This is a genomic window from Elusimicrobiota bacterium (assembly GCA_026388155.1).
Taxonomy (GTDB): domain Bacteria; phylum Elusimicrobiota; class Elusimicrobia; order Elusimicrobiales; family UBA9959; genus UBA9634.
The window spans coordinates 1-115,343 of record JAPLKI010000014.1; the positions used below are offsets into that span (position 1 = coordinate 1).

Genomic DNA, 115,343 nt, shown 5'->3' on the forward strand with positions numbered 1-115,343 from the left:
AGCCGACCTCGGCATTGACACCGTCAAGCAGGCCGAGCTTTTTGCCGCCATACGCGAGCACTATTCCATCCCAAGGCGCGACAATGTGGCCCTTAAAGACTATCCGACTATTCGCCATTGCGTGAAGTTCGTGATGGAGGAAAAGGGCGCGACGCAGGAAACGCCGCAGCCCGCCGTAAACCCGGCAGAAGCCATACGCCATACGCCAGAGGCCGTAAGCCATGGAGAAGCCGTAGGCCATACGCCTGAGGCCATAAGCCATAAGGAAACTCCTAAAGAAGCATATGGCGTAAAGCCTACGGCTTATGGCAATCTCAGCCAGGACGAAGTCCAGGCTGAGATCCTTACTATGATCGCCGAGAAAACCGGCTATCCGAAAGATATGCTGGAGCTGGACCTGGACATGGAAGCCGACCTCGGCATCGACACTGTCAAGCAGGCCGAGCTTTTTGCCGCCATACGCGAGCACTATTCCATCCCAAGGCGCGATAATGTGGCCCTCAAGGATTATCCCACAATAAGGCACTGCATCCGTTTCGTCATGGAGGAAACGAGCCGCAAGTCACAGGTCTCAGGTCACAAGTCACAGGTGGCCGAACCCTCAGCCCTCAGCCCTCAGCCTTCAGCCCATTCCGCCAGCGTTCAAACGCTTGAACGTCCGCACACTAAAACTTCCGTTAAGGCCGCCTCGCAACCTGAATTGCTGGATGTAACCGCGATCGCGCCCGAACAAACAAAGCCCGCCTGGCCAAAACGCCACATCAGGTATGTGCCGGTAATAGCGCCGGCGCCGATAGGCCAGGAAATAATAAAAAAATTATCCCCAAAACGCCCGGTGGCGATCTTCGGTGAGGATATTGACCTGCTGAAGGCGTTCAGGGCGGAACTGAACAAACACCGTGTGGATTCTTTCATCTTTACCTCGTTAAAAACCAAAATGAAAGACTCCATTACCGTTGACTTCAAGGATCTTAAAGCTCTTGATAAAACAGTGGCTGACTTCGCCGCCGAACACGCAAATGTGCAGGGAGTCTTTTACCTTATGGGCTGCATGGTAAAATCTCTCTCGCCTGATACCAATGCCTTCGCGGACCTGAAGCGCTACGCCATGGGGCTATTCTCCGCTGGCAAGCATTTCAACAAGGCTCTTAATGACACGGAGGAAGGACACCCTACCTTTATGGCCGTGGTTACCACGCTTGACGGAGGCTTCGGCTACAAAGCAAAAGACGCCTACGACCCTGTTTACGGCTCCATCTACGGCATTGCCATGTGCCTGCGCAAGGAGCTGGAGAAAACACTGGTTAAGATGATAGACTTCGAGCCCTCCGCCTCAAACCAGTCCATAGTGCAGAAAACCTTCTACGAGCTTCTCTACTCCGACAAGCGGCTGGCCGTAACCTATCAGGACGGGAAGCGCTTCACCCTGCTGGCCCGCCCGGAAATACTGGATACCACGCATGCCCGGACCAAGCTTGAAGGCAAAACCGCGCTTATTACAGGCGGCGGCAGGGGCCTGGGCGCGCTGTTCGCTAAAATACTCGTTGAGCGCTATAAACCGAACCTGATCCTGCTTGACATTATAGATCTGGATGAAAAGTCGGCCAAGTGGGCGGCTATGAGCGACGGAGAACTTGCGTCCTACAAAACAAAAGGCCTTTGGGAAGAGCTGAAGAAAAAAATGGACAAGCCCACCCCGGCCATTTTGGAAAAAGAGTTCACAAAGATAAAGGACTCGGCCCTGCTTTACAGAGCCATAAGCGGACTGAAAGCTCTGGGCTCAAAAGTTACCTACCACAAATGCGACCTTAACGATTCCGAAGCCTTTGACGCGGTCATGGAAAGGATAAAAGCGGACTTTGGACAGATAGACGGCATAGTCCACTTCGCCGGTCTTGAACGCTCCAAAATGGTGGCGGACAAGACCGTTGAGGAATTTCTGATGATCTTCAATACCAAGGCCTCCAGCGCCATCAACCTTTGGAAAGCCGGTATTGTTAAAGACACCGGTTTCTGGGTGATGATCTCTTCCATAGCCGGCAAATTCGGCAATCTGGGCCAATCCGATTACGCCGCGGCCTCGGATTATATCGCCAAGCTCGCCAACAGCCTTACAAACAAAGGCTGCAGGGCCTTGAGCGTTGACATGACCGCTTACGCCAATATCGGCATGGCCATAAGACCCGGCGTGGAAGCTTTCCTTAAATCCCAGGAGATGGACTTCCTCTACCCGGAAGAAGGAATGAATGCCGTGGCCGATGAACTTGTTTACGGGCGGGTGCCTGAGATAGTTCTTTCAGGGAGCCTCGGGAAACTGGATTGGGACAAGCAGCTGGAATTCGCGCCCGACTTTCCCAAAGGCGGGAGTTCCGGCCTGCATTTCGTGGAAAAGATACAGTCCTGCGCCAAAGGCTCAAGCCTCGCGGCCGCGAAGGAATTTTCGCTCGCCCATGACCCGTATCTGGCCGACCACTCTATAAACGGCACTCCCTACGTGCCCGGCGTGATGGGCCTTGAAACCTTCGCCGAAGCCGCCGCCACAGTTTCAGGCGCCGCCCCGCAGGCTCTTAAAAACGTGCACTTTACCGTGCCCATAAAGCTTTTAAGGGACAAGCCGGTCGAGGCAATAATAAAAGCCGAGGCCGCCGGAGCCGGCTTTGAGCTTAAAATAGAATCCGAATTTGTAAACGCCAAGGGCATAAAAATGGGCAATGCCCGCACACATTTCACGGCGGAGGCGGGCGCGCGCTCAAAATCAGCCTGGGAAGCTCTTGAAAAGCCGGAACTTCCGAAAGCGCGTAAATATATCGTTACCGGAGAAACCATATATAAAACTTATTTCCACGGGCCCAGTTTCCAGGTTTTGGCGGGTTTTCTCTCTATAGAGAAAGAATCCGTCCTGGCTGTTTTCAAAAGGCCGGAGGCGCCGCTTTGGAAAACTGCCCACCCAAAACTTATCTTCCACCCCATGGTGATAGAAGCCATGTTTCAGGCCTGCGGGTACCGCGATGTGCACTTTGAGCGCAAGATAACGCTGCCCGACGCCGTAGGTGAAGTTACGGTTTACGATAATAACGCGCACGACCCCGCCGAACTTTATATTTACGGCCTCTACAAAGGCGCGGACGAGGACGGCAAAACGCTTTACGACGCCTACGCCTTTGATGCCGGCTTCAATCTGCTGGCCGAGATAAAAAGTTACAGAATGATAGCCACGCAGATATAGCAATGCGAGAAAACGCCGGCCGGGAAACTCTTAAAATCCTGCCAAATGGCGTAACTATAAACATAGTCAACTCCGGCGCCTTGCCTGAGCCTGAAACCTTTCTTTCCCCGGCGGAAATTGAGAAATACAATTCCTTTAAAATTCCCAAAAGAAAGGCCGACTGGCTGGGCGGGCGTTACGCCGTCAAAACACTTCTGGCCGCCGAACTTCGCCGGGAAGACCTCGTTAATATTGAAATAAGCTACGACCATTACGACCGTCCGCGGGCGGCCGGACAGATTATCAGCATCTCGCATTCGGGGGGGCTGGCGCTTGCGGCCGTTAAACCGGGGGCAGGGGAGTTCATCGGCACGGACATTGAAATGATAGAGGAACGCTGCGGCGCCTGGTATGCCGATTATTTCGCGCCCGGGGAGTTAAACGGTAACGACCCGTCGGAGGCCACAAAGCTCTGGACCATTAAAGAAGCTGCTCTTAAAGCGCTGGGACTGGGGCTTAAAGCGGACCTGCGCGACGCGCGCTTCAACAACGGAACGGTCCGTTTCCACGGAGCGGCGCTTGAGCGCTACCGAACGCTGGGTTCGCCGGCTTTCGCGGTCTCCTCTTTTTTATTCAAAGACTCCTTTTGGGTAACAACGGTGGCAGCGTAAAAGCAGGAACTACCGCATAATTTCTGTTATAGTGAATAGGGCGGGTAATACGATGTTCCATAATAAGGGGAGGGACAACCACCAAATTTTATTTTAAGGTGAAAAATTATAGGAGAGGGCAGGTGGTTGCCCTGGAGCCGCATAGCGGATGGGGGGCCCCGTTTCGGGGGGAAACCACGGGAGGGTTTCCTACGCGGCGGAAGGGTAACCACCTACCCTCCAATATTATGGTTTCAACTGTATTTATGGACGAATACATTCTAGGCATCTCCGCTTTTTACCACGACTCCGCCGCCGCTATTTTAAAAAACGGCGAAATACTGTTCGCCGCCCAGGAAGAGCGCTTCACCCGCAAAAAACACGACGCCGGCTTTCCGTCGCGCGCCGTAAAATCCGCCCTTGACTGGGCCTCGAACGAAGCCGGCTCACCGATACTTGTAAAAGACCTGGCCGCCGTGGCCTTCTACGATAAACCTTTCCTTAAATTTGAACGCCTGATTGAAACCTATTACGCTTTCGCGCCAAAAGGCCTTGCCCAGTTCCTTGAGGCCGCGCCCGTCTGGGTAAGGGAGAAAATGCTCTTAAAGGGCCTTATCAAAAAAGAACTTTCAAAAATAACGGGGGAGGATTTAAGCGGGCTGAAGCCGCTTTTCCCCGAACACCATCTCTCGCACGCGGCAAGCGCTTTCTATCCCTCGCCCTTTGAAGAAGCCGCCATAATAACACTCGACGGCGTGGGGGAATGGGCCACCGCTTCTATTTGCCGCGGCGAGGGGAAAGACATAAAGATCCTTAAGGAGCTCCGCTTCCCGCACTCCGTGGGACTGCTTTATTCGGCGTTCACTTATTACACCGGCTTCAGGGTAAATTCAGGTGAATACAAGCTGATGGGGCTCGCGCCTTACGGCGACCCGGGCTCGGAAAGGGTTAAAAAATATACCCGCCTGATCCATGAAAATCTCATAGACCTGAAGGAAGACGGCTCCGTGTGGCTGAACCAGGATTATTTTGACTACACCGCAGGCATGAAAATGACCGACGACAAAGCCTGGACAAAACTTTTTGACCTGCCGCCAAGGACGCCAGAAACTGAACTCTCACAGCCGTATTGCGACCTGGCCCTTGCGATACAGCGCATTACCGAAGACATCGTGATTAAAATGGCCCGCCACGCCAAGGCGCTTACCGGCTCAAAAAACCTTTGCCTCGCGGGCGGGGTAGCCTTGAACTGCGTAGCCAACGGCCGTGTCGGATTTGAGAAAATTTTCGACGGGCTCTGGATACAGCCCGCGGCTGGCGACGCCGGCGGAGCGCTGGGCGCGGCATTAGCTGCCAGGCACATTTACTTTGGTAAAGAAAGACGTATGCCTGAAAACGGCGAGGACTCGATGAAAGGCTCATATCTCGGCCCTGAGTACAGCGACGCGCAGATAGAAGCGGCGGCTGTTACACTGGGCGCCGTATGCGAAAAGCTTCCGGCTGAGGCGTTGGCGCCAAAAACCGCGGAATTACTGGATAAAGGTTTTGTGGTAGGCTGGTTCCAGGGCCGCATGGAGTGGGGGCCGCGCGCGCTGGGCGACCGCAGCATTCTCGGCGACGCGAGAAACCCCGGAATGCAGAAAAAACTAAACCTGAAAATTAAATACCGCGAAGGTTTCAGGCCTTTCGCTCCCTCGGCGCAGGCCGAAGACGCGCACAAGTATTTTGAAAACGGCTTTTCTTCGCCTTACATGCTGCTTGTCGACTTCGTCAAGCCGGAACTTCGCAAACCTCTGCCGGCCGGCTATCATCAAAGGCCGCTCAAAGAGAAGCTTTATTTTGAGCGTTCCAGCCTCCCCGCCATAACCCATCTTGACTATTCCGCCAGGCTTCAGACCGTGCACAAAGAGACCAACCCCCGCTACCATGAACTTATTTCGGCTTTCAAGGCCAGAACCGGCTGCGGGGTAATAGTGAACACCAGCTTCAACGTGCGCGGCGAACCCATAGTTATGACCCCCAAGGATGCCTGGCGCTGTTTTATGGGCACGGAAATGGATTACCTGGTAATGGGTAATTACCTCTTCGACAAAACGCTCCAGACTAAAAAAGGAGAAGAAAAACTGCAAAAAAGTTACGAATTGGATTAAGGAACTCCTTCCCTAACCCCTATTCGCTAACCCCTATCCCCTATATTTATGATCGATTTACTTAAAGACATCTGGAATTTTTTAAAGGAAAGGAAAAAGTGGTGGCTGCTGCCTATAATCCTGGTACTGCTGGCGGTAGGCGCGCTTATTTTACTTTCCGGAGGCTCCGCCGTAGCGCCGTTCATTTATACGGTGTTTTGAAAAATCACTAAAGTAGCCAGAAGACAGAATTCAGTAGTCAGAATAAGACATCAGCGGAAAGTAGGTTTCACCATTCTGAATTCTGGATTCTGACTACTGAATTCTATCTACTAACCATGAACCCTGAAAACGACGAAAAACGCGCAAAAGACCTGAAAATCCTGGCTATACTTGCCGTGGCCTGTCTGCTTGCCGGCCGGCTTACCTCCTGGGCGCTCTGGTACTGGCTGGCGCTTGCCCTGCTGGCCGCGGCGTTGTTCTTTAAAAAAACGGCCGCCGTTATAGCGGACGGCTGGCTCAAATTCGGACATACGTTTGGAACCATAAATTCAAGGATAATCCTTACACTGGTGTTTTATCTGGCTTTGACTCCCCTCGCCTTTATTAAAAAGCTTTTTTCCGGGGGGGACACGCTGAAACTTAAGAAAAAATCGGCGGGAGAAAGTTATTACGAACCCCGAAACCACCTTTACGTTCCGACAGATCTGGAAAAACCGTGGTAATAAGGCTCCAAAAATTTTAGAATACAAGTATAGGCAGATGGTTGTTGGTTGCTTGATAGTTTGCTAGTAGGCGGGTAGGCTGGTATGCTTTTCAGAGTTGCCAGCGGGTAGACGGCGTAGCCTACTAGCTTACCAGCCTACCAGCCGCTCATCATGCCTTGGAGGACAAATGTCAGATTTAATGGAAGACCCGATAGCCGGCGCCCAGAAAGAGGGCGAAAAGAAGAAACAGCCCAAAAAAGCGCGCATAGTAAGCGAAGCCCTTAAAAAATTCCGCGAAATAATGGCCAAAGCCTCCGCCGGAGGCCCGCCCGAGAAAATAGCCGCCCAGAAAGCCAAAGGCAAACTGACGGCCAGGGAGCGCATAGCGTATCTGGTTGACGAAGGCTCTTTCCAGGAAATCGGGCTGCTGGTGGAATCCCGCTGCACCGATTTCGGCATCAAGGACAAGCATATACAGGGCGACGGCGTAGTAACCGGTTTTGCCCGGGTAGGCGGCCGTTCCATCGCGCTGTTTTCGGAAGACTTCACCCAGCTTGGCGGCTCGCTCGGCCTGGCACATGCGAGAAAAATCGCGAATATCATGGATATGGCGCTGTCAGCGCGCATACCGGTCATCGGCATTCTGGATTCCGGAGGCGCCCGCATACAGGAAGGCGTCGACAGCCTGGATGGCTACGGGGAGATTTTTTACCGGAACGTCAAATGCTCCGGCATTATTCCGCAGATCTCGGTCATACTCGGGCCTTGCGCCGGCGGCGCCGTGTATTCCCCGGCGCTGACCGATTTCGTCTTCATGGTAAAAGGCATGAGCAACATGTTCGTCACCGGCCCGGAAGTGGTAAAAGCGGCCACCGGCGAAGAAGTGGATTTTGAAACGCTGGGCGGCTCAATGACGCACGCCTCAAAATCAGGCGTCTGCCATTTTGTGGCCAATTCCGAACCCGACTGCTTCCGCCAGTTGAAAGAACTTATAGACTTCCTGCCGCAAAGCCGCTACGAAATTCCCGCGCCTACGGTAACGAAGGACCCCGAAAACCGCAAAATGTCCATTCTGGAAAGGCTGTGCGAAGTGGACCCGCGCAGGCCCTACCGCGTGCACCATGTCGTGTGGTGGCTCTCCGACGACCACAAATTCCTTGAAGTGCATCATAACTACGCGAAAAACATCGTGGTCGGCTTTATCCGCATGGGCGGGCAGGTGGTAGGCGTAGTCGCTAACAACCCCGCCCACATGGCCGGAGCCATTGACATTAACGCCTCTGACAAGGCGGCCCGCTTCATCAGGTTCCTGAACAACTTCAACATTCCTATATTAAGCCTGGTGGATGTGCCGGGCTACTGGCCCGGAGTGGCGCAGGAACACGGCGGCATAATCCGCCACGGCGCGAAGCTTCTTTACGCCTACTGCGAAGCGACCGTGCCGAAAGTGGCGCTGGTGCTGAGAAAGGCCTACGGCGGCGCTTACATCGCCATGAGCTCAAAGTACATGCACAGCGATATAAACTTCTCGCTGCCGGTGGCGGAAATTGCGGTAATGGGGCCGCGCGGGGCCATTGAAATACTCTATTCAAAACAGATAAAAGAGGCCAAGGAAGAGGACCGGGAAGCCCTTAAGGCAAAACTCGCCAAGGAATACTCCGACAAATTCGCCTCGCCCTACCAAACCGCCACCACCGGTTCCATTGACGAAATAATAGAGCCGGCTGCCGCGCGCGAGCGCCTGATAAACGCTTTCAAAATGCTGGCGAATAAACGCAGACCCGGCGAACACGAACACACCGGAAACATACCGCTGTAAGGGTCCTTAAAGCAGTTACCGCTTGCTTTCCCGTCTGCCAAGACGGGCAGATTCGCCAATTCTATAGAGCGCACAAATGGTGCAACAGAATGGCAGACAGAAGATATAATACAAGCTTATATCTTTATGATAGCCCGAATTACGAATAAACATTTAGACTATCCCATTACAAGTCCTTTTATTAAATTATTAGTTTACCTTATACCGGCATAATCAGAAAGTGGTGGCGTACGCGGGCGCGCGCATGATATTATAGTTACAGATACCTGTTTTGGGAGGCCAGCAGTTTCTGATTCTAAGTTCTAAGCTCTAAGTTCCAAGCTCTACCTACTCTTTTCCAACCGGTTTTTTTAGGAGGTGTATCCATGCCACTTGAGCGAAAGGTCAAATACGAAAGCGAATGCGACAGGGAATTCGCCGACTGGGTGATCGGCCAGACCGGCGGAGAGAACCTGCGCCACTGCATACAATGCGGGATTTGCAGCGCCACCTGCCCGCTTGCCCTGTATATGGACTACACGCCCCGCAGGCTGATAAACCTCGCCCGCGCCGGCTTCAAGAAGGAAGTTTTAAGCTCTTTCACCATCTGGCTTTGCGCCAGCTGCTACGCCTGCCGCGTGGAATGCCCGAAAAAGATACAGGTGACGGATATCATGTACCTGCTTAAACGCAAAGCCATCGAAGAGGGCGTGTTCCCGCGCCGCTTCCCCATACCGGTGCTGGCGCGCGAGTTCGGCCGGATGATCTTCATGTTCGGCCGCGTCAACGAAACGTTGCTGGTCACGGATCTGTTCATCCGGACCAACTGGTTTAAATTCCTCGGTATGACGGGCCTGGGCCTGAACCTTATCCGCACCGGCCGCATGTCGGTACTGCCCGACTCCATTAAAAGCCGCGGCCAATTGCGCAAGGTGCTTAACGCCATCGACTCCGAAGAAAAACAGGAGGCCAAATGAAATACCAATATTTTCCCGGCTGCTCGCTTAAAGGCACCGGCCGCGCCTACGAAGAATCTTTCCTGGCCGTGTTCCGGGCGCTCGGCATTGAAGTCAAAGAGCTGGACGACTGGAATTGCTGCGGCGCCACCGCCTACATGTCAGTTGACGAGACCAAATCCTACGCGCTGGCCGGCCGCAACCTGGCTATAGCCGAGCGCGAAACCCCGGACGTTATAGCGCCCTGCAGCGCCTGCTACCTGGTGCTCAATAAAACCATGCTGGGGCTGAAGGAACATCCGGAGCTGCGCCGCAAGGTGACCGGCGCGCTGAAGGCCGGCGGCCTGGATTACAAAGGCACGGCAAAAGTGCGCCATCCTCTGGACGTGCTTGTAAACGACGTGGGCCTTGAAGAAATCAAGAAGCGCGTAAAGCGCCCGCTGACCGGCATGAAATTAGCGCCTTATTACGGCTGCCAGATCGTCCGCCCCTTCGCCACCTTTGATGACCAGCATAACCCGGTAACCATGGACAAGCTTATCGAAACCGCGGGCGCCCAATGCGTGGATTGGCCGCTGAAAACCCACTGCTGCGGCGGCAGCCTTACCGGCACCGTGCCCGAAGCCGGGCTCCGCCTTGCTTACATAATTCTCAAAGAAGCCAAAAAGCGCGGAGCGCAGGCGCTGGTAACGCCCTGCCCGCTCTGCCAGTTCAACCTGGACGGCTACCAGGACCAGATAGCGCGCAAATACGAGAGAATAGACATCCCCGTGCTCTATTTCACGCAGGTGATAGGGCTTGCAATGGGCATCCCCGCGTCGGAACTCGGTATCAAGCGCGGCATTATTTCCGCCAAAGCCATATTGGCGGGGAGGTAATTTATGTCAGAGAATAAACCGAAACAGGAAAATCTGCCCCGCGTCGGATTTTATATCTGCCATTGCGGCAGCAACATCTCCGGCATGATAGACGTGGCTGAAGTGCAGAAATACGTAGCCGGCCTGCCCGGCGTGGCCGTTTCGCGCGATTACAAATATATGTGCTCCGACCCCGGCCAGGAGATGATAGCCAAAGATATAAAAGAGCACAAGCTTGAGCGCCTTGTGGTGGCCGCCTGCTCGCCCAACCTGCATGAGGAAACTTTCCGCAAAGCCGCGGCCAGGGGCGGCCTTAACCCGTTCTACTTCCAGATGGTAAATATCCGCGAGCACGCCGCCTGGGTGCATACGGACAAAAAGGCCGCCACCGAAAAGGCCAAAGATCTGGTCCGCGCGGCCGTGGCCCGCGTGCGCTTCCACCAGGCCCTGGAGAAAAAACGCGTGCCGGTGGACCCCAATGTGCTGGTGGTGGGCGGCGGCATAGCCGGCATACACGCGGCTTTGACGCTCGCCAATGCCGGCAAAAAGGTAACGCTGGTGGAGCGCGACGCCACCATCGGCGGCCATATGGCCATGTTCGACAAAACCTTCCCCACGCTCGACTGCGCGGCCTGCATACTGACCCCCAAGATGTCGGCGGTAAAGGCACACCCCAATATAACGCTCTGGACCTACTCCGAGGTGAACAAGGTGGAAGGCTCCGTCGGGAATTTCAAGGTAACGGTAAAGCGCAAGCCCCGCTACGTTAAGGAAGACCTCTGCGTGGGCTGCATGGAATGCATAGACGCCTGCGTCTTCAAGACCCCCACGTTCCCCGACAAGTTCAACCAGGGGCTGGGCAAGCGCAAGCCGGTATATATAGACTTCCCGCAGGCCACGCCGAAAGTGGTGCTGGTGGACCCGCAAACCTGCATACAGCTTAAAACCGGCAAATGCAAAAAAACCTGCGCCGAAGCCTGCGACCGGAATGCTTTCGATTTTGACCAGAAAGAGGAGCTGAAGGAAATACAGGTGGGCGCCATAGTGCTGGCCACCGGTTTTAAGACCTACGACGCGAAGCGCGACCACCAGTACGGCTACGGCCGCTACCCCGGCGTTTACACCGCGCTTGAAATAGAGCGCCTGGTAAACGCCTCCGGCCCCACCTCCGGCGAGATCGTGCTGCGCGACGGCAAGCACCCCAGGGCGGTGGGCATAGTGCATTGCGTGGGCTCCCGCGACGAGAAAACCAACAAGTGGTGCTCCCGCGTGTGCTGCATGTATTCGCTGAAGCTCGCGCACCTTATAAAGGAACATTCCGGCGCCGAAGTCTACAACTTCTACATAGATATGCGCGCGCCGGGCAAGGCTTACGAAGAATTCTACGACAAGCTGCTCGGCGAGGGCGTGCACTTCATCCGGGGCCGCGTGGCCGAGATTACCGACTGGGCCATGACGCCCGACGAAGAGGGCCGCCTGGTAATGCGCGTGGAAGATACGCTGGCCGGTTTTGTGCGGCGCATCCCTGTGGACATGGTCGTGCTGTCCACCGGCCTTGAGCCGCAGGCCGACGCGCAGGAGGTCCGCCGCCGCTTCAATATCGGCTGCGGCACCGAAGGGTTTTTCCAGGAGCGGCATCCGAAGCTGGCCCCCGTGAACACTTTCACCGACGGGATATATATAGCCGGAGCCTGCCAGGCGCCGCGCGACATTCCCGACACCGTGGCGCAGGCGGGCGCCGCCGCGGCCGAGGCGCTGGCCCTTATAGACGCCGGGTTCGTGGAGCTTGAGCCCAACACCTCGCATGTGATAGAGGACGAATGCTGCGGCTGCAAGTCCTGCGTGCCGCTGTGCCCCTATACCGCCATCACGTTCGACGAGGCCAAGAAAAAAGCGGTGATAAACGAGGTCCTCTGCAAGGGCTGCGGCGTATGCGCCGCGGCCTGCCCGTCCGGCTCTATACGGCAGAACCTGTTCGAGGATGACGAGATATTCAGCGAGATCAAGGGGGTACTGACGAAATGAGCGAAAAATTCGAACCTAAGATCGTGGCTTTCTTCTGCAACTGGTGCACTTACACTGCCGCCGACCTGGCCGGGGTCTCGCGACTTAAATACGCCCCGAACGTGCGCGTTATACGCGTAATGTGCTCGGGCCGCGTGGACCCGCAGTTCGTGCTGGACGCATTCGCGCGCGGCGCGGACGGCGTGCTGCTGGGCGGCTGCCACCCGGGCGACTGCCATTACGCGGAGGGCAATTATAAAACCCTGCGCCGCATGCGCATGCTTGAGCGGATGTTGAAAGCCATGGGCATTTACGACGGCCGCTTCCGCCTGGAGTGGATCTCCGGCGCGGAGGGGGACAAAGTGCGCTCCGTGGTCAACGATATGACCGAAAAAGTGCGCGCGCTCGGGCCCCTGAACCTGCCCGGCAAATTCACGGAATGGGACAAGGAAATAGAGGAGCTTGAGGCCCATGTAAACGGCGGTTCCAAAAAGGAGGCGACAGTCCATGCCCGATAAACCCAAAGTAGCTTTCTACTGGTGCGCGTCCTGCGGCGGCTGCGAAGAAGCGGTGGTGGACCTGGCCGAGGACATCCTTACCGTGGTGGGTGCCGTGGATATCGTGCTGTGGCCCGTAGCAATGGATTTCAAGAAAGCCGACATTGAAGCCCGGCCCGACAAGTCTATTGTAGCCGCTTTTATTAACGGCGCCGTGCGCACTTCCGAGCAGGAAGAATGGGTGCGCATGCTCCGAAAAAAGAGCCAGGTGGTGGTCTCTTTCGGCGCCTGCGCGAACTCGGGCGGCATCCCAGCGCTGGCCAACCAATCCCGCAAAGAAGATATTCTCAAATATGTTTACGAAGATTGCCCCGGCGTGGACAACCCGGACAAAACCCGGCCCCGGATAAAATGCGAGGACGAAGGCCACACGCTTACTTTGCCCGAGCTGCGGAGCATGGTGCGTTCGCTCGACCAGGTTATAGACGTGGATTATTACCTGCCCGGCTGCCCGCCCACCCCCAAGCTTATTATGGCCGCTGTACAGGCCCTGCTTTCAGGGAAGCTCCCGCCCAAGGGAACGGTGCTGTCGCCTGATATAGCGCTTTGCGAGGAATGCAAGCGCAAGGATTCCAAACCCGCCGACCTCGCGCTGACCGAATTCAAGCGGCCCCACCAGATACAGATAGACCCGGAAAAGTGCCTGCTTGCGCAGGGAATAGTCTGCATGGGCCCGGCCACACGCGGCGGCTGCGAAGCCCTCTGCCCGGGGGGGAATATGGCCTGCACCGGTTGCTTCGGGCCGACCTCAAGGGTGAAAGACCAAGGCGCCAAGTTCGTCTCGTCGGTGTTTTCGAACATCGCCCCCAAAGAAGAAAAAGATATAGACGCCGTCCTTGACGGCATTCCCGACCCCATCGGGACTTTTTACCGCTACGGCCTTTCAAAGTGCCTGCTGCGGCGCAAGCTTAATTAACAGCAGGGTATAGAGGCCAGGTAATAGGGGTTAGAGAAGGAATTCCTTCCCCAACCCCTCGCCTCTAGCCCCTAACCCCTAATAGTGATTCAAGGAGTAATATATGGACAAAACCGCTCAGAAAGTTTGGAACCAGGCGCACCAGCAGGCCAACTCCGGCCGGCGCACCGTCACCATTGACCCGATAACGCGCCTGGAAGGGCACGGCAAGATAGAGATATTCCTAAACGACCAGGGCAACGTGGACCGGGCCTATCTGCAGATACCGGAACTGCGCGGCTTTGAAGTATTCAGCCAGGGACGCCCGGCGGAGGATATGCCGCAGATAACCTCGCGCATCTGCGGGGTATGTCCCACGGCGCATCACATGGCCGCGGCCAAAGCTCTGGACGACCTTTACGGCGTGAAATGCCACCCCGTGGGCAGGAAGATACGCGAACTGGTCTACAACGCCTTTATGCTTGAAGACCACGCCCTGCACGTGTATGTTCTGGGCGGACCGGATTTCATCGTCGGGCCCGACGCGCCGAAGGAAATGCGCAATATCGTAGGGGTTATCGGCAAGGTGGGGCTCGACGTGGGCAAAAGAGTTATATCCATGCGCCGGCGCATCCGCGAGATAATAAACTACGCGGGCGGCAAGGTTATCCACCCTGTTATGGGCCTGCCCGGCGGCGTGGCCAAGGGGATCTCGGCTTCTGAACTGCCGAAATTCAAAGAGATAGCCAAAGACGGCCTGGAATTCGCAAAGTTCACCTTGCAGGTTTTCCACGACATCGTTTTAAGGAACGACGCCTATGTAAAGCTGATAACCTCGGACACGTTCACGCATAAAACCTACTATATGGGTTTGGTGGACAAGAATAACAAGGTGAATTTCTACGACGGGGATGTGCGCGTGGTTACGCCCGAGGGCAAAGAATACGCCAAATTCCCCATACAGAAGTACCTTGAGCATATCTCGGAGCATGTGGAACCCTGGAGCTACATTAAATTCCCTTTCCTTAAAAAAGTAGGCTGGAACGGCTTTGTGGAAGGCGGCTCAAGCGGCGTTTACGCCGTGGCTCCCATGGCGCGCCTTAACGCGGCCGACGGCATGGCCACGCCGGAAGCGCAGAAGGCGTACGAGGAATATTTCAAGGTGCTGGGCGGCAAGCCCGTGCACCATACACTGGCCAACCACTGGGCGCGCGTGGTGGAAATGCTGCAGGCCGCCGAGCGCATAGTGGAACTGGTCAACGACCCGGAACTGACCGGCAAGGAATTCCGCACCATCCCCACCAAAACCCCGAAGATAGGGGTGGGCGTGGTGGAAGCGCCGCGCGGAACGCTTATACACCAGTACGAGACCGACGAGAACGGCCTGATACGCCGGGCTAATCTTATAGTGGCTACTTTGAACAATTCCGCGCGCATAGCCATGAGCGTGGACAAGGCGGCTAAAGGCCTTATCAAGGGCGGCAAGGTAGACGACGGCCTGCTGAACATGGTGGAGATGGCTTTCCGCGCCTATGACCCGTGCTTCGGCTGCGCCACTCACACTCTGCCCGGCGAGATGCCGATGATCGTAACGCTGCGCGACATGAAAGGCGGAGTTATCAGAGAGATCCGGCGGTAGAAGAACAGCCAGTTCGCAGGGCCTGTCGGGGGACTGGAACGCAAAACCGTAGTCGGCCACACCGTGGCCGCTACTCCCATCCTCAGCCTCGCCGCTATGCAAGTCTCGGCTTCCGGAGGGTTTTGCTGACCTATGGACGTGCCGTATCAAGCGCTATGCGCAACAGACGGCCTAACCCAGCTCCCCCGCCACCCACTCCACCAATTATTAGTTCAGAAATAAAAAATGAAAAAATTCCAAAAAACACTCGTTCTTGCCTTAGGCAACGATATTCTTGGCGATGACGGAGTGGCTTTTCACGCGGCCAGGATTTTAAGCGCTGAATTCCCCGGCAGCGTTGATGTAATGGAAACCGGGGAGGCTGGGCTGCCGCTGCTTGATTTTCTTGAGCCCTACACTAAGGCTCTTATTCTTGACGCGGCGGCCACGGGCAAGTGCCCGGCGGGGACTATTCTCCGCTGGGACCGGGATGATTTCCGGCGCTGCGTGGCGCCGTCGCAGCACGCGGCCGGGCTGCCGCATATTCTGGAGCTGGCGGAAAGGCTTGGGATGGCTTTTCCGGGGGAGCTTCAGGTGGTATGCATGGAAGTGAGAGACCCCACGGTATTCAGGGAGACTCTTACGGCGGAGGCGGAACAGGCCCTGCCCGCCATGGTGAATATGGCCCGAGAGATACTGACCGGCTGGGGCTGCCAGGATTGAGAAAGGAAATTATTTAAAATATGGTGAATTCCTTTCCGGAAACCCCCCGAAAATAAACCCCGCCCACCCTTCCTATTTTTCCGACGCATATCACGTTTCTCTGGTTATATTCCGGCGCCTCTTTAAATTAATAGGTACATTTGCCCCGCCCTTTCACGATACATCCGAATAACCCGCCCATTTGAACACGACAATACGGTGTCGCGTTGGTCTGCTATGCTATTTATAACCATAGCCCTGAAAACCGCCAAAGGGGCATTGACAATCTGTCTTTTATAGGATACACTATAGGAGAGACATATGCAGCCGCAAAAACGGAAGGTTTTGCACTATGTCACCGCTGGTAAAGACTTATTCGGGGAATGGCTGCAAAGTCTGCCGGATATTTCAGGGCAGGCAGCGATAGTTAAGCGCATAGCGCGCGTTGAAGAAGGAAATTTCGGGGACCACCGCGCCTTGGGCCGGGGTGTTTGGGAACTACGGATACATTACGGACCGGGTTACCGCGTTTATTATGGTGAGGATGGCCCAATTATAGTCCTATTGATCTGCGGAGGCGATAAAGGAACCCAAAAGAGAAATATCCGCAAAGCACAACGGCTTTGGACTGAGTGGGGGAGAAGAAAATGAAAAACACTATATCCCATCAAAGTTGGCTTAAAAAATACCTTGCCGTTCCCGAAAAAGCCGCCGCTTACCTTAACGCAGTAGCGGAAGACAAGGATATTAGGTTCCTGCTGAAAGCCCTGCGCAATGTGGTCAAAGCCCAGGGAGGCGTAGGCGTGCTGGCGAAGTCCACAAAGATGAGCCGTACCACTCTTTATAAAACGCTTTCGCCAGCCGGCAACCCGGAAATCAAAACGCTGAAAACCATACTGGAGATTTACGGCATCCGTATCGGCTTTTTTGCTATTGGCCGCAATAGCCGCCGTCGGCCATCCTCATTACGACCGCCTTATGACGCCACGCACTACCTGACAACATAGTAGAAAATACCCAAAAATAGTCTTTTACGCCGCCACACCGCGCTGTCGCGTCCGTCTGCTATCCTATTGCAGGAAATGCCTGAATATAGGGCGATTAAGAGGACGAAGATAAACCCTGAAAGGGCTTGACGCGGAAGCTTTGGACCTGATATACTAGCTTGTAAATATTTATTAACAGATGTTAGAAGAAATTAACAATATGGCCATGAAATTATCCGCGCTTTCGCTGCTCAATAACAGATCACAGACGGCGGTCCTGCGTTTTCTCTGGAAAAGCCGGGCGGAATGGAGCGGAAGGGAAATAGCGCGGCAAACGGGTATAAGCGCCCCCGCCTGCCATCAGGCCCTGAAACAGCTCGACGCCGGGGGACTTGCGCTTTTCAGACGTATTGCCAACCTCCATTTGTACCAGATAAATCCCGAAAATTATCTGGTCGAACATATCTTTACCCCGTTATTCAAGGCCGAAGCCGCCCTCCCCGGCCAGGTGCTGAAAACCATCGCGGTTTTTTTTGCGAAATACCCGGGCAGGAAAAAGACCGTTTCCGCAGTTACGTTCGGCAGCATGGTAACGGGGCGGAAACGTCTCCATAGCGGTCTGGATCTGCTGGTAGTTACCGCCGACTACACAAGCGCAAAGAAAATGGAGCGGCGCATACAGGAGCTGCAAACAACAGTTTACCGTAAATTCAACATCCAGCTTTCACCATACATTCAGACGCTGGCCGGGATAAAAGCGAAGCTCAGACAGAAATCGCCCTTAATTGCCAGGATCCTTAAAAATGGGCGCCGCATATACGGCAAAGACCTTAAAGTGGTTTTACTATAACATGGGAGATTTTTGAAAATTAAAGGATGGACCGCGGCCGGGCTGCGGCGGGAAAGATGTTAGTGGAGTGATGGGTGGAGTGTGAGTATTTTTTGGCTTTTCTGCCTGCGGCATATAGCTTACGGCAGCTTATTGTAGCGCTCTTACTTCTTCCCTAGCCCCTATCCACTAGCCTCTGCCGTTACCATATTTTTCTTTCAGATACTTGTGCCATGCGTCGCTGAACTCATTTTCCGGCATTGCGAATATCCGCTCATAAGCGGCGGGATCCTTGATGAATTCCAGCAATTTCCCGCTCCCGTATTTTTTCAGGATAAAATCCACCACGGTACAGGAAAAAGTATAGCCCCCGTACTTCAGGAAATTTTCGTGCATATTTGAAATAGTAGGCACCTTATTTGCCGCCACCGCCTCTTTTATCCGTTTTTTATCGTTTTTCCCCAACGGGCCCTCGTAATAAACCGCTAAACCTTCGTCCAGCCAGGCGGGCAGGCCGTCGCGACTCCAATTGCGGTACTCAAAAGTAACGCTATGCACAAACTCGTGAACGGCGGCCCTGACGACATCCTTATATTTATGATATGACCCGGGATGGTTCGGAGAGGCGATCCTTAATACTCTTTCATCGGGGTCGAAATTGCCCACCATCCAGTCCTGAGAGTTCTCGCCGAACGTTCTGCGGTGGTAAGACCGTATATCCGGGTATATTTCCACTTTCAGCCTATTCGCCGGATGTATTTTGAACGATTTCGTCACCCTGGCGTAGTTGTTTTCCAGGGCGGCAAACATATCCTGCAGCGCGGCCTTGTCCTCGGCAAAATAGAAGTTAAAATGTTCCGTAGTATATGTGCTTTTTAATATCTCCGCCACAGAGCTGTCCGCATGCCCGTATTTAGCCCCTTCGTGCGAAGAACTGCTGAGCTGGACAGTAGCAGTAGATACGGCGGAATTATCCTGCGCGCGCACAGCCTGCGCGCCTGCCAGCAAGATGGCCGCGGCAAGCCCTCTCGCCATTGTTCCGTTAAATTTTTTCATTAGAAGCACCTCCACCATACCCAATATCCAGGGCCTGAGCCCGTTTCCAAATAATAACACAAAAATAGCCATTTCTAAAACGACAATACGCTGTCGCGTTGGTCTGCTATGCTATTTCTATGACATGGGGGAATTATGACTATAAAAAACCAGGCAAAGAAAATTGTGCAGTCTGTGGCAGGGCATGACTTCGCGGGGTTAATTCAAGCCCTCAGGCATGTTCACGAGAATTTAAAGTATCAGGCGGCAAAGGCTGTTAACACCAACCTGACCCTGCGCAACTGGCTGTTCGGCTACCGCATTAAGGAATACGAGTTAAACGGCAGAGACCGCGCAAAATACGGCGAAGGATTATTTGCCGCCTTAGCCGAAAAACTTACCGGGCAGAGAATTCCTAATTGCGCCCAATGGCAACTTTATCTCTACCGTAACTTTTATCTGGCTTTCCCGGAGATTTTTGGGACGCTGTCCCAAAAATTGCAGTTCATGCTTCCTGACAAACCACAGGCAAGCGAAATTATGGGGACAATGTCCCCACAATCCGGCTTCCCTCCGGATAAACTCCTGAATGACCTTTCCTACAGCCATTTTGAAGAATTAACGGAAGTGGAGCCCGGGCCTAAACGCAATTTCTATATCGGCGAATGTATCCGCGGCAACTGGTCGGTCAGAGAGTTGAAACGGCAGCTCGCAAGCCTTTATTATGAACGATCCAGACTCTCAAAAAATAAGGATAAACTTTCGCGGATAACACAGGCAAAAGCCGAGACGCTTACTGCTGAACAAATTATCCGGAACCCCTATGTTTTCGAATTTATTGGCGCAAAACCCAGGGAAGTTATGGCGGAGTCCGACATGGAAGACGCCCTTCTGACTAAGCTGCAGGATTTCCTGCTGGAGCTGGGGAGAGGCTTCTGCTTTGAAGCCCGGCAGAAACGGATACTTATAGGCGGAGAGCATTACTTTATTGACCTTGTGTTCTACCACAGAATTCTCAAGTGCCATGTGCTGATCGAACTGAAGACAGATAGTTTTAAGCACGAGCATCTCGGGCAGATGAACACTTACGTGAACTGGTATAAGAAAAATGAGGCCGCCAAGGGAGACAACCCTCCCATCGGGATACTGCTGTGCACCAAAAGAAATCATGCGCTTATCGAATATGCCTTATCAGGAATCGACAACCGCTTGTTTATCTCAAAATATCAACTTGCGTTGCCCAGAAAAGACGAAATCCAAGCTTTTCTTGATAAGCAAATCAACTATGGAGGCTTGAATAAAATCGGATAGTAATGCTGATTATCTTTTTCTTCCATCCGGATTTGCTTAAAAAATCCGGTTTACCCCGCACTTTGGCCGCTTCGGAAAAAGTGCGGGGGGTGATGGGGAAGTCGGTATCTTTTTCTTTTCTGCCTAGCAAAAGGCAGCTGCCTTTTATACACAACCCGACAGCCTTTTCCCTGTCGCTCTTGTAACACAATCAAAAATAATCATTTCCAACACGACAGACAGTTGTCGCGTTGGTCTGCTATGCTATTTGTAGAAGATGGACATTTTAAACGGTGGAGGTTTAGATATGAAAAAGCCCAAACCCGCTTCAAAAAAACTCAATCTAACCCCGCAGAAGCCGGTCGGGCAGCCGAGGCAAACACAGACAACTGGGCCGTGGCAACCGGCCATTATAGATGAAGCGGGCCTTCTATCTGATCTTCGGGCGCTCATCCAGTCCGCGCGCCAGCGTGTGGCCACTGTGGCTAATTCCACGCAAACCTTGCTTTACTGGCATGTGGGGCGGCGCTTATTGAAAGAGAACCTTCAGGGCGCCCGGGCTGCCTACGGGAAACGAATTCTCGCGACAGTGTCGCAAGAATTGCGCGCTGAATTTGGGGAAGGTTTTACCCTTCGCTCGCTTTACCGCTCAATCCAGTTCTTTCAGTCATTCCCCGATAAAGCAATTGTGTCGACACTGTCGACACAATTGAGCTGGAGCCACTTTATAGAGATCCTTCCCTTAAAAGACCCGCTTGCCCGCGACTTCTATGCCGAGATGTGCCGGATAGAGCATTGGGATGTCCGCACGCTCAGGCAGAAAATCGGCGGCATGTTATTCCAGCGCACCGCCCTGTCAAAGAACACCAAGGCGGTCATCTCCGCGGAGCTCACAAATCTCCGTGAAGGCCGCGTAACCCCAGATACCGTCTTCCATGACCCCTACTTTCTGGATTTCCTGGGGCTAAAAGGAGCCTACAGCGAGCGTGACCTGGAAAGCGCCATCCTGCGCGAGATAGAGAGTTTCCTGCTGGAGATGGGCGCCGGTTTCAGCTTCGTCGCCCGCCAGAAGCGCATGAGCGTCGGAAAGGACGATTTTCATCTTGATCTGCTCTTCTACCATCGCCACCTACGCAGGCTTGTCGCTATCGAGTTAAAGCTTGAGTCCTTCCAACCCGCACATGTGGGGCAAATGGGATTTTACCTCCGCTGGCTGGACAAGTATGAACGCGCCGCCGGGGAGAAATCCCCGATCGGCCTCATCCTTTGCGGCTCGGCCGATGCCGAACAGGTGGAACTCTGCCAGCTGGAAGACAAATCTATCCGTGTCAGCGAATACTTCACCGAATTGCCGCACATGGCGCTCCTACGGACCCACCTCCACCAGGCCATTGAACACGCCAGAGAGCTGACCGCCAGATGCCGGACAACCCGTTTAAAACAGGAAAAGCTGCTATGAAATTCAGGATATGATTTAGGCGTAAAAACTGTTGTTTTCAATATTTTTCTTCCGGATTGTTAAAAACCCGTGCCTGTCCCACACTTTGGCCTGTTCCGGAAAAAGTGCGAGATTCTCCCCGGCGGTTTGGTTGCGGGGGGATTGTCTTTGCCTATGGCTTATGGCCTATGGCATATGGCAGCAGTCTTACTCCTTCCCTAGTCCCCTATACGCCAGCCCCTATCCTCTGCCGTTACATCCCCTATTCGCTGCCGTTATAAAGATGTAAAATTTCACAAGCGGGGTTTGAGGCTTTACTGATTCAGAATCACATTAAGAATCTTGCTAAAAATCAAGACTTGACCCCAGAACCCCCTCGCTAATAAATTCTCGAGCAGAGTGGCGGAATTTTGTTGACGATATCATTCACAAATCAAATTATGGCTATGATAAAAAGACACTAAACGCCTATTATCTCTGTCCAAAATTTAAGACAGCCTTTTCCTATAAGTCACCTGACAATTCTTTTTAATGAAACGAGAATACTATTCAGATTCAATCCCTGCCTTCTGTGCCACCACAACAGAGAAGGTTGTAGGCTTTTTGACCACAGGCAGTGCCGCTGCCAGGTTTCCTGTTGAACCAACACAGACTGGCGCCTGGGTTCAACAGATAGAGATTCTGCAAAGCTCACTGAAAGGGAAAGAGGGGCAGGTTTATTTTGAGTACTCAATCCCTCGCATGGGCCAGCGCATTGATGTGCTTTTAATTCTGGGGCCGGTTATTTTTGTTCTCGAATTTAAGGTCGGGGCTAAAGAGTTTACTTCCTATGCAATAGATCAGGTTGTGGATTATGCACTGGACCTTAAAAACTTCCATGAAACCAGCCATAAACAGATTATTGCCCCTATTTTAATTGCCACCGAGGCTGTAGCTGGGCTTTTTGCGGTTTCGGCTACCGCAAATGAGCCAACCTTGTTAGACCCCATTAAATGCTCTTCGTCCCAACTCACTGCTGTGCTGGAGGCTATCCTCCAGTTTGCTTCAGGCCCAAAGATTAATCCCGCTGATTGGGAGAACGGTCACTATTGCCCCACGCCAACAATCGTAGAGGCCGCCATGGCGCTTTATCGTGGCCATTCTGTAGAAGAAATATCGCGCAGTGATGCTGGTGCCGAAGATTTACTAAAAACAACCCAGACAATATCCGAAATTATCGAGAATTCTAAGGACAATAGGCGCAAATCTATTTGTTTTGTCACTGGTGTGCCAGGGGCGGGGAAAACCTTAGTGGGTTTAAATGTCGCCACCAGTCATATCGACAAAAACAGTAAAACCTATAGTGTTTTCCTTTCTGGTAATGGTCCCTTGGTTGCTGTTATGCGCGAGGCTTTGGCGCGCGATAAGGTTAGGGTTGAAAAGCAGCGTGGGCGGCGCGTTACTAAAAAGTCGGTTTTATCTGAGGTTAAGGAATTTGTCCAGAATGTGCACCATTTCCGCAATGATTGTGTGGAAGACCCCGGGGCGCCAATAGAGCATGTGGCCTTATTCGATGAGGCACAGCGGGCTTGGAATCTGGCTCAGACTGCCAGGTTTATGAAGCGCATGGGCAAACCATACTTTAATAAATCCGAGCCGGAATTTCTTATCTCGTGCATGGACCGGCACCCGGACTGGGCGGTTATAGTCTGCCTGGTTGGCGGCGGCCAGGAGATCAACACCGGCGAGGCCGGGATCAGTGAGTGGATAGACTCGGTTATACGTGGTTATCCCAAGTGGGATGTTTATGTTTCCTCTAAGCTTACCGACGTGGAGTATGCTTCGGGTGAGGCCTTGGCGAAGCTAAAGCAGAGCCCTTTAAAAGTGGCTTATAAAAACCAGCTGCACCTGCGTGTCTCTATGCGTTCTTTCAGGGCGGAGAATGTTTCGAATTTAGTTAAAGAGATACTGGACAGGGATACACAGCGGGCACGGAAGACCTTAAAAGAGGTTACAGAAAAGGGCTACCCCATATTCATCTCACGTGATCTGCATAAGGCAAAAGAGTGGCTGAGGCAAAAAGCGCAGGGGACTGAAAGGTATGGCCTGGTTGTCTCTTCCCAGGCTGAAAGGCTAAAGCCTTATGCCATTGATGTTAAATCCCCTGTGGACCCCATCCACTGGTTTCTTGACAGCAAAGAGGATACCCGGTCTTCCTATTATCTGGAAGATGTGGCTACGGAGTTCCATATACAAGGCCTTGAGTTAGATTATGCTTGTGTAGCCTGGGATGCCGATTTCCGCTATACCCCCAAAGGTTGGGAAAATTGGTCTTTCTGCGGTGAAAAGTGGCAGCACATAATTAAGCCGGAAAGAAAGCAGTACCAGAAAAATGCCTATCGTGTTCTTTTAACCCGCGCCCGCCAAGGCATGGTTATTATGGTGCCACATGGGAATCCGAAAGACCCGACACGGAAGGCGGAGTATTATGATTCAACTTACAGCTATTTGCAATCAATTGGGTTTGGTGAACTAACGTAAGCGGGAGATAAGAGACATTATTTAAACGCTTAAATGCTAGGTATAGGGGACGTTTTTGAAAGATTGACTATTCAGAGGAAAAAGGCCTTTTTTTTACATTATGTTTCCTGGAGATAGCGCTATAAAAAACTTATTAAAAACATATAAACTGTTTTTGACAATTATTATCGGGGCCTTAATAGGCGGTGAAACGATTTGTTTTTCGGGGGAGGGGAACACAAACGGAACCACTGAGCATAAAGACGCACCAAATGTGGCGGCTACTGCGGACAAATGCAGCAATATTCCCGCGCTTCCGGATGGGTCTATAAAATTAGTCACTAAAGTTATCGATGGCGATACCGTTGTGATAGAGGGTGGCACTCACGTCAGACTTTTAGGTATTGATGCTGATGAAAGGGACCATCCTTGTTATGAGCCGGCAAAAGACAGATTGGAAGAGTTAATTCTAAACAAAGAAATAAAACTGGAAAAGAAAACAGAAGATAAAGATCAATGGTGCCGATATTTGAGATATGTTTTTCTTGATAATCAAAATATTGGTCTGACGTTAGTTAAAGAGGGAATGGCCGTGGCCCGTTTTTCGCCGGAGGATGTTAAATATCGGAAAGAAATCGTCCAAGCGGAAAAAGAGGCAAGAAAAGGTAAAATCGGCTGCAAATGGAACGGCAACGCAACTAAAGAAAAAAAGAAAACTAAATTTTCATGGGAGCAATTAACCACGGAGAAGACCGGGCTGAAGGTTGTTGGCGCTTGTCAAACCTCAAATTATTACGAAAAAGAAATGGTCGTTGAGGGAAAGATTGCAAGTGCGTTTCGCTCAAACACCAACACTATATTTCTTAATTTTGAAAAGTCGTATCCGGACCAGTGTTTTACTGCAGTTATTTTTAGTGCCGACCAATCTCAATTTATTGAAGGCCCGGAAAAATATTATTCACAGAAAACCGTCAGGGTAAAAGGTGAAATTCAAAAATACAACCGAAGACCAGAAATTATTTTAGGAAATCCAGCTCAAATTGAGGTCGGTAAATAGAGCATTGCGGTTGTTGGGTTTTGAATTTCCAGGGTATTTAAGGAGAAAAATGTTTAAAAACACTAAGACCAGATATTTTGCAAAAGCTTTTTTGCATACTGCAGGACAATCGCTTCAAGTTGAATTTAATAAACGAATCCTTTACATGGGAATTCTTTTGGGTATTTCCCTCACAGCCATTATTTGGTTCCTCCTTGAATTGACTGTTTTAAAACAGATAAATTTCTATCTGCTTTTTTTAGCCCTTCTTTCCTTGGCTGGCTTTTTCCCTTTGGAACGACGTGCAAATTTGTATTGGCAGGGCATGACCGGCGAAAAATATGCTCAGGACGAGATTGAGGGTTTAATTAAGAACGGGTATGAGATTATCAATGATGTTCCCGGGGATAAATTTAATGTGGATTTGCTGGTGATTGGCCCAAGCGGGGTTTATGTGATAGAGGTGAAGAACCCGACAAAGACAAAAGATGACAAGGTGGTGTATCAGAATGGGGGAATTTACATAGGGCCTAAGGATCTAGACCCGAAAAGCGATAAATTCCAAAAAGTTAGGCGGTCTCTGAATAAAAGGAATCCGGTAGAGCAGGTCATCAAAACTGCCGGATGGGTCAAACGTCTGCTAGAAGATTCCGGTCGCAAAAAAGTAACAGCTATACAGCCGGTAGTCTTATTTCCCAAATTTTGGGTGGAGAATTATATTGGCGACGTTTGGGTTATGAATTCAAAAACCTTCGCTCTTGAGGCTCCGCGCCACCAAGAAGTCTTACAGCCTCAAGAAATACATGAATTAACCTCAATCATTCGCGCCCATATCCAGGCAAAAATACCGATGGGAAACGATTAAATCACGTAAAAGTAGGGCGGGATTGAATCTTGCAGCTTAAGGGAAAATTGTGAACACGACTTCGGCAGTTTATAAAGAGTCATATGAGTAAGTTCCAGAAAATACTTTTACAAGGGGAATTTAAGCTGCTTTTATTTCTGGCCTATATTGCCTCCTTGTCCTGGGTGTTACTAACTAGACATAATTTACTATCTATTATTTCTGTCCATTTTTTATTCGTGCTTCTTTTCAGTGTTTTTTATTTCGGGAAAGAATTCTTTTGGGTTTTCATCGCGCCAGCAACTGCATTCAATGTAACGCTAGAAGACTGGCGTATAAGAAGATATTTAAAAGATTTTGATCAAAATATTCCAGCAGAGGTGGTTGAGTAAAGAAAGGTAGCGTCTACCTTTTACATTACACATCCGCGATAAGGGTTTTAGGTTTACTGCAAATCAGGAGAACATATCAAACCAATCTATAAAGATGGCCGTTTCAGGGAGGAACCATCAACTCATAAATACGGATGTTTGATAACTATCCTGACTGTAATTTTTGCGGGATTTCTCTTCCTGATAATAATGGTCATATGGTTTAAGGGCGGCAGATAGGGTAAAAGGTACAAGCTTACATTTACGGGTGGGTAAGATAGGAAGTATCAAAATAAGGGCGGGGACATATAGTTTATAAAGAGAGCTGGCGGGTTCCCTGGGCGCTCCTTTTAGGGTTTAAGCACGGGGTCTGGAGCGAATCCCAATACCTGCGTAGGTGCCGTATCAGGGCCTATGGCCTTCAGACGGCCTCCGGGACGGCGAGGATGTTTGAGGCAAAAAACTTTGTTTTTTTGCTGGGTGCGAAGCACAATTCAGGGAACAGGTTCCGGAGCCGGCGGAAGACCCTGCGCTTATCCGCCAAAACCCGGTCTTGGAGCGCACAGAGAATTTGCCGGCTCTCCATAATGACCCGTTCCCCGAAGCGCGGTTTTTACACGGAGGTTATTTTATGTCTGCGACAATATTGCTTTTTTCGGCTTTGATTATTGCGATGCCTGCGGCTGCGGCGCCTCGGCAGGCGGGGGGAGGTGCGCCTCACAAAGCCAAAGCGGAGAGCGCACAGGGCAAACTGCGCCGGGTGACGGATTCCCAGGGCAACCGGTACCAGGTGGACGAAAAAGGGACGGTTTATACCGACGGAACACCTGCGCCTGTGCAGGGTCGGCCGCACGCCTCGGTTGAAAATATTGACTACTACTACAATAAGGTCGGCACTCTGCTGGGGGCGGGACAAAAAAATGACGCGATCTTTATGGCTACGGAGATACTCAACCTGCCGGATGCGAACAAGAATATCCGCATGTTAAAATACGCGACGGGTCTCACGCTTTCAAGGCTCTTAGCGGCTGACGATCTGAACAAATTCGTTCCTTTTGTCCGTCATGAAAGCCAAAAACTTATCATATACAGGAACAGGCAGATGGACCTGGAAGTAAAATATCCGGCCTCGTTCGAGTCCGAGGACAATTTCAGGGGCGACCCGGGGAAGATGACAGGCGCGTTCATAGGGCTGAAAGTCGCCAAACCGGAGGGGAAAGCCCGCGCCGTTACCCTTGCGGTTTCCGCGAACGTTCTCAAATCATCGTACGACGCGTTCATTGAAAACTCGCTTTCGGGGTATAAAGACCATTTCAAAAAAGCCCTGCAGCCCGTGGAGCCCCCGCTCAGAAAAGGAGCGAAGCAATATCACGGGACATACTTTGAGGACGGGACGGCTTATCAGTATGATATTATTTTCCTGAAGCATCCCGCGGCGGAGATGGGATATATAGTAATTTTCGTCTGCCCGGATAAAAAATACGCGGAACTAAAAAAACACTACGAATTTGTAGTCAAAAACATTAAGATAGGAAATATTCCGCAGCTAAAATACGAGAACGATCTCCCGGGCTAGCAATAGGGGCGAAAGGGCAGCAGTTTTTTCTACAGGACAACTACGGGGAGCAGAGAAGAAAATAAATCGACCAGGGAGAATATAAAATGACCGCAGCAATTCTGATTGTTTTGTTATTAGCGCCGGCGGCTTACGCGCAGACTGACACAAATAACGCGGAAATTGATGCTCAGATACAGAAAACAGCCGGCGACATTAATACCATGCTCGGCGCCATGATGACGGAATCTGATAATGAAGGCAAGGCTGGACTTAATAAAAAACTGGACGCCCTGAAATCAGTGCGCGGCGAGTTGGGGGAGGAACTGCTTTTGCGTTTGCAGCTGTATGAAGAACTCCAGAAAATACAGCCGGGGATACAATATCTCGGCCAAATAACCTCTTCGAACGATCCGGCTGCCGCCGCGGCCGGCCTTGACACTCTTAAAAAAATAGAAAAAACCCTGAGCGCCGCTCTCGACCAGACGCAACTCAAGGCCATAAAGGAAAAAACGGAAGCGGACCTAATAAAAGGAGCTTTAAGCGCCCTGCGTTCCGCTACAATGGTCTATTACGGAGACAAAGAAGGCCTTTTCCCCTACGACCTCTCCGTGCTTACGGAGAATTCAAAATATCTCACTTCAATACCTTCCATAATGCCGCCCGGGCACAATAAACCGTCGAACGCCGTTAAACTGGTTTCCGAAGTAACGACCATGGATGAGCTTATAACAAAAGTGGATGACGCCGGCGGCTGGATATACGTGAGCGATAAATCCTCGCCCCTGTGGGGTACGGTAATAATAAACTGCAACCACAAGGATGTCAACGCTTCTAAAACGTATATGTACAGCTATTAAAGTAAACCAGGCAAACAAAAGGCAGCAGGAGCCTTTTTATATCATGAAGATCAAGCAGGCCTTTTTCTGGCTCGGTTTCCTGGCTATGTCGTGCTGGGCAATAACGGCGCTCGTTTACTCCAATCTTTCCGCCGGTCCGCGTCTTGCCGCCGCGGGGGCCTTCGGGATATTGGCGCTTTGCAGTGTCATTCTTCCCCGGAAAAATAGCCGGAAAACGATTTTCTTTTTGCCGGTGTTCGCGCTGGTACTGGCATGGTGGCTGCTCCTGCCCCCAAGCAACAACCGGGAATGGGCGCCCGATGTGGCAACGCTTCCCTCCGCCGACATCAGCGGCAGCACCATTACTATTCACAATATCCGCGACTGTGATTACCGGACCGAGAAAGATTATGTTGTCCAGCACTATGACAGGACCTTCACGCTTGGATCAGTGCGCAGTATGGACCTTTTTATGGTTGACTGGGGTTTGCCTCATGTCGCGCATACTATGCTCAGCTTCGGACTTGGCGGCGACAAATACGTCTGTTTTTCCATCGAGGCCCGGAAGAAGAAAGGCGAAGAATATTCTTCTGTCAGGGGTTTTTTTAAACAGTATGAGTTGACCTATATTGTCGCCGACGAGCGCGATGTGGTGCGGCTTCGCACCAATTACCGCAAAGGGGAGGATGTTTACCTGTATCACATTACGGCGGACCCGGAAATGATCCAGATGATTTTCATGGACTATCTGCGCAGCGTTAACGAATTGAAGGACAAGCCTGAATGGTATAATGCCCTGACCGCGAACTGTACCACCGATATCTGGAAACATGTTGTCCCCTACTATCCAAAGGCAAAGTTCGACTGGCGCATTCTTGCCAGCGGCCATCTGGATGAAATGGTGTACAAGCTGGGAGTGATGGACCAGACCCTGCCTTTACAGGAGCTCAAGCGGCGCAGTTTCATCAACGAACGCAGCAGGGCTGCCGGCCGGGACCGGGCATTTTCCAGAATTATCCGGCAAGGTCTGCCCGGCTTTGATTAAAAGCAAAAGGCAGCGGGAGCTTTATCACTTTACCTGAAGATTGTTTGCATCTTCACGGATAAAAAAGGCGAAGCAGCTGAGAGGAGACAGCATGAAAATTAAAATATGGTGTTTACTGGCGGCGGTTGCGGTGTTTTGCGCGGGTGTTCCGCCCGCAAGGGGGGCCTCGGAGCCGGCCCGGCAGAACCTGTTTTATTACGGCAATGCCCGCATACTGGATTTATTTTCGGGCCGGACGGGAACACAAAAACTCCTTTTGGAAAAGATCATAGACCCCCAGGGTGGGATGATTACCGAGACAGCCTGTTTTCAGGAACCGGGCAAACAGCCCAGGATCTCACCGGTTTACATGAAGGTGACAGGATCTTCGGTGACGATAACTGACACTCTGGCCGCCGGCGAGTCCTCAAAGCTTACCGGCACCGGCAGTCTGCACGGCAGAGACTGGGACTGGAATTTCCTTGAGTTCTCAATGAGCATAGCCGGGGTGAGGGTGGAAGACGTGAATTTTGTGGTCAAGGACAAACTGATAGCCAGGAAGCGGATATTTCTGCCCAACGGCGCGCCTGTCCAGCTTTGGGAAACGGAAATGACCGCCACAAACCACGAAGACTATCAAAAACGCTACAAGACCATGGGCTGCAAATAATATAAAAGCGAGGAATAATAATGTCATGAACCACATTAAATGTGCGCTTTTGGGAACGCTTCTTTGTTGCGGGGCCACGGTGCTGCGCGCTGAAGATGCGCCGCTTATCAAGCCGGATGCCGGGCTGGACATGAAAAAAGCGAACGACGAGTATAGCGCGCATAATTATGGCTACGCCAGGGACCTCTATCTTAAAATCGCCGAATCAGGGAATTCCGAAGCCCAGGCCATGCTCTGCGTGATATACATGGGCGACAATGATATATTCCCGGGCAGCGGCAGGAACCTTACCATTGAAACGACGACGGTGCAGGAAATAGTCAGGAAAAGGGCGGCTGAAAAATACGCCGAGGCGCTGAAATGGTGCCGCAAATCGGCGGCGCAGGGCGACCCGAAGGGCGAAACGTCGCTTGGCCGGATGTATCACCTGGGGCTGGGAGTGGCCAGGGACGACCATAAGGCCATGGAGCTGTTTATGAAGGCAGCGCAAAAAAACCATTCAACGGCCCAATATAATATGGGGATAGTGTACCGCCGCGGTTATGGCGTTAAAAAGGATTATGCCGAAGCTTTGAAGTGGTTCCACAAGGCCGCTGCGCAGAATTACGCCCCGGCCATGGTGGGAATCGGCATTTTATATGAGGACGGGCTGGGCGTGAAGAAAGATCCTGCCGGAGCGGTAAAGTGGTATCGTATGGCGGCCGACAAAGGGTCCCCGACGGGGGAACACAACATGGCCCGTGTGTACAGGTACGGGATAGGAGTGGCAAAGGACGAGAACGAGGCGGTTAAATGGTACGGGAAAGCCGCCGCGCACGGCAACGCTTACGCTAAAAAATATATGAGGTGGAAAACCGCAAATGATATGACAAAAGAGGTGGAGGACCTTCACAAAGCCGTTGATTTCGGAGAACCATGAAAAAGGGAATATCCCCGTAGATCTTAACCGGGCGGGAACGCCCCGGGAGACGGAACATCGTATATAAAAACAATGGAAAAAAACTTAACCGGCAGACATATTATCGGCGGGGAATATTGCGGGGCGGGGGGAAAGAAATTCCGGGGAGTGAATCCGGCTGACGGCGGGAAACTGGAACCCGCGTTCTGCGAGGCCGGCGCTACTGAAGTTAACCGCGCGCTGGAACTGGCCGACAAAGCTTTTGAAATTTTACAGACCGTGCCTGTTAAAACTATCGCCGCGCTGCTGGAACGGATCGCGGACGGGCTGGAAGCTGAGGGCGGGAGAATTATCGCGCGCGCGCATTTGGAGACGGCTCTGCCGGTGGAACGGCTGCGCTCCGAGCTGGCCCGCACCGCCGGACAGGCGCGGGCTTTCGCGGCGCTGGCTCTTGGCGGCTCATGGGCGCAGGCCCGCATAGACCATGCGCTGCCCGGGCGCAAGCCCCTGCCCAAACCCGATATACGCACGGTTTGCGTGGGGGTCGGGCCGGTTGTGGTTTTCGGGGCGAGCAATTTCCCGCTGGCAATTTCCGTGGCCGGCACCGATACGGTGGCCGCTTTTGCCGCGCGCTGCCCGGTGGTGGCAAAAGGGCATCCGGCTCACCCGGGCACCTGCGAGCTGGTTTCCCGCGTTATCACCGAAGCGGTAGCCTGGGCAAAGCTGCCCCCGGGAATGTTTTCTCTGCTGCAATCCTCCGGTTATGAGGCCGGCCTTGCGCTTGTGAAGCATCCTCTTACCGCGGTTGCAGCCTTCACGGGCTCTCTCCGGGGCGGCAGGGCATTATTTGACGCGGCAGCCGCCAGGCCTGACCCGATACCCGTGTACGCCGAAATGGGCAGCGTAAACCCGGTTTTTATATTGCCGGGCGCGGCAGCCACGCGCGCGGAAGAAATAGCCGACGGCTTTGTCCGTTCGCTGAACACCGGCGTGGGACAGTTCTGCACTAACCCCGGCATGGTACTTGCCGTTGACAGGCCGGCGTTTGATAAGTTCCTGGCGGCGGTATGCAAAAATGCCTCATGCGTTCCGCCCGCGCCTATGCTTCATGACGGCATACAAAAGGCGTACGATCGCGGCACGGAGCGGCTGGCTTCCATTCCGGGAGTTAAACTGGCCGGGACCGCGGCCGGGACGCCGCTCGGCGACGGGCCTGAAATGGCGGCCTGCAAAATATTTACGGCTGACGCCGGGCTGATACAAAAGCGGCCGGAGTTATTCGAGGAGGTTTTTGGCCCCGCCACCGTTATTTACCGCTGTAAAAATACGGCGCAGATGCTGGATATCGCGCGGGGCATGCCGGGCAGCCTTACCGCCACCATCCACGGCACGGAGCGCGAATTGCTTAAATACGGGGAACTTGTACGGGTTCTTCAGCGCAAGGCCGGGCGCATTCTTTTCAACGGTTATCCTACGGGCCTTGAGCCCTGCGCAAGCCTGCATCACGGGGGGCCTTATCCGGCCGCTACCCACAGTTTTTTTACAAGCGTGGGGACGGCGGCTATATACAGGTATGTGCGGCCGGTCTGCTTTCAGGGGTTCCCGGACGCCGCCCTTCCGGAAGAACTGCAGGAAGCCAATCCGCGCCGGGTGCGGCGTTTGGTGGACGGTGAGCTGGACACAATTTAAAAATTGTGTTTGGAACTTATTATAACTTTTGGTAATGAGCCACACGATCGCCAAGTCGGGGCTTGTCCCGCACTTTGGCCTTCTTAGGAAAAAGTGCGCGAGCCTGCTGGTGGGTAGGTAATGTCGGGGGCGCGGTTGATGTGAAATAAGTCGCGATTCACTATTTGGAGCGGGTGGCGGGGGAACTGGGTTAGCAAAACCGTCCGGAGGCCGAGACTTGCGTAAGCGGCGAGGCCGAGGAACGGAAGGGCGGGCACGGTGTGTCCCGACCCTGGTTTTGCGTTCCAGTCCCCCGACAGGACCCGCGAACTCTAAATTTTGGCTGCGAGACACCCAAAATCCAGCATGCTATCGTCGTTAGAACCTTCGATTTTTGATGAGTTGCGGAAATCAGGAGGAAAAAGGAAGGAGATTTTATTTTTACGGGATAGGGTAGAGCAGTATTCCGGCGGCTATGGCCTGCGCCATCTTTTCCTGCCCTTCATCGGACTTTATAAAAGCCGCGTCGTGCCTGTTGGTCAGCACCGCCATCTCTATCGTTATCGTGGGTATCTTGGAAAAGATCGAGAAGGTCAGCGCGCCCTGATTGGACCCCACCTGGGTTTTCGAGTCTCCGCGCACTCCTCCGTCGTCCAGACTCCCGGCAAGCGCGGGCGCCATACCCTTGCGCATCGCCTCGGCCAGAACCAGGCTTCCCTCTATTACCTGTTTGGACGGTCCTTTGAAACCGTTGTCCGGATCGTTCCCGTAATCTTCTACGCCCTGCCGGTCCGGGTAATATATTACAAATCCTGTGCCCGGGCTGCTCTCACAGTGGAGATGCACGGCCAGCGCCGCTCCGCCGTTGTTCGCCATAAGCGCCCGCTCTTTATTCTCCACATACTGCAGTTCGGACGATTTCGTCATCAGCACATCAAAACCCTTTTCTTTCAGTATCCTTTCAAGCTTTACCGCCACGACCCAGTTTATATGGGTTTCGTTCGTCCCGCTTACGGGGGCCAGGCCGCTGTTGAAGGTATTCGGATGGCCGGCGTCCACGCAGATGATCCGGCGGGGCCTTTCAGGCGGCTGTACCGGCGCGATCGGCGGCGCCGCGATGTCCTTGAATCCCGAGAGGGCCGCCGACAGTCCGGCGTCATCCAGCCCGTTCCAGTCTGCGGCGCAGACATAGGACAAAAAACCGCAACAAAGCGCCGCCGCAATTACGATAGCCCGGTGTTTCATATATCCGTGAAACCTCTTGATTACATCTTAACACGCCCGGAACAATTATCACAAGGGCCGAAAGGCCTGCCGCCTACCGGGTCGAAAGGGACGCTGTTCAGGGAACCCGCATGCGGCCTTCCCTGCGCAATTTGAATGTCGTCATTTCTTTTTGTTACAATTTTAACTAATAGGATAGGAAAAATTATGGATCAAACACCCTCAAACCTGAATCTGATATTCGCCCTGAAAACAGCGGTAGCGGCGCCCATACTGGGCGCTTTTTTAATACCTTTCGCCAAAAAGATATCCGTCACCGCCAGGAATACTTTAGCCGTGGCATTAGGCCTTGTCACTTTTATCGCGGCCGCCTGGCTTCTGCCGAGCGCCATGAACGGCATGGTCACGAACTATTCCCTTTCGTTCCCGCTCGGCTTTGACTTCGTCCTCTCGGCCGACATGCTTTCCGTTTTCATGGCGGTCATTTCCTCTTTCGTAAGTTCCATAATACTTATCTATTCCGTGGATTATATTTCCCATTATGAGAACCAGACCGAGTACTACACCATGGTGGTGCTGTTTCTGGGCTCAATGATGGGGCTGGTGTTCTCGGCGAACATGCTTTGGATGTATGTGTTCTGGGAACTCACCGCGTTCGCCAGCTGGCGGCTGGTCGGTTTTTTCCGCAGCGACCGGGACGTGCTGAAAGCCAATAAGACTTTTCTGGTAACGGTCTTCGGCGCGCTGTGCATGCTGGCCGGCATCCTGCTGGTTTATTTCGACAAAGGCTCCATGGACATGCGCCTGCTTCGCGGCGAAAATATTTCCATGCTGGCGGCCTCTCTGATACTTATCGGCATACTGGCGAAGTCGGCCACTCTGCCGTTCTCAACCTGGCTGCCGGACGCCGGCGTCGCGCCGTCCACGGTAACCGCGCTGCTGCACGCCGCGGTGCTGGTTAAGATCGGCGTTTACGCTTACGCGAGGATCTTCGGAGTTACCTTTGTGGCGGCGCCGGAGTTTTCGCAGGCCGTGCTTTGGATAGCCGGCGCGAGCGCCATTGTCTCGGCGGCCGCGGCCCTGGTGGAAAAAGACATTAAGCGCATAATCGCTTATTCCACGGTAAGTCAGATAGCTTTCATCTTTCTGGGACTGGCCTCGGGCAGCAGAGTCGCCTTCATGGGCGGACTTCTTTACATACTGATGCACAGTATCGCCAAGGGCGGCCTGTTCCTGTGCGCCGGCATAATAGAGCAGAAAACCCATAATAAGGATATCACTAAAATGGGCGGGTTGTTCAAAACCATGCCGGTAACGGGCATTTCTTTCGCGCTTTGCTCGCTTTCAGTGATGGGCATACCGCCTTTCGGCGGTTTCTTCAGCAAGTTCCTTGTGTTCAAGGGCGCCACGCAGAATGGAAGCCTGGGAGTGGTTCTTATGTTTTTGGCCGGCGCGATCATGACGCTTTTATACCTGACCAGGATGTTCTACCTGGTGTTTCTGGGAGCGGAAAAACCGGATTCTCCGTACGAGGGCTCTACCGTGATGGTAGCAAGCGTGTTCGCGCTCGCCCTTATAGGCCTGTCGCTCGGAGCTCTGATCTATTATCCGTCCTATTATGTTGACCTGCTCATAAACCAATTAGGGGTGAACCTCCAATGAACCTTTTACTCATACCCATAGTTTTGCCGCTGGCCTCGGCTCTGCTTGTCCTTCTTCTCCCGGAAAAAACAAAATACCTGAAAGAGCTGCTTACTTCCGGAGTAACGGCGGTCTGCCTGCTCGCGGGCGTTTCAACGCTTTTTTCGGCTCTTTTCGGCCAGACCATAACCCTTGATCTGCCCTGGGCCGGCGCGGGCCTTAACTTCACGCTAAAGGCGGACAATTTAAGCTCATTTCTGCTTTTATCCGTTTCATTTTTCTCTTTCCTTATATCTATATACGCTTTCAGCTTTGAGAACAAAGGCGGCGCGAAGTGGTTTTTCTTCAACCTGCTGATGACACAGGCGTTCGCGGCGGGCGCCGTGCTGTCCGATAATCTGCTGGCGCTCCTTTTCTTCTGGGAAGGACTTCTGGTATTCCTTTACACTTTCATCGCCCTCTCACAGAAAACCGAGGCGGCAAAACGCACGGCGAAAAAGGCTTTTCTGATAAACGCCGTAACGGACCTCTGCCTGCTGGTCGGAGTTACCATAGTCGCCTGCATATCCGGCTCGATGAATATGACCGTGATCGCAAGCGCGAAACTTACCATGAACGGCTGGGCGGGATTCGCCTACGTGCTGATGATGATAGGAGCGGTTTCAAAAGCGGGAGCTTTTCCTTTCCATACCTGGATCCCCGACGCCGCCACCGACTCAAGCGCCCCTTTCATGGCTTATGTGCCCGCCGCCGTGGACAAGCTGCTCGGCATTTATTTTCTGGCCCGCATAAGCGTTTACCTGTTCTCCCTTAACGGCGCCATGCAGCTGGTGCTGATGACGCTCGGCGCGGTAACGATACTCGCGGCCGTGATGATGGCTTTCGTGCAGACCGATTACAAGCGCCTGCTCTCTTACCACGCCGTAAGCCAGGCCGGCTATATGATACTCGGGATCGGCACCCTTAACCCCATAGGCATAGCGGGCGGGCTTTTCCACATGCTCAATAATGCCGTTTACAAATCCTGCCTGTTCATGACAGCCGGCGCGGTGGAGAAAAGGACCGGCACCAACGACCTGTCAAAACTGGGCGGGCTCTTCAGAGCCATGCCCGTGACCGGAATTTGTTTCGTAATAGCGGCGGCCGCCATTTCCGGCATAGCCCCCCTGAACGGTTTCTTTTCAAAAGAAATGATCTACAAGGGAACACTCTCCACGGGATACACGGTGTTTTTTTGGGCGGCCGAGGTGGGCTCTTTCCTGACACTGGCCTCTTTCCTTAAACTGGGCCACGCGGCCTTTTTCGGCAAACGGGCCGGCGATCTTACGGAGGTCAGGGAAGCGCCGTTCTCGAACCTGCTGCCCATGGCCATACTTGCGGCTCTGTGCATCGCTTTCGGCTTCGGCGCCGCATTGCCTATAAACTGGCTGATAAGGCCGGCCATGTATACCCTTAACCTGCATACCCCCGTGCTTTCGGGCTTCCACCCCGACGAGCTTTACTGGCTCTCCCTCATAGTTATACTCGCGGCGGTCATCAACCATATTGTCGGCTACACGCTTTCAGGCGGCAGGGCCTGGAAAGCCTCCGACCATATACACAACGCTCCGCTGCTTGCCGGGACCTACGCTCTGGCGGAAAAGCGTTTCTTTGACCCCTACGAGCAGGCGATGCGCGCCGTACCCTTCGTGGCGGCGGCGATCTATAAAATAGACCGCTTTTTTGACTACCTTACCGACGCCCTGCCCTCGAGCCTTGGCGGAATGTTCTCAGGCGCCTCCAGCCGCCTGCACAACGGCTCTTACCCGCTTTATATGGCGCTTACCATAGCCGGCGCGCTTGTTTACATCTTTATAACCGCGAACTACGGAGGGATACGATAATGGAAAGAGGTCTGCTTGCTTACATTTTGATCCCGTTATTAACCGCCATCATCATCCCTTGCGCCGCCAGGAATAAACCGCGCCTCGCCGATATTCTGGCCAATGTCACCCTGCTCGCGGGACTCGCCAATCTGGCCTGGCTGCTTTTCACCCCGGCGAACATCGCAAATTCTTTTGCGGATATTCCGGGCGACGGGTTCTCGCTGCTGATGGTATTCGCCGTTTACATGGTGGCTCTCGCCGTGGTTTTCTTTTCAGCGTTCTTCGCCGGCCCTATGCCTAACCGGCAGGCCTATTACTGTCTTATTATGACCTCGGTGGCCGCCATGTGCGGCGTGGTAACGACCTCCGACTTCTTCACGCTGTACATCTACATTGAAGTGCTCGCGGTAACTTCTTTCGCCCTTATTACCACTGACGACACCTCGGCCGGCCTTGAAGGCGCCATAAAATATTTCCTGCTTACGTTCCCGGCTTCGGTCTTCATAATAATAGGGCTTTCCCTGCTGCTCCTGTCTCTGGGCAGCTTTTCATTTGAAAGCGTAAAGATATTTTTGTCCTCCGGCATGTCAGGAGGGGCGGTGCTTTTTGCCATGGGCCTGATACTGCTCGGCTTGCTTATAAAGGCGGGCATTGTCCCGTTCCACACCTGGACGCCCGACGCATACCAGGGCTCTTTCTCACCGGTATCGGCGTATCTGGCCGGCATAGTGACCAAAGTTTCCGGCGTTTACGCCATAATACGTATCTCCATGCTTATGCGGTTTTACGAAGGCAGGGCTGACGCTCTTGCGAACACGCTGATGTTTTTGGGCATGCTTTCAATAGTCGTGGGGGCCGTTGCGGCCCTGCGCCAGAAAGAGCTGAAGCGCATGCTTGCGTTCTCAAGCATCAGCCAGTTGGGCTACATAGTGCTGGCGGCGGGACTCGGCACTCCGCTTGCCGTAATAGCCGCCATCTTTCACCTGTTCAACCACGCCACTTTCAAAACCGTCCTGTTCCTGAACAGCGCCAGCCTTGAGTACGCGGCCGGCACAAGCGACATGGAAAAACTGGGCGGCATGGAACACGCCATGCCCTGGACTTCCTGGACCTCGGTCGTAGCTCTTCTCTCCACGGCGGGCATACCGCCGCTCTCAGGCTTCTGGAGCAAGCTGCTTATTATAATCGCGCTCTGGGCGGGGGGAGCTAAAGTTTACGCCATGCTCGCCCTGCTGTTCAGCATCGTCACGCTTGCCTATTTCATGGTAATGCAGAAGAAAGTTTTCTTCGGCAAAAAGAGCGAGGCCGCCGAAGCCGCAAAAGAAGTTTCCGCCCCGATGCTGGCCCCGGTGGTGCTGCTGAGCGCCGTTATAGTTGCGATCGGGCTGTTATTCCCATACTTCTACACTTACCTGGTTGAAACGATCGCAAAGAGGATGATTTTATGACCTACCACACGCTGCTGTTCATGTTGACCGCAGTTTGCGCCGGGACCGCCGTTATGGCGGGGGACCTGCTTATAGGCGCTATTATGCTGGCCCTCGTAAGCATAGGTACCAGCCTTATACTTTTTGATTTCTTCGCGCCCTGGGCGGCGGTTTTCGAGCTTTCGGTTTGCGCGGGACTGATCACGGTGCTTTTCGTGGGCGCGGTCAGCCTGGTGCGCGGCAGCGCGGACGCCGACGCGCGGAGCCGTATAAAATTCATGGTCCTGCCGCTCGCGGCGGCCATGGCGGCCATAGTCCTGTGGTTTACCGTTCCGGCCTTCTTTGAAGCGCTTTCCGCGGGCGCAAAGATCGCCTCGGGCAACAATCCTATAGGCATAACCCTTTGGGACATAAGGCGGGCAGACCTGCTTGGCCAGGCGGCCATACTCGCGGCCGGAGTTTTTGTTATCAAATCCATATTTCCGAGGAAAGCCAAATGACCAACTTCTTCGCTCTTGACTGGTATTTTATAGCCCTCATCCTGTTCATAGGGCTTTACTGCATGCTGGTTTCGCGCAGCCTGCTGCGGCAGCTTATCGGCCTTGAGATCATGTCAAAAGCCGCTCTGCTTGCCGTTATTTCGAGCGGAGCTCTTACGAACAATCTCAGCCTCGCGCAGGCCGTCATAATCACCATGATAGTGATCGAAGTGGTGGTGGTGGCGACGGGGCTCGCGCTTCTGGCAAAAAATTTCAGGATAAACAAATCGGTGGATATCTGGGACCTGAAAGGGCTGAAAGGATAAAATAAAATGAACATACTGCTTTCACCGCCGGTGGCGTTTATAATAACCCTGCTGTTCATCATGTTCGTGGCCGAACTGCTTACACCGCTTGCTCCGGCGCCCAAAACCGCGCCCGGTTCCGGCAAGAACAAGCCCTACGGCTGCGGCGAAGAAGTGAGCGAGCAAAGAGTGAGCCCGGACTACCAGGGTTTCTTCCCTTTCGCTATTTTTTTCACGCTGCTGCATGTGGCGGCCCTGATGATAGCCACCTGGAGCTTCAACCCCATTTCCGCCGGGATCGCGCTGGTAGTCGGCTACCTTGTGGCCATAGCGGTTATACTTGCAATACTCTTTGTGGGCTGAAAAATAATTATGAAAACCATAGACAAACTCGTACTCTGGTCCAGGCTTAAGTCGCCGTGGATACTGCATTTCAACTCGGGCGCCTGCAACGGCTGCGACATAGAAATAGTGGACGCCCTTACGCCCAAATATGATATTGAGCGCTTCGGCATAGTTTTAAAATCCACGCCCAGGCACGCCGACGTGCTTGTGGTATCGGGGCCGGTCACCCTCCAGCAGGTGCCGCGCCTGAAACGCATCTACGAGCAGATGCCGGAACCTAAATTCGTGCTGGCCATAGGCGCCTGCGGCTGTTCGGGCGGTGTTTTTAACGGGTGTTATTCGGTAGTGCCCGGCGGACTTGACCAGGTGCTGCCCGTTTCGGCGTATATTCCCGGCTGCCCCGTACGGCCCGAGGCCATAATAGACGGCGTGGTGAAACTGCTTTCAAGCCTTGAGAACTGAAGTTTAAGGAAAATTATGAGCGAATTTATAAAAGAAGAAGAGCTGAAAAAACTGCTTGAGGACAAATTCGGAGCGGGGATCGGCGCTGTAAATATCCAGCGCGCGCGCAGGGTATGGCTTGAGACCGCGCCTGAAAAACTGGCGGGGGTAATTGAGTTCCTGAAGACCGCGGGCTATGATCATATCTCCACCATAACCGGTTTTGACGAGGGGGAAAACCTGGGCGCTTTTTACCACGTCACCGACACGCATATTATAGCCACTGTAAAAGTTAAAACACCCCTTTCCTCCCCGAAACTTCCCACGGTCACGGGGATATTCCCGAGCGCTATTTCCTATGAGCGGGAGCTTGAGGACCTTCTGGGCATAAAGATCGAGGGACTGCCGCCCGGCAGACGCTACCCTTTGTCCGATGATTTCCCGAAAGACCAGTATCCCCTGCGCAAAACCTGGAAAACCGCGGATTTTCAGGCCGCGGTAAAAGCAGCCGCTTCTAAAACTCCGGAGGCGAAATAATGTCAAAGATAACCATACCGCTGGGCCCGCAGCACCCCGCCCTTAAAGAGCCGGAAAATTTCATGCTGGTATTGGAAGGCGAGCAGATAGATAAAGCCACCATAAACCTGGGCTACAACCACCGCGGCATGGAAAAAGCGGCGGAGGAACGCAATTTCATACAGAACATGTACCTGCTTGAGCGGGTCTGCGGCATCTGCTCGCATTCCCACACCACCTGCTATGTGACCAACGTGGAAGAAGCGGCCAAGGCCGAAACGCCCGAGAGAGCGAAGGCCATCCGCGTGCTTATAGGCGAGCTTGAGCGCGTTCACAGCCACCTGCTGTGGATAGGCGTCGCGGGCTACGAGATGGGCTTTGAAACGCTTTTCATGTACACCTGGCGCGACCGCGAGCAGGTGCTTGACTGCCTGGAGCTCCTGTCCGGCAACCGGGTGCATTACTCCATAAACACCATCGGCGGCGTGCGCCGCGACGTCACACCGGAACAGAAAGCCGAAGTATTAAAACGGATAAATTTCCTTGAAGAACGCACCAACTATTACATAAAAGTGGCCCTCGAAGAGCCGACGATCAGGGCCAGAACCGCCAATGTGGGCAAACTGCCGCACGATGTGGCCATAGAGCGCGGAGCTGTGGGGCCCACGACCCGGGCCTCGGGTGTCAAACGCGATGTGCGCAAAGACGACCCCTACCTGATATACGACAAGCTGGATTTCAACGTTATTACCTCCGACGCCTGCGATGTTTTCGGCCGCCTGGTGGTCAGGGCGCTTGAGCTGATGGAATCCTACAAGCTCATAAAACAGGTTATAAATTACCTCCCCGAAGGGCCGATAACCGTAAAAGTGCCCGCCAGGATCGCTCCGGCGGAAGTAGTCAACCGCTACGAAGCGCCGCGCGGAGAGGACATCCATTATCTGAAAACCAACGGCACCGATAAACCGGAAAGGCTTAAGGTCAGGGCTCCGACGCTTGCGAACCTCCAGTCCGTAGTCTATATGCTAGAGGGCGGGTGGCTGGCGGATGTGCCGCTTGTGATAGCCGCCATTGACCCCTGCATGTCCTGCACCGACAGGGCGATGGTTTACGACCGGAAAACAGACAAGACGCGCATTTACGACTGGGAAGATCTGCGCAAGCTGGGCATAGAAGCCTACAAGCGCAGGGGCGTTGATTTCAGCAGGCTGTAAATAAGGGTAGCGGGCATAGGGCAGAGGAAGGGAATAAGGAACTCCTTCCCTAAACCCCTAACCGCTAGTCCCTAACCCCTGAGTTTAAACAAGGAAAGAAAAACATGCACACAGATTCTTTACTGACGTCGATGGTTTATCTTATTATTTTCCCCGGCTTTATATTCCTTACGGCCTACGGGCTTTTTTTGCAATGGGTTGACCGAAAGCTCTGCGCCGCGATGCAGAACCGCATGGGCCCGCCCTGGTATCAGACCACGGCCGACCTTATAAAACTGCTGGCCAAGGAGACCATCATCCCCGACGCCTGCGATAACGCGATGTTCAGGGTGCTTCCATATTTCGCGATAGCGGCGGTAATTTCAGCGCTGATGCTTATACCGCTCTGGAAAACGGAATCGCTTTTTATGCCTTTTCAGGGCAACATGGTAGTGGTCGTTTATCTGCTTACCATACCCACGGTCACTTTCTTTTTAGCGGGCTGGAGCTCCGCAAGCCCCTATTCGACCGTGGGCTCCATGCGCGTACTCACCCAGCTGTTCGCCTATGAAGTGCCACTGATGCTCTCGATAATCGGGCCGGCGATACTCGCGGGGTCGTGGAACCTGTCCGAAATCTCGGCGTTTTTCGCGGGGCACCCGGCGCTTATGGCGGCCCAGCTTATAGGCTTTCTGGTAGCGATCCTGGCGCTCCAGGGGAAACTTGAGCGCATGCCTTTTGATATTCCGCACGCCAAAAACGAAATAGTGGGGGGGCAGTTTACCGAGTATTCGGGCCGCCTGCTTGCTTACTTTAACCTTGCCGTTGATATGGAGCTGGTGGTGGGAGCGGCGCTTTTGAGCGCCGTCTTTTTAGGCGGGGCCTGGGGCCTTCACGGAGCGGCGGGACTCGCGCTCTTCCTTATAAAAACGCTTGCCGTCACTTTTCTGCTCGCTCTCTTAAAAGTGCTTATGGCCCGCATACGCATCGAGCAGATGGTTAATTTCTGCTGGAAGATACTCGCGCCGATGGCCATGGTCCAGATACTTTTTGACATCTTCCTTAAATCCCGTATAGGACAATTACCATGACACTGAAACCCGCAAGGATGTTCTCCGAAGTTATCACTCATCTTTTTAAAAAACCTTACACAAGCAGGTATCCCTTTGTGCCCGCCAAGGTAACGGAGCGTTTCAGGGGCCGCATAGATTTTGACTCCGCAAAATGCATAGGGTGCCAGCTGTGCGTGCGCGTGTGCCCGTCAAAGGCCATAGCGATCCCGCTTTCCGCCGAGCAGCCGGCTCCGGTCCCGGCGGCGGAGGGACAGGCGCCCGTGCCCGCCAGGAAAAAATTTGACTGCATTATGAAGCTCGGCAGCTGCGTTTATTGCTGGCAGTGCGCCGAGACCTGCCCCAAGCAGGCCCTTATAACCACCCAGGACTTCGAACTGGCCCAACTGGACCCGGCCAAGCTTGTAAGACATTACAAGTAAGACAAGTCTCAAGTCTCAGGTCATAGGTTTCATAACCTTCAGCCTATCGCCCTCTCCTTATTCCCTTCGCCGCCATATTTTATCTATAATTTTCTTATGAGCGCTGATTTCCTTTATTCCGGATTCATGCAGACCAGTTTCTGGGGCAACACGCTTTATTCTTACGCTTACGCCGTCATATTTTTCCTTGTCATCCTCGGACTCTTATATTTCCTTAAAAATGTGATCATAGGCCGCCTTAAGGCGATGGCCGAAAAGACCGAAACGGACCTGGACGATCTGGCCGTGGAACTGCTTTCCAAATTCCGCTGGTTCGAATACCAGTTGCTGGCTTTTTACCTGGCAGTCCGCCATTTAGACAGGAATCCTCTGTTCAATAAAGCCCTTAATCTGATACTGCTTATCGTTTTCACCTACAAGGCGATACAGATCATTCGTCACCTGATAAATTACTGGATAAATAAAGTGGCGGCTCAAAGGAATCTTTCGGGCACGGCAAGAGTTTCAGTAGTGAACAGCACGCAGATAATCCTGAATATCGTGGTATGGGTGGCAGCGGTCCTTTTCGTGCTTGATAACCTTGGGGTGAATATTTCAGCCGTGCTGACGGGGCTGGGCATCGGCGGCGTTGCGGTGGCTTTGGCCGCGCAGGCCATACTGGGCGACCTCTTCAACTTTTTCGTCATTTTGCTTGACAAGCCCTTTAATATCGGCGATTTCGTGGTCTCGGACAATATTTCAGGCGCCATAGAGCATATCGGGCTTAAATCCACCCGTATACGCAGCATAAGCGGCGAAATAGTGGTGATCTCAAATTCAAATCTTCTGGCCTCGCGGATAAAAAACTTCAGGCATCTGACCAAACGGCGTGTGGCTTTCAAAACCAGCGTGGCTTACCGGACATCGCCGGAACGTTTAAAGCGGGTGACCGCCCTTATAAAAGAAACCGTGACCGCGCAAAAAGAGGCGGAATTTGAGCGTTCCAATCTTGCGGCTTTGAGTAATTTCTCGGTGGATTTTGAAACGATTTATTATATCAACAGCCCCGATTATAACCTGTATATGACCTTGCATGAACGGGTATTGCTTGGAATTATGGACGCTTTCGCGAAAGAAGGGATAGAAGTCGCCTATTCTACCCCCACCCTTTCTATAACTAAGGAGGACATATGAAAAAAACACTGTTCTTTACCATGTTGTTAGCGGGCTTCACAGCCACGGACATCGCCATAGGCCCGTGGCAGGCCAGTGGCACAGCCGCCGCCTGGGCGGCCGGGCCCAAGGCCCTGGTCACAGTAAACGGCAAGGCCATAACCGCCGACGAGCTTACAAAGCGCCTTTGGTGGCAGCATGCCGCCCAGGGTCTCACCGACCTGGTGGACGAGCGCCTGTTGCTGGACGAGGCCGCGCGCCTGGGAGTGAAAACGGATGAAAAGGAAGCGGATAAAAAGCTTGAGGCTCTGCGCGCTAATTACAAGAACAAGGAGGAATTTCAAAAAAGCCTCAAGTCCGTGAACTGGAGCGAGCAGGACCTGAAAAACCTTTTACAAAACCAGATCCTCCTCAGGAACACCGTGCTTGCGGCGAGGAAAATAGCGGTAACGGATGAAGACGCCAAAAGCTTCTACACTAAGAATAAGGAGCGCTTCAATACGCCCGAATCCGCCAGACTCCTTCAGATATTCGTTACTACTAAGGCCGAAGCCGAGGACGCCTACATGGCGCTCGCGGCCGGGGCTGATTTTGCCAAGCTCTCAAGCCTTAAATCCACGGACGCGAACCTTAAGAAAAACGGCGGGAGCCTGGGCTTCATCGCGAAAGGCATGCTGCAGCCGGAACTTGAAAAAGAGGTTTTCGCGTTAAAGCCGGGCGAATATACCAAACCCCTGGCAACCGGCACCGGATACAGCATACTGAAGCTGGAAGAGTTAAAACCCCCGCAGGAAGTAAGCTATGAAACCGCCAAGGAAGACATAAAGGCGGCCCTCGTAAACCAGGCTTTATCACAGGAAATGCCGAAGTTGATAGCCGAACTGCGCGCAAAGGCAAAATTGGAAGTAGCCAAGTAGGGAAGCAAGGCTTCAGGCTGAAGACTGAAGGTCCGAGACGGACCGGAACCATCCGGGTTTTTAGAGTTGAATAAAGAATAAAAAAAGGCGGGATTGCTTTAAAGCAATTCCGCCTTTTCAATTACTGAATTACTAGGCCTCTTCTTCACTGACAACTTTAGGCCTGCCGGTAACCGCCGCGTGAACCAGGAAGTATATAACCATGCCGATAAGAATGATCTGCGTGGCGTAGAGGTAATTGGCCCCTGAGAAGGTGTAGAGCGTGTCAAAACGGCCGTACAAAAGCGAGAATCTGGCCATTACGGTGTTTCCGAATGCCGCGCCGAAGTAGATCATCAGGAAATAAATACCGAAGTTGGACACTTTTTTTATAGCGCCCGTATGCTCGATCGAGAAGAAAAAATAAACCAGAACGCAGATAACGCCCACCGCCACGACAAGAGAATTGAACACCGTCCACGCCGACATCCCCGCGAGGTTCACGAAAGGCTGTATGGTGCCGCCTATCTGGTTGATAAAATCGGTGGCAAGTCCAGCCGGTATCGCAAGGCCCGAGCCGTAGCCCATAAGAAAAGTGAAGCCGTAGCGGGAAATCCACGAAATTTTCGGGATGAACTGGGTCACCAGCGAAATCCCCAAAAGCGAGGGTATAATAACCAGCCAGTCGTGGTTCATGATCGGCGTCCAGACCTTGGGCTGCAAAACGCTGAAGATATAAACCTGAAACCACCAGCCCATGCCGGCCCCCAGGTAAAGGTGCTCGGCTATTTTAAAGAACGGGTTATCCTTGTAAAGGAAACTGAAAAGGAATATAGTCAGGCCGGCTGAAACCCAGGCGCCGGCTATAAGTAAAGTGTCGGACATAAGCGTGCACGCTCCTTCGGAAATTTAAAGATACTTCAGTATGAACATCGCAATATTGGAAAAAATTATCAAAATCACTACCATCACATGGGCCAGGCTGAGCGCGTCGATGCCGGAAGTGCCCTTACCGGGCATCTTTATAAGATACTCATACTCCGCGGCGCCTTTCATGCCGCCCAAAAGCCCTCTAAGCTGTTTCTTCTGCAGATACGGACCGTAGCCGGGCTGGCTGATGGCGGTAACGCCCCCGATCACTGGCACGCCGTATTTATCGCCCACATAAGCCACCCAGACATCCAGCATGGCTGTGCCGGTTATGTCCACTATAAGCGCCATATTCTTGTAATTTTTAACGCCCTGCATCACCGGCATTGACTTCGCGTCCTTCCCGTCCTTGTCCTTGTCATAAATCACATACAGGTCGGAAGCCATCTGCGTCATTACGGCCACGGCGTTGGGCTGATACGGGAAAATAACGTAGTCTTTGCCGTATTCCTTTTTTAATTCACCCGGCACGGTTGAGAAGATCTGCTCTATAAGACCGGTAGCCCCGGCTATATAGGTGACCACGCCCACACGCAAATTGTTTTTGAAGGCGTGGCGTATCATGGCTATGGCCTGCGGGTGAAGCTCCGGGCTCGTGGAAGGGTCGTAGTCAAGCGAGAACAGCACGAAAGAACCCGCGGGCAGCTTATCCATGAAATCATAAGCGTTCTGCGAATCCCTTGCGATCTTTTTATTTATCAGGCCGAGCGGCCGCATGATGGCCGCGAACAGCACCAGCGCCAGCGCCAGAAAGATCCAGCGCCTGTTGATTTTCAGCATTCCCTCAAGTTTTTCTTTCAACATAAATTAATCCTTGCCCAGGTATTGTCTTTCAATACCGAAAATTATTTTAAGCGAGGTTACCACCGCGCCTATGGCTATGCCTATCATAATGCCGCGCTTGCCCGCCACGGCGGGCACATGCATTATCCAGTCTACCACGTCGGAAATGCCGCAGCTTGTCCAGCCGAGCAGCTTGTCCCATATTATCTGGCCAAGCGGCACATTGCCGAGTATAAGGATCATGGCCGCCACAAAAAGCACAAAAGCCTGCAGCGATTTTATCCTGAAAGATTTATAGGCGGTGGAAACTATGTAAAAAGCCAGCACCGCGAACATCGTGGCTGAAAGCGGGTTGTATATGTATTGGAAAGCCCAGCCAAGCCAGGTGAGGCTGGCCCCGTTCATATTCTTGCCGTGGCTTATGCAGGCCGGCACGGCTATGGCAAGAAATCCGATGTAAACAAAAAGGCTGTAGCCCCAGCCATCGGCCTTGCGGCTTATTTTGGCGTAATGGGAATAAAAAAGGCTTATAAGTCCAAGGAAAAACGCGAAGGCCGACACGATATTTTCCCATTTATTCATGGTTTCAAGAAAGTCAACCGAGGTCTTATGCGGCACATAATAGGAAAGCAGCGTCAGCATGCCGAAAACGAAGACTATCGCCAAAGGTATATATTTTTTTATCAGTTTCATAAATTCCCAGACCCGCTATTAGCCATTTGCTATTTGCTATTCACTGTATTAATAAGCCTTGAAGAGGTTATCTATCACGCGCGTCAAGGTGGTCCAGTGCAAAAGTCCGCCTATGGACACAAGGATAACACCCACGGTCACGGACAACATCACCACCAGTTTGCCGAAGTCCTGCGCTTTAAGCGCGCTTAAAAGCATGGGCTCCTTTGAAAGGTAGGCGCCGGCGGCGTAAAGTTCCTCTCCTATCAGCGTATAATCGCAGGCGGTAAAAAAGAAAGGCAGCTGCGACTCGGAGTCGGTGCCGGCTATCTGTATGGCGCCGGTGGTCGCGCCCACTTCCGCAAGCAGCAGGGATTCCGCCATAAAGTAGCCTATAAAGAAGCAGGCGGCGGGTTTTTCACGCGAGATCATGCCGTCCACGGAAGCGGCGTATGAAAACTGGTCGGAGCTGATGAACTGGTTGATGTCTTCCCTGTAGGAATCGGGGCGGCCGGCTTCAAGGAAAGCCTGTTTAACCACCTCTTTTGACACCGTCATCACTATCGGGTCGTAATGGGGAACTTTTATGGTGCTGTCATACTGCGCCACTTTCTTGGAGACCTCGCCCAGTATGAATGTGGACGCGATGGTGGAAATGGTGCTCATGCCGCCGATGCCGGGCACGTAAAAGATCGGCTTGCCCATTTCGGTGGCGCGGCCTATGGCTTCGTCTATGGCGTCAAGGCCCGCTATGCGGCGGATGAACAGCCCTTTCTTCTTCGCGTGGGAAACCGCCCAGAAAAAGACTATGGTGACAAGTATCAGCAGCACCAGGTTGTTCAACCTGTCCAGGCGGAACCAGTTGCTCGCCGTCGCGCTGGAAACCGTTCCGCTTTCCAGTACGGCCGTGCCGCTCGTTTTTGAGACCTTAAATTGGAACACGGGCCCGTCCTCAAAATCGCCGAAATAATTATTGAGCTCAACTTTAAACGCATAAACCTTTTCATGCGCTTTCCAGGCCCAAAAAGGCAGATGCATATGTTTTGACATTCTTTCGCCGGATGGGAATTCCACCGCCTGTATCCAGCCTCCGGTTTCAAGGCTTGAGACAAAAACCCGGTAAAGCGTACCTTCCGGGGCCGCGGTATCAGCGTCCCATGTAAGCAAAGCCGTTCCGCCGGAATCGTAAGGCATATCCTGGGCCTTAAGCCCCGCTATGGGGGTCAGGACGGGTTTAAGCGCCTGATTATCCGCCTTGGCCGTTTTATGGGCCGGCGGTTTCTGGGAGAGCTTCTTCAGGGGGGCGGCGGGGGCGGCAAAAACGGAGGAAGCGGTTAAAAACAATGTAAGCAGCAATAAACTGAATTTGGTTTTATTATTTAGCATAGCTGGTATAATATACACATTTTCCCCTTCATCGGGCAAGAAAATTCAACAGAAATTTCAACAGAATGCCGGGATTATCCGGGAGAAAAACCTTTTTCAGGCTCATCGTTGTTGCAGCGCTTTTTCCTGTTTTCCGCCGCCGATGGTGATGGAAATCCTGTGAGTGCAGCCAAGTGCGCCGAATGGGAGGAAGGCATAGTCCAGCGCCGCGCGTCTAAAAATAATTCCGACCCCGGCCGAGAGTCCGGTGAGTCCGCTTATGCCTCCGAGAGTCCTTGAATTGAACCCGAGCCTTCCCGCGAGCTTCAGGTCATCGCCGAAAAAGGTTATATATTCCGCCCCCAGACCGGCATATGGTTTATTGTCGCGCGGAAAGTTGACGTCAAAGGCGGCCAGAAATTTTCTTGTTACAGAAAATGAGCTTCCCAGTTTGATATTCAAAGGGAGAGCATCCGACTCCCTGTCGAATTTCAGACTACCGCCCACATTCTGGGCGATAAAAGCCAGCCTGAGCTTCCGGTTCAAAAGAGCGGGGGAAAGCGCTCCGAAATCCCCGGTTAGCGTTGATGCCGTCCGCGTTAGTCTGGAATGTATATATTTTCCCGCAATACCCGCCTTTACGCCATTGACGTCAAACGCGTAGGCCAGCGAAACGGCGGTGTCAGCCGGCTTCATGTCCTGCCCGGTCTCAAAACCGGAGGAATCAGTCTGAGGAATTGTGCCGGCGCTCAGATACTGCACCGACATACCGAAAGTTCCAATATTCCTGAAAGAACGGGCGAAAGCGGCAAATTCATTGTTCATTTTGCCGAATAGTGACGCATGCGTCATGGTAAAGGAAAAATACTCAATTCTGGCGAGCCCGGCCGGATTCCAGTATATGCCGCTCGCGTCATTGGCTACCGCGCAGTAAGCCTCTCCCATCCCTACCGCGCGCGCTCCGGCTCCCAGCTTCAGGAACTGGGCTCCGGAGGTTCCTTTCGCATCGCTGTTGAAAGCGGCGCCGCAAAACACCGGGACGGTTAAAAAGAGCAGGATTGCCGCCCCGGTAAGACGCGGGATAAAACCGCTTTCTTTCAGCTTATCCATCAATGCCGCTGATTTCAGATTTTTCATTTTTCCACTACCAGTTGCAGCAGTTTCTTCTTTCCGCCGCTTTCAACAAGCGCCAGATATACCCCGCTTGCCGCCATTTCGCCGCCCTGGTTCTTCCCGTTCCATCTGGCCATGCCGGCCCCGTCCGCTTTCATGTCTCTGAGAAGCTCTCCCGCGTAGGTGTAGATCCTCACCCTGCTGTCCGGCGGCAGGTTCCTGAAAACAAATTCCTGGCCCGGATTGCGCACGGGCCTCAGGGGATTGGGGCCCACCGTCACGTTTAAAAGACCGCCTGGCGTCGCGCTTTGCATGATCTGGAAAAGCGAGAAATGATTTGTACCGGCTGTAACGCTGTTGTTTGCAAGGTCCGTTACGGAAGGCAGGGCGACCCAAATGCCGTGAGCGTCGTCATACCTTGCGATAACCAGCTTATTCTCGTCAAGCGCCCCCAGGTCGGAATGTCTGTAATACATGGTTATGACGGCTTCTTTCTGCGGCTGAAGATTTTTATCGGCGATGATTTCCACTCCGACACGAACAGGAAGCGCCGTCAGGCTGCCGGTCGCCGGCGGGATCTGAGCCTGCGGTATTCTGGCCGTGATCTGCGCCGACCCTGAAAAACTGCCGGCGGGAATTTCAATTATTATGTCGCCGGAAACACCCGGGAATGTTATTGTTTCCTCGCCGCCGGGATTTACGGTGGACACCGAAACGGCCGCAAACGTGGAGATGCCCACGTTGTCGCAGGCATATATGCCGTCCCCGTTGACGGCGCAGATCGACATGTAATTGGTTGCGCCGAACATAATCCCGCTCAACGACGCCGTTGAACCCGTTACCCTTGAAGTTGTGATGGAGCCTCCAGCCGTCCACCGGCTGATTTCATATACGGTCCACTCGGGATTGGTATTCGTGAGCCACCCGACACTGGCGGAGCTCTGGGTGATTGCGAGCAGGGATAAACCGGCGGGCGAAGCGGCCAGGGTGTAAACTGTGACCGGAGCGGAGGTGGATACGCCCGCCGCATTCACCACAATGCCCTTGCGCGTATAAGCGGTGTTGGTGGAAAGCCCTGTTTCCGTCCAGGCAATCGTATTTGAAACGAGGTTATCCTGTATTATGTTTCCGCCGGAATCGCTTATCCTGTAAAGCTCCTCATCGGCAGAGTCGTTCCAGCTCCATGAGATGGATGTTATGAAGACCCCGGCAGTTGAGAGAAATATATTCCCCGGCGCGGCGCTGAAGGTTCTGGTGCTGACAATGCTGTCAAAACCAGTGACAATGCCCGCGCGGTTCTGCGCGCGCACTTTAAAGTAATATGTTGTTTTCTGGGCCAGTGAATCCGCCAGAAACGAATTTCCCGCCGTCGCGCTTTGTGCCGCTTTGCTGAAACCAACCACCGTATCCCGCCATATCTCGTAGGCTGTATCTCCCGGATTGCCGTTCGCGTCCCAGCCGACAGAAACAGAGATTGAAGAAACCGACAGGATCGATGTCCCCGCGGGCATGTTCGCGAGCGTCGCCGCCGCTCCGAGGTCAAGGACTGCCGTCGGCGCTCCGGCATGGTTTACCGCCGAAACACGGGCATAATAAGTGGTATTGACCTTTAATCCCAAAGCCTGCGGCGTCAGGCTGGTTGTCGTCACCTGTACGGCCGAGGCGAAAGCGGCGCTTGTATATTCCAATAAATAGACAGTTCCCGGCGGATTGCCCGGATCGTCCCAGTTAAACGCCATTGAGGCGGCAGTGACTGAAGTTATCGGTGTGGCTGAGGCAACAGGCGGCAAAGCCAGTGTGCATCGGGATGGAGGCGAGGTGTAAGCATAACTGGTGGAGGCCGTCAAAAGCGCTCCTACGCGGAGATAGTAAGTTGTGTTCGGAGCAAGCGCTTCAACGGTAAGAGCGGTCAGGGAGATATTTGGCGTATATGAAGATTTAATTGCGCCCGTAAAGTCTGATGCGGTGGAAGCTTCCACTATATAGCCGTTGTCCGGATTACCCTGTTCCCAGCTCACAGATATGCTTGAAAGATAAACCCCGGTCACAACAGGGTTGGACGGCGGAACGATCCCGCCGCCGGTTATCGTGCTTCCGGCATTCTTGTATGGAGAGTCGTCTCCCTCCATGTAGCCGGCGGAAACCCTTCCGTAATAGACTGTTCCTGTGGAGAGATGGATAAAGTCAGCGCTGAAGCCTGAAGAAGCTGTGCTGACGGCAGCGCCGGAATAATCGACAGAGGTGGAAATCTGAACCTTATAAATGGTTCCCGGCGGATTGGAAGACGCGGCATCGGACCACGAAACGGTCAGGGAAGAAGAATAGACGCTTTCAAAAACCGCGGCAGCCGGGCTGGATACCGCGCGCGAATAATAGCCCGATTCTATAACCTTGCCCGAGGCCGTCATCATGCCGACTGAGATTTGCCCCGGATTCCCGGCAAGGATCCGCCCCGTTCCGCTTAAAGCATTGGCGCTGACGGCGGCCCCGGTCAGCAGATCGTCGGTGATGACTGAATTTCCCGAAGTCTTCTGCCCGGCGGCGGCGGCAACGCCGGAAAGGAGGGCTTCTCCGAGCAACGCGAGAATCAGAGGTCTTAATCTGTTCATCAACTGTCTTCAGTCGGATTGCTTCCGATTGCCGCCTTTAATCATTCAATCAATATCGGCGAAAAACAGCCTTACGGCTTGGCGCAGCGGGTTCCTGAAAAAGTCGCATAACGCAAAGGAGCGTCATCCGCGCTTATCGCGAAGACTCCGGCTTCTGCTCCGTTGCTCCAATGCCCGCCGCGAAGCAGCGCGACAGGCAGTCCGGTTGACCAGCCCGTGTTGGGGAGGGTGGAAAAAGCGCGGTCGGCCACGTTCCATACATGATCATCGTTGTACGCTGAAGTCGCGCTGTCCCATTCAACTTCGAAATCATCTGTCCATGTTTGTGTGCTGAGCAGACTGCCGTATTGACCCCAATCGCCCACCCATTCCCAGATATTTCCCGCCATGCCTACTGCGCCGTATCTTGATATTTCCGTAGTCGGCACACTTACAGACCAGTCACGGCCATCTGTCTGCCCGTTGCCGGTAGAATTCGTTGTTCCCGCTGCGGCCCCCTGCCATTCAGCGTTGCTCGCGATACGCTTGCCCGCGTTGATACAACATTGCTGGGCTTCAAACCAGGTCATGCCGGTGCTTGCAGGGCCTTTTTTTTGGGAGAGCGCCAGCCAGAAGGGAGAAGTGCTTTGTCCGTTGCCTGAATTGCCCCCAAAAGTGTCATCTATAAGAGTCGTGCCGTTATATCCCGTTCCCAGATCTATAACCCGCACAGGGTACTTGTCTATCCAGTAAGTTCCCACCTTAACCTGTATGTCGTCACAGGCGGTCCCGCCGGACTTGAGGCATTTGTAAGCCGGCATCTTTGGATTGTATTTGTTGTTGATATGCGTGCCGGAAGGCAGGTCTTCGAGTTTCCCGTCAAAATAGCCAATTGAGGTTCCATTGACGCTCCATGTGGCGGGGTCGCCGGGATCTGTCAATCCGCGGGTGTTGGAAGTATCCCTGTAGTATTTCCATGCCCTTTGGTCATTATCCCAGCCGACCCAGAGAGCGTATTGCAAGCGATACGGAGAAGTGCCGTCAAATGAAGGCCACTGGTCATAAGACACCGGGTTAAAATTAGTGGCCCTGATAAATGCCTGGCTTGAATCGGCGCTGTCCGCAACATGCAGTTTAGCCGACGGATTTGCGACGCCTATGCCGACATTGCCGTTTGTTGAAACAACCATGCTATATACCGTGCTTGTCCCTGCCGCCAGGTTATATGCCTGGGTATCGGTTCCTCTCACATCCAGCCTCGCCCCGGGGCTTGCGGTCCCGATGCCGGCATTGCCGTTCGTGACAAACAGCGAAGTTGAAACGGATATTCCGCCTGCGCCGGGCGAGGCTGTCAAAGAATTGGCGTAAGCGGCGGTGGTGCTGTAGAGCGCGTACGGCGAGCTTGTCAGTTTTTCCCTGGGGGAGAATGTATCGCCTTCTACGCTGAGCTCCAGGTACCATTCCCCCGTAGCCAGGCTGACGCCCGCCGGCACGGTGAATGTGGATTTAAAAAGGCCGTTGGCAACTCCAACCGCCTGCGGCCCGGCGGAAACACAGCCGCTTCCGGTGAGCGCGGGACATATCTTTATCTCAACTGTGCGGCTTCCGTTTGCCGGCTGTTCGCTTTCCTTGAGGCGGCCCTGGTAGGTTAGAACAGCAGGCGCCTCGCTATAGGCGGTTTCGCATACCAATGGTAAAGTAAGAACCGGCAGCAAAAGTATCAGCAGTTTCATATATTTGCGCTCCGTTTTGTATTCGAGATGATCGGATATAGGTTTATTGATTTGCACAAAAGCCACCCCGCCCCGGTAATTTTAGCATAAAAAAACCAAGTTAAAAGAGGCTGCTCTCAGCCCGGAAAGTTTGAAGAGAAGATTAAACGCGGAACTTATATTTTTCTGGCAATTACTATCAGATTCATTCCTATCGGCGGCCGCCTCCAGCCCTCGATCCTGGCTATAAGGGGGACGAACTTGTCGAAGATGAGAGGCTGCATGATCGGAAAATGCTTTCTTCTCAGTATTTTTCCGTTAAGGAACCAGCCGAATATTCCCGCAAAGTTGCTGAAGAATATTTTCTCCACGGCAAAACCGCCGCGTTCCACTTTGGCGCGCAGGTCTTTTTTCTCGTATCTGCGGTAGTGGCTCACGTTCTGGTCGAGCGTCCCGAAAAGCCGGCTCAGAGCCGGGACGAACAGCAGCAGATGTCCGCCGGGTTCGAGCAGACCACACATGTTTTTAAGGGCCTTTTCATCATCCTTTACGTGTTCAAGGACATTGACCGCGACCACGGTGTCCACCTTTTTATCCGCGAGAGACATTATTTTGTCGTCGGTAACATCGAAATTATAAAGCTCCATTTCAGGATGGTCTATTTTCAGATGCCTGATAAAAAGCTCCGACGTGTCTATCCCTATCAGTTTGGCGCAGGATTTAAGGAAATACCGGGATAAATTGCCTATGCCGCAGCCGACTTCCAGAACAGTGCGGCCCGCGATATATTCCGCTAAAAGTTCATAGATCCACTTGTTGTAGTTATGGGACACCGCGAATATTTTCAGCGCTTCGTAGCCTGAAATATCTGTCTGGCCGCTTTTTTTGTTCTGCATTTGCCGGTTTTTCCTTATCTGCCCTTCATGATGACTTCGCTCATATAATTAAAGGGAGGAGCGCTCACGGGTTCCCTATTATCAACAAGCTCATAAACCTCTATCTTGTTTATGGGACGGCCCCCCTGGACCTCGTCGTAAGAATAGACCTCTTTAACGTGAGCGGCCCAGAAGTCGTTGAATACGGCCAGCGTCCTGGCGTCGAAATAAAACATCCCGTAATCACGGGCAAGTCTCACGCCTTCAGCCACATTCAGAAGGATATGCGTAAGCCCCTCCGCTTTCATACGCGCGTAAAGCTCGGCTCCGCTGCCCGAAGCCATCGCGTATTCCACCAGAGGCGTCTTATCAAAAGCGGTGCTGATCATAAAATTTTTTTCAAGATATAAACTTCGTCCGTCGCCCACTATGAGCGTTTTTGAATCGGGGGGGAGCTTTTCGTTTATATATTTAATGCCGGCATAATGGCTGTAAGGATAAGTCGGCTGGGTATGACTTAAATAGTCATCCTTTGTGACCTGGCCGAAAACCGGTTTCCAGCGCCCCTGCGAATAAAAAACCAAAGTTGACCAATAAAGGCCGGTCAGACAGAGTAAAAGCACAACGGCTTTAAGGGCGGCCTTAAGCGCCCTGTGTGTGCCGGAAAAAAGATAGGCCGAGATAATAAGCCCGGCCGCGGGATACGCCGGCATAAGAAAACGCACCATGGTGCTGGAGCCCGACCATGTAAGCCATACCGCCAGGAAAAACAGCCAAAGGCTTAAAAGCGGCGCGCCGGCGGGCGCCGCCAACAAAAAACATAGCGGGAGCAGAAAAATAAAAAGCGGCGTAAAATATTCCGAATTCGCCGTTTTACCCATGGTTGCGTTCCATGGCGCCGCAGCCCATTCCGTGATTTTAAATTTTCCCATCTGCCTGCTCTCGCCCAAAAACTTTTTAAGCTTCGCCGGGTCGGTATAGCTGTCCGACTTGAAAACATCCGTCATAGCGGGATAAACGGGGTTGCCGGTATAGGCATAGTTCTTGACTAGCCAGGGGCCTATGAAAAGCGAGGCTATAAGCGTAAAAATGGCCAGATCTTTGACGGCCGCGGAGATGTTTTTCCTCTCGTTGAAAGCGTAAACAAGCATAACGCCAAAGGCCGTAAAAAGCCCCGTATATTTAACGCCCATGGAAAGCCCGGAAAAAACCGCGGCAAGCCAAAGCCAGCGCTTTCCTGCGGCCCGTCCCGCACTTTGGCCCGTTTGGAAAAAGTGCGGGGCTTGTTCCGCTTGGGGCCCCGCCGGTTCCGAAGGAAGCGGCGCGCCGCTGTTTTCGCCGATTCGGGCGTTGTTAACGGTCGTGTTGTGCACCATTACAGAGTAAATGGCAAGGATACTGAAGAATGTCAGCAATATTTCTGTGCCGGCGGACCAGGCGGAGACCATCGTATGGAAGACGGTGTAAAAAATAAGCGCCGCCCACAGACCGGGCCGCCAGGAAAAATACCTGACGCCTATCCCCACGGCCGCGGCTGCGGTGAGTGTTAAAGCCGAGTAGTTAACCAATTTAGCCAGGCTGACGCCTTTAATGAGCAAAGCCGACAAATAAAGCATACCGTGTGTAAGAGGCAGATTGGAAAAAGCGTTATAAGGCATAAGAGTTATTTTATGCTGTATCGCGTAAAAGTTAGGCACAGCCAGGTGATATATAAGCGAGTCGTAAAAAATCTCCGGGGCCAGTGCTCCCAGGAGATTTATCGCCATGGCAAAAAATAATATCGACATGGCCGCCAGGTCGCCCAAGCCGGGGGACGGATGGAAAGGCTCTGTTTTGGGAAGCGGATGCCTGAACAGGTCGTATATCCCGGCGACAAAAAGCAGTCCGAGAGGAACGGCGACCGCCCGGAAATAAAGAAGTTTGAAAATACCCAGCAGAAAAACAAAAACCGATAACAGTCCCATTCCAAGCCCGGCGGAAAACACAGTTTCCTCAAGGGCGTTAAGGAACCTGAAGCCGGAAAGCCTGAGCGCCAGTCTGCCAAGCGCGAAATTGGCGAACATAAAAGCCAAAGCCACCGCTATATTTGAGATATGCTCCAGAACTATTTTAAACCCGCCCAGGGAGTACTGCTGGGGGGAAAGAATGACAAAAATGGAGTGTAAATCGGGCGTGAATACTGAAAAGTAGCTTCTGAGCACTATAAAACCCCAAACGCAGAAAGCCGTCCAGGCCAGCCATCCGGGGAACCTGTCCGCGGCCGGCTGTGCAGCCGCTTTCTTTTTATTTTCCCTGTTTTTATTTTTTGCCATAAACGCACAGACAGTTTAGCAAAAAATCCCGTCCACCCGCCTTGACCGGGGATAACAGCGGCACGCTTTTGGCCTTTCATTTATTGTATTATAAAGCCTATGCGATCACATTGGAAAAGTCACGAACACCGCCCGGACAAGAGAAGGGGAAACCACCATGTGGTGTCCCCTCAGTCGCGGACAGCGCCAGAGGCCCGCGACAGGTCAGGGCCACAGTCGTTGGGAAAGGGTGGAAACCACCATGTGGCGTCCCCTCAGTCGTTGGGAAAGGGAGCGGCCTGCGACAGGCCCCGCCCTTTTGGTTCCGATATCAATCCAAAAGAGCGGGGCAGGTCAGGGCCACAGCAGTTGGGAAAGGGTGGAAGCCTCAATACGGTGTCCCCTCAGCCTTCGAGAGTCGGTCCTTCTCAGAACATTCTTGAAGGCGTAATACAACATCACGGGGGGTTCGCTTTTTTACTTACCGAAACCGAAGGAGGAAGCGATGTGTTTCTGCGGGGCCGCGGGCTTGATCTGGCCATGGACGGGGACCGCGTACAGGCAAAAGTGCGCCGCGAGCAGAACGGACGCTTTGTGGGCGAGATAATTTGCGTGCTCACGCGCGCCCGTACTTCCATGGTCGGCATTCTTAAACACTCCCCTAAAGGCTGGGCGGTGTTCCCTGAAAAGGGGTTTACCCCGCCGGCGCAGGTGGCCGGTTTTGCCCCGAAGTTAAAACCCAGAGAGGGGGCAATCGCTGTGCTGCAAGTGACGCGCTGGCCTACGGAGAACGCGGGCGCCGCCGGAACGGTGACCGAACTATTGGGCGAGCCTGACGATGTGCGCGTACGCATAACCGCTTTGCTGCGAGCGCGCGATATCGTGGAAGATTTTCCGAAAGAAGTTCTGGCGCAAAGCGCCGCGTTCGGCGAGCGCCTTGAAAGCGCGCAGTGGAAAGGGCGGGAGGAATTGTTCGACCTTCCGATAGTGACAATAGACGGAGCCGACGCCAAAGATTTTGACGACGCGGTATCGCTTGAACGCCTGGACGGGGACATGGTGCGGCTTGGCGTGCATATAGCGGATGTGGGGCATTATGTGAAAGCGGGGTCCGCCCTTGATAAAGAGGCGTATTTGCGGGGAACCAGCGTGTACCTGCCGGACAGGGTAGTGCCCATGCTGCCGCCCGCGCTCTCGAACAATTTGTGCAGTCTCGTGCCGGGGCAGCCCCGGCTTACGCTGTCCGTATTTATTGACATTAATTCCGCCGGTAAGGTTGCCCGCCGCCGCCTGGCACAAACCGTCATCCGCTCCTGCCGGCGTTTCACTTACGAGGAAGTGCAGTCGCTTCTTGACGGGCAAAAGGTGAGCGCGGTGCCAAAGGCCGCGGAAGAAGCTGTTATGCGCATGGGCGACTTGGCCGCCGTGCTCTATAAAGTCAGGGTAAAGCGCGGCGCGCTGGACTTCAATCTTCCCGAATATAAAGTGGAAACGGACGCGCAAGGCAAACCGCTTCGCGTAGTGCTTCGCCCGAGGCTTCAAAGCCACCGTCTTATAGAGGAATTCATGCTGCTCGCGAACGAGTCTGTGGCCACCGAGCTTATGGCCGCGAAAATGCCGTTTTTGCACCGCCGCCACGACGCGCCGGATCCCGCCAAACTCAAAACGCTGGCGGAGACGCTGGGAGATCTGGGTTTGTCGGCCGGGCACATTATGGGCGGAAATACGCACAAAGGTTTGCAGGAAGTTCTGTGCCAGGCGGAAGGGAACCCGCTTGAGGATATAATCAATTCCCTTATAGTGCGCAGCATGCGGCAGGCTGTTTACTCTCCGGAGTCAACCGGGCATTTCGGCATAGCCGCAAGGTTCTATTCCCATTTTACCTCTCCGATCCGCAGATATCCGGATCTGATGACGCACCGCGCCGTAACAACGCTGCTATTCGGCAAGAAGGAAACCCGCGGCAGTCTTACGCTTGAGAAAGCGGGCGCGCATTGCTCGGAGCGCGAACGCGCGGCGGCGGAGGCGGAGCACAAGGCCGTGGACCTGATGCGCGCGGAATTGTTCAAATCCCAGATCGGATCAGTGATGAACGGCACTGTGACAGCCGTTACCGAAAGCGGCGCGTTCATACGTTTGGGAGATACGGGCGCCGAAGGGCTGCTGCGCGGTTCCACCCTGAAACCCGGCTCAAAGGTGAGCGTAACAGTGTCAGCCGTGGACGCCGCAAAGGGGCAGATCGACCTGGCCCCCGTCGGGCAAAAGATCCCGCCCGCGGCGCACTGGCAGGTATCGCACTGGAAAAAGCAGAAACACAATTCCGGCCGCGGCAGAGGAAGACGGCGCTGATTTATCCGGCGCAGAGTGTTCAGATTTCGAGGTGTGAATGTCCGATAATGAGGAAAACCCCGGTGTAAAGCCTGTGCTTCGCATAATAATCCTGCTGATAATTATGCCAGCCGCCTTTTTTTTCACCTATTGGATCCCGTGTACGCTCATTTTGAATCCATTCTTTGGAAACGAACACTCGCAACTGGCAGCCCGCTTTCGGTTGACCGGTTTCATTTCTTTTTTTGTCGCTCTCGGCGTCGGCTGGTATGTATGGAAAAAGCTCGGTGCGATATCGCAGGGGCGCGTTTCAGGCGCCTTGCTGGGAGCGGCTATACTGGGCGCGTTCGGCTTTTGCGCCGGGTTCTTCGGCCCGATGATCTTTGCCCCGGGGGCGAACCAGGGCCCGTTGCTCGGCCTCTTTATCACCGGCCCCCTGGGTTTCCTGCTAGGTGCGATCGCCGGTTTTATATATCCCAAATTCTTCAAATTCCTTACGCCGGATAAATAACCGATATTTTTATTTGATTGGGGGAAAATCAACAAAGGGTGGGATATTCAAGCTGAAATTGGGGTGGGGACAACCACATTTATATTTTAAAAACTCAACTCTTTGGAGGGGGTGGCGGCGGGTTTGTCTAAGGGGGTTTTCCGGAGGCCGACTTGAGCTTGCAGTCAGGGGAGGCCGAGGATAAGGGCGGCCGCGCTGGCCGACCCGACCCCCTCAGACAAATTCGCCGACAGGACCCCCTCACCTGTAATTAAATTTAAATCAATTGAATATAAAAAAGCCGCGGATTATTAAATCCACGGCTTTTTTAACCACACGCTTATTTTTCCAGCACTTCTATGTTGGCCCGGGGGACCACCAGCTTCTCTCCGCCGTCCAATTCAACCTCAAGCACCCTCACGCGGCTTTCGCTGCCCACGGTGGTAAGCTCCGGCGGCAGCGATTTTACCGTGCCGATAACCCCGAAATACGGCTCGCGGATAATACGCACAGGGTCGCCCGGCTCTATCCAGCCGCGCCCCTGCTCTCTCTTGCACTCGGTGACATTATTGGGATAGCCCGGCACTATTATTTCCGGCCGCATAACACCCGCGCGTATCTGCGTTGCGCCCGAGACGGAAGCCTTCTCGCCGTTCCTGGAAGCGAGCAGTTTGAAAGTATATTCCGCCATGGGAATTGAGCCGAAGCCCTCGGTGACTATCAGCGTAATGCCCAGATTCTCGGTGCCGGTTACGGCCACGCCTATGTCGTAGCCCATAAGTTCGCGAAGATCCCGGTCGTGTATGCCGCCCACCACCAAAGCCTTTACGCCCATCTCCACTGCTCTTTTTATAGTGGAAAGGCTGGCGTGCCTGCCGCCTATCAGAATTTTACCGCAATGTCTGTCTTTTATCCCTTCGGGGGCCAGATCTTCGGCAGGACTTTTAACCGCCACTTCTATCTCGCCGCTGGTTTCTCCTCCGATGCCGAAAATACCCTGTATAAAAGTGCCCTCCGTTTCCACCGTTACGCCGAAACCCTCGTGCACCTCCACCACTTTGCCTTTGATATATGCCGCAAGCGGCAGTATCCTCGGCGGTTCCCTGAGCATTACCTGCCCGGTTATTAAAGAAATAGACTCTATGGTACCGGCTATCGGAGACTCTATGGCGGTTTTAAACCATTTTATGAGCGGCTTGTTTTCGGCTATAACCTCACCCTTTGCTATGGCGGCTCCCTCGCCTTTAACCATAAAGTTTTTTATTTCATCAGGCGCTACCGACAGGCGGTTGGCCACATTTACCGGGTAAACCTTGCCCGGCAGTTCGGTCTGGGCCACTATATCCGAGCCTTCCACTTCTTCGCCAAGACCCACCAGCACTTTGCCGGGTATTGGCAGCGCTCTCTTCTTTTTTAAGAGCGTGCAGGGAATAACTTTCAATCCGGGAGTATAAGCGTGAGCCATAATTATATCCTCCAAAATGATTTCGTTCAGGGGCTTGAGACTAGTGGCTAGGGTTTGGGGACAGAGTTTTCCTTCCCTGACCGCTATTCTCTCTACGCTACCCGCTGCTTTAGACCGGGTACATCCCCATTGCTTTGTACCACTTATTCAAATCAGCTATACGTTTTGAGTGCGACTTGGGCAACTCAAAGGGACGGCCTCTGCCGTCAAGCACAAGTCCCACCACACCGCCCTCAATATCAGCCTCCACTTTGTTGCCGGAGCCCGCGCCCATGTCAAAACCCTTGGCGGGCCTTGCCGTAAGCTTTGCCTTGGCGGCTTCCAGCGGAATGTGCAGGATATCGCCGAAACGCAGGTCTCCCCAGAGCCTTTTTGCGCCCGGAGCCGTAACTTCCCAATCCATTATAACCTGGCCTTCCTTGGCAAGGCCTTTAGGAGCGAGGCAGGTTCCCATGCGCACAAGACAATCGTTGTAAAACACATCAAGGGCCGCTTTCTCGCTTATCTGGGCAAGCACCCCCAGGTGCGGCATCATAAAGATGGAATCCACCGCCATACGGGTAACGCCCTCGGGCTGGTAGGCGTCTATCATCATCAGCATGGACTGCGTGCGCCGGGGGGAATGCGCGAGTATCCCGCCCGAACCTATTACATAGTCCAGCCGCATGATATTGATAAGGCTGGCCCCGGAGGCGGTCTGCTCGAACGCGTCCGAGATGGAGCGTTCCTGCTGAACGCCCTTAAGGCCGACGGCAAGCGACTTGTGCTGGTCAAAAGCCAGGCGCAGGGCTTCGCGTGCGACCGCGTGTTCGATCTGCAGGTCTTCAACGGTCTGGGGGATGGTGGTGGGCCTTATCATTTTATTTTTCAGACGGTTGCGCAGGTCCTGTTCTTCCACGTCAAAAGGCAGCCAGCGCAGAATATTGGCAAGCCCCGTCTCGGCCATCACATTTGAAATGGAATAGCTCATCCCCAGGTTGGCGCTGACGGTGCGGTTAAAAACTCCCGAGAACACCGAGAACACGTCGGTGGTGGCGCCGCCTATGTCTACGGCCAGCACATTAAATTTATTCGCCTTGGCGAATTTTTCCGTCATGGAGCCGACCGCGGCCGGAGTGGGCATGATGGGCGCCCCCACCATCTTCATAAGCTTCGGGTAGCCGGGGGCCTGCTGCATCACATGCTCAAGAAAAATGTCGTGAATTTTGTGGCGCGCGGGCATCAGGTTTTCCCGCTCAAGCGAGGGGCGGATATTTTCCGTTATTATAAGAGCGGTGCGGTCGCCCAATATATCCTTTATCTGCTGATGCGCCTTGTTGTTGCCGGCGTAAATAACAGGCAGTTTGTAGGAGGCTCCAAGGCGGGGTTTCGGGTCGGCGGCCTTCAGGAACTGCGCAAGCTCAACCACGTGCGTAATGGTGCCGCCGTCGGTTCCGCCTGAAAGCAGCATCATGTCGGGCCGCAGCTGGCGGATGCGCTCGATCTTTTCGTGGTCGGCGCGGCCGTCGTTTGAAGCCAGCACGTCCATCACTATGGCGCCCGCGCCCAAAGCGCAGCGCTGGGCCGATTCGCCGGTCATAGCTTTTACGGCTCCGGCCACCATCATCTGCAGGCCGCCGCCGGCCGAAGAGGTTGAAACATAAATATCGGCGCCTGTATTGCCGTTATTAGGGGTTATTATATTCTCTCCGTCCAGTATTTTGCGGCCGGAAAGTTCTTCCACCTCGGTGATGGAATTCAGCACGCCCTTGGTGACATCTTCAAAAGGGGCTTCCACTGTGGTGGGGGCCTCGCCCCTGAAAGTCTGGCGATAGGTGTCGCCTTTTTTTTCTATCAGTATGGCCTTGGTGGTGGTGCTGCCGCAGTCGGTGGCTATTATGACTTCCAGATCTTTATTTGACATAATCACGCTCCTGTAAGCTTTTCCACAAGATAAGAAATTGCCTTCGGATTCTCAAGCAGCTTGGTAAATTTTTCCACTTCGCTCTTGGCAAAAACCATATTGAGCATAGGCGCAAGAAACACCAGGCCCTGCGAACCGAGATTGTGCACCGGCCGCGTACCTTCAAGGGCCAGCACCGCCATGTCGCCAAGGGAACGTTTTTTAATTTTCCCCGCGATCAGGTCAAGGGTTTTCTTTTCCTCGTCATTTATCGCCTTGTGGGCGGGCAGTTTAAAAGCATTATCCCATATACCCATGTCAGTTTTATTCTACATAAAAACAAAACCTTATCAAAATATACAGGACGGTGCGGCTCAGACGGTCAATACTAGCCTATGGCTGTGCCGTATCGAGGGCTATGCCCTTCAGACGGCCTTGCCCCGCTCTTTTGGATTTACGGCCGGCAACCAAAAGGGCGGGGCTTGCGTAGGAGGGGAAACCGCCATGCGGTGTCCCCTCAGTTGTTGGGAAAGGGTCGTCTAACAACGGCCTGTGTCCATCAGACGGCCAATACTTGCGTAGGTGCCGTATCAGGGACGGTGTCCATCAGACGGCCAATACTTGCGTAGGTGCCGTATCAGGGACGGTGTCCATCAGACGGCCTTGAAAGAGATTCTGACTTTGGTGTATACTTTATTATAAGGGCCGGCCAAGGCCATTTAAGGATAAACCATATGAATAACTACACCAACGCAACAACCGGCAAGCCGTGGCTGCTTATCGCGATTGTGGCCTTAATATTGACCACGGCGCTGATAGTCGGTATAAAATTTTTTGTCGGGAGTGAGGCGCAGGAGTCCGCCGCCCCGAACGTTGCGCCGACTGATTTTAAGTTCCAGGGCGACAGCGGCCATACGCCGGGATATAGTCCTATTTCCCACTCTGAGACCGGCAGCGCCGGCTCGCTTGAAATGTTCAAAAAAACAAACGCCGGTTACTACAAGGAGGATTCTTCCTCCACTGAAAGCGGCACTGTCGCCGCCGAAGCGCCTAAAACCACAAAACCCGCTGTTTCGAAAACCGGCGCAAAAACCAAATCCTCAGCCGCCTCCATAAAACGCACAGTGATACCGAAAATGCAGACGACGAAAGGCTTTGGCACTGCAGCCGCCGGCACAAGCAAGGCTAACGCCCCTAAAGGCGCGGCCACGCCGGATATTTCAACTCTTATGAAGCAGGCCCTGCAGAAAAAGGGCCAATAGGAAAGCAGGGGGGTAACCAGTAAACGGTAACCGGTATCCAGTAACTGATTACCGGTTACCGATTACTGTTCTAACCGGGGCGGAACTTGAGTATACTGCGTCCGCTTTTTTCCGTTTATTAAAATAAATTTTAAGCTTTGAACCCGGCTTAAGGCCGTGGGCGCGCGCCGTGCCGCCGGCGAGTTCAAGCACGAACCGCGCGGGAGCTCCGGCCCTTGCCACTTCAGCCTCCGGCTGGCCGGTGAAAGACCTGGGCACCCGGTGGAAAATCCTGCCCGCTTTCATCTCACGGGAAAGAAAAACCATGTCCAGGTCTATAAAAGTGTTTTTCATCCAGAAATCTTTTACCCCGTCATCGTTAAAAACAAAAAGCATTCCCGTGTTTTGCGGAAGATCATTAATAAACATCAGGCCTTTGCCATGTTCCTCCGGGGTAAGCGCCAGCCGCGCGCCGACCTTGAAGCCGTCAGGCAGGATAATTTCCGCTCCCGACGCGCCGGCTGGAACCGAAAGGGCGGGGCAAGCCATGCACAAGATCGGGGCGAGCATTAACGCGAGGACGGCTTTTTTCATGGTTTTTTACCGGCGGGTGTGACACTGGCCTGTTCCGCCTTAGGAGGACTGTCCGCGACTGCGCCACTGGCCTGTCGCGGGCCTATGGCGTTGTCCGCGACTGTGGATATTTCAGCCGTAAACGCGCCGGACGACACAGCGGCGGCGGTACTGGCCTGCTCCGTCTTGAACAGGTTATCCGCAGTTAAGCTTTCCATAAACAGCGGGGTGTCCAAATCAGCCGCGGCCTTCATTTTTCCGGCCTCGGAAAACAGAGCAGTCAGATCCACGCCGTGTTTTTTGGCAAGCTGCCGGAGGCTGCCGTCCTTGGCCAGTTCCGACGCAAGTTTTGAAAAAGGGACTGCGGTCTTTTCGGAAATAAGGATAAGGGTTATAAGCTCCTGGCGGTAAAGCCCGGCGTGGAGATGCTTTAGAATTTCCTTCTCGCCCGCGGTGGACTCAAAAACCGAGTAAAGAATGGCGGGGCTTACCTGGGCGCTTAAAGCCCAGGCAAAAGCGTCATCGCTGAAAGTGTCAAGGCTGGCTTCGTCCTTTTTTAAAAAAGCATCCGGGCTCACCTCGGCGCCCAGCAAAACCTGGGCCACAGCCGGCGGGCCGGACAATGCCAACAAGAAAATCACTATGAGCGAGCGCATAGAATACGATGCCATAGGCTATCAGCTATAAGCCATGCGGCTGTTCCAGCCGCGCCATAGGCCGTATGCTTTAAGCCATAAGCCTTAAAGAATCTCCTTACAAGCCTATGGCATATGGCTTCTGGCGTAGGGCAGGAAGCTTACAGCGATGTCGTCACAAGTGTTTCCGTGGTAAGCACACCCGGTATTGACCGGATTTCCTGAACGACGATGTTGGAAAGCATGGGCAGGTCGTCGGTTTCCATGTCAAGCACCAAATCCCAGCGCCCGAACACGGCCGACATGTGCACCACGCTTCTGAGCGCTTTCAGTTTGGCAAGAGTCTGTTTTTCCTTGCCTGGCAATAGTTTAAGCAATACAAGTCCTGTTACCATAAGGCAACTTCCTCCTTGTCGCACCCCGCGCGCGCACTGCATAGCGCGAGGGGTGGATTAACGTACCTGTGCTCACTGCGAAGGTAATCGCGCGGGCTAAAAAAGCCGGTGGTACGGCAAAAATTATACCATTAAAATTAAGGTATAATTAGGTTTTCAGTCAATCACCTTTTATGCGCGCCTTGATACAGCGGGTCAAAAGAAGCGATGTCAGCGTGGAGGGCAAAGTGCGCTCCTCCATAGGGGCCGGCCTGCTGGTGTTTGTGGGAGTCGGGAAAGATGACGATGAAAACGACGCCCGGTTTCTGGCCGGGAAAACAGCCAATTTACGGATCTTTTCAAACGCCGAAGGTAAATTCGACCTTTCGCTTCTTGACATCAAGGGTGAGGCGCTGGTAGTCTCCCAATTTACGCTTTACGGAGACGCTTCAAAAGGCCGCCGCCCCGACTTTACCCAAGCCGCAAGGCCCGAACAGGCAATACCGCTCTACGAATACTTCATCAGCTGTCTTAAAGGCCTGGGACTTTCCGTGAAAACCGGCGTTTTCGCGGCCGAGATGGAAGTAACGCTGGTAAATAACGGGCCGGTAACGATATGGCTGGAAAGCGAAAAACGCCATATGCCATAAGGGCGCCGCGCCCGCCATACGCCATAAGCTATAAGGAAACTTCCGAAAAAGCATATAGCCTATGGCTTAAAGCTTATGGCACCCTTTTGCCTAAAGCATACAGCATATGGCGCGACTGTTCCAGCCGCATGGCGTATGGCTTAGGGCGGATAAACCGGGATTTAGAAACTTATGTTTGCATTTGAAACACAAAAGCCGGGCATAAAAGCAAGTTTTACCCTTACAGTTCTGTCTTGCTTGCTGCTTTCCGGGTGCGCTATATTTTACGGTGCTTCCCATAAAGGCGCTTATGCCATTGACGATTGGGATACCTGGACCGGCTGGAACGACGATTACGGCTCACATGAATTAAAGGCGGACGGCCTTTACTACCGCCTCACAGAACGCCAGGACGACACCCGCAACGAACCTTCGGACGGCTATTCGCCGGGCCTCATACTTTCAAGGGCGATTACCGGCAGCAGCTGGCGCGTCGATCTGCAGGCGGATTTTAAAATACCGCCCGGGCAGGTAAAAAGATTTTCTTACGGAGTTTGGCTGGGCGGCGACTCCACAAGGCCGTCGCTCGGCAGCGCCTCCGCCGTGCTTAAACTGCTGGCCCAGCGCCAGAACGGCCCGGGGCCCGACGATGACGCGCTTATAATAACCTGTCTGCCGGGCGGCGCTCCCGTAAAAATACCAAAAACCGCTGAAACGCTGCGCTTTGAAAGGAACGGGAATTTATTCACGGTTTCATATTCCTTGAATAAAAAAGAGTTCAAGCCGGTGGCGCGCCTTGAGGCGGCCGCCGAAGACGTTCCCGCTCAGGAATTTTTCATAGGCGGATTCGCCGCCGGGGACACGCAGGGCGCTTACGCCAGGTTCACAAGCCTTAAAATGAACGGCCAGGAAACATTGCAATGAGGTCTTTATGTCTATGAACGAAAAACGCATGATCCAGAATTTCACGGAGCTGGCGCGCATAAGCTCTCTTTCAGGCAAAGAGGCAAAAGTAGCCAGGCACCTGGAAAGAATTTTCAAGTTTATGGGCGCCGAAGTTTACATGGACAACGCGGGCGAAAAAATACAGGGCGACTGCGGCAACCTGATAGTTAAGATAAAAGGCACTGAGCAGGGGGAGCCGTTTTTATTGTCCGCCCACATGGATACCGTGGGCCCGGCTGAAAACATAAAGCCTCAGGTCCATTCAACCACCATAACCTCGGACGGCCTCACGGTGCTCGGCGCGGACTGCAAGGCGGGCATTGCCATTATTATTGAGACCGTAAAAGTTCTTGAAGAACTGCGCCTGCCGCATCCGCCGCTTGAACTGGTTTTTACCATAAGCGAGGAAATGGCGCTTATGGGAGCCAAATTCCTGGATTATTCAAAACTGAAAGCCCGCCGCGGGCTTATTTTTGACAATGAGAAGCCGCTTGATTGCGTTATCACGAGCGCGCCGGCCGCGGACAAGATGGATATTAAAGTTTACGGCGTGGCCGCCCACGCGGGCGTTGCGCCTGAGAAGGGTATCTCGGCCATTAAAGTCGTATCTTCGGCGATAGCTGGCATGAAACTCGGCCGTATAGACAGCGAAACCACGGCGAATATCGGAGTAATAAGCGGAGGGAACGCCATCAACATCGTACCGCCGCTGGTCGAGTTAAGCGGCGAGGCGCGCAGCCACAGCCTTGAGAAACTGCGCCGCCAGACAAGGCACATGGAAGACTGCCTGAAAAAAGCGGTCAAAAAAATGAGGATCCGGTCCCAGGGCAAAACACTTTCGCCAAGGTACGATTTTCTGCTGGAGCGCAAATTCCCGAACCTGATAATAAGCAGCCGCGACCCCGTACTGAAACTTATTGACGAAGCCATGAAAATTCAGGGTCTTAAAATGAAAGCCATGGCCTCCGGCGGCGGCACGGACGCGAATATAATGTACGGCCACGGCATAGGTGCCCCGATACTTTCCACCGGTATGCGCGAGGTGCACACCACGCATGAATATCTGGACCTGAAGGATTTCTTCGGCTGCGCCCGTTTGACGCTCGATATAATGAGCAGGCTGGCGAGGAAAGATTAGGAATGATAACGGGAGGGCAGGTGGTTGCCCTGGAGCCGCATAGCGGATGGGAGGCTCCGCCCGGAACGGGTGGGGAGGGAAACCACGGGAGGGTTTCCTACGCGGCGGAAGGGCAATTACCTGCCCTCCAAAGATTACAACAACCTATTTCCGAAAAACTAAATAAACCCTGCAAGGAGCCTTATGGATAAGAAAAAATCCGATTACGAGTTCAAACCTTACATCGATACAAATCAGACCATACCTGAATTCACCGTGCAGGCCGTGGTGCTGGGTTTTATTTTATCGGTGCTATTCAACGCCGCCAACGCCTACCTCGGCCTTAAGATAGGCATGACCGTTTCGGCCTCAATACCCTCGGCCATCATCTCAATGACGGTGTTGCGCATAATACTGCCTAAATTTTTCAACCGCCACGGCACCATACTTGAAAACAATATCGTGCACGCTTTCGCCTCAGTAGGCGAATCGCTGGCGGCGGCAATAATATTCACCGTGCCCGCCATCATTTTCATGGGCGGCACTATCACTAATTCCATGGTGTTCATGCTGGGGCTTACGGGCGGCGTGCTGGGACTTCTGCTGATGGTACCTCTGCGCCATTCTCTGATGGTGACGGAGCATAAAACCCTGCCCTTTCCGGAAGGCAGCGCCTGCTCAAAAGTGCTTATCGCCGGCGATAAAGGGGGCGCCTCGGCAAAGCCCGTGTTCGCCGGCATTCTGACAGGCGGCATATTCAAATTTTTCATGTCCGGCTTTATGATGTTCAAGGACACCATTTCGTGGAGTTTCGCCTCGCTTAACAAGGCGGGCTTCGGCTATGAAATTTCGCCCCTGTTCCTTGGCGTGGGCTATCTGGTGGGGCTTCGCATCTCGGCGGTGATGTTCGCGGGCGGCGCGTTCGGTTACTGGGTGCTTATACCCGCCATTAACGCTTTCGGCGGGCATAATATCATTTCACCCGGCCTCATACCCATAGCCGACATGACCACCGAGGACATAAGGGTCAATTATGTCAAATATATCGGCGCGGGCGGAGTGGCTTTCGGCGGCCTTATCAGCATTATAAAATCTCTGCCGGATATTTTCTCTTCTTTAAAGTACAGCTTGGCGGGCCTAAGCACGAAGGCCGAAATAAAGGAAGGCTCGCAGACACAGACCAAAAGAGATTTTGAACATACCTATATAGTGTGGGCGGGCGGGGTGTTGGGCGCCATTATAGGCATTTTCGCTTTTGAAATACCCTGGCACCTCGGGCCCGCGGCTTGGGACCCCGTGCTGCGGCTTTTCGCGGGAATAATCACGCGCATATTTTTAGCCGGTTCGGCCGGGGCTTTGATACTTGGTTTCTGCTTCTGGGCCATAGCCAACTCCTGCGCCAAAGTCTGCCATAAATTTCTCAGGATAGAACAGGACACGCCGCTGCCGCTGGTACTGGCCGGCGTGATAGCCATGTTCCTTTTACTGTGGCTGGTGCCGCTTTTTGACCTGACTTTCTGGGAAGCCCTGATAGTTGTTATCTTCTCAATGTTCTTTACGGCGGTCAGCGCGCGGATGGTGGGGCTTATCGGCAGCACCAACCAGCCTGTATCCGGCATGACTATAACGGCGCTTTTATCACTGACCCTGCTGTTCGTCTTCATGGGACATAATAAGGAAACGGCAAAGGTGGCGGCTATCATGGCGGGCGCGGTGGTGTGCATCGCTATCTCTGTTTCGGGTGACTTGTCGCAGGACCTTAAAACCGCGGCGCTCATAGGCGCAACGCCCTGGAAGGTTCAGTTGGCGCAGGTGGCCGGCACCCTGGTGTCGGCCGTGCGTTCGGGTTTTGTTCTGCTTATCCTTTACTGGGCTTACGGCTTTGGCGCGCCCACGGCAGCGCACCCGAACGCCCTTGAAGCTCCCCAGGCGCAATTAATGGCCAAGCTTGTGGAAGGCGCTACCGGGGGGAATCTGCCCTGGCTTTTACTCGGGCTTGGCGGGGCGATAGGGCTTATCTGCGAGCTGTGCGGCATTTCGGCTTTGGCCTTTGCCATCGGGCTTTATCTGCAGATAACCAACTGGCCCATGATACTTCTGGGCGGGTACATAGCATACATAGTTTCCAGGCACGCTGGCGGCGCGCCGGACGAGGAGCACGACCCGGGTTCGCTGTTCTCGTCGGGTCTGATAGCGGGCGACGCGCTGATGGGGATAGGTCTCGCCATCGTTACTGTGCTTAAATGGGACAAGCCCCTGATGCTCCGTGACCCGAACGCGGGCTCCTTTACTTTTGAAGCCGTTCTCTCCACCGTTCTCTACCTGTGCATAGCCCTGGCGCTCTACCTTGTGGCCAGGAAGAAACACAGGAAAGCGGTTGTTTAGTTTATTTCGTTGGACTGCGAATTTGGCTACTCCTTAAGGGAGCCGACAAATTTCCCGCGCGCTCCAATACTTGCGTAGGTGCCGTATCGGGGACGGTGTCCCTCAGACGGCCGGGACCGGGTTTGGCGAAGACGACCGGGGTCTTCCGCCGGCTCCGGAACGCGCCGTCCGCCTTAGGCGGACGGCTTGAACGGTCCTCGCCGTCCCTAATGATAGGCCGTCTGAAAGCCATAGGCCCTGATACGGCACCTGCGTAGGCATTGGGATTTGCTCCAGACCCCGGCCGTAAACCCTCAAAAGGAGCGTGCGGAAAATTCGCCGGCTCCTTTTATTGTTTCGTTGGAAATATTCACAACATGGCAGCGTCTGCATTTTCGATACAGAGAATCAAATGATATCAGCGGTCAAAGCCAATAAAAATTATTTCCGGGAGGCTTACCGCTCGGGCCTGCACGGCTGGGAAGCGGAGCCCAGCCCTTACGCGCTCCGCTACCTTGGCCGGCTCCGCAAAAAACTGCCCGGAGCGGCGCTTCTGGACCTGGGCTGCGGCGAGGGCAGGCACGCCGTCGCCGCCGCGCGTCTGGGATTGCGCGTGATCGCCGTAGACACCGAGCCGGGCGCCCTGAAACGGGCAAAGGCCAAAGCGCGCGCTGCCGGGGTTACCGGCTTGCGTTTTTTGAAGGCTGACGCGCTCGCGCTGCCGTTCGCCCGGGGAAGTTTCGATATTATTCTTGATTTCGGCTGTCTCCACCACCAGCGTAAGACCGACTGGCCGGCGTACAAGCGGTCCATCCTGCGGGCACTGAAACCGGGGGGATTTCTTATACTTTCGGTATTCAGCCCCCGTTTCCGATTCTTTAAGGGAACAAATCGGGACTGGCACATAGCGCGGGGGGCTTACCGCCGCTGTTTTTCCAAAAAAGACTTTCCGGCTCTTTTCGGAAAGGATTTTATGGTCCTTTCCCTGACGGAAGCCCCGAACGGTTTCTGGCACGCACTGCTGGAACGCGGTGTGAAATGATCCCCGCGGTATAGAATAAAGGGCAGGCGTGAAAATTAGGTAAGATATGAACAATCATTATGCGCCACAATAAATATCTATTACCAGTTCTCGCAGCGGCCCTTTTTTGCGCCTGCGCCCTGCCGAAACGAAAAATCCCGCCGCCCGCAGTGCCGGACCAAAAAGAGGCGGCGCCGGCCAAAAAAGAGGTTGTGGTAGTGAAGCTTTCTCCGGAGGACGCGCAAAAAGTGGATAGCCTGTATTACAAAGCGGTCGGCGCCTACAGCAACAACAACATGGGCGCGGCGCTGAAGTATCTTGACGAGATCTCCGCAATACACCCCTCCTATCAACAAGCCATGGAACTGCGGGAAAAGATAAGGAGCGTCTCCGGGAGCAGGTAAACTTCCTCCGCATAACCCAAATACCATGAAAATCAACAGGTTCAGGGAGATAGCAATAAACATCTCCCTCGTTTTTTCCGCGCTGGTGTTCCTGGTTATACTGGGTACCGCCGACCTCATACTCAAGGACGCCAGAAACTCCGTCTTCAAAGATATGCGCCTGCGCTCCGAAATATTCTCAAGGAGGGCCGGCACGGCCATGTTCCCGAAAGAAGACCTGTTCTCGCTGCACTTCCTCGTGAACACCATGATGCTGGACAAGGTCATAAAATACGCCTTGGTGTCCGACAGCGCCGGCAGAGTACGTTCACACTCCGACCCCGACAAGATAGGGAGTATAGACGCGAGCCGCGAGGGGGACGCGGCAAGGAACTCCAAGATTCCGCTGACGCAGAATTTCAAGGGCGATGACGGCCTGAATTATTTTTATTTTTCCGAGCCTATACTCGTGGGAAACAGACGGCTTGGCACCGTCGCAGTGGCTATCAACAGCGAAACCATGAAATACCGCCTGGCCGACACCACGCGCGATCTGCTGCTTATTTTCCTGGCGGCGCTGGGCGCCATGGGGCTGCTGTTTGAGATAAGGTCGCTGGTCCGCAAGGAGCAAAAAGCCGCCGCGTTAAAATCGGCCATGGTGCACACCGTCAGCCATGAATTCAACAACGCGCTCACGGTCATCGACGCCGTCATTTACCTGCTGGAGGAATCCGAGCCAGAAAAAAGCGACGCTTCACGCGCAGGCCTGTACCGGACCCTCGGCTATCAACGGAATTCTCTGAAGCTCTACGTAAAGAACATCCTGAACGAGGCCAGAATGGAAGCCGGCCGGTTTAAGATAGAAAAGAAGCCGCTGGCGCTGCGCGATCTGGTGGCCAGCTTAGTGTCGGCCATGGAAGAGCTGATGCGCAGGAAGAAGATTTCTTTTTCGCTCGACATGCCCGAGGGACCGGGCGTGGTGGACGCCGACCATGAAGCGCTGGCGCTGGTGATCTCCAACCTGATGGGCAATGCCGTCAAATACACTCCGGAAAGCGGCAGGATAGCGGTCCGGCTGGCGCCTGACGCCCAAAAAGCCGGCCACATAAATTTTTGCATAGAGAATTCCGGCCGCGGCATCGCCGCCGCCGATATAGAGAAGATAAAGACTGAATTTTTCAGGACCGGGGAAGGCCAGGCCGCCGCCGAGGGCTTCGGGCTTGGGCTTAAGATCTGCAACGACATGCTGCTGCTGCACGGCAGCTCGCTGGAAGTTACAAGTGAGCCAGGCAAAAACGCCTGTTTTTGTTTCTCTCTTCCAGTGGCGGCGGAGAACATAAAGTAAACTCCCGTTAAATAATGAGGTGATTTTATGTGCGGTGTGATAGGTCTGCGCTGCGAAAAAGACAGGAAGGATCTGGGCGCTGTCGCCTCCAGGCTTTTAAGAATGCTTGAATACCGCGGCTACGATTCCACCGGCGCGCTTATACAGGATTCCGCCGGGAATATTGTGTTGAAGAAGGATGTAGGCGCTCCCACGATAATCACGAAAAAACTGGGAATTGACAAGCTGGCCGGCAAACTGTTCTGCGGCCAGGTGCGCTGGGCCACGTTCGGAATGGTGACGAAAGAAAACGCCCAGCCCCATGATGTACGCTGCCACACACATATATACGGCGCTCACAACGGCAACATCACCAATTGCGACCAGCTGAAAGAATGGCTTGTCAGCCGCGGTCATGACGTGAAAAGCGATAACGACGGGGAAATGCTTGTTCACACTATTGAACACTTTTTCGCCATCGAGCTAAAAAAACTCAAAGACAGCAAGAACAAAGAACAAAGATACGCGGCTTTTAAGGCCGCGATAATTAAAGCCGCTAAAAAAACAACGGGCTCCTTTGCCGCCGTGGTCGTAGACCCTGTCACCGAGCTTATGGCCTGCATTAAGGCCGGCAGCAGCCTTTATATGGGCGAGGGGACGCATGACGGGCAGGGCGGTTTTGTTATCGCTTCGTCGGACCTGGCCAGCGTTCTTTCGATGACAAAAACACTTTATCCGATAAAAGAGGACGAGTTCGCGCTTTACACGCATGAAAAAGCCGATTTTTATAACATTAAAACCGGAGAGAGCATCAAAAAAGATACGACCAGAAGCCACCTGAAAGTGGAGGAAGCAGAACTGAAAAAGCCGTTTAAATATTTCATGGAACAGGAAATCGCGGGCGAAGTTGACGCCGCCGGAAAAGTTATAAAATATTTTGCCGACAAGTCGCCCCTGATCGCTCTCACCCGGAAAGTGACCGCTAAGTACCCTGAACTGGTTAAGGAGCTCAAAGCAGAAATACTCAGGCTGGCCTCCATAACGCAAGTTTCGGAACTCAAAACGGAAGTGGCCGGATTCCTGAGATCAAAGGCGACTGAAAAAGTTCCGGCTTTTGTCCGGGACTGCCGTCCCTCCCTAAGCACGCTTCCTTTTGAATCTTATCTCGCAGATTTTTTTGAGGAGCTGCGCGGCGTTCTCGGCCCGGAGAAAAACAACCCGGCGATCAAGTTCGCCGACGCGCTTTTTATGCTGGAAGAGATAGAAGACGCCGGGATAAGGGTCGACGCTTTTGTGAGACGGCTAACCGCATGTTACAAAAGCGGCAACACGGCCTATTTTGTGGCCTGCGGGACTTCATATAACGCCGCGAAATGCGCTTCGGTTTTTTTCAACAAGATAGCCGGCGTCAACATTACGGCCTATCTGCCGGGGGATTTCAGGTCGCAATGCCTGGAGGCGGTTGAGAACGGCGACATTCTCATCGGCATAAGCCAGAGCGGGGAGACAAAAGACCTGATAGATATTTTCAACCAGGTGAAAGAAGCGGGCAAAAAAGTAGTCCATATCAATATCGTGAACAATGTCAATTCCACTATCGCCCTTGAAAAGTCGGACATTTTTATCCCGCTGCACTGCGGCCCTGAAATAGCGGTACCCGCCACAAAAAGCTTCATCAATCAGCTTCTGGTACTTTATATCCTGGCCGTCTATCTGGCCGGGCACTTTTTAAAGGAAAGAATAAGATCGATTTCAAAAGAAAACCTTGAAAAACACAGGCGGAACATTTACCTTATTCCGGAACTGATCGGCGCAGCGATAAAGAACTGCCGTGACTCGGTCCGGCAGGCCAGCCTTGACCTGTTCCTTGAGCCGAGCATACATATACTGGCCACCGGAATGCAGGGGATAGCCAGGGAAGGGGCGCTCAAGGTCCGCGAAGTGGTTTTGAACCACACGGAAGGTTTTGAAGCCCCGGAGTTCAAGCACGGACCCAACACGATACTCGGCGTGAACACTATCTTCGGGATGGAAGGCGTCGGCGGGCTTGTGAACAAATTTTCGGACACTATCAAATACGCCATAAGCCGGAAAGCCGGAAAAAATTTACCGGCGGAAAGCCTGTACAGGATTTTCCGCGCCGTGTCCGACTACGCTTTTTTCGACATTAAACCGGAAGGCCTTTCCAGTGAAGAATCCGGGATATTCACCGGCATCTTCAGGGAGCATAATTTTTTCGAGAGCATGTACACTAATTATCCCCTTATCTTTGTCACCGGACCGAATTCCAGGGATATCAACCTTACTATTTCCCAGATCAATACGCATAAGATACGGGGCGCGAATATCTATGTGATAGCCGAGGAAAACAGGATCCTGCGGGACACCGCAGAGAAAAGCGTCCCCTCCATGTACTCGAAAACCTACAGATCTGGATACATCGTCCTTCCCAGGACGGGCGATGACCTGCTTGTTTTTTTCACAAGTTCGGTGGTACTGCAGCTTCTTGCCTTCGAGATGAGCGTAAGAAAAATGAAATTTCTCGACCGGCTTGAGATACGGGACCACGGCGTGCATCCCGACTCGCCGAAAAATGTCAGCAAATCCATAACGGTCGATTAGCCCAAAATCCCCAAGTTTGCGACAAATAACCCTGAACCAACGCGACACACCCTTGTCGCGGTCGTCTGCTATACTAAGCATTATGGACACAACTGAAAAGCTGAAAATTCTTTCCGGCGACGCGCGCTACGACCTAGCCTGTGCCTGCGGCGGCGGAAAGGAGGAGCACAGGCGCCGCGGGCCTGACGGCCGGTGGCTTTACCCGGTGGCGCTTGGGAACGGAAGGTATACGGTATTATTTAAAACCCTGCTTTCAAACGCCTGCGCCAACGACTGCAAATACTGCCCCCTGCGCGCGGAAACAAACGCACGCCGCTGCGCGCTTGAGCCGGAGGAAACGGCAGAAACCTTTATTAACTACTTCAGAAAGGGCAAAGCGTCCGGGCTGTTCCTCTCTTCCGGCGTGACCGGCACTCCGGACAACACAATGGAGAGGATTAACGCGGTGGCGCGTATTCTCAGGCACAAACACGGGTTCAGGGGCTACATACATCTGAAGATAATCCCAGGCGCGTCGGAGGCGGCTATAGAGGAATCTTTCGCGCTTGCCGGCGCTGTGTCTTTGAACATCGAAGCGCCGGGTAAAAACCGATTTGAGCGGCTTTCCGTTAAAAAGGATTACGAACGGGACATAATCCACCCGATGAAATTCATGGCACGGCTGGCGAAAAAAAACGAACGCTTTTCAAAAGTTAAATGCACCACCCAGTTCATAGTCGGCGCGTCGGATGAAACCGATTCGGAGATAGTAAGGTATATGTCCGGCATTTATAACCAACTGAAATTCCAGCGCGTTTATTTCTCCGCCTACCAGAAAGGCCTCGGCCGCCCCGAAATACCCGGCGAACAGTCCGGCCCGGCATTTTTTACAGAAGGGCCGAAGTGCGAGGCCAACCCCGCGCTTTTTCCGGACTGGCCGGAATGCGGGGCGGGCCCGGGCGCTCCGGCGCAGGCCTTCCTCAGGGAGCACCGGCTTTATCAGGCGGATTTCCTGATGAGGCGGTATGGTTTTAACGGAAGCGATATTATTTTCAACACCGCCGGCAACCTGAGCCTTGACCGCGATCCCAAACAGGCCTGGGCGGACGCGCATCCGGAATTGTATCCGGTTAATGTCAATAAGGCGGAACGCGAAACCCTTTTAAAAGTTCCGGGGTTCGGGCCAAAGGCGGTTGCCGATATTTTGAAGATGCGGCGCGCGGGCAGGGTCGCGCATATCGGAGAGCTGGGGATAAAAGGCGTAAGAGCGGAAAAGATAAAACGCTACGCGATTTTTGAGTAAAAAGTATCCGGCTTTTCCCGGAAAAATCGTGAATTGAAACTTAAACACCGGTTTTTTCGTATTATTAAGTAGAGGAACATGGAAAATACGGACATTCCGCTGATACAGCGCTGCCTGGCAAACGACTCCGGGGCGTTTGAGGTGCTGCTGGACCGCTATAAAAAACAAATATTCAGCTTTATTTTCCGGCTGATAAGAAATCCGGAGGACGCCGAAGATCTGGCGCAGGATACGTTCATTAAGGCTTTCCGCAATTTAAATTCCTACAACTCCTCATATCCTTTTATAACATGGCTTTTCAGGATAGCGCACAACACCTGTGTGGATTTCCTGCGGGCCAAAAAGCCGCAGACACTTTCTATAGACGATGAAAACACGCCGGATATAGCGGACGGGCCGGATTCAACCCATAAAACAGTCGAATTAAAACTCCAGCAGGAAGAGGCCGAAAAACTGCTGGCTGCGCTGCCGCCGCTTTACAGCGAAGTCCTGCTGCTGCAATTCCGTGAGGACCTGCCGATAAAGCAGATAGCGGAAATACTCCAGATCCCGGAAGGAACGGTTAAGGTCAGGCTGTTCAGGGCGAAAGCTCTTATAAGGAAGAGATTACAACGATAGCAGACCGATTACGACGATACGACACAGAGATAATAAACAATTAGAGCACCCTTACTTATCGCCGTCATCTGTTTTTTATCGCTGTAATCAGGCTCACTGAATCAGTGAGCCCTAAACAGATGAAACTTTTTCAGGGCATTATCCGTATTCTTTAATGGACGGCAAAAACATGGAACCCACAAGCGAAGACCTGGATCTGAAAGAAGCCCTGGCTTCACTTCCCAGTTACAGCCCCTCGGCACGGTTTAACTCCAATGTGATGAAAGCGCTGGGGTTAGAAGTCCGGCCGGCTTTCAACTGGGCGCTTGCGTTTGAAAAGACGATCGCGGTTATCGCCGCGTGCTGGCTGGCCGTAACATGTTTTCTCCTGATAAGGCTGCTTTTCGCTCACGCCGCGGATATATTTCTCTTATGCCTAAAGCCCCAAGCCCTTTTATCCATGCTCAAGTTTTACGCCCTGAAATCATGGCTGGCAGGTTCGCAGATCATGTCGGCCCTGTCAAAAGCCGTTGGAATAATTTCATTCTTTGCTGGAAAGGTCAATATTCTGCCTCATCTGGCCGCATCTTCTATTTTGGCCGCAATAGCAATAACGGCTGTTTCAAAGCCGTCAGCTTCTATAAAGTCGCATCATCAATAAGGAGAGGAAAAATGAAAACAAGAACACTTAAGACTTCACTGTTTACGGCCTGTCTGGCGGTGGTTTCGCTGGTGCCCGCGGGACATGCCAAATGGTCGCTGCACTCAAAACCTGACGACATCCGCCATACGGATGTGGTGATCGCCAAGGGAGAGACGCTGCGGGAGGACATAGTCACGGACAAATCCGTAACCGTGGACGGGGTTCTGGAAGGCGACTGCGTTTCCTTCGGAGGGCCGGTTACTATCAGGGGCCGCGAGGCCGGAGATATCGTTACAATGGGAGGCCCGGTAACCATATCCGGTCTTGTCAAAGGCGATGTGCTTTCTCTGGGCGCCGCGGTGGAGATCAGCGGGACCGTGGAAGGCGATGTCTCCGCGATAGGCTCCAATATGGTGCTCAAAGGCACCGCTGCCGTCACCGGGGATATTTCATCCGTCGGAGGTCACGTTGAAAAGGGAGATAAAGTCGCTTTTAAAGGCGCGATTAATTCCGTGGACCTCGGAGTACTCCGGCACGTGGCCCGGTTGGCAAGGATGAGTGAACCGCGCGGAAACGGGCTTCTGCCATGGCTCGCGGGCGGGCTGATAGGACTGGGTTTAATGGCGATACTCTCCATGCTCCTCGCCGGAATAGTTCTGCTGATACTGCCCGCGGTATTTTTTCCGAAAAATGTGGAAATGGTCGCGGACGAGATAACCGGAAATTTCTGGAAATCCGCGGGCATAGGGACCCTTATAATAATGGCTCTTTTCCCGGCGCTCATTTGTATGTTAGTGTCAATTATGGGGATCCCTCTGATACCTCTCGCCCTTATATTGCTTGTCGCCGCCAAAATACTTGGCGTCTGCGCCTTCAGCGCTGTGCTGGAAAAGCGGTTTTTTGAGGGCATAAAAAAACCCGGTCCGCAGGGGCTTATAGGCAAGGTAGTCATGGGTTATGTGCTCATGGCCGGACTGCTCATAGTCGGGCATGTTATCCCTGTATTCGGAACGATATTATTCCTTGCCGGCTTCATAATAATCGCGTTCGGCGTGGTTTTAGGACTGGGCGCGGTATTTACTACCAGGATGGGAACCGTGGAGGGGAAAAAACCGGTTATTCCGGTCCCGCCAATACCTGCGTAAGTGCGCCAGCGCTGAAGAGCTGAAGTTTTTTACTCTCTTCCGCCCCCATAACTTCAGTAATACAACAAGAAACCCCCACACCGGCGTCAGGTGTGGGGGCTTCTTGCTATTTTGTATTGTGATTTTAAACTTCTCTCTTATACTCGATTTTGTTAATTCTCCTGTCCGGGCCGGTTAATTTGAGCGTTCCTTCTTTAAAAAGCACCCCGGCTTTAAAGTCGGCCATGTACTTTTTTATCTGGGCGAGCCAGGTCTCCCAGTCATGAGGCCACCGCTCTCCCCATGGATCGTACCAGCAGGGGATATTTTTGTCTTTAAGTATCCTGGACAATTCTTTTGCCTGGTCGTTAAAGATCTCCCACGCCCCGTACCCGTGCGTTATTACAATGTAGCCTTCACGGAGTTTTGAAAGTATATTTTCGTCTTTCAGCCCCGGCATATAACTCAGCGGCTCGTTGAAATATATGCCGGTGTCGTAATATCCGTGAAGCTCGCTTCTCAGGGTATAAATTCCGCTGAGACACACGGCGCAGTCAAAGCAGCGCGGGAATTTAAGAAAGAAATTGGCCGCGTGAAAAGCCCCCATGCTGTTGCCTGTCGCCAGGAATTTTTCGTCCGTGTTGTAAGTTCGGGATATAAAAGGAATGACTTCCTCTATTATGCAGTCTTCGTACTGGCTGTGTCTTATCCCGATCCATTTGTCCTGGACGGGTTTATACCACGATTCCCAATCGCGCCCATCCACGGTAAAGACTATTATCTCGCCCCTTTCAATAAATTCCGCCATCGCCTCTATCATGCCGCGCTCGGCGTAATCAAAAAACCTTCCGCAGGAAGTGGGAAAAACCATCACGGGCTTGCCGGCGGTTCCGTAAGCCTTGAATTCAAAATTCTGTCCCAGCCTGGCGCTGAAGAATTTATGGTAATTAACCTGCATATAGAGCCATTGTCGTTAAAACAATAATACGAAATTTCGGCGTGGAATTGCGGAGTATGCTAAAATTGTAAATATGAATTTTGTTTTTCTGTCCCCGGCCTTCCCGCCTAACTATTATTTTTTCTGCCGGAGTCTTAAGGCCGCGGGGCTTACAGTATTGGGTATCGGCGAGTCGGAGTTCGGTGAACTTCGCCCGGAACTGCGCCAGGCGCTCGCGTGGTACTACAAAGTGGGCGACATGCATAATTACGGCGAACTTGCCGGCGCCTGCCGGTTTTTCACGGAACGATTCGGAACGATAGACAGGATAGATTCCCTCAACGAATACTGGCTGGAAACCGAAGCCCGGCTCCGCACGGAATTCGGCATCTTCGGCGTCCAAAACGACACCATCTCGGACATCCGGAAAAAATCCAGGATGAAGCAGATCTTCGCGGCTTGCGGCATACCCCACGCCAGGGGCAGGATCGTGAACAGTCCGGCCGAGGCGCACGCGTTCGCGGCGGAAGTGGACTTCCCTATTATCGTAAAACCCGACAACGGCATGGGCGCGGAGTTTACCTACAAGCTTGGCTGCGCCGCGCAGGTGGACGATTTTTTTGCCGGCAAACCCGACCGGGAGTTTATCGCGGAAGAATTCATAGAGGGGGATATAATCACTTTTGACGGGCTCACGGACCGGCAGGGGAAAATAATTTTCCGCACTTCGCATGCTTACGGGGAAGGCGTGATGGAATCCGTGCTTGCTGATTCGCACATTTATTATTATTCCGCGCGGGAAATTCCCGAGGACCTGGAAAAAGCGGGCAGAAAACTGGCGGCCGGGTTCAGAGTCACGGAGAGGTTCTTTCATTTTGAGTTTTTCCGGAAAAAAGACGGAACTCTTTGCGCCCTGGAAGTGAATATCCGCCCTCCCGGCGGTTTTACCATGGACATGTTCAATTACGCCTGTGACATTGACCTATACGCGGTATGGGCGCGCGTAATGGCCGAAGGGACGGTGGAGCTTGATTATAGAAGGAAATATCATTGCTGCCATATCGGCCGCAAATACCGGTTGAACTACAAATATTCCCACGAGGAAGTAATGAGCAGGTTCGGCCACATGATAATCCATCACGAAGAACTGCCGGAAGTGCTCGCAAGGGCTATGGGAGACTGCGTCTATCTTGTCAGGGCGGAGAATTTAAAAGATATCAAAGAAGCGGTAAGCGTGATCCAGGAACTGCAATAAGGATTGCAAACAATTAACAAAGGGCGGGGTATTCAAGCTGAAGTTCGGGTGGGGACAACCACATTATATTTTGTAAAAAGCGATTCCTTGGAGGGGTGGCGGCGGGTTTGTCTGAGGGGGTTTTCCGGAGGCCGACTTGGGCTTGCAGTCAGGGGAGGCCGAGGATAAGGGCCGACGCGCTGGAGGACCCGACCCCCTCGGACAAATCCGCCGACAGGCCCCCGAACCCGCAAATTCACAGATTAAGATTTGCGGCGCGCTGCGCCGCTTACCAGTCCCGCCGGGCCTTGCCCAGCTCCCGCACCAGCAGACGGACTACATCTTCAGATTCGGGCCGTAAGGGATTGTCCATAATATTTTCCACGGCCTTATTCGCATAACCCTTCGCCAAGATCTCCTCGGCGGCCCCTTTTGAGAGGCCGATCTGGGAATTGGCTTTACTCTTCTCGGTTTCCCACAGCGTCGTTCTGGTTTTAGGGTCCACAAGCCAAAGCCTCACTTTGACCGTGCGCCCGGCATATACTCCGATGTTCGCGTTATTGAAGGTCTCTATGTCGCCGTAAAGCAGCGCGTCGGCCCCAAGCAGCTCCGCCAGCTTGCGCGGCGCCGCGGAGTCCAGTTGGCCGCCTTCCGAAATGCCGATGCCCTGAAGCTTCTCATCCGCCTCCTTTATGTCGGTCAGGTTGAAGTTGGCCGCGGAGAGATAGGTGTCCAAAAGCTCGCGAAGAAGTTCCGGCGCCCGCAGATCCAGAGACTGGTTAGAGAGCGGCAGCAGAGCTATTGTGGACGGAAAAGGAGTCGCATGCCGCACGATAGGCGCTGTTTCGGCGCAGCCGGCCAAAACCGCAGAAAAGATGAAAAGAATATGGTACATATTGCGCATAATTCCTCCGTGTCATTGTGCTATTTGACCATTTTATAGTAATATAAATCAAACATTTCCAGTTTGATTATTAAGGAGCGTATTTATGCGAAAAAAAGTTTTGCTGCTTGTCGGGGCGGCGCTCGTCTTTTCCTTTATCGGAAAGGCAGAAGCGTCCGGTTCCTTCCAGTTCGCGCCTCCGCCTTTTCCCATACTGAATCTTCGCTCTGTCGACGCGGAGCGCAACAACAGCTTTGACTACATCGGCATGAAAATGGGGGGCTTCAAGTTCAACGCCCTCAACTTCGGGGGCAGCCGCGCGGTGAAATACTGGGACCGCGGAGGTTTCAGTCTCGGCGGGAACGTCCAGTTAATTCTGGGGAAAGGGGACTTTGGCGGCGGGGGCGACATGACGATGTTCGGCACGGGACTGGGGCTCCAGCCCAATTTCTATTTTGACCTCTACGGGGATGAGGAGGACAACTTCAGCCTGCCGTTCTACTTCGGCCCCCATCTCAGCGGAAGCTCGATAATGGGGTCGATGTCAACGGGGGGATATACGACCAGCATAATGGTCGGCACACTTCTCTACGGCTGGCAGGCGGGCATCCAGGCAGGCGTCAACCTGGGGGATTACATAAAATTCATCCCTTACATTGATTTCTCACAGGAGTTGGGCGGATTGGTGGGCACATCTTATTCATCCTCCTACGCCAGTGGCAGCACCTCCGCGAGCGTCAAGTCAATGCCGGTCGCGGCTCAGCCGGGCTTTGATATTATGTTCCGGAAAATAAGTTTAGACCTTGGAGGCGCGATCCAGAATTCAAAGAGCACTGACGGCAGCGGCACAAGCGTAAAGACCACGGTCTTCCATATACGGTTCCAGAAGAAGTTCCGCTCCATCTGCGGCATTTAAGGGAGGATTCTATGAATCAAAGAAACAACAACTTCATAACTTTTGCGTTCCTGGGTTTCTCCGCCGCGCTTTTGGGCGGCTGCATTACCACGCGCACGGCGTCATACCCGACCCAAAATTATAATACGGTGTTTAAAAGCGCCGTGGCCGGCGTCTGCTCGGACAAAAGGCTGCTGGTTTATGAAGCCGACAAGGCTAAAGGGGTGATCATGGTTCAGGGCCGCGGCATCTTCACAAATCTTCCCGAGACACCCATAGTGATTACAGGCTCAGGCGGCGGAGCTTCCGCCAAAAACACTTCCACTAAAAAATACAGGAAGACCAATGCGGGAACCGCGGGCTCGGGCGGCGGAGGGACTCCGACCGTCAGCATCACCGTACCGGGAATGAACAATCCCTGGCCCGACCGGATGATAGGGCTCATTTCGGACAATCTCCCTTCGGAGAGAACCGCACCCGCGGTTTCAGCGCCCTCGGACGACGGGCAGAACCTGGACCTGGAAAAGCAGAAGCTGGACCTGGAAAAGGAAAAACTTAAGTTTGAAAAAGAGAAGCTGGAATTTGAAAAACAGAAGCAGAAAAGGTAAATAATCTCTTTTTTTGAAAATAAAACTCCGTACAGCAGCCCTGTGCGGAGTTTCGTTTACCCGAATCCTGCAATTAAAGCCGTCCGCTTAAAGCGGATATCCACAGCGATCGTCGGAAGAATTTACATAAACGGAGCATAAAATGGAAAACATTACGACCGCGCCGCAAAAATCCCGCCTGCTTTCGCTGGACGCGTTCCGCGGCATTACCATAGCCGCCATGATAATCGTCAACACTCCGGGCAACCAGGAAGCCTATAAACAACTGGACCACGCCGAATGGAACGGCTGCACCATGACGGACCTGGTGTTCCCGTTCTTCCTTTTTATAGTGGGCGTCTCGCTTGTGTTCTCCCTTTCAAAACGCCTGGAGCGCGACGGCGGCAAGGGCCTGGCTCCGCAGATATTCAAGCGCACGCTCATTATTTACGCGCTCGGCATGGTCTTGAACGCCATACCCAATTATCACCCCTCCACCATAAGGATACTCGGAGTTCTGCAGAGGATCGCGCTCTGCTACTGCGCGGCTTCGTTCATCTTCATAAAAACCACCCTGCGCGCACAGATAGCCATAGCTGCCTGCGCGCTAGTCGGCTACTGGCTCGTAATGACACAGATCCCAGTGCCCGGCTACGGAGCCGGAATACTCACAAAAGAAGGGAGTCTCGCCTCCTGGCTGGACCGCTTGGTACTGGGTGCCCACACCTACCGTCAGGGCGTCTATGACCCGGAAGGGATACTCAGCACCATCCCGGCTTTAGTCACCACAATGTTCGGGATCTTTACCGGCCTTTGGCTCAGGTCGGCAAGGACCGCCGGGAAAAAAACGCGCGGACTTATGCGCGCCGGCGCTCTAATGTTCATTACAGGGTGGCTGTGGAGCCTGAGCTTTCCGCTCAACAAAGCGCTTTGGACAAGTTCGTATGTGCTTTATACGGGCGGGCTGGCCCTGTGGCTGCTTGCGCTTTGTTACTGGCTCATAGAGATCAGGGACATAAAAGCCTGGTCAAAACCGTTCGAGATATTCGGCATAAACGCGATAGCGGCATATATGCTGCCTATATTCCTGCTTAAATTCCTGGTGCTCTACAAACTGAACGTGCCGGGCGGGGAGCCGGTTCAGCTCAGGATATTTATCTGCGACCATATCTTCGGAACCTGGCTTTCGCCCTTAAACGCCTCGGCCGCGTTCGCTTTCTCGTACATGGCGCTCTGGCTGGGTTTCTTCTGGCTGCTTTACAGGCGCAACATCTTTATAAAAATATAGTTCCGTTCGGAAAAGTTCAACGCAGTCAATTTGCTAAAATCATTTTACCCATGCAAAGAGCCTACCGCATACTCGTCGTGGACGATGAGGACTACAACCTGGACCTTATTGAAACCCTGCTTTCCCCTGAAGGTTATGAGGTAACCACGGCGCTTAACGGAAAATCGGCCATCGATATACTGGCAAAAAAAAACTTCGACCTTATCCTGCTTGATATTAATATGCCGGTGATGAACGGCTACGAGGTATGCAGGAAAGTAAAACAGGATCCGGAAACCCGGCACATACCGGTTATTATGCTGACCTCGATAGACTCGCGCGAGAGCAGATTGAAAGGGATGGAAGCGGGCGCCGAGGAATTCCTGCGCAAACCGGCGGACCAGGCGGAGCTGCTGCTGAGGATCACCAACATACTGCGCGCCACGGAATACGAGGACGCCTTCAATTACGTGATAATGGCGCTGGCCCGCGCGGCCGAGGCGAACGACCTTGACACCGGCAACCATATTTTACGCGTCGGGGAATTTTCGGCCCACATAGCCAGAGAGCTCGGGCAGACGGATAAGTTCGTTGAAGATATACGCCTTCAGGCTACCCTGCACGATGTGGGCAAGGTGCATATTCCAAGCCACATACTTAAAAAACCGGGCCGCCTTAACGACGCGGAAATGGAGGAAATGAAGAAACACACCACTTTCGGCGCCATGATAATAGGCGACCACCCGCACCTGGCTTTCGGCAAGCGCATCGCGCTCAATCATCACGAAAAATACGACGGAACAGGCTACCCGGCCGGGCTCAAAGGCGCGGAGATACCGCTTGAAGCGAGGATCGTAACGCTCGCCGACTGCTATGACGCCCTGCGCAATTCCCGCGTTTACAAACCCTGCTACGACCATCCGGGTGCGTGCAGAATAATAACCGGGGGCGACGACAGAATACAGCCCTCCAATTTTGACCCGGCGGTGCTTGAGATTTTTAAAAAAACGGCCCCGCGCTTTGAAGAGCTTTACAACATAATGATGGATTCAGTGAGCGGCTGATTTTCCGTTAAAACCAGGACGCGAAAACAAAACGGACAATGGAGATCCGATGACTGAGGCAAAAAGCGAGTCGTTTATCGGGAAGTTCATGGTTCTGAAAGGCGCGGTGCGCGAACTGTGGCTGATCTTCGCCACGAAGATAATGACGATCCTGGCCTACAGCGTGGTGAACTCCACGCTGGTGCTGTGGCTCTCTTCCGACCTCGGCTTCGGCGACAAATCGGCCGGCTTCGTGGTAGCCGCCTGGTCCACCGCGCTGACCATCTTCACCGTGATGGTGGGCTCGCTGGTGGACGCGGTGGGCATACGCAAGTCTCTGCTGACCGGCTTCGGGCTGGCCGCGGCCGCCCGCCTGGTGATGGCGGTAGCCGCCGTAAGGTGGATAGCCCTGCCGTTCGGCCTGTTCCCGCTGGCGCTGGGCGAGGCGCTGCAGACGCCGGTCATGGTGGCCGCCGTCAAGCGCTTCACCACCACGAAGCAGCGCTCTATAGCTTTCTCGGTCTACTACGCCATGATGAACGTGGGCTTCGCCGTGGCCGGCTGGACCTTCGACAACGTGCGCCACGGCCTGGGCGAGTACGGCCACTACAGCATACCGCTGCTGGGCCTGCACATAAGCACCTACCAGACCATCATCCTGCTGGGCGCGCTGTTCACGCTGCCCAACCTGGTGCTCACCTACTTCGCGCTGCGCGGCGGCGTGGAAGCCACCGACGAGGGCGTGGTGATAAGGCCGGAAACGCCGAAATACCCGGAAAAATCTTTCCTCGAAGCGTTCCTGCTGGCGTGCCGCGACGCGCTCAAGGACTGGTTCAGGATCTTCTCCAACCTCTGGACGCAGCCCACGTTCTACCGTTTCCTGGCTTTCTTCGGGCTTGTGGTCTTCGTCAAGCTCATCCTTTACCAGATGTATTATACTTTCCCGAAGTACGCCATACGCGAACTGGGCGCGGGCGCGCCGTTCGGCCAGCTGTTCGGCACGCTGAACGCGGTAATAGTGGTGATACTGGCCCCGGTGATAGGCGCGCTGACGCAGCGCTTTACCGCCTACAAAGTAGTGGTGATAGGAACTTTCATCACGGCCCTTTCCGTCTTCCTGATGGTGGTGCCGCCGATGCACTACCAGTTCCTGGCCGGCGGGCCGTTCGGGCACGCCATAGCCTGGTGGCTGAACCTCACCGGCCCGGTGCACCCGCTCTACGTGGCCATCGTGCTGTTCACCTTCATCTACTCCATCGGCGAATCCTTCTACTCGCCCCGCCTCTACGAGTACCCGGCGGCCATAGCCCCCAAGGGACAGGAGGGCTCGTACCTGGCCCTCTCTATGCTGCCGTACTTCGTGGCCAAGTTCTTCGTGGGCTCCATGTCCGGCTTCCTGCTGGACGCCTTCTGCCCGGAGACCGGCCCGCGCCATTCGCAGATGATCTGGATCATCGTGGGCGGCATGGCGCTGATAGCGCCGGTGGGACTGATCGTGTTCCGCAGCTACATCCAGGTGCACGAGTCCGGACGGGAATAATGATGAAGCAGCAGCAATTATTGGCCATAAGCCATAGGCGTATAAGGAACTCCTTTAAAAGCGTATGGCCTATAGCGTAAAGCTTATGGCAGCCTTTCTGCATACGGCTTAAAGCTTATGGCGGTTTTACCATGAACCAGGCTAAAGACCTTTATTCAATGCTCTCGCGCTCGGCCTCCAAAAAACCGGACGCTACCGCTTTTGTGACCGGTGACGCGCGGCTTTCATACCAGGAACTCCTGCATGCCGTGGACAGGGCGGCCGACATGTTCTGGCAGCTTGGGATACGTCAAAATGACCGCGTGGCCATAGTGCTCCGGAATTCCCCGGAATTTGTAATTTCCTACTTCGCGCTCGGGAAACTGCGCGCCGTGAGCGTGCCGCTGAATTTCATGGTCTCAAAAGAAGATGAGGTAAAATACGTCCTTGAAAATTCAAACGCCAAAGGCGTGGTGACGGAAAATGAATTTTTAAAGACCTACGCCAATGTAAAAACCCGGCTGCCGGGCCTTAAATTCATAATTTCCGCGGACCGCCCGGACCAAAAAGACGCGGTGGAATTCTGGCCATACCTTAAACACGCGCATTACCACCCGCAGAAGCAGAACCCCTGCGCCGAAGGCGGAGATGTGGTTTCCATACTATACACCTCCGGCACCACCGGCCACCCGAAAGGCGTGCTTCTTACCCATACGAACATTATCTCGAACGCCAGGGCGGCCATAGACGCTTTCAAACCCCTGCCCAAAGATATTTTTATGTGCCTTTTGCCGATGTTCCACACCTTCGCCTGGACCACCAATGTTATACTGCCCCTGATGCTGGGCACGAAAACGCTGATAATAAAAAACATCACTCCGCCTAAACCCTGGCTGCAGGCCATGGGCAGGGAAGGAGTGACCATAATGGTTTCCGTGCCGCAAATTTACAGCGTGCTCGCCAGGGAAGCCAGGGGTTTCAAGAAGGTCTTCCTGAAATACTGGAGCCTCCGTAAAGTGCGCTTCTGCCTTTCCGGCGCGGCCCCTTTGAGCCTTGCGATAAAGAACTCCTTTGAGAAGATCTTCAACATACCCCTTTTGGAGGGATACGGCCTCACCGAAACCAGCCCCGTGGTATGCGTGAACCTGCCGCACGCGCGCAAACACGGCTCGGTGGGAAAACCGCTGCCGGGCGTGAAAGTGAAAATAGTGGACGAGGCCGGGCGGGAACTCAAAGATGGGGAAGAAGGCGAAATCCTGGTGCAGGGCCCTAATATAACAAGCGGCTACCATGATAACGCTGAAGCCACCAAAGATCTTTTCAACGCGGACGGCTGGCTGAAAACCGGCGATATCGGCGTGCTTGACAACGAGGGCTTTCTGTTTATCCGCGACCGCAAGAAAGATATGGTGATAATAAAGGGTCTTAAAGTGTTTCCGGCGCAGATTGAACAGATAATAAACCACCACCCTAAAATACAGGAATCGGCCGTTATAGGGCTGCGGCTTGCGGACGGCAACGAAACCATGAAATGCTTTGTGGTGCCGAAGCAGGGAATAACCATAGACAAACACGAGGTGATGGCCCACATAAGAGCCACCATGGATCCCTACAAGCGCCCGAAAGAAGTTGAAATAGTCTCCGCCCTGCCTAAAAACACCCTCCAGAAAGTGCTGAAGCGCGAGCTTATAAAAAGGGAACTCGAAAAAAGAATGAAGATAAAAATAGCATGAAGCGGCTGTCCGGAATTATACTTGACGTCTTTGGAGAAGCGTACCTGGTCGGCGGCGCGCTCAGGGACGCCGTACTTAAAAAAAGTTTCAAAGATATAGACCTTGCCGTCCCTCCCGGGCCGCACTTCAGGTCAAAAACGCTGAAACTCGCCCGCAAACTGAACGCGGCCTGCTTTCCGCTGGACGAGGAGAATCTTGTTTACCGGCTTAAAACAAGAAAAACGCCTTTCCTGCAGCTTGACATAGCGCCTTTTCAGGGACGGGACCTTGACGCCGACCTTGGAAGACGGGATTTTACCGTAAACGCCATGGCTCTGCCGCTTGAGCGCGCTTTGCAATTCGCCCTGGATAAAAGATCCGGCGCCCTGCGCCTGCCGCGCATCGACAGAAAAAAAATAATCGACCCCCTTGGCGGACTTGGCGACGCCTCAAAAAAAGAACTGAAGGCGGCGGGCCCCGGAGCTTTCAAAGAGGACCCTTTAAGGACGCTCAGGGCCTTCCGTCTGGCGGCCGCTCTGGGCTTTAAAATAACCCCCTCTACCTTCCATGAATTAAAACGACGGGCCCGCCTGATAAACAAATCGGCGCCGGAGCGGGTGCACGATGAATTATTGCTGTTGCTTGAAAATGAGCGCTCCAGTTACTGGCTGGACCTCATGCACAAGGCCGGCCTTTTAACCGCCATCTTTCCGGATCTGGCTCCCCAGGAAACCTGCGCTGAAATTTATTACGGCCGAGGCGGGGTGCTTAAGCACACCCTGCGGGTGGTGGAAAGGATGGATTATCTTTTTGCGCACCTGCCGGCGGCCGTTCCAGAATACAAAAAAATAGAGGAATTTTTCAGAAAGCCGGCCGTAATGAAGCTTGCCGCCCTCCTCCATGATATAGCAAAGCCCCCGAAGGCGGCTGTTTTCAAAGGGCGGCTGAGATTTTTCGGGCACGAGGAGCACGGCGCGCTCATGTGCGAGCGGCTGATGGCGGACCTGCGCTTTTCACGCGAAGACACACGTTTGGTATCCAATATAGTGGGGCGCCACCTGCGGCCCGGCAACCTGGCCTCGAACGCCATAATTTCAGACAGGGCCATTTTCAGGTTTTTCAGGATGATGGGGGAATATACCGTGCCCCTGCTCGCTCTTTCCTGGGCCGACCACGCAAGTTACATCACGCAGCCGACGCTCGTTAAAGTTATGGGCAAAATAAAAGAAAACCCTTTGCCGATCCCAAGCGGCGGCCTGCCCTATAACGGCCTGAAAAAAACCCTGCGTTTCCTGCAGGTGCTGAACCTGCTTTTCAAGGTTTATGTCAAAAAGAACATCAAACTGCGCACGGCCCGGCTGATAGACGGACACGATGTGATACGGGTGCTGAAAATAAAGGAAGGCCCGCGGGTGGGGGAAATACTTGAAAAAACGCAGCTCCTGCAGTTTGAAGGCAAAATAAAAAACCGCCACCAGGCCCTGCGCGCGCTCAGGAAAATGCCAGGAGCATAAGCAGCAGTAACCGGTATCCGGTATTCAGTATCCGGTAAAAGCGCAAATAATAAAACCACCGGCCTTGCCCATAATCCTCAGGAAACCTTTCCCATATGTTTTTCTACTAACACCGGTTACTGGTTACCGGTCACTGGTTACTGCTTTTTCCTATGGGTCTTAAGACCCAAAATGTTATGGGCCATTTGTTGCCGCAAGCTTGCACTCATGACCCGTGTTATAAAAGGCTTATAAAGCTATACTATAAACATGAAGCTGAATTCCGTGGCAGCCGCGGCAATAATGACGGTTTTAGGAGTATCTCTTGCTTTCGGCTCGGTCATCCCTAAAAAACCTGTTCAAACCGCTGACAAGACGGCTGTCGTCCCCGCGCAGGAGGAGAAAGTAAAGCAGCTTAAAGATATACTTTTCAAACTGGTGCGCCAGGATGAATACCTGGATGAAGTCATTGAAACCCTGGACACCGCAAACGCCAAACTTACGGCGCAGGATATTTCCGCTTTAAGCCTGAGCCTGAAAATGATACGAGGCAATCTCGACAATGTGGCGGCCCTGAATAAAACCCAGTTCGCCGGGATCCAGCCGGGATTAAATCTTTCCACCTATACCAGAACCATCCTGAGCTACAGCGCCAAGATGAATAAGAAAGCGTCCAGGGTCGGGCTGCTGTCGGCCGCCCTTGCCGCTAAAAACAAAAAAACAGTAATGCGCGATGCCGTTTCTTCAAGTATCACAAAAAAGGGCGGAAAAATCCGCGGTAAAAATATCACGCAGCTGCTGGAAGAACAGCAGGCGATAAAACAACTTTCAGCCGACATTAAAAACCTGAAGTCCTCCTCAGCCAGATTAACGGCCACAAGCAAGTGGCTCTATATCGTCTCAAAATAAGCTTTTTTACCGTAACGCGCGTGTAAAAGCGGCCGCCATTACGCGGCCGCTTTTCCGTATTTTACGCTTTACATTTTGAATTTTGCATTTTTTCAACCCTTTCATATAGTAAAATTATATTCATGGAAGATAAACTTGAAATGTCTGTCCGGGAAATTTTAAAACAGCTTGGGGAAAACCCTTCAAGGGAAGGACTTAAAAAAACGCCTTCAAGGATGGCCAGGGCTTTACGCGAAATAACCTCCGGCTATTCAACCGACATAAACAAGGTCTTGAACGGGGCCTTCTTCAAAGCCGATTACCGTGAAATGGTGATAGTAAAAGACATCACTTTCTACTCCCTTTGTGAACATCATATGCTGCCTTTTTTCGGCAAAGTCCATTTAGCCTACATACCTGACGGGCGAATAATCGGCCTGTCAAAAATACCGCGCCTGGTGGAAGCTTTTTCAAGACGCCTGCAGGTGCAGGAACGCCTGACCATACAGATAGCCGACACTCTGCAAAAAAAGCTGAAACCCAAGGGCGTTGGCATAGTGATAGAGGCCCAGCACCTGTGCATGACCATGCGCGGGATTAAAAATGCCTCTTCCAGCGCGGTTACCAGTTCCATGCTTGGAGTGTTCCAGACAGACAACCGTGTGCGCGAGGAATTTCTGAAGTTGATCAAGTGATCAAAATCAATTGAAAAGGCATTGGGTATTAAGTAGAATTAACAAAAGTGTATGCGAGGGCAGGCAAAGCTGCTATTTCAATTGTTGGGTTTAATAAGCGCGGAAACCTTTTATAATATAATCCACTAGCAGGGATGTTATATAAGCCCGTGCGATTACCTTCGTTAGTGAATACGGGTACATTTTAAGAGGGGTTCAGTGAGCGGGCCGCCAAGGGCGGCAAAGCGAACGACGAAGGGGAGCTTAGCTCCCCTCGTTGAGCACCGGCCGTCACCGCTTAAAGGCCGGTTGCTAATCAACCCTGAGCGTGAGTATGCGAAGGGTGCGACAAGTGCGGGCGTAGTTCAATGGTAGAACGAGAGCTTCCCAAGCTTTAGACGTGGGTCCGATTCCCATCGCCCGCTCCAGTTTTAGGTCACAGGATGCCGGTCTCAAGTCACAGGCCGCAGGCTAAGGAGGATAAGGGAAAGGCTGAAAGTACAGATCGCTGCAACAAAGGTAACGCGTTTAAATATTATTTTCTCCGCTATCAGCCATTCGCCGCTTTTATATTATGATCAAATTTACGACTAAAACCATGACTAAATCTAAAACTTTCTGGGCCGCCGCCGCGTTTCTCAGCTTCTGCGCCGCTGTTTTTTGCGGTTATATCATTTATAACCGTCTCCTGCTGCATTTTTCCAAGGACACGCTTGAGATAAGGCCGGTCCCCATGCCAGTATCCGAATCCGCGGCCAGCGCAGCGCTCCAGGCAAAGCCTCAGGCCGCGGCTAAAGAAAAATTCCCAGCGTCAAAACCCGAAGAAAAAACCAAACCTCCGGCGGCGGAAAAGCCCAAAACTCCTGCGGCAAAAGAAGAGCCGCAAAAAGTGAAAGCGGTGAGGATGAACTTTGAATATAAACACGCCTCCGCCAAATCCGTTTCCATTTCCGGCAGTTTCACACGCTGGAAAGAAGTGAAGATGGCCAAAAAGAACGGCGTATGGAAAGCGGAGGTTTATATCCTGCCCGGCAATTACCTGTACCACTTTACCGTGGACGGTAAAAAGACGCTTGACGCCGGCAAACCGAAAGCGGCGGTGGGGGAATCGATAGTTGAAGTAAAGTAAGCCCCGCGCTTTTTCCGGAATCCGTCCGAAGTTGCGGGTAAAAGGCCGGAACGCGGGAAAGTTTTAAATAGATTTAACAAACTTGTAACACCGGAAGTTTATAATATTTTTATGGGTTTCAGAAAAACCATTTCCCTTATCACGGCCCTGTTGCTTTGCCCATTGTTAAATGCCAGCGCGCTTCCAACGCTTGGCACCACCAGGCACAGCCACACCGCCACTCTTCTGCCGGACGGTAATTTTCTGATGACAGGCGGGGTCACCGGTTCCGGAAACACACCCACAGGCAGCGCGGAAATATATGTTACCTCGGCAAAAGCTTTCCAGGCGATAGGCGCAATAACGCAGCGTTCCTCGCACACAGCCACCGTTCTCGGAGACGGGCGGGTGCTTGTTGCGGGCGGCTTCAACAATGGCACCCCTTTGAACACAGCATACGTCCTGGACAACCGGACCAATGTATGGTCGCCCGTTGGAAGCAACATGTTATATGCGCGCGGCGGACATACGGCAAATCTCATAAACAAAGGCCTTAACGCCGGAGATGTGCTTATTTGCGGCGGACAGACTGCCGCCAATTACACATTGGCCGGCGGCATAACCGGCACCTGCGAAATTTTTGACACCAAAGCGACCGCAGCGCCGTATTTTAAGCCAGCCGCTTCCATGGCCGCCGCAAGGATGAACCATGCGGCCGCCACCCTCAACTCCGGGAATGTTTTCGTTTCCGGAGGCATGCAGTGGGACTCCGTAGCGGCAGACTTCGTCTACCTTCCCGACAACGAAATCTACGATGTCGTGCATGACTCGTGGACCCCCGTCACCGCTCTTCTGCAGGGCAGGGCGTCTCACACCATAACGCCGCTTGATAACGGCGACGTGATGATAGCCGGCGGCTACAATAAAGCCAACTTTTTCAATCTGGACACGGAGGAAAAGTGGTATTACGACAATGCGGACGCTGAGGCCGCTCAGAATGCCGGCAGCCACGGCTACCTGGACGCCGCCGAGTTCTTTGATCCCGCGGGAAGGGGCGTTGTAAACGGAGCTTCGTCTTCGGTAATGCCATACCGCACCAGTTCCCACGCAGCCGCGCTTAGCGCTTCCGGCGAGGTTAAGGTGGACGGCGGCTACGGAAATATGGTCCCGACATTTTTTGATCCCAACAATCCTGCGTGCTCAGCGGGCTCGTATCTGCGTTTAACACCTACAGCCACCCTCGGCACGGCTTCAATAGACTCCGTCAACAGCAGCAAGGTAACATTTCCTCTTGATATACCCCTGACCAGCCCCGTTTCAGGCCGCGTTGTTAATGGCGACATATTTTTTTCCCTCCCAAAAACCGCGGGGGGGCCGAGTTTTTCCGTAGCCACCTTCCAGGCGATCCTCGGACGCAGCACCACTAGTCTTGCCGGGCAGCCGATAGGCCGGGTTACAAGCCCTGATATTAACGCCGGCAAGTTCACAACTGATGTAACTTTGACAAACCCGATCGGCGGCGCCGGCGTGTTCGCTCCTATGACCAACACTCCAATTGACATAGCGCACGGTGGAACTTCAGCATTTTCTTTCGCTTCGGTGAAGGCCGGACAAGGCGGCGCTTTGACCGGCACGGTCACACTGAACGTTACATTTAATGTTTCCTCTAAATACTATAGCGCTATACCCGGAATAACATCTCATATTGCAGGTCAGGCCGTCATAAAAGCCGGAACCATATCAGATCTCAGTTATGTTTATAACGTTAAACTCAAGAGCGGCACCGGCACAATTCCAGCCGGCACCACGATAGGCGCCGGCGGGGCGGTAACCGTCAGTATCCCCTTCACAGGCATTACAGGAACGGTAAACAACCTGACCTCGGATACGAACTACATTCTGCTCGCTTCCTCAGTCAATGCAAGCAATACTCCCGCTTACTCTCCGCCAGGATTACATCCAGCCGGGATAACGAACGACGATATTTCCGGTCTTAGTCTGGACATAACCTATACATCCGACTATGTGGACCTGTCTGACGCAAAATACGACATTAACACTTCCAGTTTCGTGGTTCGCGAAATGATTTTCTCCACTAACCTGGGGTTCAAGTCAAACGATTTCACCTGGGACACGACAAGCGAAGCCTACGATTCGGACGCGCCAAGATTCAACCACACATATATGATAACCCCCGCCGGCGATGAACTTATAACCGGCGGAAGGAACTGCGAGGTTCCGACGACCAACTGCGCCGGAAAGACATTTACCGCAACCACAGCGCAGTCGCTTATTGTGACGATCCCCGGGGCGGGAGTCACAACCACATCAGGCGGCTGGGCCGACGAGAAAGCCCTCAACGAAAAACGGGCTTATCACACCAGCACCCTGCTTGCGGACGGCTCTATTCTTACCTGCGGCGGCTCGGACGGCACAATCACTTCCGATACCTGCGAGCTGCGCGACCCCGTCACGGGGAACTGGAACTATGCGGGCAGTATGTTTTCCAGGCGCTCGCGCCACACCGCCACTCTGCTCCCCAACGGCACCGTTTTTGTGACCGGCGGCACCACGGGCGCCTCCACAGCCGCCGTGGCCACGACTGAAATGTATTACCCGAAGACAAAGAGATGGGTGCGGACGCAAAGCATGTCGGTTCCTCGTCAGAATCACACCGCCACCCTGATGTCGGACGGCAATGTGCTTGTGACCGGGGGCTCCTCCGATACCGGATACTCGGCCGCGTCAGAAATATTCATCTCCACCTCCGCGATGTGGCAGACGGTCGGCAGCCTTACAAAGGGCCGCGCGCAGCATACGGCCACCCTGCTGAATAACGGCAATGTGCTTGTGACCGGCGGCGTCAACGGCGTGGCGTTACGCACGACTGAAATTTTCGATCACGTCCTCAGGACATGGTCCGGCGGGCCGATCATGTACACCCCAAGGTACTCGCATACCGCCACACTTTTCAAGGACGGAAAAGTTCTGGTCACCGGAGGCAGCAATGGAAACGGCCCGAGAACAACCACGGAACTGCTGAGTCCTCCATACACCGGCCCCTGGGATCCGACCGCCGACAGGGATATGCTCCACGAGCGCGCGAACCATAGGGCTACATTGCTTACTACAGGGAAAATCCTTTTAACCGGCGGCGAAACGCTGGGAGCCACCCGCAAGGAAGCTGAACTGTTCAACACGGATTTTGACTTCTGGCAAGGCTATGGCGAGGCCCAGAACAGGGCCAACCATACCGCCGTTCTGGGCCTCAACGGCTATGTGTTCGTGATCGGCGGCTGGGACGGAACTCAGTATCTGAACGGCGTGCAATCGGTCTATTTCGCGCCCTACCCTGACGTATTCGACATGGCCCCAAGAAACAGAAATCCGCAGGTTTCCACGGCCGCGGTCGTGGACTATCTGGACAGGGGCCAGAGGCTGACTCTCCTTAGCGACGCGGCCAATTTCCATGGCGTCACTGAAGCGTCGGGAGGCGGAGCGGGCCCGGCCAGCTCCTCTTTCAGCAACCCGCGGGTCTATTTACAGGCCATGGACGCCCCCAGCGGTTTCCTGATGGACCTGACCACCGGCATTTACAAGATCTTCACTACCCCGACCGAGGTCAACCCTTCCTGGGCGAATACTCTTTCCTCTATAACGGTAACTCTGCCGCTCACCGCGGCGGAAATACCTTACGGCTATTATTACGCCAGAGCCGAGGCGAACGGGCAATACTCCAACGGCCGCGTGGTGCAGATCACGAAACCGCGGCCCACGGGCCTTGCAGTCAACATTTCCACTTCCGATATCGGCATAAGTTCCATAACCTGGACATGGAACAGCGGCGATATCAAGAATAATATTCCTCTCCCGGACGGCTATAATCTTTACTCCTCAACCGACAATCTCTTTATTTCCACGGCGTCTTATGGCGACTTTGCCTCCTATACCCAGACCGGCCTTAGCCCGAATACCCAGATTTCGATAAACATAGCCGCTTATAATTTCGGCGGCGACGGCCCGCTCAGCCACAGCGCCACTTTCTACACTCTCGCAGCGGCCCCAACCGGGCTCACGGTTACGGGGGCAAGTTTTGAAACCGCGGCGCTCACCTGGAACCCGAACGGGAATTCCGCCGCTACGCCGTACGAAATTTCAGTTTACCAGGAATCGGACGCCGCTACGGAACCCGCGTTCACGTACGCGGCCAACATCTCTACTCCGGTCCCGTTTTCCATTAATTACCTGAGCACTTCTACCGTTATTAACACCTTATCCCCTAATAAGACCTATTATTTCAGGGTCCGGGCCAAGAACGGCGACGGCTTCCTGACCGCTTACGACAACAAGTTTTATACCCAGACGGTTTCCACTATAACAGTGGGCAACATCGCAAATCTGCAGGGCATCGCTAATAACATGTCGGAGATAACCTGGTCTTGGGACGAGTCCGCCGGTGCCACCTCATACAGCATTTATGATGTCACCACGGGAACTGACACTGAAAACGCCGCGCTTCTAAGCGACACTGTCTCCGGCAACTACTATACGCAGAAGAACCTTCTCACCAATACCGCTCACAGTGTCGCCGTAAAGGCGAAAAAGCTGGTTACGTCAACCGCCTGGCTTGACGGCCCCATGTCCTATTCAGGGCGGGTCTATACCCTCGCCGTCACGCCTACGGCCAACGGAATGAACACTTTCACCGATGTGAGCACCGGAAGCCTTACTGTCAACTGGATAACGAACGGCAATTCAAGCGCTACCATCTACGACGCGCAACTGTCACTGAACAGCAACTTTGACATCGGCCCCGTAGTAACCACTCAGGTTACAGACTGCATAGCCGGCTGCGCGGCCACTTTCTCCGGCCTGAAGCCGAATTATAAATATTACGCCGCGGTACTGGCCTACAACGGGGACGGAAAGGTGACCGCTCCGCTGTTCTTTGACCCAAAATACAAATACACAAGGGCCCAGCCCCCGTCAAATGTCCGGCCGACTTTAATTTCCATGGATGGCGTTGTATTAAGCTGGGATACGGTCGATAACTCTACGGAAACAGTTTATGAAGTAAGGTCCTCCACCGCGGGCTTCGGACAATCCGTGACCATAGAAAAGTCCTTTGCCAATTATTATACAGCCTCCTCGCTGCCTCTTACAGGCCTTTTAACCTCAACCACTTATTATCTCGATGTAGCGGCCTGCAATGGGGAAGGCGTTGGCCTGGGCTGTACCAGCGTCGGAGTAACGGCCCGCTCCCAATGTGTGCCCAATGCCATAACTCTGCCGGGGCCGGGCGGCGCTCCCTCCGGCTCCATAGCCGGAGTCAGCAGTCCCTCGGCCGCCACTACGATTCACGGCTTCCTGCCCACCAGCCGGGAAGTATGGTTGACAGTACCCGCCGCCTCTTTCAAGCAGGCCACCAATATAGCCATTTCGTCGTTTCCGGCCAGGCCTGATGTAACCGATGCCTGTCACTATCTTCTGGGAGGCTCAAAAGCTCTGGAATTTGCCATTTATTCTCAGGGCAACGCCCAACCGCTGAACCCTGTCACTATTAAGCTGACTTACGATCTCCTTACCGATCCCAACGGAGTAGCCGCCATTAATAATAACCGCGCCAGGCTGGTAGTGGCCCGCTATAACCCGGCTACGACCCAATGCCTGCCGCTTGAGACACAGATCGACACGGGACTACGGACCATAACCGCCACCTTAAACCATTTCAGCACCTTAGACCCCTTACATGCCATAGACCAACCCTCACTTCCGTACCACTTAGGCGGCACCTTTCAGCTGATATTGAGCACCGCCTCCACAGGTTTGAGCAATGTGAGGGTTTTTCCGAATCCTTTTTATACCAACAGGGGCAACGGGTATGTGACAATAGACAGTATGCCGGCTTCAGCCAAGGTGAACATTTACACTCTTTCCGGCGACAAGATTTGGACGGGAACAGCCGGAACTACCGGCTTCATTATCTGGAAAGGCGTAAATAAGCACGGAGAACTTGTAGCCAGCGGAATATATCTGGCCGTTATAGACTCAACCGCGGGCAAGAAAATATTGAAAATAGCGGTGGAAAGATAGAAAGATAGCGGGAAAGGTTACGCGCGGAAGGTTGCGGCAACAGGCAGAGGTTCGGGGAAGGAAGAACTTCGGACGGACGGATTTACTATGAGAAGCCTAACGAAACTGAAAGCGGCGGCGCTGATGACGGCAGTTATGGCTGCCCTGATTTGTCCGCCGCGGGCTTTGGCCACGGAACACTACTTCTCGTCTAAAGCGGCGGGGACCGCCGGCGCCGATTTTCTTAATCTCCCCGTTGGCGCAAGAGCCGCCGCGATGGGGGGGGCTTATTCCGCGGTAAGCGATGAAGCCTCCGCCATATACTGGAATCCGGCGGGATTGGTGCAGATACCGAAGCTTTCGGCCGTGTTTATGCGGTCACAGTATGTGGCCGATATCAGCTACCAGTACGCGGCCTACGCCCAACGGCTTTCTTACGGCGATGTGATCGGCGTATCCGCGCTGTTCACCGATATAGGCAGCATAGACAATACCAATGTTGACGGCGGCAGAATCGGGACCTTTTCCCCGAAAGACCAGGTATACACGCTTTCTTACAGCAAAGCCATTCTTGAATTTTCAGACAAGGATATGGATGTGTCCATGGGCGTTTCGCTCAAATACATACGCTCTACAATAATTGAATCGGCCAAAAGTTATGCCGGAGATATCGGAATAATGACATATAATTTCAAGGATATCCCCTATCGGCTGGCCATCACCGTATCGAATTTCGGACAGGGCATGCGCTACGATCAGGCGTCAAACACCCTGCCCCTTACGCTTAAACTGGGCGCGGCGGTAAACCCCTTCCGCGATATGCTTTTGACAACCGACGTGCTGATCGCGAAGCAGAACGCGACCAATTTTCTTTTTGGCGCTGAATTGGCTACCGAGCCGAACGAACTGACCCGCCTGTGCCTGCGGGCGGGTCTTAACACCCAGCGCATGAGCGACGGTTTGAGCGGACTTACCCTGGGCGTGGGCGCCACGCTGCATTTCTTCTCGCTTGACTACGCCTTCGTGCCCATGGGCGAACTCGGGACAACACATAAAATTTCCATTACCTTTGACTTTCCTTTCCGCAGCCCTGTTTTCCAGCGCAGAGACCGTTCCATCTTCACTAAAATGAAGGGAATTTCATTAAAGTAATATCCTTCCACCCCGGTACCGGGCTTCCAACTACGCCAACCGAAAATCACAGGTTAATCAATTCTGCCGATAAGGCGCAGTATAGCATCCAGGATCGTCAGCGGATGGGGGGGACAGCCGGGTATGTGGGCGGCGACATGCACTATCCTGCCTATATCGCCGGTGCAGTAATAAGAATCCTTGAAAGCGCCGCCGTTCAGGGCGCAGTCTCCGCAGGTTATCACGAATTTAGGCCCGGGCATGGCCTCATAGGTGCGCTTAAGCGCCAGCGCCATGTTCCTCGCCGCCGGCCCGGTGACAAGCAGGACGTCGGCGTGCCGCGGGGAGGCCACAAAATCAATGCCGAAGCGCTGAATATCGTATATCGGGTTCGTCGCGGAAATTATCTCGGATTCGCACGCTCCGCAGGAGCCCGTGTCAACTTCCCTGATATGCAGCGAACGGCCGAATTTCTTTATGATCAGCGAGCGCAGCTCTTCACCGGTTTCTTCATACCGAGGGGAGGCGGAAACCTTTTCAATTTTTTTTGAAAGGATGCCTTTTTTAAGGCTGTTCCACAAAATGCGCATCATAGGTCGTTACCCGGGTACGACAGGTTGAAACTTTTATTGCACAGCGGAAAATCGGGGATGATATTACCGGGCACCGCCTGGGCGAGCCCTTCCCAGTTCAGGAAAGAAGGATCCGTTATTTTGCACCGTTCCACCAGAGCGTTTTCTCCGATCCGCACCCAATAGAGAACGGGGCCCCGCCAGCCTTCGGCGTAGCCGAGCGCGCAACCGCTTGCGAAGTCCCCTGCCGCGGGCTCCGGACCGCCGCCTTTTTTAAGCATGCCTGAAAATTCCTTTATAAGCCTTACGGATTCCTCAAATTCAAATACCCGCACATTCAGCCGGGCAAGAACATCGCCTTTCTCCTGCTTCGCGGGTTTGAACCCCGCGCCTTTGTGGAGAGGCGAAAAATCAGCCCGGAGATCCGCCGCTATCCCGGAAGCCCGCGCGGCAGGGCCGGAAACGCCCAGTTCCAAAGCGGTTTTATGCGGCAATATGCCTGTTTCCTCAACCCGGTCCATAAAAGACACGCTGCCGTAAAGCATCTCTTTTAAGGCGCGGAAATCCTCCTCAGCCGACGCGAGAGCGGCGCCGATGGCTTCCAGTTCGGTCGCCGTGAGAAGCTTTGAAACTCCGCCTATGCGGTTGAAATTTTTCAGATACCTCGACCCGGTGAGCTTTTCATTAAGCGCCAGTATGTTTTCTTTGATCACCGAGGCGCAGGCCGCCGGGAAGCTAAATCCCACATCGGTGGCTATTCCGCCGGCGTCCGCGGCGTGATTATACAGCCTCTCCAGTTCAAGCAGTATAGCCCTGGTCAGCCGGTGTTCATCCGGCGTTTTCACGCCGCGTATCTTCTCAACGGCCCCGGCGAAAGCCAGGCTGTGCGCGAAAGCCGCTTCGCCGTCCGCCAGCTCCGAAAAAGCCAGGGCGGCGTCCGCGGTTTTGCCTTCAAAAAGCTTTTCCACTCCCCGGTGAGTGAAGCCGAGCCGTATCTCAAGGTTCAAAACAGGCTCGCCCGCCGCGCTGAACCTGAAATGCCCCGGCGCTATTATTCCCGCGTGCACGGGGCCGACCGGCACTTCAAAAACCCCGTCGCCCTCAACGCGCCGGAACGCGTAGCTTTGGCCGGTGTCTCCTGATTTTTCCGGCGGCTTAAAATCTTTTCTCAGGGGATAAAACCCTTCCGGCCATACTTCCGTATGCAGGCGCAGCCGCCTTGGATCAAAAGCTCCCCGCCGCTTTATGCCGAACATTTCGCTTGTTTCCCGTTCAAAAAGCGAAGCCGAAAAGATCTCGTTCTCCAGCGAATCGAATTCCGGGGACCGGCCGTCAAGCCTGACCGACACCATAAGCCACCTGCCTTCCGCGCGGGAGGCAAAAACGCAGCGAACAAAAAAGCAGTTCTGCGCGGCGCGCGCATCTTCGGCGAACAGCGTGGAAAGGGGCGCGCCGGTTTTCTGGTGCGCGAAAAGACAGACCTTTTTAAAATCCTCCGGCCTGACCTCAAGGTGCGCTTCTTCGAGCGCGTTCCATTTTATCGAAACAGGAGTTACCCCTTCCCGGGCAGAAAGTTCCTTTAAAATATCTTCTATTTTCACGTCATACTCCTGTTAAAACGCTCACGGCCGCGCGCAGCAGTTTCGCCATAAAAGCCGGGACGCCCAGACCCAGGGCGAGCATAAAACCGCCCAGCAGCATGAACGCGGCTTTTGTGGCCATAGGCTCCGCCCCGGGGCCCATCTCTTTTGGTTTTTTCTCAAAAAGAACTCCGCTGAAATGATGCACCAGCGCCCCGAAGATCACGGCGAGAAAGAACATAAAAAGACCTGAGACCAGGTACCTGCCCTGCACGAACGCCCCTGAAAGGATGGTCAGTTCGCTCATGAAAATTGAAAAAGGCGGAAGGCCGCCGAGCGCGAAAAACCCGAACAGCAGAAATATCCCCGTAAAAGGCATGGCCGCGATAACGCCCCTGATCTTGCGCATATCGTGCGTTCCGTATTTTTTGCCCACGCTGCCGGCCGCGAAGAACATCAGCGCCTTGGTGACGGCGTGATTAAAAACATGGTAGAGCGCGCCAAACGTGCCCGCCGCGCCGCCTATGCCTATGCCTACGAAGATTATCCCTATATGCTCAACGCTGTGATAAGCGAGCAGCCGTTTGATATCTTTCTGGACCAGGATAAAAGCAGCCGAAACGCCCAGGGAAAGCATGCCGAATAAAAGCGCCAGGTTGGCGGCGTAGGAGACGCCGACGGCCTTGTTGGTAATGACCATAAACCTTAAAATGGCGTATGCCGAGGTTTTAAGCAGCACGCACGACAGCAGGGCGCTTATCGGCGTAAGCGCCTGGCTGTGCGCGTCCGGCAGCCAGGTGTGCATGGGAGCCAGCCCCGCCTTGGTGCCGTATCCCACCAGAATGAAAATGAAAGCTGTTTTGACCACCCGCGGGTCGAGGCTGCCCGCGTGCGCCAGCATATCTTCCCAGTTAAGGTTATTTACTCCGGCGGCGGTGTTCAGCGCGTAATAAAAGAGAATGACGCCGACAAGCGCCAGCACTATGCCCACCGAGCAGATTATAACGTATTTCCATGCCGCTTCTATGGCTTTTTTAGTGGTGTGAAAACCCACCAGGAACGCCGAGGCGAGCGTGGTCATTTCAACGCAGACCCACATAAGTCCGAGGTTTTCCACCAGCGTGACCAGGAACATGCTCAATGTGAAAATATTGAAAAGGGAATAATAAAGCCTTGCCTTGCTCTCGCCCATCAGGCCTTCGCTTACTTCGCCCGCTATATAGCCCTTTGAGTAAAGGGCCGCGGCCAGGTTTACTACGGCGATCGTGAAGACAAAAAAAAGGCTTAAGGCGTCGGCGCAGAAAAAACCGTCAAGCCTGCCGGGCGCTCCGAAACAAATTATCTGGACAAGCACAAGGACGAATGCCGTCAGGTGTCCGGCGATGTTTACGGCCCCCATGGCCGCCTGGCGGCGCGTAAGCCAGGGAAGAACCGCGCAGCAGGCATTTATCAGCAATACGAGATATATCAGCATGTTTCGTTATGACTAAGACAGACAGAATCCAGTAGTCAGAAGCCAGTAGCCAGAATTCTGACTACTGACTCCTGAATTCTGACTTCTTGTCCTTCACCCCTTAAGCCTTGTCAGCCGGCTCACGTCTATATGGGTGAACAGGCCTTTTATCCGGTAAACGAAAACTCCCGCTACTACCACAAGCACGAACAGGTCAAAAAATACGGCTATTTCGACTATAAACGGCATGCCACTTGAAATAGACGAAGCCAGCATAAACACCCCGTTTTCCATCACCAAAAGCCCTATTATCTGCGCCAGGGCTTTCAGGCGGAAAACCATAAGGAAAAAACCGGTAAAAACCGCCAGCAGAGAAATTGAAAAATTCAGTCTGGCGTCGCCGGACATTCCGCCTATAAACGAATCGTAAAAACCGTAAATAAGCCAGCAGAAAACTATTACCGCAATAACCGACAGCGGCGGGTTCAGAACAAGGCCCATGTTCTCTCCTGAACTCATTTCGGCCGTTATTTTATTAAGATGCCTGGGTATCAGCCATACTTTAATGAAAAGTATCATGGCTGTTATGATCCATAGTTCCCGATCGCCGTAGCGCAGCGCGAAAGAAGCGGTTGAAAGCGCCAGCATAAGCGACTGAAATCTGAAGGCGCGTATAAGCGCCCCGAGGCGCTTGGCTCCGGCCATCAGGAATATAGAAAACAAAAGCCCTACGGCTAATATATGCGACCACATATCAGTATCCACCCGCCGCGAGAACAGCGGAAGCAAGCGCGGCCACAAAAGCGAACATAAGCAGATCCGCCACCCGGAACAGTCTCATTTTTGCCATTGAAACTTCCGTAAACGCCATAATGACGGCAAGCGCGAACACTTTAACGGCAAAAGCCGCAGCCGCGGCCGCCGCAAGCGCCGCGCCGCACCCCGCCGTCCGTGTCAGGGGAAAAATAACAGCGGCTATCAGCGAAAACCAGACCATCTGCCTTATATGGGAGGCGTATTCTATCAGAGCGAGCGCGCGGCCGGAATATTCCAGAGCCATTGCCTCGTGCACCATGGTAAGCTCGAGGTGAGTTTCCTGATTGTCCACGGGTATCCTGGAGGTCTCGGCTATCGCCACGATAAAAAGCGAAAAGCCGGCGGTCAGCGAAGAGGCGCTGAAAGCCCCGTTGCCGGTTATGGCGGCAAAGGAGGTGGAACCGGCGTTTAACGCCAGGACGAAAAAGGAAACCAGCGCCGCCGGCTCGGCCAGGCTCGAGATGAACATCTCGCGGGAAGAGCCCATGCCGCCGAAAGCGCCGGCCGCGTCCATGCCGGCCAGCGCCATAAAGAACCTGCCCAGCGCCAGTATGAACATAACGGCCACAATATCGCCCATGCCGCCAGCGGCGGCGGCGCCGCCAAAAAGCGGTACCAGCAGCAAAGCCGCCGCCGATGAGGAAATTACCGCATACGGGGTAATTTGAAACAGCCACGAAGCGTGTTCCGAAACGACCTCATCGTTTTTCCCCAGAAGCTTGAAAAAATTATTATAGGGCTGCAATACGGGCGCGCCGCGCCTCATCCTGACGGTGTTTTTTATTTTTGTGATAAGTCCGCTGACTAAAGGCGCGACGGCGATGATCAGCAGAAACTGCATAATGCCCGGCGCTTGTTCCATATTAAAATTGTCCCCTGAAGATCAGCAGAAGAATTATGGTCGCGAAGATATAGGAAAGATACAGATGAATGCTGCCCGGCTGCAGCTTCCTGACCGTTTTTGCCAGCCGGAAAGAGGCCGACACGGCCGGTTCATAAAAAAATGTCCTGAAAAACGGCGTGGTGTGGGTTTCATACCTGAAATATTTCAGATGATAGCCGCCATGGGTGGCTTTTTCAATTTTTCTGTAAGGCCTGAGGAAAAAGCTGAAAAAGATCCTGAACGGCTTTGAAAAAGCCGTCGCAGTATATTCAGTGCGGGAATCAAGCGCGTAGTAGCCGCAGCCCCAGGTCGGACCGGCGGAAAAACGCCGTTTCCCGTAAATGATCCTGACCCCGAAGAACACCGTAAGTCCAAAAAAAGCGAGCGCCGCCGGCACAAACCAGGCTGAAACGGCGCCGGCGTTCGCCAGACCGTTGGTTATGCCGTAATTCAGCACCGAGAATTTCATGCCTTGCGTAGGAACGCCAAGCGTTGCGCCCGCTACCCCGGCCAGAACCCGCAGGATCTGAGGAGCGGACAGCCCGAAGATCAGGGTAAGCGCCGCCAAAAAAAGCATGGGAGCCGTCATTGACAGAGGCGATTCTTTGGCCTCCGAAGCCTTCGCGCTCCTGGGGGCGGCAAGGAAGGTAACGGAAAAGGCCTTCACAAAACAGGCCGCGGCAAGCCCGCTTGTAAGCGCAAGCGCCGAGGCCGCCGCCATCCAGAACATTACGCCGTTGCCGGCGCTCTTAAGAGCTCCGGCGAAAATCGCCTGGAAGGTGAGCCATTCGCTTATAAAACCGTTCAACGGCGGAAGCGCGGAAATAGCCATGGACCCGGCGAGGAAAGCGAAAGCGGTATACGGCATCAGCTTAATAAGCCCGCCCATTTTTTCCATATTGCGGGTGCCGGTCGCCTTATAAACGGATCCCGCGCTCAAAAACAGGAGTCCCTTGAAAACAGCGTGGTTCACCAGGTGATAGAGCCCCGCGGCCATGGAAAAAACCGCAAGCGCCGGCTGGTCCATGGTCATAAAGATCATGGAACCGCCCAAGCCCAGCAGAATGATGCCTATATTTTCAACGCTGTGGAAAGCCAGCAGTTTTTTAATATCGTGTTCCATCAGGGCGTAAATAACGCCCGCCAGGCAGGAAACGGCGGCAAATACCATCACCATCCTGCCCTCCCACGGATGGCCTGTCCCCAGTGTAAAAACCGCGAATCTTATAATGCCGTAGATCCCCAGTTTTATCATCACGCCGGACATGATGCTTGAGATGTGGCTGGGCGCCTGGGGATGCGCCATCGGCAGCCAGATATGCAGCGGCACTATACCCGCCTTGGCGCCGAAACCGAAAAAGAGCAGCAGAAAAACCGCGCTCTTAACGCCGTCGGGGATAAGATACGCCGCCTCTTTGACCGCCAGGGCGTCGAACGAATGCGTATAGCGGTACATTATAAGGAAAGCCGCGGTAATAAGGGCGGTGCCGAAATGCGTCATTACGATATAAAAAGTGCCGGCCCTTATTGATTTCTCATGCTCCGAGTCAAAAATAACCAGGAAATACGAAACCAGGGACATTATTTCCCAGAATATCAGGAATAAAACAAGATTTGACACGCTGACAACCGCCAGCATCGATAAGACGAACAGGGCGAGCAGGAGCCAGGCGGTCTTTATTTTGCCTGCGGAGTAGTCTCCTTTCAGATACCCGGCGGAATAAACGGCCGCGGGCGCAGATATCAAAAGGATGACGAAGACAAAAAAAAGGGACAGCGGATCGTTCAGGAACGCGAAGCTGCCGGTTATGGAAGGGATCATTTCAGCCTATACCTTAAAAACGCAAAAGGCGAAGAGAAAAAACGAAGCGGATGCAGAAAATCCCTGCGCCTCTGTTTTATTTATTACTGCCGGAACTGCTGCCGAGGCTGTCCGTTGGAAGAGTGGGCGGTCGTCTGCGGCTGCTTCCCGCAACGGGAAGCGCATAAATTATATTCTACATCTTAAAAAGAGTTTTGTTAAATCCATTCCCGTAACGGCTCCCTTAAAATAATCGCGTTAAGGGACATTTTTTCCGCAGTTTTTTCCGCAGTTGACATCTAAGGCTGAATTTTATAGATTCTATGGTCTTAAAAACCGAGTATTTAGAGGCTGGGACGGCGGTATGAAAGCTCTAGGGCAACATCTGGTGATTGAACTTTACGGCTGCGACAAGAAGGCCATCTCAAAGGTGGACACCGTGCAGGCCATAATGCTTGAGGCGGCCAAAGCCGCCAACGCCACTATTATAGACTCTATTTTCCACCATTTCGCGCCATACGGCGTTTCCGGAGTGGTGGTGATCGCCGAATCGCATTTTGCCATTCATACCTGGCCCGAGCATAACTACGCCTCCGTGGACCTTTTTACCTGCGGAGCCAAAATAATACCCTGGGAAGCCTTCAAGGTTTTAAAGAAACGTTTCAAGACCACCCACTTCAGCGCCATGAAGATGGAGCGGGGACTGTTGCCGAAATAGGCCGCATAAGATGAAGAAAGCGAAACCCGACTTTGACTGGATAAAAACGGAAAAATCCATTTTGCCGCGGGGGCGGTGGTTCGTTGAATATTTCACCAAAGGAGAATTACACGCTCACAAGGCGGAGGCCATACTTGAAACCTCGGAAACTTATTTCCAAAAAGCCACGCTTATAAGAACGCCCTCATTCGGGAAAATGCTGGTTATTGACCATGAAACCCAGTCAAGCCAGTATGACGAGGCTTTCTACCACGAATCGCTGGTCTGCCCGGCGCTGCTGGCCCATCGCTCCCCAAAAACGGCTCTCATACTTGGCGGGGGGGAAGGCGCCACGGCAAGAGAACTACTTAACTACGCCGGAATTGAAAAAGCCGTAATGGCCGATATTGACCACTCTATACTCGGCTTCGCCGCCAAACACCTCCAGACCTGGCACCGGGGAGCCTTCAAGGATCCAAGGCTGACACTGCTGGTTCAGGACGCCAAAAAATATGTGGAACGCACAGAGCTTAAGTTTGACCTGGTCTATTCCGATCTGCCGAGCCCTATAGAAAAGGGGCCAGCCTGCCAGCTCTACACTCTTGAGTTCTACCGCTCGCTTAAGAGGATAATGAACCCGGACGCCATTTTCACGGTCCAGGCGGGCCCCGGAACCCCGCTTCAGTTCGAACTGCATGCGGCGCTTCACAGGACGCTCGGAAAGCTCTTCAGATTCGTGGGCAGCTACACCGCGTTCATACCCTCATACGATATGCCCTGGACCTGGCTATATTGCACCGACTCCCCGGCGGCCGCTCCGCAGAACCTTAAAGCGGATAAACTGGATAAGGCGATCAGTTCAAGATTGAGGCACCCCCTTAAATACAGCGACGGCCTGACCATAACCGGCGCTTTCATTCTGCCTAAATATTACCGGGACAAAATAAAAGCCTGGAAGCGTATCGTGACTGCGCGCAGGCCGGTGTTTTTCACTACTTCGAAGTATTGTTGATAATACGAATGACCGTTATCTGTTTCCCAGGAGCTCATATATGAAAAAAAACACAAAAAAAACCACAAAGAAGACCGCAGGAAAAAACACGAAAAAAATTGTTAGCCGCGCAAAGAGCAAGAGGCCCGTGACAGGCCGGAGTCGCTCCCGCCCGGCTAAAAAAAGCAGCCGCGCGGGAGCACGCGTCGTTAAAGAGGTCCTGTCAAAAACGGAAATGGACCAGCTGGCCTCCCGCCTTAAGGAAATGAAAGATTCGGTTTCAAAAACAGTGGAGGACAAGAAAAAAATGGATCTGCCGGAGCCTGAAGTGGGGGATTCCATAGACCAGGCCTCCCAAAGCCTTGAGAAGGAGATCCTTTTTGAGCTTTCAGACAGTGAGATGGGGGAACTTGGCGACATAGAAGCCGCGCTGCGAAAAATAGAAAACGGCACCTATGGCGTCTGCGAGCATTGCAAGCGCGCGATAGAGAAAAAACGCATAAAAGCCATTCCCTCAGCCAGGTACTGTATGGTCTGCCAGAGCGGCTCGGAAAGACACCGCACGCATTAATCCGGGAAGACAATCAGGTTAACCGCAGATAAAACGCCCCGCCAAACCGGCGGGGCGTTTTATCTGCGGTAGAAGGCTTCAGAACGCAGAGGGGGGGGAAGTCACCTGTACTTCGGTCTTGCGCCAGTTCCGCGCTTTAGCGGTGATGCTGAAACCTCTGCCGTCGCTGGCCAGCACCAGAGAGCCCTCGTCCAGATTTCTTACCAGCTCGGAGCGCACCGCGCTAAGATTGCCGGTAAGGGCCGCCAGGCGCTTCAGATCGTTGGTATAATGCCCGTTTTCCTTGAGATAGATTTTTTCAAGCACCCCTAACTTGTAAACGGTCCTATAGGCGGCCACAACCTGCCGTTTCTCGAACGGGGTCATTTTCAGCACGCTCTGGTTTATCCAGGCCCCGCAAAAAATCGCAATGAGTGCCCAGGAAAGGGCAAGTATCATTCCATTAGCCATATCCCCGCGCTCCCGCAGGCTTACCACCCGGCTGCCGGCAATATAGTCGTGCAGAGCGCGCTTATTGCGGGTAAACAAAGCCAGCAGAAACCCCAGATTCAGCAGGAAGGCGCTTAAAAAATAAGCGAGGGAACGAAGGAACGCTTTGAAGATCCCGAGGTCTTCCCCCGAGGCGTCCTTAACCCTGATACCCATTATATACTTCCCGAGAGTGGCCCTCCCGCCCGAAGACAGGGTCGTTTCGTAAACCAGGTACGCCAGTATCCATAACAGCTTCCACTTGAACTGCGCGGAGTCGGAATAGACAAACAGCCCTTTTTTTATCAGCAGGCTGAAAGAGGCGTAACAAACCGCCACAAAAGGGATCGCGTCTATAACATACGCCAAAAACCGCTCGTTAAACCCGGCGGGGAGAGGCCCTTCAAGGACTTCCTCCTGAAGGGGAAGCGGTTTAACCGGCTCTATCATTTGGCTTGCCTGAGGCGTAAAAACCAGATTCTCGTCTTCCATGTCTGACTCTCCTTTAAAACAGGCTGCAAAAACTTTATCTCAGATAATTATACTAACCCCGCCGCCAGCTTGCAAATGGCATCGCAGACACCGGCATTTGACTTCGGCGAATGGACCAGACGGGATATAGAGTTGGACACCCCGCCGCAAAATTGATTTAATCTATTTTATCATGTGCAGAATGGCCGCCGTTATAACTGAAAATCCGACCGGGCGCGCGGATATTTTATGCGATTCGGAAAAAGCTCTGTTCAAACAGGCCGGCGCAGTAAAGGGCAGATTCCAGGACGACGGCTGGGGCATGGCTTATTTTAGCTCCGGCTCAAACCCGCTGACGTTTAAAAGCGCGGGGCCTGCCCGCGTTGAAAAAGCCGCTTTCAGACGCGCGGCGCTTGCGGCCTCCGGAGCCGATATCGTTCTCGCGCACCTGCGGGACGCCTCAAACCCTAAAGGGCTCGCGCGCTCCAAACTTCTCGGCCTCAAAAACTCCCAGCCTTTTTGCGGGAATGGTTTCACATTCGCGCACAACGGCACGCTTTACATTCCCGATGAGATAAAAAGCGCGCTGGGCAAATACGCCGGATTTGTAAAAGGGAACAACGACAGCGAGGTTCTTTTCTGGCAGATAATGAAAATGCTGGACGCCTACGGCACGGCGGAATTAGCCCTTGAAATGGCGCTGGACGAAATAACAACCGTCTGGCTCTCCTGCAAAAAACGCTATCCGCAGAGGAACGCGCCCTACAGGGGCATGAACATAATGCTTGCTGACTCAAAAAACCTGTGGGTACTGTGTCACTGCCCAAAAAGCTGGGATCGCGGCGCGCTGCTCACTCCCGGCTGGGAATTCGGCCGTCTGGCCTGGCGTAGGGAAAAAGACGCCTTCGTTTTTTCAAGCGAACCGCTTGACGGAGGAAGCTGGAACAAGCTTGCCGACCTGGACCTGGCTGAAGTTTCCCTTATTAGAGGAAAGCTTGAACTGAAAATAAAAAAATTGTATTGTAAGGTAATATTATGAAATGGATCGTCATGCTTCTCGTCTTCGTCGGCGGCATCTACTACCTGGTCAACAGGCATAAAACCGAACTGCATCAGCAGGAAGTGATCGAACAGACAAAAAAAGAGCGGGCGCAGGCCATTGAGGAACAGACCCTGCCGCCGGCGCCCGAAACGACCTACACCATGAAATTTTCCCTTAACACCTTAAAAACCCTGCGCAATCTTACGCAGGATCCGAATGAAAAAGTGCGTTTCGCCGCCGTGGAACTGCTTTGGCAGCTGCAGGACGAACAGATTCCCGGCGTAATTAAATGGATGTTCGCGAACGAAACCGAGGCCTCCGTTAAAAAAAGCATTATTGATATGCTCTCCAAAGACAAGAGCAGACTGAGTCTGGCCCTCATTACCGGCGCCATGAGCGACTATGACAAAGAAACACGCCTTAAGGCTGTTGAGGCCATAGGCACTTTTTCCAACAAAGAAGCCATTACGGCCCTTAACCCCGCCATGGAAGATTACGACGAAGAAATACGTCTTAAGGCCATTGAAGCCGTTAACCATATCCGCCAGGATATACAAACCAACAAAGAGCAGAAGATGCGCGAGTTGGAAATGAAACCCATCTTCAAAATAGAATAACTACGCCGAAGCTGGCAGGCTTGTATGCTGGTATGCTTTAAGCCTACTGGCCTACCCGCCTACCAGCCGGCAAGGAGCGAACCATGGACTCGGAAATATCCCAATTGAGCAAAAAAATACAAGCGGATTCTATTTTCATCCAGGACCTGAAAAAGGAAATAGCCAAAGTGCTTGTGGGCCAGGATGACCTGGTGAACGGCCTGCTGGTGGGACTTATCGCCAACGGGCATGTGCTGCTGGAAGGTGTGCCGGGGCTTGCTAAAACGCTGGCGGTAAAAACGCTCGCGCAGGCCGTATCGGCCGCTTTTCAGCGCATACAGTTCACCCCCGACCTGCTGCCCGCCGATATCGTGGGCACGCTGGTTTTCAATCCCAAGGAAAGCTCTTTCTTTGTGAGAAAAGGCCCGATATTTTCAAATATCATACTGGCCGACGAAATAAACCGCGCGCCGGCAAAGGTCCAGAGCGCTCTTCTTGAGGCCATGCAGGAACGCCAGGTAACTATTTCGGACACCACCTATAAACTGCCGGAAC

Annotated in this window: 101 protein-coding genes and 1 tRNA gene (1 of these 102 running past the window's edge); 76 read left to right on the top strand and 26 right to left on the bottom strand. The window is 53.3% G+C overall.

Annotation, left to right across the window (positions count from 1 at the left end; genetic code table 11):
- The 16 genes from NTX59_05560 to NTX59_05635 all read left to right on the top strand — a co-directional run.
- On the top strand, positions 1–3,226 hold a 3,226-nt coding region (locus NTX59_05560), incomplete at its 5' end, for an SDR family NAD(P)-dependent oxidoreductase (GenBank protein ID MCX5785134.1).
- 2 nt (positions 3,227–3,228) lie between these two features.
- Complete coding sequence (locus NTX59_05565) at positions 3,229–3,876, top strand: 4'-phosphopantetheinyl transferase superfamily protein (GenBank protein ID MCX5785135.1); 648 nt, start codon at positions 3,229–3,231, stop codon at positions 3,874–3,876.
- A gap of 245 nt (positions 3,877–4,121) precedes the next feature.
- Positions 4,122–6,005 (top strand): carbamoyltransferase, encoded by a 1,884-nt coding sequence (locus NTX59_05570; GenBank protein ID MCX5785136.1) that lies wholly within the window; start codon positions 4,122–4,124, stop codon positions 6,003–6,005.
- A 48-nt stretch (positions 6,006–6,053) separates the two neighbouring features.
- Complete coding sequence (locus tag NTX59_05575; GenBank protein ID MCX5785137.1) at positions 6,054–6,206, top strand: DUF5989 family protein; 153 nt, start codon at positions 6,054–6,056, stop codon at positions 6,204–6,206.
- A 116-nt stretch (positions 6,207–6,322) separates the two neighbouring features.
- Positions 6,323–6,709: an SxtJ family membrane protein gene (locus NTX59_05580; protein MCX5785138.1), complete on the top strand. Its 387-nt coding sequence runs from the start codon at positions 6,323–6,325 to the stop codon at positions 6,707–6,709.
- A gap of 283 nt (positions 6,710–6,992) precedes the next feature.
- Positions 6,993–8,510, top strand: a complete 1,518-nt coding sequence (locus NTX59_05585) for an acyl-CoA carboxylase subunit beta (GenBank protein ID MCX5785139.1) — start codon at positions 6,993–6,995, stop codon at positions 8,508–8,510.
- Positions 8,511–8,875: 365 nt separating this feature from the next.
- Entirely contained in the window at positions 8,876–9,466 is a 591-nt protein-coding gene (locus NTX59_05590) for a 4Fe-4S dicluster domain-containing protein (protein ID MCX5785140.1), read from the top strand.
- A complete protein-coding gene (locus tag NTX59_05595; protein MCX5785141.1) occupies positions 9,463–10,323 on the top strand; it encodes a CoB--CoM heterodisulfide reductase iron-sulfur subunit B family protein in 861 nt (286 codons plus the stop codon). The genes NTX59_05590 and NTX59_05595 overlap by 4 nt, the downstream gene beginning before the upstream one ends.
- Before the next feature lie 3 nt (positions 10,324–10,326).
- Positions 10,327–12,327 carry a CoB--CoM heterodisulfide reductase iron-sulfur subunit A family protein gene (locus NTX59_05600; GenBank protein MCX5785142.1) on the top strand — a complete coding sequence of 667 codons (2,001 nt, stop codon included), beginning with the start codon at positions 10,327–10,329 and terminating at the stop codon, positions 12,325–12,327.
- Positions 12,324–12,824 carry a hydrogenase iron-sulfur subunit gene (locus tag NTX59_05605; protein MCX5785143.1) on the top strand — a complete coding sequence of 167 codons (501 nt, stop codon included), beginning with the start codon at positions 12,324–12,326 and terminating at the stop codon, positions 12,822–12,824. The genes NTX59_05600 and NTX59_05605 overlap by 4 nt, the downstream gene beginning before the upstream one ends.
- Positions 12,814–13,779, top strand: a complete 966-nt coding sequence (locus tag NTX59_05610) for an oxidoreductase (GenBank protein MCX5785144.1) — start codon at positions 12,814–12,816, stop codon at positions 13,777–13,779. Before NTX59_05605 ends, NTX59_05610 begins: the two co-directional genes overlap by 11 nt.
- Before the next feature lie 103 nt (positions 13,780–13,882).
- Complete coding sequence (locus tag NTX59_05615) at positions 13,883–15,397, top strand: Ni/Fe hydrogenase subunit alpha (protein MCX5785145.1); 1,515 nt, start codon at positions 13,883–13,885, stop codon at positions 15,395–15,397.
- Positions 15,398–15,622: 225 nt separating this feature from the next.
- Positions 15,623–16,099 (top strand): hydrogenase maturation protease, encoded by a 477-nt coding sequence (locus NTX59_05620; GenBank protein MCX5785146.1) that lies wholly within the window; start codon positions 15,623–15,625, stop codon positions 16,097–16,099.
- A 300-nt stretch (positions 16,100–16,399) separates the two neighbouring features.
- Complete coding sequence (locus tag NTX59_05625; protein MCX5785147.1) at positions 16,400–16,729, top strand: type II toxin-antitoxin system RelE/ParE family toxin; 330 nt, start codon at positions 16,400–16,402, stop codon at positions 16,727–16,729.
- Entirely contained in the window at positions 16,726–17,085 is a 360-nt protein-coding gene (locus NTX59_05630) for a transcriptional regulator (GenBank protein MCX5785148.1), read from the top strand. Before NTX59_05625 ends, NTX59_05630 begins: the two co-directional genes overlap by 4 nt.
- 199 nt (positions 17,086–17,284) lie before the next feature.
- The gene (locus NTX59_05635; GenBank protein ID MCX5785149.1) at positions 17,285–17,914 is read left to right on the top strand and encodes a hypothetical protein; all 630 of its coding nucleotides are present in this window, start codon (positions 17,285–17,287) and stop codon (positions 17,912–17,914) included.
- Positions 17,915–18,082: 168 nt separating this feature from the next.
- Here the strand turns inward: NTX59_05635 and NTX59_05640 are convergent, their stop codons facing one another.
- Positions 18,083–18,949, bottom strand: coding sequence for a peptidase MA family metallohydrolase (locus tag NTX59_05640; GenBank protein ID MCX5785150.1), 867 nt, complete (start codon positions 18,947–18,949; stop codon positions 18,083–18,085).
- 135 nt (positions 18,950–19,084) lie between these two features.
- Between NTX59_05640 and NTX59_05645 the strand changes: the two genes are divergently transcribed.
- The 11 genes from NTX59_05645 (at position 19,085) to NTX59_05695 (ending at position 33,081) form a co-directional block, all read left to right on the top strand.
- Positions 19,085–20,239: a PDDEXK nuclease domain-containing protein gene (locus NTX59_05645; GenBank protein MCX5785151.1), complete on the top strand. Its 1,155-nt coding sequence runs from the start codon at positions 19,085–19,087 to the stop codon at positions 20,237–20,239.
- A gap of 286 nt (positions 20,240–20,525) precedes the next feature.
- A complete protein-coding gene (locus NTX59_05650; protein MCX5785152.1) occupies positions 20,526–21,677 on the top strand; it encodes a PDDEXK nuclease domain-containing protein in 1,152 nt (383 codons plus the stop codon).
- Between the two features lie 510 nt (positions 21,678–22,187).
- Complete coding sequence (locus NTX59_05655) at positions 22,188–24,176, top strand: DUF2075 domain-containing protein (GenBank protein ID MCX5785153.1); 1,989 nt, start codon at positions 22,188–22,190, stop codon at positions 24,174–24,176.
- 100 nt (positions 24,177–24,276) lie between these two features.
- Positions 24,277–25,212: a thermonuclease family protein gene (locus NTX59_05660; protein ID MCX5785154.1), complete on the top strand. Its 936-nt coding sequence runs from the start codon at positions 24,277–24,279 to the stop codon at positions 25,210–25,212.
- 49 nt (positions 25,213–25,261) lie between these two features.
- The gene (locus tag NTX59_05665; protein ID MCX5785155.1) at positions 25,262–26,056 is read left to right on the top strand and encodes a nuclease-related domain-containing protein; all 795 of its coding nucleotides are present in this window, start codon (positions 25,262–25,264) and stop codon (positions 26,054–26,056) included.
- Positions 26,057–27,037: 981 nt separating this feature from the next.
- Positions 27,038–27,982 (top strand): hypothetical protein, encoded by a 945-nt coding sequence (locus NTX59_05670; protein ID MCX5785156.1) that lies wholly within the window; start codon positions 27,038–27,040, stop codon positions 27,980–27,982.
- 86 nt (positions 27,983–28,068) lie between these two features.
- A complete protein-coding gene (locus NTX59_05675; GenBank protein MCX5785157.1) occupies positions 28,069–28,821 on the top strand; it encodes a hypothetical protein in 753 nt (250 codons plus the stop codon).
- A 43-nt stretch (positions 28,822–28,864) separates the two neighbouring features.
- A complete protein-coding gene (locus NTX59_05680) occupies positions 28,865–29,845 on the top strand; it encodes a DUF4105 domain-containing protein (protein MCX5785158.1) in 981 nt (326 codons plus the stop codon).
- Between the two features lie 91 nt (positions 29,846–29,936).
- Positions 29,937–30,494 (top strand): hypothetical protein, encoded by a 558-nt coding sequence (locus tag NTX59_05685; protein MCX5785159.1) that lies wholly within the window; start codon positions 29,937–29,939, stop codon positions 30,492–30,494.
- 25 nt (positions 30,495–30,519) lie between these two features.
- Complete coding sequence (locus NTX59_05690) at positions 30,520–31,413, top strand: tetratricopeptide repeat protein (protein ID MCX5785160.1); 894 nt, start codon at positions 30,520–30,522, stop codon at positions 31,411–31,413.
- A gap of 72 nt (positions 31,414–31,485) precedes the next feature.
- The gene (locus tag NTX59_05695) at positions 31,486–33,081 is read left to right on the top strand and encodes an aldehyde dehydrogenase (NADP(+)) (GenBank protein MCX5785161.1); all 1,596 of its coding nucleotides are present in this window, start codon (positions 31,486–31,488) and stop codon (positions 33,079–33,081) included.
- 420 nt (positions 33,082–33,501) lie between these two features.
- Here the strand turns inward: NTX59_05695 and NTX59_05700 are convergent, their stop codons facing one another.
- On the bottom strand, positions 33,502–34,305 hold the full coding sequence (locus NTX59_05700) for an N-acetylmuramoyl-L-alanine amidase (protein MCX5785162.1): 804 nt from the start codon (positions 34,303–34,305) through the stop codon (positions 33,502–33,504).
- A gap of 186 nt (positions 34,306–34,491) precedes the next feature.
- Here NTX59_05700 and NTX59_05705 point away from each other — a divergent pair, with 186 nt between their 5' ends.
- The 13 genes from NTX59_05705 to NTX59_05765 all read left to right on the top strand — a co-directional run bounded on the left by NTX59_05705 (position 34,492) and on the right by NTX59_05765 (position 46,057).
- Positions 34,492–35,946: an NADH-quinone oxidoreductase subunit L gene (locus tag NTX59_05705; GenBank protein ID MCX5785163.1), complete on the top strand. Its 1,455-nt coding sequence runs from the start codon at positions 34,492–34,494 to the stop codon at positions 35,944–35,946.
- Entirely contained in the window at positions 35,943–37,808 is a 1,866-nt protein-coding gene (locus NTX59_05710) for a proton-conducting transporter membrane subunit (protein MCX5785164.1), read from the top strand. Before NTX59_05705 ends, NTX59_05710 begins: the two co-directional genes overlap by 4 nt.
- Positions 37,808–39,238 carry a complex I subunit 5 family protein gene (locus tag NTX59_05715; GenBank protein ID MCX5785165.1) on the top strand — a complete coding sequence of 477 codons (1,431 nt, stop codon included), beginning with the start codon at positions 37,808–37,810 and terminating at the stop codon, positions 39,236–39,238. Before NTX59_05710 ends, NTX59_05715 begins: the two co-directional genes overlap by 1 nt.
- Positions 39,235–39,717 carry a hypothetical protein gene (locus tag NTX59_05720; protein MCX5785166.1) on the top strand — a complete coding sequence of 161 codons (483 nt, stop codon included), beginning with the start codon at positions 39,235–39,237 and terminating at the stop codon, positions 39,715–39,717. The genes NTX59_05715 and NTX59_05720 overlap by 4 nt, the downstream gene beginning before the upstream one ends.
- Complete coding sequence (locus NTX59_05725; protein MCX5785167.1) at positions 39,714–40,022, top strand: NADH-quinone oxidoreductase subunit K; 309 nt, start codon at positions 39,714–39,716, stop codon at positions 40,020–40,022. Before NTX59_05720 ends, NTX59_05725 begins: the two co-directional genes overlap by 4 nt.
- Before the next feature lie 6 nt (positions 40,023–40,028).
- Entirely contained in the window at positions 40,029–40,364 is a 336-nt protein-coding gene (gene ndhC / locus NTX59_05730) for an NADH-quinone oxidoreductase subunit A (protein MCX5785168.1), read from the top strand.
- 9 nt (positions 40,365–40,373) lie between these two features.
- Positions 40,374–40,808, top strand: coding sequence for an NADH-quinone oxidoreductase subunit B family protein (locus NTX59_05735; protein MCX5785169.1), 435 nt, complete (start codon positions 40,374–40,376; stop codon positions 40,806–40,808).
- A gap of 15 nt (positions 40,809–40,823) precedes the next feature.
- Positions 40,824–41,324, top strand: coding sequence for an NADH-quinone oxidoreductase subunit C (locus NTX59_05740; GenBank protein ID MCX5785170.1), 501 nt, complete (start codon positions 40,824–40,826; stop codon positions 41,322–41,324).
- On the top strand, positions 41,324–42,517 hold the full coding sequence (locus NTX59_05745; GenBank protein ID MCX5785171.1) for a nickel-dependent hydrogenase large subunit: 1,194 nt from the start codon (positions 41,324–41,326) through the stop codon (positions 42,515–42,517). The genes NTX59_05740 and NTX59_05745 overlap by 1 nt, the downstream gene beginning before the upstream one ends.
- Before the next feature lie 104 nt (positions 42,518–42,621).
- Positions 42,622–43,587 carry an NADH-quinone oxidoreductase subunit H gene (locus NTX59_05750; GenBank protein ID MCX5785172.1) on the top strand — a complete coding sequence of 322 codons (966 nt, stop codon included), beginning with the start codon at positions 42,622–42,624 and terminating at the stop codon, positions 43,585–43,587.
- Complete coding sequence (locus NTX59_05755) at positions 43,584–43,988, top strand: 4Fe-4S dicluster domain-containing protein (protein MCX5785173.1); 405 nt, start codon at positions 43,584–43,586, stop codon at positions 43,986–43,988. Before NTX59_05750 ends, NTX59_05755 begins: the two co-directional genes overlap by 4 nt.
- A gap of 96 nt (positions 43,989–44,084) precedes the next feature.
- Positions 44,085–45,161: a mechanosensitive ion channel family protein gene (locus NTX59_05760; GenBank protein ID MCX5785174.1), complete on the top strand. Its 1,077-nt coding sequence runs from the start codon at positions 44,085–44,087 to the stop codon at positions 45,159–45,161.
- The gene (locus NTX59_05765; GenBank protein MCX5785175.1) at positions 45,158–46,057 is read left to right on the top strand and encodes a peptidyl-prolyl cis-trans isomerase; all 900 of its coding nucleotides are present in this window, start codon (positions 45,158–45,160) and stop codon (positions 46,055–46,057) included. Before NTX59_05760 ends, NTX59_05765 begins: the two co-directional genes overlap by 4 nt.
- 132 nt (positions 46,058–46,189) lie before the next feature.
- Here the strand turns inward: NTX59_05765 and NTX59_05770 are convergent, their stop codons facing one another.
- The 9 genes from NTX59_05770 to NTX59_05810 form a co-directional block, all read right to left on the bottom strand.
- Positions 46,190–46,921 carry a hypothetical protein gene (locus tag NTX59_05770; GenBank protein ID MCX5785176.1) on the bottom strand — a complete coding sequence of 244 codons (732 nt, stop codon included), beginning with the start codon at positions 46,919–46,921 and terminating at the stop codon, positions 46,190–46,192.
- Between the two features lie 24 nt (positions 46,922–46,945).
- Positions 46,946–47,770, bottom strand: a complete 825-nt coding sequence (locus NTX59_05775; protein ID MCX5785177.1) for a hypothetical protein — start codon at positions 47,768–47,770, stop codon at positions 46,946–46,948.
- Positions 47,771–47,773: 3 nt separating this feature from the next.
- Positions 47,774–48,442 (bottom strand): hypothetical protein, encoded by a 669-nt coding sequence (locus tag NTX59_05780; GenBank protein MCX5785178.1) that lies wholly within the window; start codon positions 48,440–48,442, stop codon positions 47,774–47,776.
- A gap of 48 nt (positions 48,443–48,490) precedes the next feature.
- Entirely contained in the window at positions 48,491–49,807 is a 1,317-nt protein-coding gene (locus NTX59_05785; protein MCX5785179.1) for a hypothetical protein, read from the bottom strand.
- A gap of 102 nt (positions 49,808–49,909) precedes the next feature.
- Positions 49,910–50,923 (bottom strand): PorV/PorQ family protein, encoded by a 1,014-nt coding sequence (locus NTX59_05790; GenBank protein MCX5785180.1) that lies wholly within the window; start codon positions 50,921–50,923, stop codon positions 49,910–49,912.
- The gene (locus tag NTX59_05795; protein ID MCX5785181.1) at positions 50,920–53,508 is read right to left on the bottom strand and encodes a fibronectin type III domain-containing protein; all 2,589 of its coding nucleotides are present in this window, start codon (positions 53,506–53,508) and stop codon (positions 50,920–50,922) included. Before NTX59_05795 ends, NTX59_05790 begins: the two co-directional genes overlap by 4 nt.
- A 71-nt stretch (positions 53,509–53,579) precedes the next feature.
- Complete coding sequence (locus tag NTX59_05800) at positions 53,580–55,220, bottom strand: hypothetical protein (protein MCX5785182.1); 1,641 nt, start codon at positions 55,218–55,220, stop codon at positions 53,580–53,582.
- Between the two features lie 155 nt (positions 55,221–55,375).
- Entirely contained in the window at positions 55,376–56,095 is a 720-nt protein-coding gene (locus NTX59_05805) for a class I SAM-dependent methyltransferase (GenBank protein ID MCX5785183.1), read from the bottom strand.
- Between the two features lie 14 nt (positions 56,096–56,109).
- A complete protein-coding gene (locus NTX59_05810; GenBank protein ID MCX5785184.1) occupies positions 56,110–58,386 on the bottom strand; it encodes a hypothetical protein in 2,277 nt (758 codons plus the stop codon).
- A gap of 99 nt (positions 58,387–58,485) precedes the next feature.
- Here NTX59_05810 and NTX59_05815 point away from each other — a divergent pair, with 99 nt between their 5' ends.
- Positions 58,486–60,714, top strand: a complete 2,229-nt coding sequence (locus NTX59_05815) for a VacB/RNase II family 3'-5' exoribonuclease (protein ID MCX5785185.1) — start codon at positions 58,486–58,488, stop codon at positions 60,712–60,714.
- A gap of 37 nt (positions 60,715–60,751) precedes the next feature.
- Positions 60,752–61,204: a hypothetical protein gene (locus NTX59_05820; protein MCX5785186.1), complete on the top strand. Its 453-nt coding sequence runs from the start codon at positions 60,752–60,754 to the stop codon at positions 61,202–61,204.
- A 319-nt stretch (positions 61,205–61,523) separates the two neighbouring features.
- On the opposite strand, the gene NTX59_05825 is transcribed toward NTX59_05820, so the two are convergent.
- The 3 genes from NTX59_05825 to NTX59_05835 all read right to left on the bottom strand — a co-directional run bounded on the left by NTX59_05825 (position 61,524) and on the right by NTX59_05835 (position 64,847).
- Positions 61,524–62,648 carry a hypothetical protein gene (locus tag NTX59_05825; GenBank protein MCX5785187.1) on the bottom strand — a complete coding sequence of 375 codons (1,125 nt, stop codon included), beginning with the start codon at positions 62,646–62,648 and terminating at the stop codon, positions 61,524–61,526.
- Positions 62,649–62,757: 109 nt separating this feature from the next.
- The gene (locus tag NTX59_05830; protein MCX5785188.1) at positions 62,758–64,551 is read right to left on the bottom strand and encodes a glutamate mutase L; all 1,794 of its coding nucleotides are present in this window, start codon (positions 64,549–64,551) and stop codon (positions 62,758–62,760) included.
- Positions 64,552–64,553: 2 nt separating this feature from the next.
- On the bottom strand, positions 64,554–64,847 hold the full coding sequence (locus tag NTX59_05835) for a hypothetical protein (GenBank protein ID MCX5785189.1): 294 nt from the start codon (positions 64,845–64,847) through the stop codon (positions 64,554–64,556).
- Between the two features lie 417 nt (positions 64,848–65,264).
- Between NTX59_05835 and NTX59_05840 the strand changes: the two genes are divergently transcribed.
- Positions 65,265–65,792 (top strand): hypothetical protein, encoded by a 528-nt coding sequence (locus NTX59_05840; protein ID MCX5785190.1) that lies wholly within the window; start codon positions 65,265–65,267, stop codon positions 65,790–65,792.
- A 48-nt stretch (positions 65,793–65,840) separates the two neighbouring features.
- On the opposite strand, the gene NTX59_05845 is transcribed toward NTX59_05840, so the two are convergent.
- The 3 genes from NTX59_05845 to NTX59_05855 all read right to left on the bottom strand — a co-directional run bounded on the left by NTX59_05845 (position 65,841) and on the right by NTX59_05855 (position 67,374).
- A complete protein-coding gene (locus tag NTX59_05845) occupies positions 65,841–66,365 on the bottom strand; it encodes a DUF192 domain-containing protein (GenBank protein MCX5785191.1) in 525 nt (174 codons plus the stop codon).
- On the bottom strand, positions 66,362–67,015 hold the full coding sequence (locus NTX59_05850; protein ID MCX5785192.1) for a hypothetical protein: 654 nt from the start codon (positions 67,013–67,015) through the stop codon (positions 66,362–66,364). The genes NTX59_05845 and NTX59_05850 overlap by 4 nt, the downstream gene beginning before the upstream one ends.
- Positions 67,016–67,140: 125 nt before the next feature.
- Positions 67,141–67,374, bottom strand: coding sequence for an Lrp/AsnC ligand binding domain-containing protein (locus tag NTX59_05855; GenBank protein MCX5785193.1), 234 nt, complete (start codon positions 67,372–67,374; stop codon positions 67,141–67,143).
- Between the two features lie 173 nt (positions 67,375–67,547).
- Between NTX59_05855 and dtd the strand changes: the two genes are divergently transcribed.
- The 12 genes from dtd to NTX59_05915 all read left to right on the top strand — a co-directional run bounded on the left by dtd (position 67,548) and on the right by NTX59_05915 (position 81,425).
- Positions 67,548–68,003 (top strand): D-aminoacyl-tRNA deacylase, encoded by a 456-nt coding sequence (gene dtd, locus NTX59_05860; protein ID MCX5785194.1) that lies wholly within the window; start codon positions 67,548–67,550, stop codon positions 68,001–68,003.
- Positions 68,004–68,174: 171 nt separating this feature from the next.
- Positions 68,175–68,906: a hypothetical protein gene (locus tag NTX59_05865; GenBank protein ID MCX5785195.1), complete on the top strand. Its 732-nt coding sequence runs from the start codon at positions 68,175–68,177 to the stop codon at positions 68,904–68,906.
- Between the two features lie 13 nt (positions 68,907–68,919).
- A complete protein-coding gene (locus NTX59_05870) occupies positions 68,920–70,065 on the top strand; it encodes a M20/M25/M40 family metallo-hydrolase (protein ID MCX5785196.1) in 1,146 nt (381 codons plus the stop codon).
- 183 nt (positions 70,066–70,248) lie between these two features.
- A complete protein-coding gene (locus NTX59_05875; protein ID MCX5785197.1) occupies positions 70,249–72,429 on the top strand; it encodes an oligopeptide transporter, OPT family in 2,181 nt (726 codons plus the stop codon).
- Positions 72,430–72,820: 391 nt separating this feature from the next.
- Positions 72,821–73,450 carry a class I SAM-dependent methyltransferase gene (locus tag NTX59_05880; protein ID MCX5785198.1) on the top strand — a complete coding sequence of 210 codons (630 nt, stop codon included), beginning with the start codon at positions 72,821–72,823 and terminating at the stop codon, positions 73,448–73,450.
- 59 nt (positions 73,451–73,509) lie between these two features.
- Positions 73,510–73,833: a hypothetical protein gene (locus NTX59_05885; GenBank protein ID MCX5785199.1), complete on the top strand. Its 324-nt coding sequence runs from the start codon at positions 73,510–73,512 to the stop codon at positions 73,831–73,833.
- Between the two features lie 25 nt (positions 73,834–73,858).
- A complete protein-coding gene (locus NTX59_05890; GenBank protein MCX5785200.1) occupies positions 73,859–75,157 on the top strand; it encodes a HAMP domain-containing sensor histidine kinase in 1,299 nt (432 codons plus the stop codon).
- Positions 75,158–75,184: 27 nt separating this feature from the next.
- Positions 75,185–77,758 carry an SIS domain-containing protein gene (locus NTX59_05895; protein ID MCX5785201.1) on the top strand — a complete coding sequence of 858 codons (2,574 nt, stop codon included), beginning with the start codon at positions 75,185–75,187 and terminating at the stop codon, positions 77,756–77,758.
- An 82-nt stretch (positions 77,759–77,840) separates the two neighbouring features.
- Positions 77,841–79,040, top strand: a complete 1,200-nt coding sequence (locus tag NTX59_05900; GenBank protein MCX5785202.1) for a radical SAM protein — start codon at positions 77,841–77,843, stop codon at positions 79,038–79,040.
- 78 nt (positions 79,041–79,118) lie between these two features.
- The gene (locus tag NTX59_05905) at positions 79,119–79,658 is read left to right on the top strand and encodes an RNA polymerase sigma factor (GenBank protein MCX5785203.1); all 540 of its coding nucleotides are present in this window, start codon (positions 79,119–79,121) and stop codon (positions 79,656–79,658) included.
- Positions 79,659–79,827: 169 nt separating this feature from the next.
- Complete coding sequence (locus NTX59_05910; GenBank protein MCX5785204.1) at positions 79,828–80,298, top strand: hypothetical protein; 471 nt, start codon at positions 79,828–79,830, stop codon at positions 80,296–80,298.
- A gap of 11 nt (positions 80,299–80,309) precedes the next feature.
- A complete protein-coding gene (locus tag NTX59_05915) occupies positions 80,310–81,425 on the top strand; it encodes a polymer-forming cytoskeletal protein (protein ID MCX5785205.1) in 1,116 nt (371 codons plus the stop codon).
- 124 nt (positions 81,426–81,549) lie between these two features.
- Here the strand turns inward: NTX59_05915 and NTX59_05920 are convergent, their stop codons facing one another.
- The gene (locus NTX59_05920; protein ID MCX5785206.1) at positions 81,550–82,362 is read right to left on the bottom strand and encodes an alpha/beta hydrolase-fold protein; all 813 of its coding nucleotides are present in this window, start codon (positions 82,360–82,362) and stop codon (positions 81,550–81,552) included.
- Positions 82,363–82,435: 73 nt separating this feature from the next.
- Between NTX59_05920 and NTX59_05925 the strand changes: the two genes are divergently transcribed.
- Positions 82,436–83,596, top strand: coding sequence for an ATP-grasp domain-containing protein (locus NTX59_05925; GenBank protein ID MCX5785207.1), 1,161 nt, complete (start codon positions 82,436–82,438; stop codon positions 83,594–83,596).
- Between the two features lie 268 nt (positions 83,597–83,864).
- Here NTX59_05925 and NTX59_05930 read toward each other — a convergent pair whose 3' ends face one another.
- Positions 83,865–84,470 carry a DUF799 family lipoprotein gene (locus NTX59_05930; protein MCX5785208.1) on the bottom strand — a complete coding sequence of 202 codons (606 nt, stop codon included), beginning with the start codon at positions 84,468–84,470 and terminating at the stop codon, positions 83,865–83,867.
- Between the two features lie 94 nt (positions 84,471–84,564).
- On the opposite strand from NTX59_05930, the gene NTX59_05935 reads away from it, so the two are divergent.
- From NTX59_05935 to NTX59_05995, 13 genes are all read left to right on the top strand, one after another.
- Entirely contained in the window at positions 84,565–85,374 is an 810-nt protein-coding gene (locus NTX59_05935; protein MCX5785209.1) for a hypothetical protein, read from the top strand.
- A gap of 11 nt (positions 85,375–85,385) precedes the next feature.
- On the top strand, positions 85,386–85,961 hold the full coding sequence (locus tag NTX59_05940; GenBank protein MCX5785210.1) for a hypothetical protein: 576 nt from the start codon (positions 85,386–85,388) through the stop codon (positions 85,959–85,961).
- Between the two features lie 142 nt (positions 85,962–86,103).
- Entirely contained in the window at positions 86,104–87,228 is a 1,125-nt protein-coding gene (locus NTX59_05945) for a heparan-alpha-glucosaminide N-acetyltransferase domain-containing protein (GenBank protein MCX5785211.1), read from the top strand.
- A 50-nt stretch (positions 87,229–87,278) separates the two neighbouring features.
- Entirely contained in the window at positions 87,279–88,271 is a 993-nt protein-coding gene (locus NTX59_05950; GenBank protein ID MCX5785212.1) for a response regulator, read from the top strand.
- Between the two features lie 49 nt (positions 88,272–88,320).
- Positions 88,321–89,790: an MFS transporter gene (locus NTX59_05955; protein ID MCX5785213.1), complete on the top strand. Its 1,470-nt coding sequence runs from the start codon at positions 88,321–88,323 to the stop codon at positions 89,788–89,790.
- A gap of 131 nt (positions 89,791–89,921) precedes the next feature.
- The gene (locus tag NTX59_05960) at positions 89,922–91,502 is read left to right on the top strand and encodes an AMP-binding protein (GenBank protein MCX5785214.1); all 1,581 of its coding nucleotides are present in this window, start codon (positions 89,922–89,924) and stop codon (positions 91,500–91,502) included.
- Positions 91,499–92,995, top strand: coding sequence for an HD domain-containing protein (locus NTX59_05965; GenBank protein MCX5785215.1), 1,497 nt, complete (start codon positions 91,499–91,501; stop codon positions 92,993–92,995). Before NTX59_05960 ends, NTX59_05965 begins: the two co-directional genes overlap by 4 nt.
- A gap of 249 nt (positions 92,996–93,244) precedes the next feature.
- Positions 93,245–93,883, top strand: coding sequence for a hypothetical protein (locus NTX59_05970; GenBank protein MCX5785216.1), 639 nt, complete (start codon positions 93,245–93,247; stop codon positions 93,881–93,883).
- A 122-nt stretch (positions 93,884–94,005) separates the two neighbouring features.
- Entirely contained in the window at positions 94,006–94,557 is a 552-nt protein-coding gene (folE, locus tag NTX59_05975) for a GTP cyclohydrolase I FolE (protein ID MCX5785217.1), read from the top strand.
- A gap of 333 nt (positions 94,558–94,890) precedes the next feature.
- Positions 94,891–94,964: transfer RNA gene (locus NTX59_05980), tRNA-Gly, on the top strand.
- A gap of 170 nt (positions 94,965–95,134) precedes the next feature.
- Positions 95,135–95,665 carry a hypothetical protein gene (locus NTX59_05985; protein ID MCX5785218.1) on the top strand — a complete coding sequence of 177 codons (531 nt, stop codon included), beginning with the start codon at positions 95,135–95,137 and terminating at the stop codon, positions 95,663–95,665.
- Between the two features lie 111 nt (positions 95,666–95,776).
- Positions 95,777–101,737, top strand: a complete 5,961-nt coding sequence (locus NTX59_05990; GenBank protein MCX5785219.1) for a fibronectin type III domain-containing protein — start codon at positions 95,777–95,779, stop codon at positions 101,735–101,737.
- 87 nt (positions 101,738–101,824) lie between these two features.
- Positions 101,825–102,868, top strand: coding sequence for a PorV/PorQ family protein (locus tag NTX59_05995; GenBank protein ID MCX5785220.1), 1,044 nt, complete (start codon positions 101,825–101,827; stop codon positions 102,866–102,868).
- A 53-nt stretch (positions 102,869–102,921) separates the two neighbouring features.
- Here NTX59_05995 and nuoB read toward each other — a convergent pair whose 3' ends face one another.
- The 6 genes from nuoB to NTX59_06025 all read right to left on the bottom strand — a co-directional run bounded on the left by nuoB (position 102,922) and on the right by NTX59_06025 (position 109,973).
- Positions 102,922–103,440 (bottom strand): NADH-quinone oxidoreductase subunit NuoB, encoded by a 519-nt coding sequence (gene nuoB / locus NTX59_06000; protein MCX5785221.1) that lies wholly within the window; start codon positions 103,438–103,440, stop codon positions 102,922–102,924.
- Positions 103,437–105,020: an NADH-quinone oxidoreductase subunit C gene (locus tag NTX59_06005; GenBank protein ID MCX5785222.1), complete on the bottom strand. Its 1,584-nt coding sequence runs from the start codon at positions 105,018–105,020 to the stop codon at positions 103,437–103,439. The genes nuoB and NTX59_06005 overlap by 4 nt, the downstream gene beginning before the upstream one ends.
- 1 nt (position 105,021) lies before the next feature.
- On the bottom strand, positions 105,022–106,473 hold the full coding sequence (locus NTX59_06010; GenBank protein ID MCX5785223.1) for a hydrogenase 4 subunit F: 1,452 nt from the start codon (positions 106,471–106,473) through the stop codon (positions 105,022–105,024).
- A 93-nt stretch (positions 106,474–106,566) separates the two neighbouring features.
- Positions 106,567–107,205 (bottom strand): hypothetical protein, encoded by a 639-nt coding sequence (locus tag NTX59_06015; GenBank protein MCX5785224.1) that lies wholly within the window; start codon positions 107,203–107,205, stop codon positions 106,567–106,569.
- Position 107,206: 1 nt separating this feature from the next.
- Positions 107,207–108,130 (bottom strand): NADH-quinone oxidoreductase subunit H, encoded by a 924-nt coding sequence (locus tag NTX59_06020; GenBank protein MCX5785225.1) that lies wholly within the window; start codon positions 108,128–108,130, stop codon positions 107,207–107,209.
- A gap of 1 nt (position 108,131) precedes the next feature.
- Complete coding sequence (locus NTX59_06025) at positions 108,132–109,973, bottom strand: proton-conducting transporter membrane subunit (GenBank protein MCX5785226.1); 1,842 nt, start codon at positions 109,971–109,973, stop codon at positions 108,132–108,134.
- Between NTX59_06025 and NTX59_06030 the strand changes: the two genes are divergently transcribed.
- From NTX59_06030 to NTX59_06045, 4 genes are all read left to right on the top strand, one after another.
- On the top strand, positions 109,960–110,205 hold the full coding sequence (locus tag NTX59_06030) for a hypothetical protein (protein MCX5785227.1): 246 nt from the start codon (positions 109,960–109,962) through the stop codon (positions 110,203–110,205). The genes NTX59_06025 and NTX59_06030 overlap by 14 nt on opposite strands.
- A 111-nt stretch (positions 110,206–110,316) precedes the next feature.
- Entirely contained in the window at positions 110,317–110,670 is a 354-nt protein-coding gene (speD, locus tag NTX59_06035) for an adenosylmethionine decarboxylase (GenBank protein MCX5785228.1), read from the top strand.
- Positions 110,671–110,680: 10 nt separating this feature from the next.
- Positions 110,681–111,661 carry an MnmC family methyltransferase gene (locus NTX59_06040; GenBank protein MCX5785229.1) on the top strand — a complete coding sequence of 327 codons (981 nt, stop codon included), beginning with the start codon at positions 110,681–110,683 and terminating at the stop codon, positions 111,659–111,661.
- A gap of 40 nt (positions 111,662–111,701) precedes the next feature.
- Positions 111,702–112,211 (top strand): TraR/DksA C4-type zinc finger protein, encoded by a 510-nt coding sequence (locus NTX59_06045; protein ID MCX5785230.1) that lies wholly within the window; start codon positions 111,702–111,704, stop codon positions 112,209–112,211.
- 78 nt (positions 112,212–112,289) lie between these two features.
- On the opposite strand, the gene NTX59_06050 is transcribed toward NTX59_06045, so the two are convergent.
- The gene (locus tag NTX59_06050) at positions 112,290–113,171 is read right to left on the bottom strand and encodes an RDD family protein (GenBank protein ID MCX5785231.1); all 882 of its coding nucleotides are present in this window, start codon (positions 113,169–113,171) and stop codon (positions 112,290–112,292) included.
- Between the two features lie 181 nt (positions 113,172–113,352).
- Here NTX59_06050 and NTX59_06055 point away from each other — a divergent pair, with 181 nt between their 5' ends.
- The 3 genes from NTX59_06055 to NTX59_06065 form a co-directional block, all read left to right on the top strand.
- On the top strand, positions 113,353–114,189 hold the full coding sequence (locus tag NTX59_06055; GenBank protein ID MCX5785232.1) for a class II glutamine amidotransferase: 837 nt from the start codon (positions 113,353–113,355) through the stop codon (positions 114,187–114,189).
- A complete protein-coding gene (locus tag NTX59_06060; GenBank protein MCX5785233.1) occupies positions 114,186–114,809 on the top strand; it encodes a HEAT repeat domain-containing protein in 624 nt (207 codons plus the stop codon). Before NTX59_06055 ends, NTX59_06060 begins: the two co-directional genes overlap by 4 nt.
- 83 nt (positions 114,810–114,892) lie before the next feature.
- Positions 114,893–115,343, top strand: partial view of a MoxR family ATPase gene (locus NTX59_06065; GenBank protein ID MCX5785234.1) — the start only. It continues 539 nt past the right edge of the window; the window shows 451 of its 990 coding nt (coding positions 1–451); it begins with the start codon at positions 114,893–114,895; its stop codon lies beyond the right edge, outside the window.

Bases quoted from the DNA above. Each gene is read 5' to 3' on its own strand.
- NTX59_05600 (MCX5785142.1), top strand. From the start codon at position 10,327: ATGTCAGAGAATAAACCGAAACAGGAAAATCTGCCCCGCGTCGGATTT.
- NTX59_05770 (MCX5785176.1), bottom strand. From the start codon at position 46,921: ATGTCCGACACTTTACTTATAGCCGGCGCCTGGGTTTCAGCCGGCCTG.
- NTX59_05705 (MCX5785163.1), top strand. From the start codon at position 34,492: ATGGATCAAACACCCTCAAACCTGAATCTGATATTCGCCCTGAAAACA.
- NTX59_05580 (MCX5785138.1), top strand. From the start codon at position 6,323: ATGAACCCTGAAAACGACGAAAAACGCGCAAAAGACCTGAAAATCCTG.
- NTX59_05655 (MCX5785153.1), top strand. From the start codon at position 22,188: ATGAAACGAGAATACTATTCAGATTCAATCCCTGCCTTCTGTGCCACC.
- NTX59_05940 (MCX5785210.1), top strand. From the start codon at position 85,386: ATGAATCAAAGAAACAACAACTTCATAACTTTTGCGTTCCTGGGTTTC.
- NTX59_05885 (MCX5785199.1), top strand. From the start codon at position 73,510: ATGCGCCACAATAAATATCTATTACCAGTTCTCGCAGCGGCCCTTTTT.
- NTX59_05890 (MCX5785200.1), top strand. From the start codon at position 73,859: ATGAAAATCAACAGGTTCAGGGAGATAGCAATAAACATCTCCCTCGTT.
- NTX59_05970 (MCX5785216.1), top strand. From the start codon at position 93,245: ATGAAGCTGAATTCCGTGGCAGCCGCGGCAATAATGACGGTTTTAGGA.
- NTX59_05680 (MCX5785158.1), top strand. From the start codon at position 28,865: ATGAAGATCAAGCAGGCCTTTTTCTGGCTCGGTTTCCTGGCTATGTCG.
- NTX59_05880 (MCX5785198.1), top strand. From the start codon at position 72,821: ATGATATCAGCGGTCAAAGCCAATAAAAATTATTTCCGGGAGGCTTAC.
- NTX59_05945 (MCX5785211.1), top strand. From the start codon at position 86,104: ATGGAAAACATTACGACCGCGCCGCAAAAATCCCGCCTGCTTTCGCTG.
- NTX59_05740 (MCX5785170.1), top strand. From the start codon at position 40,824: ATGAGCGAATTTATAAAAGAAGAAGAGCTGAAAAAACTGCTTGAGGAC.
- NTX59_05775 (MCX5785177.1), bottom strand. From the start codon at position 47,770: ATGTTGAAAGAAAAACTTGAGGGAATGCTGAAAATCAACAGGCGCTGG.
- NTX59_05815 (MCX5785185.1), top strand. From the start codon at position 58,486: ATGCGATCACATTGGAAAAGTCACGAACACCGCCCGGACAAGAGAAGG.
- NTX59_05820 (MCX5785186.1), top strand. From the start codon at position 60,752: ATGTCCGATAATGAGGAAAACCCCGGTGTAAAGCCTGTGCTTCGCATA.
- NTX59_05850 (MCX5785192.1), bottom strand. From the start codon at position 67,015: ATGGCATCGTATTCTATGCGCTCGCTCATAGTGATTTTCTTGTTGGCA.
- NTX59_06045 (MCX5785230.1), top strand. From the start codon at position 111,702: ATGAAAAAAAACACAAAAAAAACCACAAAGAAGACCGCAGGAAAAAAC.
- NTX59_05615 (MCX5785145.1), top strand. From the start codon at position 13,883: ATGGACAAAACCGCTCAGAAAGTTTGGAACCAGGCGCACCAGCAGGCC.
- NTX59_05675 (MCX5785157.1), top strand. From the start codon at position 28,069: ATGACCGCAGCAATTCTGATTGTTTTGTTATTAGCGCCGGCGGCTTAC.
- NTX59_05810 (MCX5785184.1), bottom strand. From the start codon at position 58,386: ATGGCAAAAAATAAAAACAGGGAAAATAAAAAGAAAGCGGCTGCACAG.
- NTX59_05955 (MCX5785213.1), top strand. From the start codon at position 88,321: ATGACTGAGGCAAAAAGCGAGTCGTTTATCGGGAAGTTCATGGTTCTG.
- NTX59_05620 (MCX5785146.1), top strand. From the start codon at position 15,623: ATGAAAAAATTCCAAAAAACACTCGTTCTTGCCTTAGGCAACGATATT.
- NTX59_06060 (MCX5785233.1), top strand. From the start codon at position 114,186: ATGAAATGGATCGTCATGCTTCTCGTCTTCGTCGGCGGCATCTACTAC.
- NTX59_05870 (MCX5785196.1), top strand. From the start codon at position 68,920: ATGAACGAAAAACGCATGATCCAGAATTTCACGGAGCTGGCGCGCATA.
- NTX59_05930 (MCX5785208.1), bottom strand. From the start codon at position 84,470: ATGTACCATATTCTTTTCATCTTTTCTGCGGTTTTGGCCGGCTGCGCC.
- NTX59_05835 (MCX5785189.1), bottom strand. From the start codon at position 64,847: ATGGGTATATGGGATAATGCTTTTAAACTGCCCGCCCACAAGGCGATA.
- NTX59_05910 (MCX5785204.1), top strand. From the start codon at position 79,828: ATGGAACCCACAAGCGAAGACCTGGATCTGAAAGAAGCCCTGGCTTCA.
- NTX59_05995 (MCX5785220.1), top strand. From the start codon at position 101,825: ATGAGAAGCCTAACGAAACTGAAAGCGGCGGCGCTGATGACGGCAGTT.
- NTX59_05645 (MCX5785151.1), top strand. From the start codon at position 19,085: ATGACTATAAAAAACCAGGCAAAGAAAATTGTGCAGTCTGTGGCAGGG.
- NTX59_05960 (MCX5785214.1), top strand. From the start codon at position 89,922: ATGAACCAGGCTAAAGACCTTTATTCAATGCTCTCGCGCTCGGCCTCC.
- NTX59_05900 (MCX5785202.1), top strand. From the start codon at position 77,841: ATGGACACAACTGAAAAGCTGAAAATTCTTTCCGGCGACGCGCGCTAC.
- NTX59_05855 (MCX5785193.1), bottom strand. From the start codon at position 67,374: ATGGTAACAGGACTTGTATTGCTTAAACTATTGCCAGGCAAGGAAAAA.
- NTX59_05915 (MCX5785205.1), top strand. From the start codon at position 80,310: ATGAAAACAAGAACACTTAAGACTTCACTGTTTACGGCCTGTCTGGCG.
- NTX59_05590 (MCX5785140.1), top strand. From the start codon at position 8,876: ATGCCACTTGAGCGAAAGGTCAAATACGAAAGCGAATGCGACAGGGAA.
- NTX59_06040 (MCX5785229.1), top strand. From the start codon at position 110,681: ATGAAGAAAGCGAAACCCGACTTTGACTGGATAAAAACGGAAAAATCC.
- NTX59_06020 (MCX5785225.1), bottom strand. From the start codon at position 108,130: ATGGAACAAGCGCCGGGCATTATGCAGTTTCTGCTGATCATCGCCGTC.
- NTX59_05840 (MCX5785190.1), top strand. From the start codon at position 65,265: ATGAATAACTACACCAACGCAACAACCGGCAAGCCGTGGCTGCTTATC.
- NTX59_05700 (MCX5785162.1), bottom strand. From the start codon at position 34,305: ATGAAACACCGGGCTATCGTAATTGCGGCGGCGCTTTGTTGCGGTTTT.
- NTX59_05800 (MCX5785182.1), bottom strand. From the start codon at position 55,220: ATGAAACTGCTGATACTTTTGCTGCCGGTTCTTACTTTACCATTGGTA.
- NTX59_05755 (MCX5785173.1), top strand. From the start codon at position 43,584: ATGACACTGAAACCCGCAAGGATGTTCTCCGAAGTTATCACTCATCTT.
- NTX59_06030 (MCX5785227.1), top strand. From the start codon at position 109,960: ATGGAAGGGATCATTTCAGCCTATACCTTAAAAACGCAAAAGGCGAAG.
- NTX59_05935 (MCX5785209.1), top strand. From the start codon at position 84,565: ATGCGAAAAAAAGTTTTGCTGCTTGTCGGGGCGGCGCTCGTCTTTTCC.
- NTX59_05665 (MCX5785155.1), top strand. From the start codon at position 25,262: ATGTTTAAAAACACTAAGACCAGATATTTTGCAAAAGCTTTTTTGCAT.
- NTX59_05670 (MCX5785156.1), top strand. From the start codon at position 27,038: ATGTCTGCGACAATATTGCTTTTTTCGGCTTTGATTATTGCGATGCCT.
- NTX59_05795 (MCX5785181.1), bottom strand. From the start codon at position 53,508: ATGAACAGATTAAGACCTCTGATTCTCGCGTTGCTCGGAGAAGCCCTC.
- NTX59_05985 (MCX5785218.1), top strand. From the start codon at position 95,135: ATGACTAAATCTAAAACTTTCTGGGCCGCCGCCGCGTTTCTCAGCTTC.
- NTX59_05925 (MCX5785207.1), top strand. From the start codon at position 82,436: ATGAATTTTGTTTTTCTGTCCCCGGCCTTCCCGCCTAACTATTATTTT.
- NTX59_05790 (MCX5785180.1), bottom strand. From the start codon at position 50,923: ATGAAAAATCTGAAATCAGCGGCATTGATGGATAAGCTGAAAGAAAGC.
- NTX59_05990 (MCX5785219.1), top strand. From the start codon at position 95,777: ATGGGTTTCAGAAAAACCATTTCCCTTATCACGGCCCTGTTGCTTTGC.
- NTX59_05750 (MCX5785172.1), top strand. From the start codon at position 42,622: ATGCACACAGATTCTTTACTGACGTCGATGGTTTATCTTATTATTTTC.
- NTX59_05575 (MCX5785137.1), top strand. From the start codon at position 6,054: ATGATCGATTTACTTAAAGACATCTGGAATTTTTTAAAGGAAAGGAAA.
- NTX59_05905 (MCX5785203.1), top strand. From the start codon at position 79,119: ATGGAAAATACGGACATTCCGCTGATACAGCGCTGCCTGGCAAACGAC.
- speD (MCX5785228.1), top strand. From the start codon at position 110,317: ATGAAAGCTCTAGGGCAACATCTGGTGATTGAACTTTACGGCTGCGAC.
- NTX59_05565 (MCX5785135.1), top strand. From the start codon at position 3,229: ATGCGAGAAAACGCCGGCCGGGAAACTCTTAAAATCCTGCCAAATGGC.
- NTX59_05895 (MCX5785201.1), top strand. From the start codon at position 75,185: ATGTGCGGTGTGATAGGTCTGCGCTGCGAAAAAGACAGGAAGGATCTG.
- NTX59_06010 (MCX5785223.1), bottom strand. From the start codon at position 106,473: ATGCTGATATATCTCGTATTGCTGATAAATGCCTGCTGCGCGGTTCTT.
- NTX59_05570 (MCX5785136.1), top strand. From the start codon at position 4,122: ATGGACGAATACATTCTAGGCATCTCCGCTTTTTACCACGACTCCGCC.
- NTX59_05865 (MCX5785195.1), top strand. From the start codon at position 68,175: ATGTTTGCATTTGAAACACAAAAGCCGGGCATAAAAGCAAGTTTTACC.
- NTX59_05625 (MCX5785147.1), top strand. From the start codon at position 16,400: ATGCAGCCGCAAAAACGGAAGGTTTTGCACTATGTCACCGCTGGTAAA.
- NTX59_05605 (MCX5785143.1), top strand. From the start codon at position 12,324: ATGAGCGAAAAATTCGAACCTAAGATCGTGGCTTTCTTCTGCAACTGG.
- ndhC (MCX5785168.1), top strand. From the start codon at position 40,029: ATGAACATACTGCTTTCACCGCCGGTGGCGTTTATAATAACCCTGCTG.
- NTX59_05695 (MCX5785161.1), top strand. From the start codon at position 31,486: ATGGAAAAAAACTTAACCGGCAGACATATTATCGGCGGGGAATATTGC.
- NTX59_05780 (MCX5785178.1), bottom strand. From the start codon at position 48,442: ATGAAACTGATAAAAAAATATATACCTTTGGCGATAGTCTTCGTTTTC.
- NTX59_05640 (MCX5785150.1), bottom strand. From the start codon at position 18,949: ATGAAAAAATTTAACGGAACAATGGCGAGAGGGCTTGCCGCGGCCATC.
- NTX59_05635 (MCX5785149.1), top strand. From the start codon at position 17,285: ATGGCCATGAAATTATCCGCGCTTTCGCTGCTCAATAACAGATCACAG.
- NTX59_05825 (MCX5785187.1), bottom strand. From the start codon at position 62,648: ATGGCTCACGCTTATACTCCCGGATTGAAAGTTATTCCCTGCACGCTC.
- NTX59_05920 (MCX5785206.1), bottom strand. From the start codon at position 82,362: ATGCAGGTTAATTACCATAAATTCTTCAGCGCCAGGCTGGGACAGAAT.
- NTX59_05875 (MCX5785197.1), top strand. From the start codon at position 70,249: ATGGATAAGAAAAAATCCGATTACGAGTTCAAACCTTACATCGATACA.
- NTX59_05650 (MCX5785152.1), top strand. From the start codon at position 20,526: ATGAAAAAGCCCAAACCCGCTTCAAAAAAACTCAATCTAACCCCGCAG.
- NTX59_05585 (MCX5785139.1), top strand. From the start codon at position 6,993: ATGGCCAAAGCCTCCGCCGGAGGCCCGCCCGAGAAAATAGCCGCCCAG.
- NTX59_05710 (MCX5785164.1), top strand. From the start codon at position 35,943: ATGAACCTTTTACTCATACCCATAGTTTTGCCGCTGGCCTCGGCTCTG.
- NTX59_05950 (MCX5785212.1), top strand. From the start codon at position 87,279: ATGCAAAGAGCCTACCGCATACTCGTCGTGGACGATGAGGACTACAAC.
- nuoB (MCX5785221.1), bottom strand. From the start codon at position 103,440: ATGATGCGCATTTTGTGGAACAGCCTTAAAAAAGGCATCCTTTCAAAA.
- NTX59_05720 (MCX5785166.1), top strand. From the start codon at position 39,235: ATGACCTACCACACGCTGCTGTTCATGTTGACCGCAGTTTGCGCCGGG.
- NTX59_05685 (MCX5785159.1), top strand. From the start codon at position 29,937: ATGAAAATTAAAATATGGTGTTTACTGGCGGCGGTTGCGGTGTTTTGC.
- NTX59_06050 (MCX5785231.1), bottom strand. From the start codon at position 113,171: ATGGAAGACGAGAATCTGGTTTTTACGCCTCAGGCAAGCCAAATGATA.
- NTX59_05845 (MCX5785191.1), bottom strand. From the start codon at position 66,365: ATGAAAAAAGCCGTCCTCGCGTTAATGCTCGCCCCGATCTTGTGCATG.
- NTX59_05745 (MCX5785171.1), top strand. From the start codon at position 41,324: ATGTCAAAGATAACCATACCGCTGGGCCCGCAGCACCCCGCCCTTAAA.
- NTX59_05830 (MCX5785188.1), bottom strand. From the start codon at position 64,551: ATGTCAAATAAAGATCTGGAAGTCATAATAGCCACCGACTGCGGCAGC.
- NTX59_05785 (MCX5785179.1), bottom strand. From the start codon at position 49,807: ATGCTAAATAATAAAACCAAATTCAGTTTATTGCTGCTTACATTGTTT.
- NTX59_05610 (MCX5785144.1), top strand. From the start codon at position 12,814: ATGCCCGATAAACCCAAAGTAGCTTTCTACTGGTGCGCGTCCTGCGGC.
- NTX59_05965 (MCX5785215.1), top strand. From the start codon at position 91,499: ATGAAGCGGCTGTCCGGAATTATACTTGACGTCTTTGGAGAAGCGTAC.
- dtd (MCX5785194.1), top strand. From the start codon at position 67,548: ATGCGCGCCTTGATACAGCGGGTCAAAAGAAGCGATGTCAGCGTGGAG.
- NTX59_05715 (MCX5785165.1), top strand. From the start codon at position 37,808: ATGGAAAGAGGTCTGCTTGCTTACATTTTGATCCCGTTATTAACCGCC.
- NTX59_05725 (MCX5785167.1), top strand. From the start codon at position 39,714: ATGACCAACTTCTTCGCTCTTGACTGGTATTTTATAGCCCTCATCCTG.
- NTX59_05690 (MCX5785160.1), top strand. From the start codon at position 30,520: ATGAACCACATTAAATGTGCGCTTTTGGGAACGCTTCTTTGTTGCGGG.
- NTX59_05805 (MCX5785183.1), bottom strand. From the start codon at position 56,095: ATGCAGAACAAAAAAAGCGGCCAGACAGATATTTCAGGCTACGAAGCG.
- NTX59_06015 (MCX5785224.1), bottom strand. From the start codon at position 107,205: ATGTGGTCGCATATATTAGCCGTAGGGCTTTTGTTTTCTATATTCCTG.
- NTX59_05630 (MCX5785148.1), top strand. From the start codon at position 16,726: ATGAAAAACACTATATCCCATCAAAGTTGGCTTAAAAAATACCTTGCC.
- folE (MCX5785217.1), top strand. From the start codon at position 94,006: ATGGAAGATAAACTTGAAATGTCTGTCCGGGAAATTTTAAAACAGCTT.
- NTX59_06025 (MCX5785226.1), bottom strand. From the start codon at position 109,973: ATGATCCCTTCCATAACCGGCAGCTTCGCGTTCCTGAACGATCCGCTG.
- NTX59_05760 (MCX5785174.1), top strand. From the start codon at position 44,085: ATGAGCGCTGATTTCCTTTATTCCGGATTCATGCAGACCAGTTTCTGG.
- NTX59_06055 (MCX5785232.1), top strand. From the start codon at position 113,353: ATGGCCGCCGTTATAACTGAAAATCCGACCGGGCGCGCGGATATTTTA.
- NTX59_05595 (MCX5785141.1), top strand. From the start codon at position 9,463: ATGAAATACCAATATTTTCCCGGCTGCTCGCTTAAAGGCACCGGCCGC.
- NTX59_05765 (MCX5785175.1), top strand. From the start codon at position 45,158: ATGAAAAAAACACTGTTCTTTACCATGTTGTTAGCGGGCTTCACAGCC.
- NTX59_05735 (MCX5785169.1), top strand. From the start codon at position 40,374: ATGAAAACCATAGACAAACTCGTACTCTGGTCCAGGCTTAAGTCGCCG.
- NTX59_05660 (MCX5785154.1), top strand. From the start codon at position 24,277: ATGTTTCCTGGAGATAGCGCTATAAAAAACTTATTAAAAACATATAAA.